Consider the following 112423-nt stretch of genomic DNA (forward strand, 5'->3'; position numbering starts at 1 on the left):
CGTCGACAGCGGTTCGCATGCCCTCGGTTGGGAAGCCCCTCGGCGAGCGCAGGCAGACGCGATGCCGCCCAAGAGTGAGCCAGTCTGAATCGAATTCCATGCCTTTTCTCCGACACTTTTCTGATCTCGCACGACTATGTGGTTTCGCTTCTATTTTTCAAGGGCAAAAATTTGCGGGAGGGGTCTTGAAATCGTCGTGGGCAGTTTTTATTTTAGATTCCGCTCAGTGAGTTTGATCACGCAGAGGCGCCTTTTTCAGCAGCGGGCTGCGTGTTCGATTGTCTGTCAGCGGGTGCGGGCAGGCGGAGCGCAGCGCGCAGTCCCGTCCGTCTCCTCGCCCCGGCACTACCGAGGAGGAAACGATCATGAGTGACCTTTACTTCGCGACCGACCTGTTCAGCCAGTTCGATCGTCTGCAGCAGCAGATGTCGGCGCTGTTCGGCGGTTTTCCTTCGAGCATCCGCTCCGGCCGCCTGTCGGCATTTCCGCAAATCAATATCGGCACCACCGACGACTCCATCGAGATCGTCGCGTTCGCGCCGGGCATCGACCCGTCGCAACTGGAGGTGTCGATCGACAAAGGTTTGCTGACGATTGCCGGCGAACGCAAACCCGTCGCGCCGGAGGCCGACGAGTCCACGCGTCAGTACGCACAGGAGCGGTTCACCGGCTCTTTCCGCCGCGTGATCGAACTGCCGCAGCAGGCCGACCCGGACAAGGTCGAGGCGCGCTACACGAACGGCTGCCTGTCGATTAGCGTCGGCAAGCGCGAATCGTCCAGGCCTCGCGCAATCGCCATTCAATGATCTCACCGATGAAGGAGCGAATCATGAACGATACGACCGAAGTGGTTCAGAAGGAGCAGCAGCCAGTGGCGCGCGGCGAACGCGAGCAGGCCGAGCCGCGCACGACGCTCACGCCCCCCGTCGACGTGATCGAGAATGCGCATGGCGTCACGCTGTGGGCGGATTTGCCGGGTGTGTCGAAAGAGAAGCTGGAAGTGCGCGTGCACGACGGCAATCTGCACATAGAAGCGGAAGCGAGCGTGCCGACGCGCGCGGGCTTGCGTCTGCAGCACGCGGAAATTCGCGCGCCGCACTTTTCGCGGTCATTCACGCTGGGTGCGGAATTCGACACGTCGAAGATCGAAGCCAACCTGCAGGACGGCGTGCTGAAACTCGTCATTCCGCGACGCGAAGAGGCGCGGCCACGGCGCATTGAAGTGAACGTCGGTTAATGCAGGTTGCGCCGCTTTTGCCGATCCCCACGGCCCCGCGTTGGGGCCGTGGTTTCCATTGGGCCGGCGGTCAGTCGCATACCTGTGCATCCGCATCGGTGTCCGATGCGGGCACTGCTGCGCGCGCGCCCGCGATCAGGCGCTCGTACACGCGCAGGTAGTCGTCGGCCATGCGTGCTGCCGTAAAGCGCGCTTCGAAAGCGCGGCGGCATTGTGCGCGGTCTATTTCGCCGATTCGCGCCACTGCGTTTACGGCCTCTTCCATGTTATCCACGATAAAGCCGCTGACGCCGTGCTCCAGCACTTCCGGCACGGCACCGCGTCCGAATGCAACGACGGGCGTGCCGCAGGCCATCGCCTCGATCATCACCATGCCGAACGGTTCGGCCCATTCCACTGGAAATAGCAAGGCCCGCGCATTGGCGATGAGTTCCTTGCGCAGCATTCCGCCGACTTCGCCGAGATAGTCGGTGAAGTCGCGCGAACGCTGTAGCAGCGGTTCGATCTGTTCTGCGAAGTATTCGCGTTCGCCGGGGTGAAGCTTGCCGGCCATCTTCAACGGCAGGCCCGCGCGCCTCGCGATTTCCACGGCAAGATCGGGCCGCTTGCCGGGCATCAGACGGCCGAGAAACAGCAGATAGGAGCCCGGCAGCGGCTGAAACTGGAATTCGTCGGGCGGCAGACCGTGATGGATGGTCGCCTGCCAGTTGGCGCACGGCACGGGCTTGCGTTGATCGTCGGAGATCGATACGAGCGGCGCCGCGCTGAACTCGCGAAAGAGCGGCCCATGATCCACCGGTAGCAACTGACCGTGCAGCGTGGTGAGCGACTCGCACGGCAGCGAGCGCGCGAGCGGAAAGTGCAGCGGATCGCCGTGAAAATGCACGATGTCGAACTCGTGCGCGAGATGCGCCACGCGAGCGAGTTGCCGCACGTGATGCGTGAGGGTGTCCCATACGGCGCTATCGCGCCAGAGTCCGCGCTCGCAGATCGGCACGAGCCGCGCGCTGGTGGTGGAGTCGGCCGTGGCGAACAGCGTGACGTCGTGGCCTCGGCGAACCAGTTCTTCGGTCAGGTAGGAAACCACGCGCTCGGTAGCCCCATAGGCAAAAGGCGGAACGCTTTCGTACAAAGGTGCGACTTGAGCGATTCTCACAGGCGGTCGTGACATGAGGTGGGGTTGAAGCCGCGTCCGCGATCGGGCCGGACGCGGCTGGGGCGACAGGCTTCAGGACTTGTCCTTCTTCACTTCGGACAAGTCGCTTTCCTTCACTTCAGCTTGCCGGACGGTGGTGCCGTCATCGCCCGTTTCGGATACATCGGTTTCAAATGTTCCTTCGCCGGATTCATCCGCATCTTCGTTTTGCGTGGATTCGGCAGGATCCTTGGGTTTCGTTGCCATTACGTTCTCCCCTGGTTGGGTTGGAAGGTAACGGCAATCAGCAAGGGGCGGTCCCGAAAGAAGGCAGCCGCCGGGTAGTCTGCGGATAAATAACTCCTGCGTTTGCGCACCGCGGCATGCGGGTTGCTGCGCTACCGGTGTCGCAACGAACATTGCGCCACTTTGCTACCCCGTTCGAACAACAGTGAGGAAACGCATGAAGAAGATGACAGTAATTGCACTAGCGTGCGGTTGTTTCAGCCTGGTTCCGGTCGCTGCCAACGCGCAGACAGAAGCGGCTTCCACTACTGCTGCCAATCCGCTCGCGCAAGTGGACAAAGATTTCGTTCAGGCAGCCTCGATGTCTTCGTCGACGGAAATCGACGCTTCGAAACTCGCGACCAGCAATTCCAGCGACAAGGATGTGAAGTCGTTCGCGCATCACATGATGCTCGACCACACCAAACTGACAGTCCAACTGAAGATGGCTGCGCCGCACGGCGTGGAAGTACCGAAGGACAATTCGGACACGAGTGTGCTTGACGCGCTCAAGCCATTGAAGGGCAAGCAATTCGATCAGGCCTACATCGAGAAGGTTGCGCTGGAGGGACACAAGAAGACCATTGCCGCCTTCGAAAAGGAAATTGCCGACGGGCAGAACGCGAAGCTCAAGGAGGCCGCCCAGAAGGCGCTGCCGACTATCAAGGAGCACTATCAGCGCGCTCAGCAACTGGCGTCGAAGAAGGGCGTCTCGGAGCAGTAATCTCCAACGCTTCCCGTTGCGCTCGCGGGGCGACCTGACGCGGCGAGCCACGGCTTGCGGGCCCCGCGCTCATGCAGCACGCCACGTGGCACGTGGCGTGCTGCGTTTTAGTGGCAGCTGCGGGTAAGCCCCGGCTGCGTTCCGATCAACGCCTCAAGTGCCAGGAGAAGATCATGCCGTTGAAACGAGGAACATCCAAAGAAACCGTGTCGCGCAACATCAAGACAGAAACGAAACATGGCAAGCCCCATAAACAGGCGGTGGCCATCGCGTTGAATCAGGCCCGTAAATCGGGCGCAAAGATTCCGAAGAAGAGCGAAAAGTGACACGCTCGACCGACCTCGCAACGCCGGACGGGAGGGAGCAGCATGAGCACTGAAAGCGCTGCACAGACACCGGGCGGACCCGCCGAACAGATAGGCGGTTGCGCATGCGGCGCCGTGCGGTTTCGAGTCAATGCAAAGCCGCGGCGTGTATCGCTTTGTCATTGCATGACGTGTCGCCGCGTACACGGCAGCGCATTCGGCGCTTATGCGATGTTCGCGCGCGACGCTGTCGAGTTCTCCGGTCCCGTCCATGTCTGGGAAAGCTCAGCTGAAGGACGGCGGTACTTTTGTCCCACGTGCGGCTCGGTGGCCTTCATGGAATACGTGGGCAGCGACGAACTTGACGTGCCCATCGGCGCATTCGATAACGTCGGCCTCTACGCGCCCACTTACGAACTGTGGTGCTGCCGCAAGGAACCGTGGCTGCCGAAAGGCGTGCGTACCGAATACGAGCAGGACAGTCCTGAGTAAAAGCGCCGTGCGTACGTGGTTGCGTCGCGGCGAGTACTTTTGAAAACGAAGGAGTTGAGATGAACGATCCTAAACAGTCCAATGCACAACCTGGCAATCCGAAGAATGCGGGCAAGCAGAGCGGCCAGCAACAGCAGAACCAGCAAAAGACGCCGCAGCACCAGGGCGGACAACGTCAGCCCTGATTCGCTGCTGACGGCGTGGCCGGCGTCTGAATAGCGACGCCCGGATCCCGCCTGCCGGGAAAGAGCGCGGCGCGCAGTGAATGCGCGCCGTGTCCGCGTATGCGCCATCGCCATGCGTTTCTTCGCAAGGCCCCTAACCAGTCGACGATAGCAATTGCAGGGATTGAGATGGTGAGAAGGAAGTTGCACTTTCACAATAGTTCGCTGCGGGCCCACGCATCGCCAGACGGTATACCCACCACCGCAAGCGATTACAGGATCTACCCGACCTATCGACGCACCGCGACCGGCACGTTCACCGGCGATCTGAAGGTCGTGCGGACAACGGACGATCGGCTGATCTTTCCATACGACGGCGCGCCCGTCATCGGGCCGTTCGAAACAGCGCTGGAAGCCCGCGAGGCTGCGGCGCGCAAGGGGGCCGAAGTCGTCGCGGCGGATTTGCTTAACCCGGAGCCGTGAGGCACGCAACGTGCGGCGAGGCATGCGCGAGAAAACTGCGCGGATAACAACACACAGGATGGAGACATCGATGAAGACGCTGGAGATCGAGCGTTTGCGCCCAACCCAGGCGACGCATGGAATGCGTGAGGTAAGGGAGAAGACACGCGCCTATCAATCACTGTCCGGTCACGACCTGGAGATGGCCATCGCCGAAAAGCCGGTTCCGATCGTGCTGGGCCCAGGCGGCGAGTCGTTTGCGACAGACCATCATCACGTGGCCGCGGCGCTCTGGCATGCCGGTATCAAGTCGGTACCGGTCCTGCTCGTGAGAGACCTGTCCGCATGCTCGCAAGCGGAATTCTGGCTCGCGCTCGAAGACAATAGCTGGACCTCTCCATACGATCAGCACGGCCAGCGCGTACCGTTCACCGACATGCCGCTGCATGTCTGGGAGATGATCGACGACGACTTCCGCAGCCTCGCCGCTGCGGTGCGCGACGCCGGCGGTTATCGCAAGACGAATACGCCGTTGGCGGAGTTCCGTTGGGCCGACCTGTTCCGCAAGCTGCTGCCGCGTCCTTCGAATGACGCGGAGTACGAAGCACTGGTGGGACGGGCAGTGGAGCTGGCGAAGAGCAAAACCGCTATCGGTCTGCCCGGCTATATAGATTCCAACGGCGGCTAGCGGCGCGTAGCGTCACCAGCCGCACGACCCGCCGGATCACGCGCCCTCGTTTTCGCGGGCGTTGCGCTTTGCCTTGTCCGCCGTGGTTTTTTCCACGCATGCATCGACGTCGACACTGTCCTTGCCGTGCGCGCCGACGCGGCTTGCGAGCCGCAGGTAAGCAGCCGCGAGCCGCCGCAAGTCGTCTTCGGAAGCGTCTTCGATACCAATCAACTGATTGTTTGCAGCTCGATGTGAGGCGAGCAATTCGTTGAGCTTCAGATGCATTGCGACGCTGTCCTTGTTCTGGCTCTGCTGAATCAGGAAGACCATCAGAAACGTAATGATCGTGGTGCCGGTGTTGATCACCAGTTGCCACGCGTCGGAATAGTGGAAGAGTGGTCCAGTCACGCCCCACACGAGCACGGTGATGATCGCAAGGCCGAAGGCGATGGGCGATCCGGCAACACGCGTGACTGAACTGGCGAAGGCGTCGAAGGCGCGTGTGACCGGATTGCTGGCCGCGTATGCGGGGCTCGACGTCGGCGGAACAGTCTCCATGCTGTCCGAGCTGGAGCCTACTTCTGGTGGTCTCATTCTATTTCTCCCGGAATTGCTCTACACCGTTCCGGTAGCACGCATCGTGCCGAGTGGCCGAGCCATTGCGGGCATGTTGCCGCGCGTCTTCAGCAGCAGGAACACCCGCCGCGGTGTCGCATGCCGTAACTTCCGGTTTCCTCGCTCGCCTGCGCTGAGCCGCCGCCGACCGACGGCGCGCCGATCACCACGCGCGCGGCCGCATTTCCGCATTGCGGACAGGGCGCGGGTTCGTCGCGCTCGGCAATGCGGCGGACCGTTTCGAAGTGGCCGCATTTGGCGCACGTGTAGTCGTAAACTGGCATGACGTGATCTGTGAGACCAAAAGATTCAGGGCGAATGGCCGCGCTAAGAGCGCTAGTTTAGTCGACGTCGGTCTGCGACTGCTCCAGCTTCGCGCGCACGCGTTGCGCGAGTACTTCGGGAGAAAACGGTTTTCTGATCACTTCCATGTCGGCGAGCGCATCGCCCGGCGCGTAGCCGGTGACCAGAATGACGGGCATCCACGAATAGCGCTGCCGCACCGACTCCGCGACCTGGCGGCCGTTCAGCGCGCCGGGCAGGGCGACGTCGCTGATGAGCAGATCGAAGCGGGCGCCCGCATGCAGCAGTCGCAGCGCAGCCGCTCCGCTGTCGGCTTCGAGTACACGGTAGCCCTGTTCTCTCAATTGCTCGGCAGTGATTTCGCGGACAATCTCTTCGTCCTCGACCAGCATGATGGTTTTCGCCGGGTCATCGTGATCGTCGTGCACGTCTTCCCGTTGCACCGAGGCAGGCATGCACAGCCGCACGGTGGTCCCTTTGCCGAGCGCCGTTTCCATCTGCACGATGCCACCGGACTGTCTGACGAAGCCGTAAATCTGACTCAGGCCGAGACCGACGCCCTGGCCCGATGGTTTTGTCGTAAAGAACGGCTCGAACGCATGCTCCATGATCTTTGGCGACATACCGGTGCCGGTGTCGGACACGGCGATGCAGCAGTAACGGCCAGGCAGCGCGTCCTCGAAGTCGGCGACCTCGGCTTCGCCTAGTATTACCTCGCTCGTGCTGATGGTGAGCCAGCCGCCGTCGGGCATCGCATCGCGAGCGTTCACGCACAGATTGACGAGCGCGCTTTCCATCTGGTTTGGGTCGCATTGCACGAGCCATATGCCGTCGCCGAGCTTCAGTTCGACGTTGATGCCGGAGCCCATCACGCGGCGGATCATGTCTTCCATGTCGTGGGCGATTGCATCGAGGCTGACGAGCCGCGGCTCGAGCGTCTGCTGGCGTCCGAACGCAAGCAGCCGGTGCGTGAGCGTCGCCGCGCGCACCGCGCCTTTTTCGGCGCGTTCCACCAGCGTGACGACGTCGGCAGGCCGGCCCTGTTGCAGGCGCACGCGAATCAGGCTCAGCGCACTCATGATCGCCTGCAGCATGTTGTTGAAATCGTGCGCGATGCCGCCGGTGAGCTGGCCGATCGCCTTCAGTTTTTCGCTGTGACGCAGACGCTCTTCCGCGCGCGAACGTTCGCGGGTTTCCTGGTGCAGCGTGTCGAGTGCCTGCTGTAATTCCGCCGTGCGCTCGGAAACGCGTCTTTCGAGTTCCTCGCCGCTGCGCTCGAGCGCTTCGCGTATGCGCGCCTGGTCCTCGATATCCGTCGAGGTACCGAGCCACGTCACCGTGCGTCCTTCGGGGCGCACCGGTCGCGCGCGGGTCTGGAACCAGCGGTACGCGCCATCCGCGCGGCGGATGCGGTGCTCAACCGCATATTCGCCTTTCACCTCGCCCGTGCTCCACGCGATCATCGTCGCGTCCCGGTCGTCGGGATGAATCGCATCGAGCCATCGGATGCCCCGGCTGTTTCTTTCGGTGAGCCCGGTATATTCGATCCATTGCGGACTGTCCCAGGTGCGTTCGCCGCTGCTGGTGCAGGTGAAGACGAGTTGCGGGATCTGCGTCGCCAGCATGCGGTAGCGTTCTTCGCTCTCGCGCAGCCAGGTTGCGTGCTTGCGCGTTTCGGCGGCGATCCTGAGCCGTTCGACGGCCGCGGCGAGCAGGTTCGCGTAGGAGCGCAGAAATTCGGTGTCCAGGTCGTTGAAGTCGCGCGGCTTGCGGCTGTCAACCTGCAGCACGCCATACGCGGGCCGGTCCTTGCCGCCCAGAATCACGACGTTGATGAGCGCCTTCACGCCCGCGTCCACAATGAACTGCGAATAGCGAAAGCGGTTTTCGTTGGCGATGTCGGGCGACATTGCGGGCTTGCCGGTTTGCAGCGCATAGCCTTCGGACGAGCCGCGCTCGGCGCGCGCCGTCGCCTCGCCGACAATGCCGGGCGGCCAGCCGACGCCCGCTCGCACCCGCAGCGTAATGCGGTCCTTCTGCAATTCCATCACCTTCGCCATGTCGGTTTGCAGCGCTTCGGCCACGAGCCGGCATGCTTCGGTGAGTATTTGATCGAGATCGTCGGAGCGCAGCGCAAGCTCGCCGAACCGCGCCAGAATCGCTTGCTGGTTGACAAGAATCGCTTCGCGGTCGGCAGTGCTCACGGCAAGATCCCTTGCTTGCTGACGAAGAAGAAAGTGGGCCGCCCGTATTGCAGCAGCCCCTTGAGACGTTACGAGCCAGATTCATTCCTGCTACCGCAAATAAGCGCTGCTCACATCGCGCTGTTGCGCAAGGCGTCGCGGCCTGCGAGGAACGCGCGATGCTGCAACGTCTGCCACCCGATGGCGAACCTCAAGGAGATGCACATGGCGTCCAATTCGAATACGAACGGCGGTCCGATTCGCAAATTCATCGATGTCCAGAAGGCGTTGAAGGGCGCTTCGTATCCCGCCGACAAGGCGAGCTTGCTCGACACGGCCAAAGGCAACGGCGCCGACGACGAAGTGCTCGACGCGCTCGAACGCCTGCCGGATCAGGAGTACGGCAGTCCCGCGGAAGTATCGAAAGGCGTGGGCAACGAGTGATGCCGCGCGGACGCGGCGCGTAAAACGCGTTGCGTCCGCTGTCAAATCTGCAAGCGCCGGAAGTAACTACAGGTTGAAGTAATTCAAGGCTGCCAGCGCCGCCGCAGCGCACCTGGCGCATGCGTTCGGATCACCTCCCTCAACGCTCCGCGAGCATCACGGACAGCGTGCCCGATTCGTTCTGCACGCCCGCGTCGAGATTCACGGCACCTGGCGTTTCAGTTTCGAGTGCCCGCAGCAGGCGCGGAGTAAACGAAGCGCCAAAGCGCGCGATCAGCGCTTCGCGTGCGGAATCGTCAGCGTTCGCAAGCTCACGCAATTCGTCGAGCGGCAGACCCACGAACAGATTGAGCGGGTAGGGCGGCGTGTCTGTATCGCCTGTGTCTCGACGAGCCGCATCCGACGCTGGCGCGCGAACGCGCAAGCCCGGCTGCAGGTGCGCCTGGAATTCAGCCGTTACTTCGTAGTTCGATGCGAAATCGAGCGAGGTCTTCGCCTCGCTCTCGAGAAAGGGCGCAACGCCGTCGAGGCGCGCAAGTTCTTCGTCGCTGAGCAGCATGATGGGTTCTCCGCGTGCGTGTCGTTTTCCGACGAGACACGCTTTGCAGCAAGCGGCTTGCCGGGCGGCGTGCGGCGCTGGTGCGCGCATGTTCAGGCATACGCGATGCTGCGCCCTGATGTATCGACGAACCCAAGCCGCGCCTCGCGCGTTGGCGAACCGAACGGGTGCTACCATGCATCGGAATCTGAAAAGCGCGCTGCTGGCTGTATTCTTCGCTGCATTGGGAATGGGCATATCCGGATGCAAGAAGGTGGACGAAACCAGCAAGGACACCACCAGTTCCGCGAGCAGCGGCGTGATGAGCAATTCCGCCAGCGCCAATGGCATGAGCGGCCAGAGCGACGCCGCCAGGCGCGCGAGCGATGCGGCCGCGGGCGCTTCCGCCCAGTCGGGCAGCGCGGCGTCCGCTGCGTCGGGAACTCAGTAGCGCGCTGTCGGGCAACCTGTCTGGAGTTTCGGTCAAACTGTGCGAATGCAACAATCAGTCGACGTCACCTTCCGTCTCGCAGCACCCCATGAAGCTGAAACCATTCGCACGATCGAATTCGAAGCGGGCGTGCGCTTTGCGAGCGTGGGCATGGCCGGTATTGCCGATGCGCCGCCCATGAGTCTCGCTTTTGTGGAGCGCAAGATCGCGGCGCGGGAGATCTTTGTCGCGGTGGACCGCGATGACACCTGCGCCGGATTCCTGATGTTCGAGCCGCAACCCGCGCATGTCTACATTCAGGAGCTCGATGTGCTGACCTCCCATGCCGGGCGGCGCATCGGCGCGGCGCTGATCGAAGAGGTCGCGCAACTCGCGCGCTCGCGGCAGCTCATGCAACTGGTCCTGTCCACCTTTCGTGAGGTGCCGTGGAATGCGCCGTATTACCGGCGGCTTGGCTTTCGCGACATCGCGGAAGCCGAGCTTGACGCGGGGCTGATTGCACGCCGCGATGCGCACATCGCGCGAGGTCTCGACGAATCGCGACGCGTGTTCATGCGCCGCGATCTCGCCTGACGCGACTGTCCTGTCCGTGCAAAGTACGCGAAGAGCCTGAGAGACGCAGTAAAAAAACGGCGGGCGCCGCCGCACTCATGTGCCGGCGACGCCCGCCGCTCTTCACCGCATGTTTGGGGCAGCGTGCTGTGCGCTTACTCCACCGCCTCGAGCGCCGGATAATCGACGTAGCCGGTTTCACCGCGTGCGTAGAAGGTAGCGGGATCGGGCTTGTTCAACGGCGCGTTCATCGCAAAGCGGCGCACGAGATCCGGGTTCGCAATGAACAGCTGGCCCCATGCCACCGCATCCGCCTCACCCGCGTCGAGCACTTGCTGCGCGGTTTCCTTCGTGAACTTTTCGTTCGCGATGTACGGGCCGCCGAATTCCTTCTTCAGCTGCGGGCCCAGACGGTCTTCGCCCAACGCTTCGCGCGCGGCGATAAAAGCGATCTTGCGCTTGCCCAGTTCGCGAGCTACATAGCCGAAGGTTGCGGCGGGATTCGAGTCGCCCATGTCGTGCGCGTCGCGGCGCGGCGCGAGGTGCACGCCCACGCGCTGTGCGCCCCACACGTCGATGCAGGCGTCGGTGATTTCAAGCAGCAGACGCGCGCGATTTTCGATCGGGCCGCCGTATGCGTCGGTACGCTTGTTGGTGCTGTCCTGCAGGAACTGGTCGAGCAGATAGCCGTTCGCACCGTGTATTTCCACACCGTCGAAGCCCGCCGCTTTCGCGTTTTCCGCGCCTTTGCGAAACGCCTGCACGATGCCCGCGATTTCATCGAGTCCAAGCGCGCGCGGCGTCACATACGGACGCTCCGGGCGCACGAGGCTCACGTGGCCTTGCGCGGCGATTGCGCTCGGGGCGACGGGCAGTTCGCCGTTCAGGAACAGCGGATCGGAAATGCGGCCCACATGCCACAGCTGCAGGAAGATCTTGCCGCCCGCGGCGTGCACCGCGTTCGTGACGAGCTTCCAGCCTTCCACCTGTTCCGGCGACCAGATACCGGGCGTCTCGGCATAACCCACGCCTTGCGGCGTGACCGAAGTGGCTTCGCTGATGATGAGCCCCGCCGTTGCACGCTCGGCGTAGTACTTCGCCATCAGCGCGTTCGGCACGCGGATTTCTTCGGCGCGCTGACGCGTGAGCGGCGCCATGATGATGCGGTTCGACAACGTGAGGTCGCCAATTTGCAGCGGATCGAAAAGAGTCGGCATAAGTGTTCACCTTTGGCTGAGGCGCGAAGGCCATCGGCCGAAAAATTGTTGCCTGGCAACAGGAAAGCGAAGGGAAGCGGCGGTGCAGGACGGCTCAGAGCTTCGAGTTCATATGCTCGAGAAACGCCTGAATAACGGGCTCGTTGCGTTTGAAGAACACCCATTGCCCCACACGTTTGGACGTGACCAGTCCCGCGCGCTGCAACGCCGCGAGATGAGCCGACACGGTGGACTGCGAGAGCCCGCAGCGCGCGTCGATTTTGCCCGCGCATACGCCATGGTCCAGCGGGAGTTCCTGATCGGCAAAATGCGCATACGGCTCGCGCAGCCAGCCAAGAATCTCGCGCCGTACCGGATTGGCAAGCGCCTTGTGTATCGCGTCGATGTCTGGCGCGATGGGGGTTCGTTTCATTCGTCAACTACCGTCATGCTGTTCAACGGGCAGACCCGAGGCGAGTTGCCGCCTGATACCTGCATCGCTACGGAACGAAGTATATATCGGAATTTGACGATATGCATGGAGGCACTACTCGCGGTGGGGACATGATTTGTCGGCGCACACAAGAGCCGCCGTCGGCTTTGGCCGCCAACTCCTGCGCGTTCGCATCGGACGGAACCCTGCATCTTTATCTCAACTACGCGCGTGAGCATTGGACAAAGTTGCAGGGGAGCTTGAGCGCACTCGCGCATCGGTTGAAAAACGGAACACCTACGGTGACAGTGACGAGGCGCAATCGTAATCTGATGCAGCCTGCGCTCATTTTTTCGACCCACCTTGGCCAGGCGGAACAGCCATACAACCAGGATAGCGGCGCATAATATGCAGGAGTTGACCCTTGGCGGGCAGAGGGTTGTATGCGCTGCACAAACTGCGGGGCCGAAACTTCCCCCGGCGCTAAATTCTGCGAAGCATGCGGGACCATGCTGTCCCGCACGTGCTTGCATTGCGGACATGAAGCGGCGCCGGCTGCCCGATTCTGCAGTGAATGCGGAGCGCCGCTCAGCGAAGCGCACCCAACGCCATCGCCATATCGTCAATCCGTTTCTGAACCGCCGCCTCCGCCCGTTATTTACACGCCACACCATCTCGCCGAGCGCATCCGCGCGGAACACGCGGCCATGGAAGCGCGAGGCGAAACCGCTGGCGAGCGCAAGACGATCACAGCGCTGTTCGCGGACATGGCCGGGTCCACCGCCCTGATTCACGATCTCGACCCGGAAGTGGCGCATCGCCTGATCAAGCCCGTCGTCGCGTTGATGATGGAAGCTGTGCACTACTACGAGGGCTATGTCGCGAAGTCGCTCGGCGACGGCATCCTCGCCCTCTTCGGCGCGCCTATCGCTCACGAAGACCATCCGCAGCGCGCGCTCTTCGCAGCACTGCGAATGCAGCAGGCGATGCGGCGCCACGGCGACCGGATTCGTCTGGAGGAAGGTATTCCGTTGCAGATTCGCGTGGGCGTTCACACGGGCGAAGTCGTCGTCCGCGCTATTCGCACGGACGACCTGCACACCGATTACGATCCTCTGGGGCACACGATCCACATTGCGTCGCGGATCGAGGGAATCGCCGCGCCCACGTCAATTCTCGTCAGCGAATCCACCCGTAAGCTGGCCGAGGGCTATTTCGAATTCAAGGCACTGGGCGCGACGCAGCTCAAGGGCATTCCCGAACCGCTCTGCGTGTACGAGGTACTCGGCCTTGGCGCGCTCCGCACGCGCCTGCAACTGGCGGCGCAACGCGGTCTTGCGCGGTTCGTCGGCCGTGAGACAGAAATGGAGCACCTGCACCGGGCGCTGGAAGCGATCAGGACGGGGCATGGACGGGTCGTCGGCGTGGTCGGCGAAGCCGGTGTCGGGAAATCGCGGCTCTTTCACGAATTCAAGGAGCGCTCGCGACGAGGCGCGCTGGTACTGGAGACGTTCTCGGTCTCGCACGGCAAGGCGTTTGCCAATTTGCCGCTCGTCGAACTTCTTGAAAACTATTTCCAGATTGTTGCTCAGGACGACGCCCGGCACCGCCGGGAAAAGGTCATCGGCAAGGCACTGACACTCGAGCGCGGTTTTGAGGATCTCGTACCCTACGTGCTGTATCTGCTCGGCATTGGCGAGGCCGGGTCGGCGCTCGCCGAAATGGATGCGCGGATCCGCCGCGACCGCACCTTCGACGCGATCAGGCAGCTTCTCGCGCGCGAAAGTCGGGATCAGCCGGTCTACCTGTTGTTCGAGGATCTGCAATGGCTCGACCGCGAGACAGAAGCCTTCCTCGCGTACCTGGTCGAACATATACCGGACACGCCGATTCTGCTTCTCGTGAATTATCGGCCGGAATATCAGCCCGCATGGGAGCGCGCGGCTCACTGCAGTCAACTGCGGCTCGAACCGCTCGACTCGACCGAAGCCCAAGGACTGCTCACGGCGCTGCTCGGCGACGATCCCACTCTGGCGCCGCTCAAGCAGCTGATCCTCGAGAAGACAGAGGGCAATCCGTTCTTTATGGAGGAAGTGGTCCAGACGCTTGCCGAGGACAAATCGCTGCTCGGCGATGCGGGCCATTACCGCATCGAACAGACGCCCGCCACGCTGCACATTCCGACCACTGTGCAGGGCGTGCTCGCTGCCCGGATCGACCGGCTCCCGCTCGACGAAAAGGAACTGCTTCAGACACTTGCGGTGATTGGCCACGAGTTTCCGTTCAGCCTGATCCGGCGCATTTGCGGCGACGACGCAGCGCAGGACGATGAACTGCGTCGCCTGCTGGCGCATCTGGAAACCGCGGACTTCATTTATGAGCGGGCCGCCTTTCCGGAAGTCGACTATTCGTTCAAGCACGCGCTGACTCAGGAAGTGGCCGGGCATTCGCTGCTCACGGAGCGGCGCAGCGCGCTGCACGAGCGCACTGCGCAAGCAATCGAGGCGCTGTTTCCGACTCGCATCGCCGATTATTGCAGCGAACTCGCGCATCACTACAGCCTGAGCGGCAATATTCCAAAGGCTGTCGAGTACCTGCATCGCGCGGCCCAGCAGGCTCTGCGCCATGCTGCGCATCCGGACGCGATGCATCACCTCGGCGCGGCGCTCGCGTTACTGAAGCGCTTGCCTGACACACCGGCGCGCGCGCAGTGGGAACTCACGCTGCTGCTTTCACTCGGGCCAGCGTTGATGGACGTGCGCGGCTACGGCGCGCCCGAGGTCGGCGCGACGTACACGCGTGCGCTGGCGTTGTGTGAGCGTACCGGCGAGACCTCGCAGCGCTTTGCCGCGCAACTGGGATTGCGGATCCACCATCTGGTGCGCGCGGAGTATGCGACCGCCTACGAACTGGGCAAGCAGATGCTCGGTACCGCGCGCCGCGCAAAAGATCCCGGTTTGCTCATGGAGGCGCATGGCGCACTCGGGTCGTGCTTTTTTCTGCAAGGCGATTTCGGCGCTGCTCGCACTCATGTGGAACAGGCTCTTGCAATCTACGATCCCGATCGGCATCAGGCCCACGTCTTCGAGCACGGTGTGGACCCCGGCATCCGGGCTTTGAACTTCCTCCTTTTGACCTTGTGGTTTCAGGGATACCCCGCTCAGGCCCGCGAGCGCAGCCTCGAAGCGCTGGCCCTCGCGCAGAAGCTTGCTTACGGCCCGAGTGTGGCGTTCAGCCTGACGTATGCTGCGCAGTTGCATCAGCTGCGCCGCGAGCCGTCGCTTGCTTGTGAGCGCGCGGAAGCGGTCATTACTCTCTCCACCGAGCATGGACTGCCGTACTGGCTTGCGTGGGGCACGCTTCTGCGAGGCTGGGCGATGAGCGCGCAAGGAAGCATCCGGGAGGGAATCGCCCAGATGCGCCAAGGCCTGGACACGCAACGGGCCGCCGGTAGCGGAGACCAGCGGCCGTATTTCCTCGCGCTGCTTGCCGACAGCTATTCGCGCGCAGGCGACAACGAGGCCGCTTTGGGAATGCTCGAAGAGGCGATGTCGATCGTGCAGAACTCTGGCGAGCATTGTTACGAGGCCGAGTTGTACCGGCTCAAGGCAAGCATGCTGCCCGGCGAGGCGAACAACGAGGACGCCGTGTCTGCTCGCGACGACGAAGCCGCGAGCTGCGTGCATAAAGCAATCGCACTGGCTCGCCGGCAGGGCGCGAGATCGCTGGAACTGCGCGCGGCGTCAGACCTCGCCCGGTTGTTGCAACGGCAAGGGAAGAAGGCGGAAGCCCGGCATGCGCTTTCCGATGTGTATGACCGTTTCACGGAAGGCTTCGACACGGCGGACCTTCGGGACGCGAAAGCGCTGCTGGATGCACTGAATGCGGGCGCTGAATGAGTCGCACCATGACGGAGGGCGGCGAGCGGCGCTCCGGTGTGCCGCCCGATGCCATGATGCCTGATGCCTGATTGATGCCGTTGAGCGCAGGCCGCATTGCCGAGGACAGGAGCTTATGACGACCACGCACGCAAGACGTCGCGACAACGAAGCGCCCAGGCAGGTAGCACTGGCCTTGCAGGGCGGCGGAATGCACGGCGCGTTCACCTGGGGCGTGCTCGACCGTTTGCTCGAGGACGGTAGGCTCGCGGTCGAAGGCGTCAGCGCGACGAGTGCCGGCGCGATGAATGCAGCAGTGCTCGCATATGGGCTGCTGAAGGGCGGCGAAGACGGCGCGCGGCAGGCGCTGCATGACTTCTGGCGCGCGGTCGCACAATCGGCCGAGCGCTACAATCCGCTGCGCTGGATGCCTTGGCTCAAAGGCACGCACAGTTTTGGGCTCGACCATTCGCCGCTTTATGCATTCGCCGACATGGCGCTGCGCATCTTCTCGCCTTATCAGTTCAATCCGAACAACCTCAATCCGCTACGCGAGGTGCTCGAAAGCCAGGTGGACTTCGCCGCGCTGCGCAAGCACTGTCCGATCCGGCTGTATCTGTGCGCGACCAACGTCGAGACGGGAAAGATACGCATCTTCACCGGCGAAGATGTCACTGCCGAGGCGGTGCTGGCATCGGCATGCGTGCCGACCCTCTTCCAGGCTGTCATGATCGACGGCGAGCACTACTGGGACGGCGGCTATATGGGCAATCCAGCCATCTATCCGCTCATCTACAACTGTACGACGCGAGACGTCGTGATCGTGCATATCAATCCGCTCGTGCGTCGTGGGGTGCCCATCACGGCGGCCGAGATTCTCAACCGTATCAGCGAGATCAGCTTCAACTCGTCGCTGATGCGCGAGATGCGAGCGATCGCGTTCGTTACCGATCTGATCCAGCAGGGCAAGATACACCGCGGCGAAATGAAGGAAATGCTGATCCATTCGATTCGCGCCGACGACGCTATGTGCGCTTTGAGCGTGTCGAGCAAATACAACGCCGACTGGCGTTTTTTGAGCGAGCTGCGCGACAACGGACGCCGCGAAGCCGATGCATGGCTCGCGCATCATTACAGGAATATCGGGCTGCGGTCGACCATCGACATCCGCAAGGAGTTTCTCTGAGCCTCGCGATGACGTTAGCCCGGTGGAGCGGTGTGCTGTCACCGCGCGCAAAGGAGCAAGGATGAACAGGACGCAGGCGCGCTTCGTCGCGCTGTGGTCTCGCAGCGGCGGCGCGCATGCCGAAGACGCCTATGCGGGTCTGGCGCAATGCTATGCAGAGCCGGCACGTCATTACCATACGCTGCGGCATGTGCGCCGCTGTCTGCGCGATCTCGATCTGGCGCGCGCCGCGATTCCCGATCCGGACGCCGTCGAGCTCGCACTATGGTGCCATGACGTGATTTTCGTTCCTGGGGCGCGGAACAACGAGCGGAGAAGCGCGGAGTGGTTCCGGCACCGGGCCGAGGGCCGCATTGCGGAATCGCACCGCATCTGCGCGATGATCCTCGCGACGACGCACAAGGACGTGCCAGCCGGGCTGGACGGCCAGTTCGTCTGTGACATCGACCTCGCAGTGCTCGGCGCTCGGCGCAGCCGGTTTCGGGGAGACGGCGCTCTGCTCAGGGCGGAGCGACCGGACCTCGACGACTGCGCGTACGACCGACAAGAACGGGCGATTCTCGGCAGGCTGCTCGCACGTCAGCGCATCTACCAAACGGAGTTTTTCCATGCGCGCTGCGAGGCGCGAGCACGCAGCAATCTGACCTGGCGACTGGGTTTGTCGCGTCCGGTGTAATCGCGCCAGGCTGTCGCCAACCCGAATTAAAGTAGCGCGCATATCCGGGTTTTCGATGATTATGGCCAATATAAAAATATCAAGCGGCTGTAATAAATGTTTCGCATATCTGACTCATGGGCGGCGATTGCGAAAAGCAAACGTTGAGCATAAACACGATATTCAAATATAAACGGGGATCTTGGAACTGAACGATTGACTGGGTCGCACCGGACAGCGTTCAATGCGCTCAAGGTTGGTCTGCCAGCCGCGTTCAGCAAGGCTTCCACGCTTATTGCGCCGCCCGCCCGCTGGCAGGCGTTTCAATCAGACATTCAACTGGAATAAGCAGACAAATAAAAAGGATACTTGGCATATTGCAATTGCGAATTGTGCGGTTATGATGACGTCTCGGTAGGGATTTTCCGAACGCCGCTCAGCAGAGCCGACGGAAAAAGTTGCCGCAATTGGCGGCCGGGCGGTAATTACGATTCCGTCCTTAATCAGCCGCGGGTAAATTGCGGCACGCACCTCGACAACACATCGCGAGCGTGCCGAAAAGAAGGTAAGCCGAGCAGGTTTTGTTGGACTTTCGTGTGTAGCGCCTCTTGCTGTAATGAACTCCGAAGTATTCGCGACGCGTGCCGTCTGGCAGGTGCCCTTGCGCTTCGGTTTAGCCATCATCGCCATTCGCCGTGCCACATCCGGTCGACCGGGGCTTTCGCGCGGCGGACTGAACCTGAGGAACTTCAACAATGGCTCTATTGAGTCCCGAACAATTCGCCGCATCCCAGAAGGCCAACCTTGACGCGTTTTTCGCATTGACCGGCAAGGTTTTCGAAGGCGTCGAAAAACTGGTTGCGCTGAACGTGCAGGCGATCAAGTCCACGCTGGTCGAGTCGCAAGAAAACATGGCGAAGGCGCCCGTTGCAACCGACCCGCAGCAGTGGTTTGCCCCACAAGCCGGTTCCAGTGCGGCTTTCGCCGAGAAATCACTGTCATACAGCCGTCAGTTCTTTGACATCGCATCAACCACGCAGGCGGAAGTCGCGCAACTCGCACTGGCGCAATACGAACGGTATAACGCACGCTTGCAGGAGTTCATCGAGGAAGCGGCGAAGAGTGCGCCCGCAGGTTCCGAAGCGGCGATCGCCGCATGGAAGTCGGCGATCAGCGCGACCACCACGCTGTGTGAGTCGCTGCAGAAGACAGGGCAACAAGCCGTCGAGATGGCCGGGACCAATCTTGAAGCCGTCACGACTTCGGCGTCCAGGACTGCCAGGCGCAGTGCTGCAGAGTCGGTTCCAGTAGTCTCGGGCGCGAAGCACTGAGACTCGCGCGGGCGGCAACGCCCGCGCATCGGCTTCATGTCTATGCGTAGGATTCCTTCATTCATTTTGAATAAGGATCCTGCATCTCAATGCATCCAGTTTTTGACTGAAGGCGGTGTCGCCAGAGCGGCGCGCGCCGCTGCTATTTGTGAGGACGATTCAATGGCAAAGCAGATCGCGGTAGTAACGGGTGGCATGGGCGGACTGGGCGAGGCGATCAGCATCAAGCTGCACGACGCGGGTTATGCGGTCGTGGTCACCTATTCGCCCGGCAATACGAGTGCGAACGAGTGGCTCGCCCGGATGGAAACCGAGGGACGGCAGTTCCGCGCGTATGCAGTCGACGTGGCCGACTACGACTCGTGCGAAAAATGCATTACGCAAATCAAAGCGGAAGTCGGACCGGTCGACATCCTGATCAACAATGCCGGCATCACGCGCGACGCCAGCTTCAAGAAACTGGACAAGGTCAATTGGGACGCAGTGATCCGCACCAATCTCGATTCCGTCTTCAACATGACGAAGCCGGTGTGCGACAGCATGGTCGAGCGTGGCTGGGGGCGAATCATCAACGTTTCCTCGATCATCGGCTCCAAGGGCGGGTTCTGCCAGACCAACTATGCTGCGGCAAAGGCCGGCATGCATGGTTTCACGAAATCGCTAGCGCTCGAGGTGGCGAAGAAAGGCGTCACCGTCAACACGATCTCGCCCGGCTATATCGCAACGAAGATGGTGATGGCCGTGCCAGAGGAAATTCGCGAGACGAAGATCATTCCGCAGATTCCGGTCGGCCGGCTCGGGCGACCTGATGAGGTTGCGGCGCTCGTGGTTTACCTGTGCTCGCGCGAGGCGGGCTTTGTGACCGGCGCCAACATCGCGATCAATGGAGGGCAACATCTGCAGTGAGTCCCGCAGATCAGCGATCGCGGATTCGAGGACGGCGGCGCATGATGTCATCACGATGCCAACCGCCAGCAGACTCAACGATCCATTGAACGGCAGCGTCCAGTTTCGCGTGCGATGGCAGCGGCGGGGCGCACGTTATTGTCGGTGTTGACCGCGGCAAGTCGTCTAGATCTGGTCAGGAGCCCCATGGTTTCGCCCCGGGTGCGTTGCCGGTCAGTCGGATCGGAACGCCGGAAGGCCATCCACGTCACGTTAGCCTCCGCGCAGGAGACGCCGCCTGCATCCTCGACGCGGCGTTGTCCCAGTTGATGAGGCTGAAAAGCTGACTAACGTATTCGTTACGTCGGTTCTGGTACTTCAGGTAATACGCGTGCTCGAAAACGTCGAGGATGAGGATCGGCTGGATGCCCCACGCGGTCAGCTTCTGGTGGTTCTCGCACTGCAGGATCATCAGTTTGCCGGTGGCAGGATGGTAACCAACGACACCCCAGCCGGATGCTTCCACCGCAATCGTCGCCGCAACCAGCTGGGCCTTGAATTTCGCGTACGAGCCGAAGTTCCGGTCGATCGCCCTGGCGAGATCGCCTTTCGGTTCACCGCCCTTGCCTGAAATGCTGGTCCAGTAAATCGTGTGCAGGATGTGACTGGACAGCTGGAACGCGAGCTCTTTCTCGTAGTACTTCACCAGTGCGAAGTCGTTTGACTCCCGCGCCTTTGCCAACCCGTCTTCAGCCTTGTTCGCGGCAGCCACAGCCGGCTTGTGGTGAAAGTTGTAGTGCAGCTCGACGGTGCGCGCGTCGATGACCGGTTCAAGCGCATCGTAGGCGAAGGGCAACGGTCCAGCGGCATACTTGCCGTCGGCGTCGGTGAGCTTGTCGGTGTAACCGGCGTCTTCTGCGGCACGTACGGCTTGTGCCTGGGCCAGCATCATTCCCGCGCCTGCGGCGGCGGTGTTGTGCAGGAAGGTACGACGTGTTGCCATGATTGCGTTCCTCGTTGCCTGCGCACGCGCAAGCCGTTAGATGAGGTGGGAATGGACGAGCGGATAGACAACCAGACCGAGCAGGGCCGCCGCCACCACGATGACCGGCTCCTGCAGTTTTTTGAATCGCCACAGCAGCAGGACGGTGACGAGCGCGAGCACGATAGTGGGCCAGTCGACGATGGACCTTCGCGCGATGACAATGACGGAGCCCGTTATGGCGCCCACGGCGGCTGCCGTGATGCCGTCGACGAACGCCTTGACGGCAGGCAGCTTGCCATATTTCTTGAAGTACGGCGCTGGCAGCACCGTGAACAGATAGCAGGGCAAAAAGGTCCCGAGTGCGGCGACGCAGGCGCCCGAAAATCCCGCGACCAGGTATCCGATGAAACCAACCGTGATCACAACGGGGCCCGGCGTGATCATCGCGACAGCCACTGCGTCCACGAACTGCTTGTCGTTAAGCCAGTGGTGTTCGGTCACGACGCCACCGTAGAGAAACGGCACGATCGCGAGACCCGAGCCGAACACGAAAGCGCCCGCCTTGGCGAAGAAAAGCCCGATCTGGCCGAGCAGCGGCAGGTCAAAGCCACTGAGGGCGCCGCTTATGGCAGGCGCCTGCGTCACGGCAAGCGCATTCACTCCGCCCTTGCTCAGCCACTTCGGCGGAGCGCGCCAGAACCAGTTGAGCAGGCCGCCCGCAATGAACAGCCACGCGATTTCCGATTCGGTGACGACGGTCGCGACCGCAAGCGTCAGATAGATCGCCCACAGCAGTCTGTTCGAGCCGATGGTCTTCGTGGTCAGCTTGTACGCGCTCATCGCGATGATGCCGACCACCGCGGCGCCCACGCCGTAGAAGACCGCCTGCATCCAGGAGAGCCCGCCGAACCGCGTGTAGGCCCAGCCCAGCGCGACGACCATCAGGAATGAAGGCAGTACAAAGGCGATGCCGGCCAGCGTCGCGCCGACGACGCGGTAGTGGACGTAGCCCAGATAGATGCCGAGTTGTGCGGCGAGAGGCCCCGGCATCATCTGGGCGAGCGCCAGACCCTCCTTGTAATCCGCCTCGCTGATCCAGCCCCGGCGCTCGACCAGGTCGCGGCGCATGTAGCCGACCAGCGCCACCGGTCCGCCGAAGCCCAAAGTACCGAGCCGCAGCATGTAAAGGATCATCTGGCCAAGGGTGTAGGCGGGCGCGGTCGCCATCGTGGTATTCACGAACGGCCCCCCGCGTTGCTGTTCTTCGTGGTCGCCGCGAAGTATGCGTAGATCGAATCCAGCACGCGGCTCATCTCATCGAGCAGTTGATCGTCATCCGGTGCGCGCTCGCGTGCGCCGGCCATCACTGCTTCGAAGCCGATCGCCTCGGGCACCGGTGCGCCGCCGACGTCGAGCACGTGAACCATCTCACCGAGCCGCAGCAGCGCCGGGTCTTTGTCAAGGCCGAAACTCGCGATCAATACCTCGAACGTCACGCGATCGCCAACGTGCGTAAAGGCCGCGCCGTCAAAGTCAAAGCCGAGCGCATCGGCGGGGCACGCGTCCGGCGACGTAAGCCAAAGAAAACGCGCCTGCGGATCGATGAAGCGCCGGATCAGCCATGCGCTTGCCACGCGATCGACCCAGAGACGCTGACGCGTTGCCCACCTCCGACCCTGGTACTCACCAGGCGGTAGCAGACGGATCTGGCGCTCGGCAGGGTGCGGTTCGCCGGGCGAGAGGACGGTGTCGACAAGCGCAACGAAGTCCTGCCAGGCGACCTCCGTGCGCGTGGCCGCATCGTCGGGGAAATAGTCGATCGCGACGATGGTCTCGTAGTCCTTACGCAAGCGCCGGAGCAGCCGGGCCAACTCGGCGGCGGACTGACCGGAGATCGTCTTGCGGGCATCTGCGAGCGCGCTAATGAAGCTCGCGTAGTCGTCGCTACGATCGAACAGGACGCGGAACTCCGCTTCCTGGGTTGCATCGAGGCTGGGTGCCCGCAGCAGATGGGCCGTGCCGCCGCTGTCGGCGATGGCGGTGGCCAGTTCCCGCAACATCTGCTCACGCTCTTCGGTGTAGGGCAGCAGATAGATGCCGTCGCGCAGCACTGCGCAGCCCTTCGCCTTGAGCGCGCGCCAGAAGCGCATGCGCGCCGTGGCGTTCTCCGTAGGCAGCGTCAGAACAAATAGCGACCAGGTTGAAATGTTGTTCATGTAGATGATGCTACACGCGTGTCGCGATATCTACAAGTCAGCGCTAGACCCGATCCAACGCGGCGACCGGAGCGCATCGCAGCAAGGAGTCCCCGCCGGGACGCGCGGGCCAGGCGTATAACAGTGCTTGGCAAATCCGTATGCCGTGATTCATCGTGCCGACATCCACCTGTCGATTCTCCAAGCTGTGAAGAATCATCCGTTGATCCAGTTCCGCACCAACACGCGGGTCTGCGAGCTCAACCAGAATGCCGGCGGTGTGACTGTCATCGATGAAATGGCGAACGGTACAACGGGGATGCTGTGGTCGGTTGCGATGGCGTGAAATCAGAAATACGCAAGGCATTGATCGGCGACGAGCATCGCGTGACCGGGCATGTCGTGTATCGCGCCGTCGTTGATGTCGAAAACATGCCGAAGGATTTGCAGATCAATGCACCTGTGGTGTGGGCCGGCCCCACCGGGAAACGTCGGGGTGTGAATCGCCACTCATGAATACGCCGGTCATCGAACTAGCAACATCGCCAAGCGGGAGCGGCGACCGACTTCCCGCTGCTTGTACGCGGGCCAAGATTGCCCGAGTACGACGAATGGCGCTTCTCGACCCGGAGCTGCCTGATGACATTCAAGGTCGATGGCAGCTCCGGGGTCAGATTGCGGCCGTTCGACTGCAGGCTCCTCCGTCAAACTTCACATATGGCATCCATCGCAACGGCCCGCGCCCACTCAACTCAAGCTTTGACTTCCCTTTTGCCTCACATACACTAAATTCGAACCACGCTACCCGTCGTGGGGCACACGGAGGACAACCATGACTCCCTGGGAAATCCAAGGCACGGAACTGGTCAACTGCAATTGCTCATACGGTTGCCCCTGCCAATTCAATGCGCTGCCGAACAACGGCTTCTGTGAAGCGATGGGCGCCATCTCGATCAGCAATGGTTACTACGGCGACGTGCGGCTAGACGACCTCAACATCGCGGTCGTGTTTCAGTGGCCCGGGCCGATCCACGAGGGTAAGGGCAAGTGCCAGCCGATCGTCGATGAACGGGCCAGCCCGGAGCAACGGGAAGCCATTCTGAAAATCATGACGGGGCAGGATACCGAGCCGTTCGCCACAATGTTCTCCGTCTTTGCTTCGACGCTCGAGCATGCATTCGATCCGATCTTCACGAAGATCGACTTCGATGTCGATGTCGATGCCAGACACGGCCGGATTCATGTTGAGGGCGTATTCGACATCGTCGGTGAACCGATCCGCAATCCGGTGACGGGCGACGAGCACCGCGTCCGGATCGATCTGCCCCACGGGTTCGAATACGAACTTGCCGAGATCGGCTCCGGCACCAGCCACTCGCAGGGAAACATCGCACTGGACCTCAAGGGGACTTATGCGCAGTTCGCGCGACTGCACCTGAATAACAAAGGACCAATCCGGCATCGCGCTGCCGCATGAACAGCGTCGAAGATTTCCTGGGACGTGAGCGCGCGATCACCGTGCTCGGCATCGTCGCCGTCGTCGCATTGTCGTGGGCCTACTTGTGGACAGGCGCTGGAATCGGTATGTCCGCGCTCGACATGACAGCCCTCGCGCTGTTCCCTCATCAACTGGCAGACGGCGGTGGGGGGATGGATCCGTCGCTGCCGACCGTAGTCCTGATGTGGTGGGTGATGATGATCGCAATGATGACGCCCAGCGCGGCGCCACTGGTGCTGTTATATCGACGCGTATTGCGGCACCACGCCGCGATCGAGGCCAGGTCGGCCGTCCCGTCGTTGTTTCTCTTGGCCGGTTACCTGACCGCATGGCTGGCATTCTCAATATGCGCGGCATCGCTGCAAAAAGTGCTGCAACCCACCGGCCTCATTTCGGGAATGATGTTGTGGTCGAAGAGCGCGCCTCTTTCCGCGATCGTTTTGGCCGCGGCGGGTGTCTATCAGTTCTCGCCGCTCAAGCGCGCCTGCCTGACGCAGTGCCGTTCACCAGTCAATTTCCTCACCAGGCACTGGCGTCCTGGCGTCACAGGCAGCTTCCTGCTCGGGATGCGCCATGGAATTTACTGCGTGGGTTGCTGTTGGCTGCTAATGGCATTGTTGTTCGTCGGCGGCATCATGAATCTCGTCTGGATCGCCGCGCTGGCGCTAATTGTTTTCATGGAGAAGATCCTGCCCGGCGGTGAGCACGTCGGCCGGGTTCTCGGCGTCGTGCTGATCGCCTGGGCAGGCCTCACCCTGCTGGTGTGATCCGCTTCTTTTTTCATGTCCGGGTTTACAACCTCTCGGAAAATGTGAGTAAGCGGCAATCACCCGACAGTTAGCATCTGCCTCAAATAGAGGTGCAGTGTTTTTTGTGCGTCCACAGATTGTCGGCAGCACGCTGCGTTCACGAGAAAACGTCGAGCCCATGCGTCGGTCGTTCGATACTCGATCCGATATGCCCGGTATCTGCAAGATGCGACGCGCGGTGCGCAACGCGTTTGCCGCATACAATGCGTGACGAACGACGCCCGCTTTGGGCAGCCCGCTATCACGCATCTATTGATGAAACCTTCCGAAACTCCTGCTCACGAACGGCACGCACCGTCCGACATGCCTACGTCGCTGCAACAAGATCGCGACTTCGCGCGGGGCATCGCGAATGCGCACGCGAAGCCGGCCACGCCGCACGATTCGCGCGCTCGCAGTATCGCGCTCGCCGCGAGCCTCGCGTTGATCGCCTTTTCGTTGCGCACGCCGATCACCAGCGTCGGTCCAATACTGGTCGAAGCGGTGCGTGCCACCAACCTCTCGCGCACCGGCGCAAGCATCCTGACGACATTGCCGTCGCTATGCTTCGGTCTGTTCGGCCCGCTTGCGCCGATGCTTGCACGGCGCCTCGGCAGCGAGCGCGCGTTGCTGGCGCTGCTCGTGCTGCTGACTGCCGGCACTGCGCTGCGGATCGTTCCGGCATGGCAGGTGTTGTATGTCGGCCAGATCGTGGCCTGTTTTGCGATCGGCTTGATGAACGTGCTCCTGCCTGGCGTGGTAAAGCGCGACTTCCCGCAGCACGTCGCGCTGATGACGGGGATCTACAGCGCCGCGATGTGTGCGGGCGCCGCCGCGGCCGCGGCCGCCACCGTGCCGGCCGCCAATGCGCTCGCGCATGTTCCCGGCGGCCCGAGCGGCAACGCGTGGGCGTGGGCACTCGCGCTATGGGCGTTGCCGGTCGGTCTGGCTACGCTGGTGTGGGGCGTGCGTCTGCCGTCGAAGAGCATTCACGCCGGAAAACGCGTGCACGTGGTTCGCGGTTTGTGGCGCGATCCGCTGGCCTGGAAGGTCACGCTGTTCATGGGATCGCAGTCGTCGCTGGCGTATATCGTGTTCGGCTGGCTGCCGACAGTGCTTCGCACGCGCGGCATGAGCGCTGTCGACGCCGGCTTCATGCTGTCGCTGAGCGTGGTCACGCAGGCGGTGGCGTCGCTGCTGCTGCCGTTCCTGCTCGCGCGTCTGCGCGATCAGCGCGTGGTGAACGTGGGCTCGCTGCTGCTGACCGGCGTCGGGCTGATGGGCTGTTTCTTCGGGCCGCTCTCGACCATATGGATTTCGGCACTGCTTCTCGGCATGGCGCAGGGCGCGTCCTTCACGCTCGCGCTCACCGTGATCGGATTGCGTTCGTATGACTCGCACGTGGCCGCGCAGCTCTCCAGCATGGCTCAGGGAATCGGTTATCTGATTGCGTCGTGCGGACCGTTCATCGCAGGATCGCTGCTCCATGCAACCGGTTCGCTCAATAGCCTGGCTGCGCTGTGCGGTGGTGTGTGCGTCGTATCAGCATGGTTCGGTTATGCAGCGGGGCGGCCAGAGCACGTCAAGGCGCACGTCGAGGCGCAGCTCGAGTAACCGCCAGATGGGACCGCCGCGCGCGCAATGCCATATAAAAGCGCGACCGGAGATGGCCGGAGAAAACGCCGCCGCTCACATGGCCATGACGGATTCCGGCGACTCCCACGTGTAGTCGAGTGCCTCGGCCACTTCGCGGCAGGTCACCTTGCCGAACGCGATGTTAAGCCCATTGCACAGATGCGCGTCGTCCTGCAACGCCTTGCGCCAGCCTTTGTCCGCTATCTGCAGCGCGAACGGCAGGGTCGCGTTGTTCAGCGCGTAGGTCGACGTGCGCGGCACACCACCTGGCATGTTGGCGACGCAGTAGTGCACGACGTCGCCCACCATGTAAGTGGGCTCGGCGTGCGTGGTAGGTCTTGCCGTCTCGCAGCAGCCGCCTTGATCGATAGCCACGTCGACAATCGCGGCGCCGGGCTGCATTGCTTCAACCATCGCCCTGGTCACGAGTTTCGGCGCGGCCGCACCTGGAATCAGCACGCCGCCGATTACCAGATCCGCTTCGAGCACGTGCTTTTCGACATTGTCCTGATTCGAAAACACCGTCATTACGCGAGCGCCTAGCAGGCGGTCGATGCGTCGCAGCGCGTCCAGGTTCCGATCGATCACCACGACCTGTGCGCCGGTGCCTACCGCAATCTGCGCTGCGTTCGAGCCGACCACGCCTGCGCCCAGAATCACGATCTTGGCCGATGGCACGCCCGCGACGCCGCCCAGCAGAATGCCCTTGCCGCCATGTGCGCGCTCCAGACAGAATGCGCCGGCCTGGATCGACATGCGGCCCGCCACCTCGGACATGGGCGCGAGCAGGGGCAGTCCGCCGGCGGCCTGAGTGACGGTTTCATAGGCGATGCAGACCGCGTTGCTCTTCACGAGGTCGGCGCATTGCTGCGGGTCGGGCGCGAGGTGCAGATACGTGAAAAGGATCTGGCCGTCGCGAAGCATGGCGCGCTCGCCGGCTTGCGGCTCCTTCACCTTGATGATCAGCTCGGCCGTGGCGAACACGTCTTCCGAGCGCGGGGCGATTTTCGCACCGGCCTTTTCATATACTGCGTCGGATGCACCAATGCCGTTCCCGGCGCCTGTTTCGACGGTTACCGTGTGCCCGTGCGCCACCATTTCGCGGACCGACGAGGGTGTCAGTCCCACACGGTATTCGTGGTTTTTTATTTCCTTCGGAACGCCAACCTGCATGTCATCCTCCAGTTGCGGACAAACCGCCCGGCGGCATCGTTTGATGCGGTGCGGCAAGTCCGGTAAGTGCGGTACGCGCGGTAAATGCGGGCCGGGCTACGGTCGCCTGCATCGTCAGGCCAACATGTCGTGCCTGGCGCGGGGCAGGCGGCGCGGCGGCTCCGTAAATCAGCATACGCCCGATTGCCTCGCACCGCTCACTGCGAGCATGAACGCAATTAGATCGAGGGCAGAGCCGGCGAACAGTTCGTCAGCGATCATAGCGCGACGCTGTTCGCAAGCTGTGAGGTGGCCAATGGAGGGTTAGTCAACCAATTGGATGACTTTGTGCCCAAAGCCTGTGCGCCGCCGAGCCGCCCGGAGGCAGCCTATGAACACTTTGGAACTGGGCAGGACGCTGGGACGGGTAGGATGAACTGCGCTGCTGCGCGTAACGCGTTTGCAGTTTCGCTGTGCTCACTTCGCAAGCTGCCAGCGCAGTACCGGATGCGTTGCGCCCACGGGCATCGCCCAGGTGCCGGTGGAACTGAAATCGTAGGTAGGACCGAAGCTCGACGGCACGCTCATTTCCGCGGTGGTCAATCCCTTTGCTGCCGAGGTGCCGGTGCCGCTGTACACGTCGCGGGTGGCGTGGGTGGTTTGAATATCCCAGTAGACGTCGCTCGCAATCGTGCCGTTGTTGGTGCTCGCGACACCGAGCGCAGGCGGCCCGAGCGTCGGGTTGATGTTCTGGACAACGGCCCCGGTCGCAAAGGACTGCTCGATCGTGCCGCTATTTCTCTGGACCAATGCGGCGCTGCCGTCCGTGCATGAGGTGCCGTTGCCGCCGCCGCAGTAGTTCGGCTGGAAAGAGACTTGACCCGTTGCATAAGACTGCGAAATGAGTCCCGCGTTGCTGCCGGCGAGACCGCCGCCTCCGCCTGTGTGCGCCTGCGCCGCCACCGCGCCGCTCGCATACGATTGCCTGATTGTTCCCGCATTGATGCCAACAAGGCCACCTAACGTTCCTTCGGCCGACACATCCACGCTGCTGCCCGAACGCGCGATGGTGCCATAGTTGTAGCCGACGAGACCGCCGGTGCTCGACGTGTAGCTATAGCCTCCGATGTCGGAGATGGATCCGCTGGTGCGAACATAGGTGACGAGTCCGTAATTGAATCCAGCCAGCATGCCGTACGAACCATAATCTTGCGGATCACTAATCTTTCCATTCAGGTTCACATTTCGCACCACGCCGGCCGCGCCGATCACGCCGAAGAGTCCCGCGGCGCGTTGATCGGGACCGCCAGTCATCGACCCCGGCGTGACGAGCACCGTGCGGGACAGCGTGAGCCCGTTGATGGCGTGACCCATGCCGTCGAACTGCCCGGTGAACGGCATCGCGCCGTCGCCAAGCGGTGTAAATGTGAAGGCCGGCGGAAAGCCCGAGCTCGCGCTTGCATCAATGTCCCTGCCCAGTGCGTAGTTGCCGGCGAGATCGGCCGATATCTGCTGCAAGCCGTTTAGCGAATTCACCAGCTTGTAGGCCGTCGCCTGGGTCAGCAGTCCGCTGAACGGCGCAGCTGTCCACGCGCTGTTGGTGAGCACCGTCCCCGGGCTGTAGCTGCCGTTCATGTCGTAGAGCGCGCTGATAATGCCTTTGCTCGCGGACCAGTCGAGCGTGCCGTGGTTGATCACACTGCCGCCGTTGTCGATGCCCGACGCGTCCGCTCGCAACGTGAGGTTGCCGCTGCCCGAGTTCGCGAGCGTCACGCCCGGAGCAATGGACACATCATGGTAGGCCGCGAGCGACAGCGCGGCAGCGCCTTGCCAGCTCAGACCCGAGGCGACGCTCAGATCGCCGGACGCGCCGTTTGCGCCCGTCGTCGTCACATTGACGGAGGTGCCGGCCTCGAGGCTGCGGCGAAGTGCGCTGGACGCAGCGTCGTCGAGCGTGAAAGTGGGGGAGCTCAAGGTCCATTGCGACGCGAGCACGCGCGCGTCGTGCCCGAACGAAAGGTTGACCGCCTGCGTATCGACCGTGCCGCCGCTACCGTCGGCATTGAGCGCCGCAATGGTACCGTTCTGCGCGACGCTGCCTGTATCGGCGACCAGCCACACGTGGCCGTCGCGCGTCGCGGTGCCGGTTGCGCGTATGCGTGTGCCGCCGCCCGCAAGCGCATAGATGTTGCCGTCCGCGGCCTGCAGGTCGATCTGCGCAGCCCGCGAGGTCCCGACGTTCGCAATCGTGCCGTGGCTGCCGGTCTGGACGAAAAGCTGCTTGCTGCTCGATGAATCCTGCAGCAACACGTTCGCGCCGACGCCGAGTTCCGCCGTTCCGTTGGGTGCCTCGACGGTGCCGGCGTTGACCACGGCCTCGCGCGCAATCAGGAAGATGTCGCCGCCGCTCGAGCTGATTCTGCCGAGATTCACGACGCTCGCATTCGAGTCTCCTTTGAACGTCAGCGAGCCGCCGTTCATGAACGCGCAGTTGCAGACATCGAGCGTGGACGCCACGAAGCGTCCGCCGGTGCTGACGACACCTGACGGCCCTACGACGATGCCCTGTGGGTTGATCAGATACACGTCGCCCGTTGCGCTGAGTTTGCCGAGAATCGCGGAAAGCGAACCGCCCGTTACGCGATTGAGCGTCGCGCCCGAGCCGTTCTGAAACGAGACGGCATTGCCTTTGCCGATCGAAAAGCTGTTCCAGTCGATCACGCCGCGCGTCGAGCCCGGCTGCGTGACGATAAGGTTGTTGCCGCTGGAATTAATCGAGCCTTGGCCGCTGACATATTGACCGCCCTGTGGCAGCACGCCCGCAGCTATCGCAACAGAAGCCGGAATGAACCCTGCCAGCGAGAGCGCGAGCGCAATTGGGCGATGCGGCCTTGCCGCCTCTGCGTGACCGGTTCGTTGAACCCGTCGTTGTGCTAACCGAAACGACATGGATGCCTCCTCGGTGCCATCCCTTGTAGGGCGGAGCAGCGTGCGGATGCGCGTGCCTGAATCAGCTTAGCAGCGGGGTCCGCTGACACGCTGTAATAATCACAACAATTTGTGCCGTGGCGTTGTCGCGTTTTGCAGATGTCTGGGGCTTCGGTGCGCGAATCGCAGCACCGGCGGCGCGCTAGTCCATACAGTTTTATGACTTCGTCTGTCGATTGCCTGACGGTTCTCTTTCGTGAAAACCAGCGACGGATTTTCCGCGCTGCTGCGTTCAAGAGAAAACGAAGCCGCGTCGCGCTTCGGTATCGAACGGGAGAAAGCAACATGACATCGGCAAAATGGCTTCGGCTCGGCAGCTTCATGCTTGCCGCCGTAGTTTGCAGCGCCGCGGCGCTGAGCTCCGCGCCCGCGTCCGCGCAGGCGGTGATCGTCGCGCCGGTCGCGCCTCCGCCTCCGCGCGTGGAGGTGGTGCCCGCGCCGCGCGCGGGCTACGTGTGGGATCAGGGCCGCTGGCGTTGGCATCATGGCCGCTACGTGTGGGTGGCCGGCCACTGGCAGGCGGTACGGCCCGGCTATCACTGGGTGCCCGGACATTGGGTGCAGCGCGGCCCGAACTGGCGCTGGGTCGAGGGTCATTGGGCATGAAGGGCGTTGCGTAACCAGTCAGGCATCTGTCATGAAAGCACTTCTGATATTGCTGCTCGCAGCGACACTGGCCGGCTGTGTGGTGTACCCGGCGCGGCCGGTCTACTATCGTCCCGCGGTCGTCGTGTATTGAACATGACGCTCGGACTGCCGCGCGTACCGGTCTACCGTTGCGCGCGCAACGAACCTGCGAGGTTGAAGCCGACGTGAATTGCACCGCACGTGTGCCGGGGAGCACCGCGCCTTGAGCGAACGCGACCCTGACGCGGAGTTGCTCGAGCAGGTCGGCCGCCACGATGCGGCCGCCGTGCGCACGCTCGTCGCGCGCAAGCTGCCGCGTTTGCTGGCGTTTGCCACTCGCATGCTGGGCGATCGCATGGAAGCCGAAGACGTCGCGCAGGAAGTGTTCGTGCGCATCTGGAAACACGCGTCGCGTTGGCGAGAAGGCGAGGCGAAGTTCGACACGTGGATACATCGCGTCGCGCTCAATCTTTGCTATGACCGTTTGCGCGGACGTCGCGAAGAGGTTCGCGACGAGCTGCCCGAGGAAATCGATCCCGCCGCGTTGCCGGATGCGCGGCTCGAAGCGCGGTCCCGCGACGCGCACATCCGTGAAGCACTCTGCGCTTTACCCGCGCGGCAACGCGAGGCACTGGTGCTGTGCTACTACCAGGAGATGTCGAACGTCGACGCCGCGTCGTTGATGGGCATCACCGTCGATGCGCTGGAAAGTCTGCTCGCCCGCGCACGCCGCAATCTGCGCGCTCAACTGGCCGGCAGCGGCCTTAGCAAGGACAAGCCATGACGCCCGAAAGATTCCATCACATTGTAGAAGCCTATGGCGCCGATCCGCGCCGCTGGCCCAAAGAGGAGCGGGCGGCGGGGCAGGCGTGGGCACAGACGCATCGTCAGCAAGCCGACGCGTGGCTCGCGGAAGCTGCCGGACTCGACGCGTGGCTCGCGGCGGACCGGCTCGCGCCGCCGGACGCGGCGTTGCAGCAGCGCATCGTTGCGAGCGCACCCGTGCGCCGGCCTGCTTTTCAGCGACGTGCGTGGTGGTGGTCGGGCGCGGCGGTCGCGGGTGTCGGACTGCTGGGCGGCGTGGCAGGCGCTCTGGCGGTATCGTTCTTCGTGCTGACAGAAGCGGTGCCGCCCGTGCACGACTCCTATCTCACGTCGAGTTTCGGTGGATCGTCCGCCGATTGGAGCGGCGAATGAACAGCCGGACCTGGAAAATCGTGCTTGTGGTCTCACTTGTCCTCAATGTGTTTCTGCTGGGCGCGATTGCCGGCGGCGCTTACCGTTGGTATGCGGCGCGTGATGCCGCGGGGCCGCTCGGCGCACAGCAGCGGGCCTTGCGCTTCGCCGCGCAGACGCTGTCGCCGGAGCGGCAGAAGGCGTTCGCCGACAGCCTGAAAAATGGCCGCCGCGACGGACGGCAGTTTGCGCGCGAGGCACGCGAAGGGCGCCGCGAGGTGTTGAGTCTGCTCGCCGCACCGCAACTGGACCGCGCGGCGCTCGACGCGGCGTTGGCGCGCACGCGCGCGGCCGACAGCAACCTCCGCGCCAAAGTGGAAAGCAGTGTCGCGGATTTCGCCGCGACGTTGTCGCCGCAAGAGCGCGTCGAGTTCGCCGAGAGCCTGCGCTTGCGCGGACAGTGGCGTGAACCGCAGGCTAGCGCGAAAGGCGCCGGGCCGGCGAGCCCCGCGTCTTCGAATGCAGCATCGTCGAGTAAAAAATGACTAACCGTGGCGACGGATTCTGTAGCGCGCCCGCGTTCAAGCATTATCCAATGCTGAAAAGGGTGGTATGGCTGCCTCACCAACTCTGACTCCCGCTGCAATTGCGCTCAACCGTTTCGGCCTGGGCGCGCGCGCCGACGACACGCCGCCCGCCGAGCCGAAAGCGTGGCTGCTGGCGCAATTCGAGCAATATGAACCACGACCTGCCGCCTGGGCCGATCAGCCGGATTCGCTCGTGCTGTCGAGCGAACTGGAGCAGCAGCGACGACAGTTGCGTCAGCAGAGGCAACGCAATCCGGGCGACACCAGTGCGTCGTCACAAACCAATGTGCAAGGTGATTCGCAGGCAGCCTCGCCAAGCACAACGAAAAAAGATAAGGATGCCGAACGGAAGGCCATTCATGTGGAAATACGCGACAGGTATCGTTCTTCTGTGAATGCACGAGTAACGAGCGCATTGACCACGCCGGCGCCTTTCGTCGAGCGGCTGGTGCATTTCTGGGCGAACCACTTCGCGGTATCGACGGAAAAACCGGCGGTGGCCGCGCTCGCGGGTTCGTTCGAAGCCGAGGCGATTCGCCCCCACGTGCTGGGCCGATTCGAAGACATGCTGGTCGCCGTCGAGCGTCACCCGGCCATGCAGCTGTTCCTCGACCAGACGCGCTCGGTGGGCCCCGACAGCATGGCGGCGATGCGCGCGGCGGCGCGCAACCCTGAGCGCAAGCGCGGCCTCAACGAAAACCTTGCGCGCGAGATTATGGAACTGCACACGCTCGGTGTGCGCAGCGGCTATGACCAGAACGACGTCACTGAATTCGCGCGTGCGCTGACGGGCTGGAGCGTCGCGAACAACCCTATGAATACGGGCACTTCCAATATGTCCGGCACGCCGCCGGCACGGACCGCGCAAGCTGTGGCAGCGCCCGGCACGTTCGTGTTCCGCGAGGCGCTGCACGAGCCAGGCGTGCGAACGGTGATGGGCCGCCGTTACGAACAGCGAGGCGAAGAGCAGGCGCTCGCGATCCTGCATGACCTCGCCAGTGCGCCTGCGACCGCGCAACATATCGGCAGCAAGCTTGCTCGCCATTTCATCGCCGACACCCCGCCTGCGGGCACGAGCGAGAAACTGGCGAACGCGTTCCAGACGAGCGGCGGCGATCTGCCGACCGTTTACCGCGCATTGCTCGACATGCATGAAGCCTGGTCGCCCACGGCCGTGAAGTTCAAGACGCCGTGGGAGTGGGCCATTTCGTCGATGCGCGGCCTCGGCTGGCAAGACCTCGGCAATCTGCAGGCCGCGCCTCTTCTCGCGCAGCTCGGCCAGCCGGTATGGCGGCCAGGCTCGCCCGCCGGTTACGACGATGTCGCCGCAAGCTGGGCCGCGCCCGATGCATTGGTGCGCCGCGTTGAACTGGCGCAGCGCCTGGCTGCGCGAGTCGGCGACCGGCTCGATGCACGCTCGCTCGGCCAGGTGTTGCTGCCTGGATCGCTCGGCGCGCCGACCGCAGTCGCGATAGCGCGCGCCGAAAGTGCATCCACCGCGATTGCACTTTTGCTGGTCTCGCCGGATTTTCAACGGAGATGAACATCATGTCCTCACGCCGTCAATTTCTGCGCATCGCCGCGGCCGGGGCGGGCGCGATTCTCGTGTCGCCGCGCATCGCGTTCGCGAGCGTCGCCACCGAGCACCGCTTTGTATTCGTGATCCAGCGCGGCGCGGCCGATGGCCTGAATATCGTCGTGCCGTACGCGGAGCCGGCCTATGCCACGTTGCGCGGCGCGCTCGCAATCGATCCTTCGAGCGCTCACCGGCTCGACGGAAGCTTTGCGCTGCATCCCGCGCTCACGCACACGGCCGCGATGTATGCCGACCGTCAGGCGCTGTTCGTGCATGCGGTGGCATCGCCGTATCGCGACCGCTCGCATTTCGACGGACAGAACGTGCTTGAAACCGGCGGCGCGTCGCCGTATCAGGTGAAAGACGGTTGGCTCAACCGGCTGTCCGCGCTGCTGCCTGCCGCCGGCGAAACCGCAATCGCCTTCGCGCCCACTGTGCCGATGGCGCTGCGCGGCATGGCGGCGGTCACTTCGTACGCACCGTCCGCGTTGCCCCAGGCTCCCGACGATCTGCTGATGCGCGTCTCGCAACTCTATGACGAAGATGCGCAGCTGCGTCCGTTGTGGGAATCGGCGATGACGGCGCGCGGCCTCGCGGGCGACGCAGGCGCGCGTCAGGACCCCGCGAGTCTCGGCAAGCTGGCCGCGGGTTTTCTGGCACGCGACGACGGTCCGCGCATCGCGATGATCGAAACCGGCGGCTGGGACACGCACAGCGCGCAGAACACGCGCCTCGCCAATCAGTTGAAAGCGCTCGACACGATGCTTGCGGCGCTGCGCGACGGCATGGGACCGGCGTGGAGCAAAACCACGGTGCTGGTAGCGACGGAGTTCGGCAGAACCGCGGCTGCGAACGGCACGGAAGGCACCGATCACGGCACGGGCTCGGTGGCGATGGTGCTGGGCGGCGCGGTGGCAGGTGGCCGGGTGGTCGCGGATTGGCCTGGCCTCGCGCCTCGCGATCTTTACGAGGCGCGCGACCTCAAGCCGACCGCGTCGCTCGATGCGCTGATTGCCGGCGTGGCGAGTGAAGGCCTCGGTCTCGATCCGCAACGCACGGCGCGCGCGCTGTTCGGCCGGACGGCTGGCGTCAGGCCGCTGACCGGCATCGTGCGCGCGTAGCACAGCCGCCGGGCTGCGTGGCAGCTTCGGCGGCTCTTTCTTTCTCTTCCTTCCCACGTCCGCCGCTCCGCGGACCGTTCCGGCATATCCATCGTTCGCGGCAAATCTTTTTTCGCTCGAGCCCTACGCAAGCGCTCTTTTTCTGCCGACATCCAGGCATTGGTTGTAGCGCGTTAAGCACTTGAACCGCTTTGGCGGTTCATGACGCCGGCGGAAAAACTGACCGAACCCCATTATTCGTCGACGATCTCCTTATCGGCGTCCAGCGTCAATTGATAAGGACGGCGAACGAATTGAATGCCGTCTGCTTCTTCCGGACCCGCAACCCAACATCGCATTTCGCGGATTTTTGTCCGGACGTGCCCGGCTTTGGATTGTTTTGCCATGGTTAAACGACGTGAGTTTCTCGGCTTGCTGACGGCTGTCGGCGGCAGCTACGTGCTGAGCGCATGCGGCGGTGGCGGCGGTGGGGACAGCAAGGGCACGAGCGGCGGCGCGACGACCAGCGCAAACTCCAGCTCGACCGGCGCGGCCAGCGGCACAGCAGGCACTGGCACCACCGCGACGAGCGGAAACACAGGAAGCGCAACAAGCACGCAGGGCAACGCAACCTCGACCGGTTCGAACAGCAACAACGGTGCGTCGAACAACAGCACGCCTGCCTCGGCGGACGGCACGTCGATTCCGCCAGCGGCATCAATCGTCGACAATCAGGCGGCGGTCTGGGCAGTCGTTGGCGGATCGGTGTACCGGAACGGCGTGAAGGCCGGCAACACCTACAACGTGTCCTTGCTGCTGTGGTATGGCGGCATTGTCTATCACGCGGGCACCGGCGGGCAGTTCTACGGCTGGAGCGGCTCCGCGTGGTATGCGTGCGCCGATCCTCGCCTCGGCGGAACGTCTGCCGACGGCACGACGATTCCCGGCGCGTCGCAGATCATCGACAAGGTTGGCGCAGTCTGGACCGTTGCGAGCGGCGTGGTCCTTCGCAACAACGCGGCGGTCGGCGTGACGTCGAACGTGTCGTTGCTATTGTGGTACGGCGGCAAGCTCTGGTATCGCGCAACAGGCGGGCAGTTCTACGTGTGCAACGACATCGACCAATGGCTGCCGTGCGCCGATCCGCGCATCTCCGTAGCGGCGACGAGCGGCACGTTCCATGGCATCAACGGGCATTACGATTACCGCTACACGCCCGCGCAGGTCGTGTCGATCATGCAGAACATGGGCTGCTCGACGTATCGCGTGGGCGTTACCGACGACTCCACGCAGCTCGCCGCGGTACTCGCACTCGCGCAGGCGTTCCAGTCGGCAGGGCTCACGCTCTTCGTGCTGATCCAGATCGGCATGCGCGACGCCAACGGAGCGCTGCTTGCGAGCGAAGCTGCCGCGTACAGCCGGGGCCATTCATGCGGCGTGACGGTGGCTGCCGCGCTCGCGCCGTACGGCGTGGTCATGTACGAGTGCGGCAACGAACTGACTCGCGACCCCGCGATCATTCTCGACTCCACCAACGCAGGCACCAAGGCAGTCGACTTCAGCAATGCGAACTGGCCGATCATGCGCGGTCTGATGCGCGGCATGATGGACGGCGTGAAGTCGGCGCAGCCGGCGGCAAAATGCGGAATCAACTTTTGCGTGGCAGATGTCGGCGCCGCCGACGCATTGTGGGACGGCATGCAGCCGGACGGCACGAGCGGCCACCCGACCGTGCGCTGGGACATGACGACGTGGCACAACTACGAGGTCTACGGCGACATCTTCGACATCGGCTCGGACGGGTCCGGACCGGGCTTCGATCTGCCCACCTATTGCAAGGCCCGTTACGGTATGCCGTTTCTGCTCACCGAGTGGAATACAGGACCGGAAAAGACGCTGGCCTATCGCGCGGATTACATCAGCGCGCGCTATGAGAGCTACTATCAGGCGAGAAAGACCAGGAACATCCAGTCCACGATGTACTACGAGCTCGATAGCGGCGACACCACCTATGGCGTGATGATCGACGGCGTCACGGTCAATCTCACTTACAACGCATTCGTGAGCGCCGTCGCGAGCCATCCCGACAATTGAGGCTCACAGCGAACGCGCATGGTTGCGCGGCTAGCCTCTTTCATGTGCCACAGCCGACGCGCACTGGACAGAGCCCTTGACCCTGACGTAGCGTGAGGCCTTAGTCTCTAGCGCGTGTAAGGGAGGGAGGTCGAATGCTGTTGAAGGTAGGCGAACTGGCGAGGCGCAGCGGACTGACCGTGCGCACGCTTCATCATTACGACGCCATTGGCCTGCTCAGGCCTTCAGCGCGTGCCGACAACGGCTACCGCCTGTACGACCGCAACGATATCGCGCGGCTGCATCGCATTCAGGCGTTGCGCCGTTTCGGCCTGCCGTTGGCCGACATCGGCGCCTATCTGGCAGCTCCCGATGCGCCGCTTGCGACCATCGTCGCGCGGCAGATCGCGATGCTCGATCAGCAGATTGCGGAGGCCGCGAGGCTGCGCGAACGGCTGCGAACGCTGCAGGACACGCTGCACGCGGGCAACGAACCTGACCTCTCCGACTGGCTTTCCACGCTGGAGTTGATGACCATGTACGACAAATACTTTACCGAAGACGAACTCGCGCGCATGCCGATGTATCGCAAGTCACAGGCGCCGGACCCCGAGTGGGCCGATCTGATTGCCGAGGTTCGCGCGCAGATGGACGCAGGCGTTCCCCCTGAAAGCGAGAGGCCGCGCGCATTGTCGATTCGCTGGATGACGCTGCTCGTGCGCGATACCGGCGGCGACCCGCGGCTCCTCGCCAAGCTCAATGTGATGCATGACAGCGAGCCGTCGATGCAGGAGACCTTCGGCATATCCACGGCGTTGCGCGACTACGTCTTGCGTGCGTTTTCGGAAACGAAAATGCGGATTTACGAGCGCTATCTGACGCCCCATGAAACGCGTTTCATGCGCGCGCACTACGGCTCGCGCTCGATGGAATGGCCGCAATTGATGGCGGACGTCCGCGATGCGATCGACGCCGGCATCGCACCGGATTCGCAGCAGGGCCGCGAACTGGCCTTGCGCTGGCTCGAGCTGTTCCGCAGCTACGCAGGCGACGACCCGGCGACGCAGGCGAAATTCCGCGAAGCGCTGCAAAGGGAGCCTGAACTGATGGTCGGAACGTGGACCAGCGAGCCGCTGCTCGCATTCGTCCGCGCGGCGGTGTCTGCTGTTACGCCAACGCGGTGAGTGGGGTCGTCGCAGAGAACATGCAAGACGCGCACACCGTCGGCGGCGTCGAGGCTCAGTTTGATCCTGAAGCCGTCGCGGGAAAGAATCGCGGTGCGCGGGCCGTCGGCGGGAAAGATTGCGTCGAGGCGAAAACCGAGCCGCGCGATAAAAAAATTGCATCGTGGCAGGCAGGTCCGTGCATTTCATGGGCACGAGAAAACCTTGCACGCCGGCTATCGCAGCGTCGTTCTCGGCGCAACCGTGAGTAGATGAGTTCATGTGAATTCGCGTTCGAGTTGAAAGGGCAGGGGCGGCGCGTGATGCATGCGCACACCGGCGGCCCAGTCAGCACGCAGGCGATTCCAATGCGGCGCGGCGCCCGCGAGAAAGGGCGCGCGAATCTCACCGCGGCAAACATTGCGCAAGCCGTTCGAGCCCTGCAGACGTCGTGCAAACGCCTGGCGAGAAGCGCAGCGTACGGCTGCGGGAATCGACGAACACGCCCGCTTCCTTTAACTGCACGACCAGTTGCGCCGCGTCGAGATGCGCGGGCGCCTCGGCCATGATGCTGCCTCCGCGCTCGTCGTCGTTGCGTGGGGACAGCAGGCGGTAACCTTTAGTGTCGAGCAGTGCGATCAGTTGGTGGCACAACGCGAGGTTACGCTCGCGCACTTCGCCCTTTGGTTGTGAGCGCATCCATGTCATGCCAGGTTGCGACGCGACGAACGGCAGCACGGACGGCGTGCCGGTATCGAAGCGGCGCGCGTCGGATGCGTAGGCGAATGCGTCGATGTCCCAGTTGAACGGATTCTGCTGGCTGAACCAGCCGCGCACGGCAGGTGTGGCCTCTTGCGCGAGCGTCTGCGGCGCGATGTAGCCAAGCCCTGTGCCGGGCGCGCCGCACAGCCACTTCAGCGTGGAGCCGCAGACGAAATCGAACGAGGTCGTCTGCACATCGAACGGCAGGATGCCGATGCCTTGCGTCACGTCGAGCGCCACGCGACTGCCGCGGTCTCGTGCATGGTCGCAGATCTCAGCAAGGTCCACACGCTTCGACGTGAGCGACGAGACCCACGTGACCAGCGCGAGCGCTACGTCGCCCGTCCATGCTTCGAGGAAGTCTTCGTCGCGTACGTACGCTTCGCCTTCGCGCAACGCGACGGTCCGCAGCGTAAGGCCGCGTCGTTGCGCAAGGCCGGACAGCAGAAAATGCAGGCTCGGAAAGCAGTCCGCGGCGACGAGTACCGTACGGCCGCGCAAGGTCTCGTCAGCGAGGCCGTCCAGATAGCGTGCAAAGGTATCCGTCACGTTCTGCGCGCCGAACACATTGGCAGGCTCTGCGCCGATTAGTTCGGCCCAGTCCGACAGCAGGCGCGCACGCGCGGCGAGCGCGGTGTCCCAGCGGCTGTCGTCGGGCGCGCACCAGCTTGCGGCGAAACTCGCAAGCGCTTCGGTCATGGCCTCGCGATGGCCCGGATACACGCCGACGGAGTGATACATGAGCCAGCCGCTGAAATCATCCGCAGGTGCAGCTTGGTGCATGGCGAGGTTTTCCATGTGTGAGGTCGACATGTTCACGGCTCAAATGTGCTTGACGAGCCTGAAGTGATACAGCCCAATACATGCCAGGCTCAGCGCCGCGCATGCCATCAGATAGAACGCGGGCGACAGCGGATCGTGAGTCGCGCCGATCATTGCGGTGACGAGCCACGGCGTGAATCCGCCGAACACCATCACGCCGATGTTGTAGCTGAAGCCGAGTCCCGTACTGCGAACGCTGGTCGGAAAGAGCGATGAGAGCACGGCGGCGAGCGGGCCGAAGTAGATCGCCTTCAATGCGCCGGCGAGCGACATGATTGTCATCAGCACCGCAAACGAAGGGCTTTTGATGAGCCAGACGAAGCACGGGTAGATCGTCGCGAGCGTGGCGATTGCGGAAATCACCATCATGCGGCTGCGGCCATAGCGATCGGACAGGTGGCCCATGAGCGGAGTAAAGACCATCAGGATCGTGCCGGTGACCACCGTTGCCGCGAATCCCGTCGATGCCGGCAAGTGTAGTTGCTTTACCGCGTAGGTCGGCATGTAGAGAATCATCAGATAGCTCGCGGCGGTCGACACGGCCATGATGCCCGCTGCGATCAGAATGCGACCCTTGCTGTGCGTGAGCAGTTCACGCACCGGCGCATTGTGCGTGGTCGCCTGGCCGGCCGCAGGCAGCGTATCGTCGATATGCTTGCGGATATAGAGGCCAACCGGCGCGACCAGTAGACCGAAGATGAAGGGCGCGCGCCAGCCCCACGATTCGATTTGCGCCGGCGAAAGTTGCGTGCTGAGCGCGAGTCCCGCGCATGAGGCGAGCACCGTGCTCATCCCTTGACTGGAGAACTGCCAGCTGCCGAGGAACGCCTTGCGTTTGCTTTTCTGTTCGATCATGAGGGCTGTGCCGCTGCCGAATTCGCCGCCAGTCGAGAAAGAAATCAGAATGCGCGCCGTCATCAGGCCGATGGGCGCCGCGAGACCGATCGACGCGTAAGTCGGAATCACCGCACAGATCAGCGTGCCTATCGTGGTGAGCGCGAGCGATACGAGCAGCGCCGCCTTGCGGCCGCGCTGGTCCGCATAACGGCCGAGCAGCAGCGCACCGAGCGGCCGGAACACATACGAAAGACCAAACGTGCCGAACGTGAGCAGCAGCGAGACGGTTTCGTCGTGAGCGGGAAAGAAGAGCTTCGAGAGCGTCACCGCGAAAAAGCCATATGCGGCGAAGTCGAACCACTCGAGCGCATTGCCGATGCTGGTCGCGACGATCAGGCGCCGCATGGGCGTCGCGCTTGTCTGCTGCACGCGGTCTTCGATGACAGTCGAGTTCATAATGTGTGTTCCGTGCAAGAGGCCCAAGGTGTCGGAAACAGCGGAAACAGCGCGGAAAACTGCGTCAACGGATGTGCGGAACGTCGGCCTCGCCCAGATCCCAGAACACGCCGGTCATCAGTTGCAAGGCTTCTTGCACGACCGGCGCGAGCACGTGTTCGTCGGGCGCGTGCTGGCGGCACCCTGGATACGAATGCGGGATCCAGATCGTCGCGAGACCCAGCGTGTCGGCGAAACACTCGTTCGGAATCGTGCCGCCGAGGTTGGGCAGCAGCGTCACCGGCTTACCGGTCGATGCCTCGATGGAGCGCTCTGTGAACGCAACCCACGGGTCGTTCGGGTCGAGCCGCGTTGCGTTGCCTGACGCCTCGATCGTGACCTCGATGTCTTCAAAGCCTTCGCGCGCAAGGTGCGCCTCGATCAGTTCCTGGGCGCGCTGCCAGTCGGTGCCGACTACGAAGCGCAACTGGCAAACGGCCTGCGCCTCGCGCGGAATCGCGCTCACCGGGTTGGCCACGTTGCCCGATTGCATCGCAAGCACTTCCAGTGTGTTCCATGCGAAGACGCGTTCAGCGGGCGTGAGACCGGGCTCGCCCCAGTTCGGCGAGAGCGGCGGATCGCCTTCGTCGGTGCCGATCTGCAGATGCATGACGCGCTCGCGAACTTGCGGCGGAACAGGCGGCGGCAGTAGGCCGTTCACGCGGATACGGCCATGACCGTCGACGAGACTCGCGAGTGCATTGGCGAGCACGGTCGCGGGATTTGCCAGCACGCCGCCCCAGTTGCCCGAGTGCCGGGCGCCAAATGCATTGGCTACGCTCAGCCTGAAATGCAATGCGCCGCGCGAGCCGAGGAACACCGTGGGCGACGCGGCGCGCTGGCGCGGCCCGTCAGAGGCGATCAGAAGATCAGCGGACAAACGCTCGCGCAAGTTTGCGCAGATCATGCCGAGCCCGGGCGATCCCACTTCCTCGCCCATTTCGAAGACGATCTTCGCGTTGAAGCCAAGCTCGCCGCGTTCGGCAAACACTGCCGCAAGCGCGGCGAAATTGATGGAATGCTGAGCCTTGTTGTCCGCGATGCCGCGGCCATACCAGCGTTCGCCTTCCACGCGTACTTGCCAGGGTGAGCGTTCGTTGGTCCAGTTGGCGGCGTCGCCGTCGATCACATCGCCGTGGCCGTATAGGAGCACGGTTGGCCGAGCCGGCGATTCAATGCGTTCGCCGACCAGAAACGGCGGCATGCCGCGCACAGGGTTTTCCACGATCTCCCAGGTAAACCCTAGTGTGTTGAGTTCGCCGCCGATCTCTTCCGAAAGGTACTGGCGCAGCAGCGGCGCCGCGTCGGCGCGCTGACTTTCAGTCGCGAGGGCGACGCGCCGGCTCAAGGTGTCGAGGAAGTCGCCGCTGTCGAAGTGCGAGCGGACAAGGGCAAGAGCGCTGTGTCGGGACATGTCGTAGGGCTGATTTCAAAGTCGAGTGTCCCCAGAGTAGCCCGCTGCCAGTATTTTTGTATTCGCAATCAAACAAGGTACATTTGCGTTGAACGCAAAGCTCGTCTGTCACACCCAGTCTCCGGCTGCCGCCCGCGCGCGGCCGGAGTCTGCAAGCCCGCTCGCTCATAAACGTCATGCGCAAACTGCTGGAGCCTTCGCTGTACTACTTTTCGGTGGTCGCTCAAACCGGCTCGCTGACATCGGCGACCGAGAAGCTCGGCCTCACCGTGTCCGCCTTGAGCCGGCATATCGCGAAGCTCGAGGGCGACATTGGCGTGCCTCTGTTCGAGCGACACGCGCGCGGCATGGTGCTGTCGCACGCGGGGCGGCTGCTGTTTCGTCACGCGCAGCGCACGCTCACGGACGCGCAAGCTGTATTCGATGAAATCCAGGGCGACGAGCGGCGCCGCGCGCGCACGCTGACGATCGCATGCACCGAAGGCTTCGCGTTCGACTTTCTGCCTGTGTCTTTAGGCGCGTTTTGCGCGAAGCATCCCGACGTCGCGATCCAGCTCGAGGTTGTGCCCGCAGAACGCGCGAGTCAGATGCTGCTGTCGGGCGAAGCCTTGTTCTCGCTCGCTTTCACGTTCAAGCCGGAGCCGGGCGTGGTCGTGCAGTTCACGCAGCGCGCGCCGGTCATGGCGCTGATGCACGACGATCATCCGCTCGCGAGCAGGACGGGAGTCGCGCTGAAGGATCTCGCCGCTTATCCCGTGCTGCTGCAGGACAAGGGCACGACGAACCGGCAACTGTTCGACATTGCATGCAGCGTCGAGGGCATTGAAATAGAACCGATGATGACGAGCCGCTACGTCGCCGCGCTCTACCGTTTTGCACAGGCGGTGCCGGACGCGATCATGCCGTCGGGCTATGTGTCGGTGGCAAAGCGTCTTGCGGTGGACCGCCTCACAGCAATTCCCTTCGATAATCCGTTGCTCGCGCAACGACGTCTGCAAGTGATCACGCTCGCGGGTCGTCAGCTCGACGATCTCGCGCAGGAGTGTCTTGACTGGATCGTCGAGGACCTGAAGCGGACTTCCGAGCGGGCGTGAGGGGCGCGAATGCGTGTTAAGGAACGCGAAAGGACACTCAGCGGCCTCGCATTGAGCCGCGTATTGCGTGGGTCATGCCGGCTTTAGCAGCGTCCGCCATTCGGGCAGGCCACCTTGCTTGTCGAGTGCTTCGACAAGCGGCAGGGCGCGCGCAGCGAGCTGCTCCTGCACGTCGGCGACGGCGCTTGCGAGCGCGCTCGACATGCCGAGACCCTCGAGCATCGACGCCGCTTCGCGCATTTCTTCCGCGCGACGCTGACCATGCTCGACCACTCTGCCGATCAGATACGCTTCATAGCCGGCGTCCCAGCCCACACCGGGAAAGGTCGCTGCGAGCGAAGCGAGCACGCGGCCGTCGACATCGAATTGACGCGCGGCGAGCATCGACTGAACGCACAGCGCTTCCATGCCCTTGATCATGATGCTGCGGCACAGTTTGATTGCCGAGGCGAGGCCGACTTCCTGCGCGACTGCTTCACAGCGCATGCCGTGTCCGTTCAGCAGTTCCGCCGTTTGCGCGGCAGCACGGCCGCCCAGCAGCATCGGCACACGTATGCCTTGCGGCGGCACCGGCGCCATGACCGCGGCTTCCACGTAATCGGCGCCGCTTTGCTGAACCGCCACGCTGTTGCGCTGCTTGACGGCGGGCGACACCGAGTTCAGATCGATAAAAATCTGGCCCACCGTGAGACACGCAGCGGCAGCGCTCGCAACCGCTTCGGCCTGGCTCGCGGTGACGGCGGAGAAGACGAGCTGCGCATCGCGCAACGCGGATGCGAGATCGTCAGCAACGTGCGCGCCGCTCTGCTGTGCGCGCTCGACGATCGCGCCGCGCGTAGCCGCGTCTTGCAGCTTGATGTCGAAGGTGGACACGGTGCGGCCGGCCTCGGTGAATGCGCGCGCGAAAACCGGACCGACCTCGCCGAAGCCGATGATCGCAATCCGAGCCACGGACTGTTGGGGCGACTGGGACATTGAGGCACTCCGTAATTGCGTTAGAGAACGAGCGAAGCCGCGCGCGCGGCACACACTCAGTCGATGTAGCGCAGCCCCAGTTGCTTCAACGGCTCGCGCATCTGATACATGTCGAGGCCGAGCACGCCGGAGGCGAGCTTCTCGCGTTTTTGCGCTTCGTTCGCCTCGCGTGCGCTGGCCTTTTCGAGCGTCTGTTGTGCTTTCGCCGCCGGCACGACGACCACGCCGTCCTGATCGGCGACGATCACATCGCCCGGTGTGACCAACGCGCCTGCGCAAACCACCGGAATGTTCACCGAGCCAAGCGTGGCCTTGATCGTGCCCTTCGCCGAAATCGCCTTGCTCCAGACCGGGAAGCCCATTTCGGTGAGCACGCTCACGTCGCGCACGCCTGCGTCGATGATCAGGGCCCGCGCGCCGCGCGCCTTGAAGCTCGTTGCCAGCAGGTCGCCGAAATAGCCGTCGGTGCAATCGGCGGTGACGGCCGCCACTACCACGTCGCCCGGTTGAATCTGTTCGGCGGCGACGTGCAGCATCCAGTTGTCGCCGGGATGCAGCAGCACTGTGACGGCGGTGCCGAAGGCATGCGCGCCGGTGTAGATCGGGCGCATGTAAGGCTTCATCAGACCGACACGTCCCATCGCTTCGTGCACGGTAGCGCTGCCGAGCGCGCCGAGGCCGTCCGCGACGCCGCTGTTTGCGCGCGCGATGTTGCGATAAACCACTCCGAGTTCGTACATGTTCAACGTCCTTGTGCTTTGAGTGCGGTATCGAGGCGCGGATAGACGCGCCGCGCGTTGCCTTCGTAGATCTTGTAGCGCTGTTCCGGATTCATATCCGCCGCTTCGACATAGCGTTTGGTGTCGTCGAAGTAGTGGCCCGTTTGCGGATCGATGCCGCGCACGGCGCCGATCATCTCGCTTGCGAACAGAATGTTGTCGACGGGAATCACTTTCGTGAGCAGGTCGATGCCGGGCTGGTGATAGACGCAGGTGTCGAAGAAGATGTTCTTCAGCAGATGCTCTTCGAGCAGCGGCTTCTTCATTTCCTGCGCGAGGCCGCGAAAGCGTCCCCAGTGATAGGGCACCGCGCCGCCGCCGTGCGGAATCACGAACCTGAGCGCAGGGAAGTCGCGGAACAGGTCGGACGTGAGGCACTGCATGAAGGCGGTCGTATCCGCATTCAGATAATGGGCGCCGGTGGTGTGAAAGCACGCGTTGCAGCTCGTGCTCACATGCACCATCGCCGGAATGTCGTACTCGACCATCTTCTCGTAGATCGGATACCAGTAGCGGTCGGAAAGCGGCGGGCTCGTCCAGTGGCCGCCCGACGGATCGGGATTCAGATTGATCGCGACATTGCCGTACTGCTCGACGCACTTGACGAGTTCGGGAATGCAGGTGGCGACATCCACGCCCGGGCTTTGCGGCAGCATGGCAGCGGGAATGAAGTTCTCGGGGAACAGTTGGCTCACGCGGTAGCACAGTTCGTTGCAGATCGCGGCCCACGTGCTCGACACATTGAAGTCGCCAATGTGATGTGCCATGAAGCTTGCGCGCGGGCTGAACACGGTGAGGTCGAGGCCGCGCTCGCGCATCAGGCGCAACTGGTTCGTTTCAATCGACTCGCGTAGTTCGTCGTCGCTGATTTGCAGTTCGGACGGCTTGGGCGCGTCAGTGGGATTGCCGAGCGTGGCGATCTGGCGATTGCGCCAGTTTTCCAGCGCCTTGGGCGCGGTCGTGTAGTGACCGTGAATGTCGATGATCATGCATGTACTCCGAATTGAAATGCCGTGCGGCGAAAGCTTCAGCGTGGCAGTGCGGTATCTGTGCGCTGCGCTGCCATGTCTTCTTCGTGGATTGCCCTGTCCGCGCTGTTTGCAGCGCTGACGTGGGACAGATCGCGCCCGCGTGTTTCTGGCAGCATCAGCGCGGCAATCACGACGAGCGCATACGACGCGCACGCGCACATGCCCATCGCGGCGCCGAGGTCGAGCTTCGCGCTCAGCACGCCGACCATTGCGGGCATGATTGCGCCGATCGCGCGTCCCGCGTTGCCGCACAGGCCTTGCGCCGAAGCGCGGATGCGCGTCGGGAAGAGTTCTGCGATATAGGCGCCGGTGCCTGCCGCCGTGCCGGATTGCAGCGTGCCGAGCACGAACCCCAACACGAGCGTGACCGGCAGCGTGATGGGCGCGAGCGTATAAGTCGCGACAGCGACGGCTTGCAGGAACGCGATCACAATGAACGTGCGGCGTCGGCCGAAACGGTCCGCCATCCAGCCGTTCAGAAACGCGCCGGCGAACGAGCCGAGAATGTTGATCGCGAGATAGCCGCCAATGTTGGTGATCGACAGATGCAGCACCAGCTTCAGATAGGCGGGCAGCCACGTGATCATCACGTAGTTGCCGCCGTAGATGCCGAACGTCAGCAGGATGGCCCTGAAAGTCGTCACGCGGGTCGAGCGGTCGAACACGGCCCAGATGCTCGGGCGGTCCGCCGCATGCTCGCGGCGAATCTGCGCGAACACGGGCGCTTCCTGAATGTGACGGCGAATCCACAGTACGAGCAGCGTGGGCAGAATGCCGATTGCGAAGAGCACGCGCCACGCCCATTCGGGCTGCAACGAACTGAAGATGAGGGTGGAAAGCAGCACCGCCACGCCGTAGCCCACGGCCCAGCCGGCCTGCAGCGAGCCCACCGCGCGGCCACGCACCTGCGGGCGAATCGTCTCGCTGATCAGCACGGCGCCCACCGCCCATTCGCCGCCGAAGCCGAGACCTTGCAGACCGCGCGTGATCATCAGTTGACCGAACGAATTGGTGAACGCGGAGAGCAGCGTGAAAGCGGAGAACCACAGAATCGTGATTTGTAAAACGCGCACGCGTCCGTAGCGATCGGCGAGGATGCCTGCGATCCAGCCGCCAAGCGACGCCATGATCAGCACGGTGGTGCCGAGCACGCCCGCCTGACCGCGTGTCATGCCCCACAGCGCGATTAGCGTGGGAATGGCGAGCGCGTACATCTGCGTGTCCATCGCATCGAGTCCCCAGCCGCTGAAGCACGCCCAATAGGTGCGCTTCTCGGACTTCGTCAGCTCGGTGTACCACTTAAGCATTCTAGTTCTCCTGCGTTTGGCCGGACGCTTCCGGATGTCCGTCTTGTGGTTCACGGCGTCCAATGTCTACTCGCTCAGATGCCGCGTTGATTGCCGCTGCCGCCAGCAAAGGCTCAGGGTCGCCGCCCAGCGCCTTCGTCACGCGCGCGGCGAAGTCGAGCAGGCGCGGGCGGTAGCGCTCCATTTCTTCCATGCCCATGCGGGCGGACGGCCCGACGATGCCGAGCGCGCCCACCAGTTCCTGGCCGACGCGGAATACGGGCGCCGAAATGCCGGAGGTTTCGCGGTCGCGTTCTCCCATCGACAGATACACGTAGCGCGAGCGCACCGTGTCGTACGGCTCGCCGGGTTCGCCCGCGAATGCGAGCAGCACACGGCCGCCCGCGCCGCGTTCGAGCGGCTGAGTGTCGCCTTGCTGCACCTCCGCGCGAATCGAGTGACGCGACGCAATGCGATAGAGACACACGCGGTGATCGCGCTCGCGCACATGAAACGAGACCGCCTCGCCGGTTTCGGCGCTGAGCTCCTTCATGGCAGGCAGCAGGATGTCGCGCAGATCGAAGCCGGCCTCATAGACGGCGCTCAGATGCATCGCGGCCGAGCCGATCCAGAAGCGCCCGTCGTCGCGGCGGATCAGAAGCTGGTGATGACACAGCGCCTGCGCAAGCCGCGACAGCGTGCTCTTGTAAAGCCCGGTGCGCACCGAAAGCTCGGTGAGCGTGAGCGGTTCGTCGTTGCGACGAAACGCGAAAAGGATCGACGCGGCGCGGTCGAGCACGTCGATGCCGCTCGAGGTGACGCCTTGCGGCGTGCGCGCCGTGTCGCTGCTGCGGGCCATAGCTGTCTCCCGTTTGGTTCTATCGGATAGAACTGATAATCGTTGGATGGAACAATGCTATTCCCATCGTCTGGCGGCGTCAATCGTCGGCGCCTCTCAGGACTCGGTGATATCCCCGAGCGACAGGAGTGGATGGTATCGCTACCATCGCAGTCATCCCGAAAGCTACCGTCCCGCCAGCAAGCGTTATGGCGGGATGGTAGCGCTACCATGGAGACGTCAGTGGCGAACCGCAAAACATCCGATCAGTTGCGCAGTTATCGCTGGTATGGCGTGAACGACCTTCGCTCGTTCGGTCATCGGTCGCGCACCGCGCAAATGGGCTATCACGCGTCCGATTACATGGGCAAGCCCGTGATCGCCGTGGTCAACACGTGGAGCGAGATCAATTCGTGCCACACGCATTTCAGGCAGCGCGTCGAGGAAGTCAAGCGCGGTGTCTGGCAGGCCGGCGGTTTTCCTGTCGAGATGCCGGTCATGACGCTTGCCGAGCCGTTCCAGAAACCCACCACGATGCTCTACCGCAATTTCCTCGCAATGGAGACGGAAGAAATTCTGAAGTCCTATCCATTCGACGGCTGCGTGCTGATGGGCGGTTGCGACAAGACCACGCCCGGTCTGCTGATGGGCGCGATCAGCATGAACCTGCCGGCGATCTATCTGCCCGCCGGCCCGATGCTGCGCGGCAACTGGAACGGCCGCACGCTCGGTAGCGGTTCGGACACGTGGAAATACTGGGCCGAACTGCGCGCGGGCAAGATTACGGAGGACGAGTGGAAGGGCATAGAGAGCGGCATCGCGCGCTCGCCCGGCCATTGCATGACGATGGGCACCGCCTCGACGATGACGAGCGCCGCCGAAGCGCTCGGCCTCACGCTGCCAGGTTTTTCGTCGATTCCGGCGGTCGACTCGCGGCATGCGCAGTTCGCGTCGCTGACCGGGCAGCGCATCGTCGAGATGGTGTGGACCGACCTGAAACCCTCGGACATTCTCACCGCCAAATCATTCGATAACGCCGTGACCACGGTGCTCGCCATGTCGGGCTCGACCAACGCGATCGTCCATCTGGTCGCGGTGGCGCGCCGCGCCGGTATCGACCTGACGACCGCGCGCTTCGACGAGCTGTCGCGCATCACGCCGGTAATCGGCAATCTGCGGCCGGCGGGCCAGTATCTGATGGAAGACTTCTTTTATGCGGGCGGTTTGCGCGCGCTGCTGGTCGAGCTGGGCGATCTGATCGACGGTTCCCAACTGACGGTCAACGGTGCGACGCTCGGCGAAAACATTTCGGGTGCCGAGATTTTCAACGACGACGTGATCCGCCGGCGCAGCAATCCGCTCGTGGCAAGCGACGGCCTCGCGGTACTGACCGGCAATCTTGCGCCGGACGGCGCGGTGATCAAACCGGCGGCAATGGAAGCGCATCTGCTCAGGCACCGAGGCCCCGCCGTGGTGTTCAAGGATTATGCGGACATGGCCGCGCGCATCGACATGGAAGAGCTCGATATAACCGCCGATTCCGTGATCGTCCTTCAGCACGCTGGGCCGGTCGGCGCGCCCGGCATGCCTGAGTGGGGACAACTGCCGATTCCGCAAAAGCTCCTGAAACAGGGCGTGCGCGACATGGTGCGCATTTCCGATGCACGCATGAGCGGCACCAGTTACGGCGCGTGTGTGCTGCATGTGGCGCCGGAATCGTTCGTAGGCGGCCCGCTCGCGCTTGTGAAAGACGGCGACATGATCGAACTCGACGTGGCCGCGCGGCGTTTGCATCTGGACGTGAGCGACGAAGAACTGGCCGCGCGCAAGGCGGCCTGGCAGCCGCCGAAGCTTCCTTTCGAGCGTGGCTTTGGCGTCATGCATCAATTGCATGTGTTGCAGGCGAACAAGGGCTGCGACTTCGATTTCCTCGAAGAGCCGCTAAAGGCGGCTGCTCAGCCCGCGCCGCAGGAACAGGCTACGCCGGGTGCAAAGCACGGCGAACCCGAGATTCACTAATTCAAACGGAGTCCTTATGAGCACAACGGAAGTCGTCGTGAGCGAAGCGACGCTCGAACAACTGAGGCATGTCAGCACGGCCACCCTGACCACGCAACTCTTCAAGCGCGGTTTGCGCAACGTGTTTCTGCAAGGCGTCGCACCGCTCGTGAAGCCTGCGCCTGGCGCGCCGAATGTCGTTGGCCCGGCGTTCACGCTGCGCAATATTCCCGCGCGCGAGGACCTCGATCACGTCGGCGTGTTTCAGGACCCGGAGCATCCGCAGCGCAAGGCCGTCGAAACGGCGCCCGCCGGCAGCGTGCTCGTGCAGGACTGCCGCGGCGAGCGCTCGGTGGCGTCGGTCGGCTCCATTCTCGCGCTGCGCCTCGCGAAGCGTGGCGTCGCGGGCATGGTGTCGGACGGCCCGGTGCGCGACAGCGGGACCATTGCGGCGTTGGGCCTGCCGATCTGGTGCGCGGGCGCAAGCGCGCCGCTCAATCTCGCGAAACATCATGCAGTCGATATGAACGTGCCGATCGCGTGCGGCGGCGTGCCGGTGTATCCGGGCGATGTCGTGGTCGCGGATGTGGACGGCGTCGTCATCGTGCCGCGCGAGATGGCCGCCGATGTCGCGCGCGACGCCGCCGAGCAGGAGCAACTCGAAGTATTCATCGCGCAGCGTATCGAAGAAGGACGGCCATTGCGCGGCACTTATCCGCCGAACGAGGAAACCATGGCCGCTTACGCGCAGTGGCGCGCGCAACAACCATAAGCCGCCCGGACTTCTGGATCGCCCGATCCGATTCACGCTTCATTCATCGCAGAACACAGGCTCGCGCGAAGAACGCGGCCGCAGGAGACGCCGTGAGCACCACGACACCGGCAATTGCCGAATCGCGCCTGATCAACCGCCTTGCCCTTCGTTTGATGCCGCTACTGGGGCTGCTTTATCTGGTCGCCTATATCGACCGCTCCAATATCAGCTTCGCGAAGCTGCAGATGCTCGGCAGCCTCGGACTCTCCGAAGTCGCGTATGGGCTTGGCGCGTCGCTGTTCTTTATCGGCTATCTGATTTTCGAAGTGCCGAGCAACGTGATGCTGCACAGATACGGCGCGCCGCGCTGGATGGCGCGCATTATGTTCACGTGGGGCGTCGTGACGATACTGCTCGCTTTCACGACTAACGCCACCATGTTCTACGTGCTGCGTTTTCTGCTCGGCGCGTCCGAAGCCGGTTTATATCCCGGCGTGATCTATTATCTGACGCTGTGGTTTCCGGCGCGGCATCGCGTGCGCATGCTGGGCTATTTCACGGTAGGCAGCAGTCTCGGCAACATGCTCGGCGCGCCGATCTGCGGCTGGCTGCTCGACAAGGGCGGTATCGCGGGTCTGGATGGTTGGCAACTCGTGTTCATTGTGACCGGGCTGCCGTCGGTGCTGTTGACGGTTGTAGTGCTGTTCCTGCTGCCTGCGTCGCCGAAAGAAGCGAAGTTTCTTTCCGCCGACGAGAAGGCATGGCTCACCAGCACGCTCGACGCCGAACGCGCGCAGATCAAGGCAAGCGTCGCGACGCACGGTTCGCTGCTGAGCGTGCTGACGGAGCCGCGCGTGATCGGCATGGCGCTCTATTACATGATGCTGTCCATTTCCGTGTATGGCGTGAGCTACTGGTTGCCGACGCTCGTGAAGGGCTTTGGCGTGAGCAACACGACCAACGGGTTGCTCAACATCATTCCGTGGCTGATGGCGACCATCGTGCTCGCGTGGTTGCCTTCCAGGCTGCGCGGCGCCGGTAATCGCGCGCTCATTGCGATGCTGATTTCCGCGTTGCTCGGCGTCATCTGCTTCGCCAGCGCCGTGTTTCTGCCGACCAACACGCTGCGTTTCATCGCGCTCTGTTTCGGCGCGCCTTGCATGTATCTGCTGATTCCATGCTTCTGGACTTTGCCGCCGAAATTCCTGTTTGGCGCACGGGCGGCGGCTGGAATCGCCGCCATCAATTCGCTTGGCAACATTGGCGGCTTCGTCGCGCAAAATCTCGTGCCGTGGGTTCGTCAGACCACTGGCAGCGTGAAGGCGCCCATGTTGATCCCTGCAAGCTGTCTGCTCGTGTTCGCCGTAGTCACCGTGTTCATCTTGCGGCGCGACCGCGGCGTGCGTCTGACGCAAGGCGGTGCGGCGGTGACCGAATGAAGCGCGTGAGTCGGTCGATCATGACGCGCGATTGCCGGGGCCGTTTGAGGCATGGCGCGGCTTGTGCAGCCTGGTGTCGTTGAGCGTGGCCTCGTGCAGTTTAGAATACGCGCGCGATCCATCTTCCCCTGTCAGCGACCATGCCGAATAAAGAACCGCCCGCCACCGCCAGCGTCGATCCTGCCGACGCGGCGGCGCCCGCGCGGCGCCTGCGCGGCGGCCCCAAGGGCTTGCGCATCACCGATGTCGCCGCGCAGGCAGGGGTCGCGCCGATCACTGTCTCACGCGTGTTCAACAGCCCGGAGACGGTGGCGCCGGAAACGCTGGAGCGTGTGCGGCAGGTCGTGCAGAAGCTCGGTTATGTGCCGAACCGGCTCGCAGGCGGTCTGTCCTCGTCGCGCTCGCGGCTCATTGCGGCGATTGTGCCGACCATCGCCCACTCGCTGTTTTCCGAAACCATTCAGGTATTCAGCGAGACCATGTCGCGCGCCGGTTATCAGGTACTGCTCGCGTTGAGCGGCTACGACGGTTCGAGCGAAGAGGCTTTGCTCGACGCAGTGCTGAGCCGGCGTCCTGAAGGCGTTCTGCTGACGGGCGTCGCTCACACCGACTCGCTGCGTGAGCGGCTTGCGAACGTAGGCATTCCGGTTGTCGAGACATGGGACATGACGGATCAGCCTATCGACATGCTGGTCGGCTTCTCGCATTACCAGATTGGCTTCGCGGTGGCCGGGCATTTTCTGCAAAGGAACGTGCGCAAGCCTGGCCTAGTGTCCGCCAACGACCAGCGTGCGCTCGCGCGCCGCCGCGGTTTTCGCGAGCGGCTCGCGCGGGCGGGCATTGACGACATTCCCGAGGTCCTTGTCGCGCCGCCGAGTTCCGTGGCGCTCGGCAAGGCAGCGTTGCCCCGTTTGCTCGACGAGGCAGCGGATCTCGACGCAGTGTTTTGCGGCTCCGACCTGCTCGCGATAGGCGCGTTGAGCGCGGCCAGGCAATTGGGTCTCGGCGTGCCGTCGCAACTCGCGGTCTGCGGCTTCGGCGATCTCGAGTTCGCGACGGAGACCACGCCGCAACTCACTTCCGTGCGCGTCGACGGAACACGCATCGGGCTCACGGCGGCGCGATGTCTGCTGGACCGGCTCGCCGGCTCCGCGCAGAACAAGGTGACCGATGTGGGCTTCGAGATCGTGCAGCGTGCCACCACGTAAGCCGGTTTCAGATATCGGCTAACGAGCCGTGGCCGGTTGCCCGTCGGCCAGCCGGTGATCCATAGCGCAACACCCTCCGATTACGCGACGCCTGTCCAGACGTCGCGGCTCATCCTTCTCCGCTCACCGGCAATTGTTCACCTCACGCGCTTTCCGCGCCGCGATTGCACTTAGCTTGTCCAGGATCATGTTTGCGATCCGGCTACGCTTTTAGAATTCGACAGCGCATGAAGTAGTGGTCTGGTCTTCATGGCAAGAACCTTGTGTAGCGTTTCAGACCGGTCCATGGAAATCAGGCAGATATGGTGAATAAGACCTTTGAACGGGTGTTGATACCCTTGGGGGCGGGGCTCGTTGCGTGTCTTTCGGGATGCAGCAATCTTGACGTGCTTGATCCGAAGGGCAGTGTGGGCGTGGCGGAGAAGTCGCTGATCAGTACGGCGACAATGGCCATGCTGATAGTCGTCGTGCCGGTGATCATCATGGTCCTGGTCTTCGCGTGGCGGTACCGTGCAAGCAATCACAACGCGACCTATGCGCCCAAGTGGGCGCATTCCACCGCGATCGAAACGGTGGTGTGGACCGTACCCACGCTGATCATTCTGTTCCTCGGCATCCTGACCTGGAACACCACGCACGAACTGGACCCTTACCGGCCGATCGAATCGGCGGTCAAGCCAATCAAGGTCGAGGTCGTGGCGCTCGACTGGAAGTGGCTCTTCATTTACCCGGAGCTCGGCGTGGCTTCGGTCAACCAGCTTGCGTTCCCCGTGGGCACGCCGGTCGACTTCAAGGTCACGTCCGATTCCGTGATGAACTCATTCTTCATTCCGCAATTGGGAAGCCAGATCTATGCGATGGCGGGCATGCAGACGCAATTGCATCTGATCGCCAACCACTCGGGCGACTACGCCGGTATTTCCGCCAACTATAGCGGCAAGGGCTTCTCGGACATGAAGTTCCGCGCGCTCGCCGTCACGCCCGCGCAATTCGACGCGTGGGTCGAAAAAGTCAAGGCCTCGCCGCGCCGGCTGGATATGAACGAGTACAACTCGGTGGCGCAACCGAGCGAGAAGGAGCCGGTCGGCTACTTTTCATCGGTCGACTCCAGGCTCTTCAACAACATTATTGCGAAGTACAACAACGGCAATGTCCTTGATCTGCAGAACAGCAATTGCCGTACAAAGGGTTAGCACATGTTCGGAAATCTGACACTCTCCGCGATCCCGTTCGATCAGCCCATCATCATGGGAGCGGGCGCGCTCATGCTGGTCATGGTGCTCGCAGTGGTAGCGACACTAACCCGGCTCCATAAATGGAAATGGCTATGGCATGAGTGGCTCACAAGCGTGGACCACAAGAAGATCGGCGTGATGTATATCGTCGTCGCGGTGCTAATGCTGGTGCGCGGCTTCGTCGATGCCGTCATGATGCGCCTGCAGCTCGCGTTTGCGTATCACTCGCCGGGCTATCTGCCGCCGCATCATTACGATCAGATCTTCACCGCGCACGGCGTCATCATGATCTTCTTCATGGCGATGGCGTTGATGGTCGGTTTGTTCAACCTGGTCGTGCCGTTGCAGATCGGCGCGCGCGATGTCGCGTTCCCGTTCCTGAATTCGCTCAGTTTCTGGATGACCGCGATCAGCGCGATTCTGATGAATCTGTCGCTCGTGATCGGCGAATTTGCACAGGTCGGCTGGCTCGCGTATCCGCCGCTGTCGGAGCTGCAGTTCAGTCCGGGCGTCGGCGTCGACTACTACATATGGAGCCTGCAGCTGTCCGGCGTCGGCACGCTGATTACGGCAATCAACTTCTTCGTGACGATGGTGCGGATGCGTGCGCCGGGCATGACGCTGATGAAAATGCCGGTGTTTACGTGGACCGCGCTCTGCTCGAACGTGCTGATCATGGCCACGTTCCCGATCCTGACGGTTGCGCTTGCGCTGCTCGGCCTCGACCGCTACATGGGCATGCACTTCTTCACGAATGAAGCGGGCGGCAACGCGATGCTTTATCTGAATCTGATCTGGGCGTGGGGACATCCGGAGGTCTATATCCTGGTGCTGCCGGCGTTCGGCATCTATTCGGAAGTGATTGCGACGTTTTCGAAGAAGCCGCTGTTCGGTTACCGGACCATGGTCTATGCAACCTGCGCGATCATGGTGCTGGCATTCCTCGTCTGGCTGCATCACTTCTTCACGATGGGCTCGGGTGCAGACGTCAATGCGTTTTTCGGCATCATGACAATGATCATTGCCATCCCCACCGGCGTGAAGATATTCAACTGGCTGTTCACGATCTATCGCGGACGCCTCGAATTCTCGGCGCCCGTACTGTGGACGATCGGCTTCATGATCACCTTCACGATCGGCGGCATGACCGGCGTGATGATGGCAATCCCCGGGGCGGACTTCGTGCTGCACAACAGCCTCTTTCTGATCGCCCATTTTCATAACGCGATCATTGGCGGTGTCGTGTTCGGCTACCTGGCAGGTTTCCACTACTGGTTCCCGAAAGCGTTCGGTTTCAAGCTCAATGAAAAGCTCGGCAAGTGCGCGTTCTGGTGCTGGTTCGTGGGTTTCTACGCTTCGTTCATGCCGCTCTATGTGCTCGGCTTCATGGGTATGACGCGGCGCCTGAATCACTATGACAATCCGGCGTGGCATCCGTGGCTGATTGCCGCCGCATGCGGTGTCGCGTTGATCGCGGTCGGCGTGGTGTTCCAGGTAGCGCAAGTGTGGGTCAGCGTGGCCAACCGCAACAAGCCGCAGTATCGCGACCTGACGGGTGACCCGTGGGACGGCCGCACGCTCGAATGGGCGACCTCGTCGCCGCCGCCGGCCTATAACTTCGCGATCATTCCGACGGTGCACGAACTCGACGCTTACGCTCACATGAAGGAGACCGCGAGTAATCAGGCAAAAGCACCGGTGTACAGCGATATTCACATGCCGTCGAATACCAGCGCGGGCTTGTTCATTGGCGCGTTCAGCCTCGTGCTCGGGTTTGCCGGTGTATGGCATATCACGTGGCTGGCTGTAGCGGCACTGTTGGCTATCGTGGCCACGCTGATTGCCCGCAGCTTCGGCAATAACGACGGCTATTACATTTCCGCCGATACCGTGCGGGAAATCGAAAGCAAGCGCGGCCCTGCGGCCGCTGCGGTGAAGAGCCGCGAACTGGAAGCGGTGGAGGCCTGATCGATGTCGCACAAAACACTTTCCGTTTCGCTCGACGGCGGGCACGGCAACCACGGCAACCACGGTTCGTCGGACACGGTGTTCGGCTTCTGGCTGTATCTGATGACCGACTGCGTACTGTTCGCATCGCTCTTCGCGGTATTCGCCGTCATGTCGAATCAGTTCGCGGGCGGCCCCTCAGGCAAGGACCTGTTCGATATCGGCGGTGTCGCCGTGGAGACAGCCGCGCTGCTGCTGAGCAGCATCACGTACGGTTTTGCCATGCTGGCAGCGCGGCGCGGCAAATCGGCGGCCGTACTCGGCTGGCTTGCGGTCACGTTCGCACTCGGGCTCGCGTTCCTGGCCCTGGAAATGCGTGAGTTCTCGCATCTGATCGCAGAAGGCGCCGGGCCAGGCCGCAGTGCGTTCCTGTCAGCGTTCTTTACGCTGGTGGGCACGCACGGACTGCACGTCACGGTGGGACTGGTGTGGATGGCTGTGCTGGCTGTTCAGGTTGTGCGTGCTCCCGAATTGTCGGAGCGCCAACTCACGCGTCTCGCGTGCCTCAGTCTTTTCTGGCATTTCCTCGACATTGTCTGGATCTGCGTTTTCTCGTTCGTTTATCTGGGGAGCGTGCTGTAATGGCTCACATTCAATCACTTTCCGCGGACTCGGGGCATGGCAGCGTGCGCGGCTATGTCTGCGGCTTCGCGCTCTCAGTTGTGTTGACCGCGGCTGCGTTCTGGTTGGTCATGCGCGGCGCTTTACCAGCGCAGACCGCGATGATCGCTTTGTCGGTTCTCGCCTTCGTGCAGATTGTTGTACACCTGGTGTTTTTTCTGCATATCGACATGTCGGCTGGACAGCGCTGGAACGTCATGGCGCTTGCCTATACCGCGTTGGCTGCGCTATTTTTGATCGGCGGCACGGTGTGGGTCATGCATAACGTCAGCATGAACATGATGTCCCGTTAGGCGGCGTGAGCGAAAGGGCGGGCTATTGTTGCGGGTCGATCTATCGGCTGCGGGTATTCGCAACATGAGCACGCCCTTTAAAACCGCACGCCGATTCCGCCCTCTATCACATCAGTGTCGCGGTTATAGCGCGTCACCACGCGATTCCACGTAACGCGGGCGACCCAGCGCGAGCCGAAGCGATAGCTCGCCGACACCGCGAAGAGCGCGGAAACGCGGCCATCGCCCATGCGGTCCTGCGGGAGCTGGTCGGTCTGGTTGATGGCGACATAAGGACCAAGGCCGGCCGATAACGTCAGGCTGTCGTCGAAGAATGCACGCGTTGCCCACAGTTGTGCGGCGATGCCGTCACGGCGCGATTGAATGTGGCCCCCTTCATGAAGATACGACGCGCTTACGTCGACATAGCGCCCCAGCCCGCGGCGATATTCGAGGCTTCCTGCCTTGGCCGATTCCGACTTATCGCTATTGAGGATCGTCTTGCCGAACATCACGGTTAGCTCGTCATGCGTGACCTTTGAGGTTCGCGGCTCAGGTCGCTGGCGCGGGCCCCGCTCGCCCGACACCTCCAGTTGATATCCCACGCCCAGCATTAGTGCGGTCGTGTTCGGGCCGCCAAACGCATGCACGTGGTTCAGTTGCGCGATGGCAATCCAGCGTCGATCGAAATAATAGGCGGCGCGCAAACTTCCCAGAACGCCCCAGCCGTGAGTGTTGGAATAGTCACCTCCGGCGCTTGCCGCGGTGGTATCGAAGTATCGGTACGGCCCGGCGCCAGCCGAAAGTTCGACCCGGTCGTTCCATAACGGCAGACGTCCCCACGCTTGCAACGCCTGTCCATCCCGATGATGGCCGGACAGATGCCCCTCGTTGAGCCACGAAAAACTCCACGCTGCGAAGCGTCCCAAACCCTCGCGATAGGTGCCGTTCCACGAATACGTGGTCTCGCTTGCACTAAAAAGCGGGCCTGCCAGCAGCGAGAACTCCTGTGCGTTCGCGCACGGAGCCGCGCAGGCGAGAGCGACGGATAGAAGCGCCAGCAGCGGGGCGAAACTGTGTGTGCAATCTCGGCTTGTGGGCACTATTCGATTGTGAGCAGGTAGTACAACCAAGGTAGTCTGTGGCTGGCTGTGGTGCAAGGACAAACCATGGTTCTTAGCAATACGCTCCGTGCGCCATACCTGACATTACCAAATGCGTCATAGAGGCGGATGTGTGCTGACGCACGTTAGTCAAGACGACGTGTTGGACGTTTTCAATTTGCGAGTAACGTGCGTGGATGCGGTCATTAGTGCTCGCTTACCGTTTCTACATGATGTGGCTAATGAGCGGCATCTTTCAGGTACGGATTTTCTTATATCGTCAAAAGGGAATCGTGCAGTTAGATTTTGTCGGTGCTTGTTGCGGTCTCAGCATTATTAATGCTCTGCATTTCAGGCACGGCGTTTTTTGAAATTAATATCTACTGGCAACTCAAATATGAGTGCTTGCACCGTCCAGCATCCACCCGAGAAAACGGCATTATGGTAAGCGGCGCCAGAAGGGGTAGTTTCGGAGCACCTGCAACCGATCAGACGTCCGGGCGACCGCCTCAAACGAGCGTTCCGGCGAGAGAATGCGCCGCGATAGAGTTAACCACGAGAAAAGATATTTCATATGATGTTTTCGCCCGGAAAATTCCATCCGACTACGCATCGGCGCGCAATGCGGTTCTTCGCCGTTTCGTCTGATGATGGGCGTTTTTTCTTCGTTGCAGCGTCGGTTTCCGACCAACGAGAAATATTTACTGTAAGCTGGAAGCAACGTAAAAGATCTTGCTGGGGTCGGATGGCCCAGCGTTAAGTCCATCTAATCTTCCGATCATCATCAGAAAGCAGAAATTTTTGCGTTCTGCGAAGTTCTCGGAAAGAATCCTGCTTTTTGGCCGAAAAGTACTAATTTCCATGTGACCTATCGTGCATTAGCGGGTACGATTTACCCCGTCGCGACACGCAAGCGAACAACTTTTCCGGATCAACGTTCGGCTTCAACCTCCGGGTCAAAGTTCGCGGTAACACGTGGCGCCTCGGCAGCAGTTTTGCCCAAACGGTCTTTCCAGAAGTTCATCAACGTATCGCGGCGTCGAGCGCATCGCGATGGGCGGAGCATTTTCTGCCGCCAGCCAGGTTATTCCACGTTGTCTTGGCAATGTGACTGCACTGATTGAATTACTGATAGTGAAACGTGCAATTGTGCATCGATAAGCACAACGAATTAATGAAAAGCTGTTCCGAAAGAAACGCAGTTCTGTTTGAACTCAAAAACTTATCTTTTTTGATTTTTTATCGAGAACTTCTCGACAGTGGGAAAAACAATCATGGTTAAACGACGACAATTCCTCGGAGGGCTGACGGCCCTGGCCGGTACTTATCTGCTTAGCGCCTGTGGCGGCGGTGGCTCGGAAGACGCTAGCGCGAGTTCAACAGCAAAGGCGTCCGCGAGTCCTGTGGCGAAAGCTACTTCTGCTGCCGCATCGGCCGCCGGCACTGCAATGCCTCCCGCCGCTTCGATCACCGATAGCTCAGGCGATGTGTGGACGGTCGCGAACGGCGTCATCTACCGCAACGGCTCGACGGTCGGCAACACGTATAACGTGTCGCTCGTGCTCTGGTACGGCGGCAAGATCTGGCATCGCGGTACCAATGGTCAATTCTTTGTGAACGCGGACGTCGCGGACCAATGGCTGCCTTGCAGCGATCCGCGCATCGACGTTGCACCGGCTGCGGGAAGCTTCTACGGCATGAACGGGCACGCCGACTACACGTACACGCCCGAACAGGTCGTGTCGATTCTGAAGAGCATGAATTGCACGAGCTATCGCGTCGGCGTGACTGACGATCCGAAGGATCTCAATGCGGTCATCAAGCTGGCGAAGGCGTTCCAGTCGGCAGGACTCACGCTTCTCGTGCTGATCGACCAGGGCGTCTATGAGACGGGCGGGATCATGGGCAGCGAATCGATTGCATATGATCGCGGTCGCTCGGTCGGCGCGACCGTCGCCAACGCGTTGAAGCCGTACGGCGTGACGATTTACGAGTGCGGCAACGAGTTGACGCGGCAAGACGCGACCGTGGTGGACTTCACGTATGCGGGCTCGAAAGCGAGCGACTTCAACAATCAAAACTGGCCGATCATGCGCGGCGTCATGCGCGGAATGATCGACGGCGTGAAGTCGGCGCAGCCGGACGCCAAGTGCGGCATCAACTTCTGCGTCGCGGACGTGGGCGCATCGGACGCGCTGTGGGACGGCATGCAGCCTGACGGCAGCGGCGGCTATCCGAAGGTCCGTTGGGACGTCACGACCTGGCACAATTACGAAGTGTACGGCGACCTGTTCAACGTCGGCACCGACGGCGCCGGTCCGGGCTTCGACCTCGCGACCTATTGCAAGGCCCGCTACGGCGTACCGCTCATCGTCACCGAGTGGAACACTGGCCCGGAGAAGTCGGAAAGCTACCGCGGGACTTACATCTCCGACCGACTGGGCGCGTTCTACAATGCCCGAAAAACGCACAACATTCAGTCGGTTATGTACTACGTTCTGGATAGCGGCAACAACACGTACGGCATCATGGTCAACGGCAAAGCGATCGACGCGCCGTACAACGCGTTCACCAGCTTCACGTCCAGCCACGCGGACACCTGAGCGAGTTTCACTCGCCCGTCAACGAAGCTGGTCTCGCCTTGCTTGCAAGGCGAGACCAGCTTTATTCACGTCACGGCCTGTGCATGCCGCAACGGCGTGCCTGCTGTGCGATGTCAACGACAGAAGGTGTCGGGCACCAGTTTTCCCCACTCGTAATCGATTCTGTCGGGCGTGAAGGGTAGAACTCCGGCGCCCGGCGTAAACGTTAGCTCACCGAAATACACCTTGTTGTCCGGCGCATACAGGTCCACACGAACATAGTCGAAATCCTCGCATAGTTTTGTGGCCGCGTGCAGAATCGCATCCAGATTGTCGGGGCGCGGCGCCGGTATCGGGCTGCGTTTGTAGTAGCCGATTGCTATGTCCAGGTGATTCCAGTCGACGTCGTACACGTCGCCTCGTGTGTTCCCGCCAAATCTGTCCGAGATCACGAGAATATAGATAGTCGGCCGTCCGCTTCGTCCGCCGAAGCAGTGCAGTTTGTAGTCGGCTGGAATCTTGCCGCTGTGGTCGAGCAGCAAATGTTCGAAGAAAATGCGCGGCTTGATGTGGCGGTAGTGTCTTTCGCGCGCAATCTTGTAGAAGTCCAGCGACAGCCAGTAGTTCGCGAGATCTCGCAGCCGCTCGAAAGACGTTGCCGATTTGCTTCTGACCACCTCTACGTAACTACTGCCGTGATTGGCCTTCATCACGAACTGGTCGGGCAGGGCATCAAATACTTCTTTCGTGAAGGCTTCCGGCGCGGCCAACAGCGGTATCACATGCTGTTCGCCGAGCTTTCTCGCGACATACTCGCGGACCGTCAGCTTGTCCGTCAGTTCGACGAACCACGGGTCCGGCCGCAGGTTCTTCTGCAAGATCTTTTCGTTAAACGTGGTGGGGCGCAGCAGGTTCGGATAGCGGCCAATTTCCTTGTGATGCAGCAGGCTGACAAACAAAGGTGCCGGCAGCATTGACTTGGCCGCTTCTTTTAGCCTTCTTACGGGAGACTCGCGACGCTGTTCCTGATGGTGGCTCGCGGCGTCATTGGAAAACTGCACTGACTTCGTTGTTGTCATTGTCCGATCCCTGTGAATAGCGGTGCGACGCTCGAGGCGCGCGGGCGCGACGGGCAACGCGCTCTAACGGCCGCGTCTCCCGTCTGCACTGCCACTAGCCGTCAGTCCTCGATTGCGACGCATCGCTCCGCGACTTCGAGGCGTTGCTGCGCGCGAAATTGAGTGGGGGACATCCCATAGCGCTCCTTGAAGAGACGGCCGAGACGATTGCCGTCCCCCATGCCGCAGCGTCGCGCGATCTTGTCGACGGGCAGGTCGGTATTGCGCAGCATTGCGCGAACTACTTCAAAACGTGTGCGCAACAGATACTCGAGTGGCGTCATGCCGAATTCGAACTTGAAGCGGCGCTGATAGTTTCGCTTGCTCATCGCCGCGCACTCAGCGGCCTTTGCGACGGAAATAGGATTGCTGTAGTTCTCCTTGATCCAACGCGCCGACTCGCGAATCTTCTCCGTGGTCGTCGTGATGCTCGCGTCGTCCAGCTCGAACTTGTCTGACTCGACGTAGGTCGTCTGCAGCGTGTCGGCGATTTTTCGCGCTACTTCCGTGCTCACGTCCCGCTCGATCTGCGCGAGCGCGAGATCCGTGGGCGTCGCGCTGTTGGCTCGCGCGGTAGTGGGCGCGTCGTCGAACAGGAAGATGGGTACCGTGGAATGCAGTGGGTCCTTGCAAACCACCATCAGGTTCGCGCCTTGCTGAATGTCGAATGATGCGATCGAGCCTTGACGCGCTATCCACGAGAGAAGCCGGTCATTGGACTCGAGCGCCCGCGCCGCGTCCCGGCACGCGACAAACAATGCATGGAAATCGCCTAGCCGGTTGCGCTCGATACTTTGGGTCCAGATCGAAATGCCGGATGAGCTGGTTACGAGCCCTCCGCTTTCAGAAAGCACTGAAAGCCGATACGGTGAGTCATCAGTAGCGCCGTCTGACAGTTCGTTTGCAAGCCGGAATGCGTCGCCGATTGCTCCGGCTGTCGCCATCGAGCATTCCTGCGACACGAGAAGCCCAATGTGCTTAGCTGGCTTCCGCGTCGCTACTCTTGGACCGCTGCGGTGCGTATCAAGATACGACGTAAGAAAATCTGTGGAAGTCGTCACGCTTAGTTCTCCAAACAGGGTGAATCACTGTCTACGTGACGAGATTAGCGTACTCAAATGACCCTGGCGAACGTGGCCGGTATCCGACGGTGTTTTGGCGCAATTGTGATGATCGGGGAAATAATTACCCAGAATGGCTAAATAAAGCCATACAAGTGAAGGTAAGAATCAGCAAGATTTGCTGGGCATAATAAGCGCGGCGTTATTGAGGGTCGCAAGAGTCTTGTCGCGCAAAGCCCCGCCGGACAAGGCGATGCGTCCGCAAACGACTATTGGGGGTCGCCTGAAGGCATATGAAATGTGACTAAATGTATTTGAGGCCTCAACGCCCCGCCCGGTATAACTCTGTTACATCCATTGCACATAGCTACAACCCTTTCTGCGTAGTGTGTTGCGCGGTAACCGCTTCGGCGGAATCGGCCAATAGCACCCGAATTTATGCCGATAGCGCTACGGCTATTCTCATGAGCGCTATGCTTCACTGCAACATCTGAAGCAATAAACGGTTGCCCCTGTAGTACCTATCGAATGCCAGCAATGCGCAATTTCTTCGCCTTTTCGCTTGAATGAATCGGTTGAGGTGTAGTTATTGCCGCGTCCTGAAGTGCTTTGCACGGACGACGTACGACGAGGCAACGCTTACGCGAGTCCAGGGCCGGGCCGTGTATGGCGAACTAAGCCGTCCGGGGTGTCGGTGCATCGAGCACGTTGACCTTTTGTAGTACCAAATAAACGCGAGACGCGGCGTTAAGCTGTCGTTCCGCTATCTGGGGGATTCGAAAGTCTGGAGACGGGGCGAGCCGTGCTGCTTGCGGCGCAGCCTTTGATCGTTCAAGCAGGTGGACAGCCACTTGGCTTGGCAAGACCATGACGTAGCTCCGACTATGCGTCGCGCTACGCCATACGCATTCCTGCTGGCAACGGCTCTGGAATGTGGACCGTTGGTGCAGCCAGGCGGTGTCGACTCATTACTGTGCCCATCAAACATGGAAGGATCAAACCGGTGGACTACTATCCTCTGAATTCGCTCCCTGGGAGTGCCAGCACAGAGCGTGGCCAGCTTAGCGCGCGCGCCATGCTTCGTCTCATGCGCGACCATATCTGGGAAATCGTACTTACCACGGTCGTCGTTTTCAGCCTGGCTGCCGCTTATCTGCTGATTGCGTCGCCGATCTATTCCGCAGACGTGCTGATTCGCGTGGATCCACCGGAACCGAACGCTCTGGGACTCGCGCTTCAGAATCAGGAGAACCTGCCTCCGCCCGCTCCATCGCCTGTAACCGAAATGGGCGTAATTCGTAGCCGTTCGGTGCTGCAGCCGGTCATCGAGCGTTTCCGTTTCGACGTCTCGGTGACGCCGCGCAAGCTGCCGTTACTCGGCGATATCGCCGAGAAGTTTGCGACGCCTGGCGAACCCTCGCGACCATGGCTCGGACTCAAGTCCTACGCATGGGGTGGCGAGCAGGTAAAAATCGGCGCGCTCGACGTCCCTAAGGATCTGGAAGAAGAAAAAATGACCCTCGTCGCGGGCGAGGACAACACCTACGAGCTACGCGGCCCGCAGGATCAGGTGTTCCTCCACGGCACGGTCGGCAAGCCGGTGTCGAGCAACGGCATTTCGATGCGCGTCGACGAACTGGTCGCGCGCCCGAACACTGAGTTCACGGTTGTACGATGGAACGAGGTGGACGCCATCAAGCGCTTTGACGGGCTCATCAAAGTTGGCGACAAGTTGAAGGACTCCGGTCTGGTCCAGATCGAGTACACGGACAAGAGTGCGGCCAAGGCGGCCGAGGTCGCCAACGCGTTGGGTCAGCAATACCTGACGACGGCAATTGCCAGCCGCCAGGCCAACGACACGACGACGCTCGCGTTCATCAACGGAGAACTTCCGCGTCTGCTTGCGGACCTGAGAAAGGCCGAAGAAGCACTGAAGGCATTCCGCGCGAATTCTCAATCCATGCAGCCAACTGCGGAGGCGCAGGCCTATCTGCAGGGAGGTCTCGATATCGACCGGCAGATCGCGACGCTGCAATTGCAGCGCACGCAACTGCTCGAGCGGTACACGCCGCAGAGCCGTTGGGTGCAGAGCGTCGATACGCAACTCGCGCAGCTCAATAGCGCGAAGGCGAATTTCAACGGCCACTTCAATGGCATGCCGGCGTCCGAGCGCGAGAGCGTCGATCTTTTGCGCGCGCAGAAGGTGGCGGAGACCATTTACCTCGGCATGGTGCAGAAGGCCGAGCAATTGCAGGTGCGTCGTGCAAGTACGACCGGCGGCGCCCACATCGTGGACCAGGCCATCACGCCGCATCGTCCTGTCAAACCGCAGCCGATTCTCGTGCTGCCTGGTGGCCTTGCACTCGGCATCGTGTCGGGCATCGTGCTGGTCTTCATGCGCCGCCATGTGATGACCGGCGTGACCGATCCGCGTTATGTCGAACGCAGCATGAGCATGCCGGTATTCGGCGAGATCCTGTTCAGTCAGCAGCAGTCGTTGCTCGACAGAACCAATCCGGGTGCGAAATCACTGCCCGGTGCTGCCGCGCGGGCCGGTTTGCCGCAACCGGCGGCGAGCGGCGGGTCGGAAATACAGGTGCCCAGCGGCGGTACCAGGGTACTCGCAGAACGTTTTCCGAACGATACGTCGGTGGAGGCGCTGCGGGCAGTGCGCACTTCTCTGGCGCGCGATCTCGCGCATTCGCGCAACAACATTCTGATGGTGATCGGGCCGACGCCTTCGGCGGGCAAGAGCTTCGTCGCGGCCAATATCGCGACATTGCAGGCGGAGATAGGCGCACGAGTTCTTCTTATCGATGCGGATATGCGCCGCGGTCATCTCGCGTCGCTCTTCAATCAGAGCAACCGTGGTGGACTTTCGGAAGTTCTCTCGGACCGCATGCCGCTGCGCAATGCGCTTCGGCACACGGGTATCGAAAATCTCTCGTTCCTCTCGTGCGGATCGCGCCCGGACAATCCTGCCGCCTTGCTTGCGAGACCGCGCTTCAAGGAAGTTCTCGAGCGTCTGAGCGCGCAATTCGATCTCGTGATCTTCGATACGCCGCCGTTCCTGGCAGTCACCGACGCGTCGATCATTGCGAGCGAGGCCGGCGCATCGCTGCTGGTCCTGCGCTCGGGCATGCAGAGCGAGGAGGAGATCGAAGACACGATCAAGAAGATGGAGCGCGCGGAGGGCCGCATTGCCGGTGCCGTGTTCAACGGCATTCCGCTGCGCCGGAGTACGCGGACCTATGGCTATGCAACGAACTACGCCAGCGATTACGGCGATGCCGAACCAACCAGTGGACCTGTGCGAACGTGAGCAAGTTGCCACCGTCGCTCGAGTAATTCGCAAAACGGAGAAGCAGATGGCGTTTGCAATCAACGGGAAATTCACTTCGCAACCGGTCACGGGTGTGCAGCGAGTTGCGTATGAGTTGACGAGAGCTATGCAGATGCGGATTCCCGCAGGCGAGCAACTGGAAGTCTTTGTCCCTCGCAATACCAGGGAACCAGGTGCGTTGTTGAAATGGCAACGGCGCTTTCCGTGGCTACGCGGCACGCTGTGGGAGCAGATTACGCTGCCTATTGCCGCGAGAGGTGTCAGGCTTCTGAATCTGTGCAATACGAATCCGCTCTTGAAACGGCGCCAGGTCGTCATGGTTCACGACATGGCGGTCTACGACGTGCCGGGCGGATTTTCGAAGAAATTCGTGCTGTGGTATCGCCTGTGCTTTTTCATGCTGCCGCGCATGGAGCCGATGATCCTTACCGTATCGAAGTTCTCGAAATCGCGCATTTGCCATCACCTCAAAGTCGACGAGTCGCGAGTCGCGGTGGTGCATCCTGCTGCGGATCATCTGGATCGCGTTGCATCGGATCCCGCGGTACTAGAGCGCCTTGGTCTCGTCACGGACGCCTATTGTGTGGTGGTCGGCAGCCTCGATCCGCGCAAGAACCTGCAACGCGTGCTCGAAGCAATCGAAAAGCTAGGGCATCTCGACCATGTGAAGTTCGTCGTGGTCGGCGGCAAGAACGCCCGCATTTTTAATAGCGAACTCGCGCAAGAAAAACCGCAGTCGGAAAGAGTAGTGTGGGCCGGGTTTGTCACCGACGGCGAATTGAAGGCGCTTTATGAAAACGCCGGCTGTCTGGTGTTCCCGTCGCTTTACGAAGGGTTTGGGCTGCCGCCCCTCGAAGCCATGTACTGCGGCTGTCCGGTTGTCGCCTCGTCGCGGACCTCTGTGCCCGAGGTGTGCGCACAAGCAGCGCTGTATTGCGACGCTACATCCGCGGACGACATCGCCGAAAAGATCTCTCTGATGATGACAGACGATGCGCTCCGGCAACGCTACAAGGCAATGGGATACGCGCGTGCACGCGAATTCCGCTGGGATATGACGGCGCAAGCGGTGCTGGAGATTCTCAAGGGGCAGGCGGGTGTCCGCTTGTCGGGCGTGCCAGCCAGCGCGTCGGCGGGGTAGCGAATGTCGGTGGGCAGGCCAATGTATCGCATTCGAGAGAGTGCCGGTAGACGTCGGGCATTGCGAACCATTGCGGCGCTCGTTAGCGCCGCGATACCGCTTGCGTACGGCAAGACCTCACCGTCAGCCGGCACCGGCGCGCAAGGCCGCAGCAGCGGCGATCGCAGGATCACCGACATGATCGGCGCGAACGGATGGGCGGGAGCAAGCCGCGACGTGGAAATGTGGCGGCAAATGGGCATCAGCTGGGGCCGCGATTCGGTCGGCCCCGGCCAGCCAGACTCGCCCAGAGAACCCATTCGCGTCGACAAGACGGGATCGCAATTCGACGGCGACCTTCCGTCAGCGCTGTTACTGAACAATCGCAATGGCATCAAGTCGCTGTTGTTGCTTGGCTATACCGCACCGTGGAATGCGATCGTGCCCGGCGACAGCAATTCCGCGCCGGTGGACGTGCGCGCGTGGACGCGTTACGTCGAAGCAGTCGTGCGCAAGTACTCCGCGCCGCCATTCAATCTGCGCTATTTCCAGATATGGAATGAGGCGGCCGGAAAACTGTCCGGCGGCGCAGTGCAGGCGACGTTCTGGCACGGTCCCAACTTCAGCAAGGACGACAGACAGGTAAAGCCGTACGAGCATGCGATGCAGGATTACGTGGAACGAGTGCATCTGCCTGCCGCACGCATCATCCGCAAGTACAACGCTTATGTCGTGTACGGCGGCTGGCCGGACCAGGGCGGTCTCTCCAATTACTGCAAGTGGCTGGAGTACAGAAGTCCCGCTTCGAACGAACGCATGCTGGACTGGGTCGACTATCTCGACACGCACTACCTGGGTGTCAGCGATCTCGATCAGCTATATCAGCGATATGTGAAAAACGGGCCGGCGAGGGGCATCTGGCAGACCGAAATCGGTGATGCGTATATGAAGGACCCGCATTACCTGCCGGAGTACTTCTTCGATTTCGCGGTATGGGCGCTGGATCACAACTGGGATGATCCGAATAAATATGTCTCGATGATCTATCACTGGGACGGCTATGAGCCTTTCCGTCTGACTCATCGCGGTCCGCCGGCGCGGACCTACAACGTGTCGGGAAGAAGCCTCGTCGTGCTTCATCAGACTGTCTCCGGCCCGCTGGCAAGTTTGTCGAATCCGTTGAAATTTGGTCCAGGTGCTTCGGGCAGTGGCTTGCGTTCGGGCAATGACATCGTGCTTCAGGTCAAGGCGGCCGCAGGCTGGCGAAACGTGGCAGTGGCGGGCCTCAGGCGCCCGGCGTCACGCGAAGTAAGGATTGAGTTCATAGACGCGTTGACGGGCACGGTAAGTGCACCGGACGCAGTGACGACTACCTGGAATGACGACGGTTTGCAATTGGGCTTCAAGGTGCCCGACAGGGTCAATGGCGCAAGAAACGATCCGCCGACCCACCTCGCTTATATCGCACTCCGTTCGTTTGCGTAGCAGTTCCGATTCACCGAAAACTTCAGATAGCGCTGAATGCCATGAACCAGGTCACAGTTGTCATTTGCAATTACAACTACGAACGCTATCTAGCGGCCGCGATCGATTCCGCTCTCGATCAGGACTATCCCGGCACGCAGGTCGTGGTGCTCGACGACGGTTCGACAGACGGCTCGCGAGCCATCATCGAGAAGTACGGCACTCGCATTACGGCGATCTTCCAAGAAAACGGCGGCCAGGTGTCCGCCTATAACCATGCGATCGGTGCGCTCGAGACGGAGTTTGCAATCCTGCTCGATTCCGACGACATCCTGTATCCGAGCGCCGTCTCGGAGGTCATGAAGATTTTTTCGAGTGGCGAGTGGGCAAAAGTTCAGTTCCGGCTCGACGTGATGGACGCGAATGGACACCTCTCGGGTGCTTACGTACCGCATACCGAGCCGCCCCCCAACTGCGCGCAGCTGCTGCAGGCGGGCTGGCTGTACCCATCGCCGCCTGCGTCCGGCAATGCTTATCGTGTGAGCGCGCTCAGACAGGTCTTTCCGGTACCCGCGCCGGGAATCAATCGCTACGGTGCTGACTTCTTCGCGATCTACGGCGCCGCGTTGGTGGGTCCCGTCGCTACGCTGCGTAAATCGCTCGGGGGCTATCGCGTGCATAACGCGGACGGGGGCACGGTTTCGTTCGCGAACTCGGAGCAGATATCAAAAGCGCCGAAGGCGCTCGGTATGCGCTGGGCGATTCTGCGCAATATCGCGAAGTCGCGTCTGGGTATCGAACTATCGCCCACGTTTCATGATTTCGGCCACGAAAAGGCGATCTTCTGTTCTAGCGTGTATCGCGCAACGTTCGCACATCGGTGGCGGTGGATGATGCGCGACTCACGGGGCTACTTTCACGCAATCCTGGCGAATCCGTTCTGGAGTGTGAAGAAGAAGTTCGGCACCCTGGTGCTTTCCGGCTTGTGCCTCGTACCGTACTCGCCGCTTTCCGACTTTGTGGTTCGCTACATTTCGAACCCGCTTGCTCGCCAACGCGTGGCGCAACGTTAAGGTCGGGAGGACGCTTTTGGAGAACGGAATGGAAAGACGAGACAGCGCAAGCGTCATTGCGTTTGTTTACGGCGGATATTTGATGAGGTACGTGTACCTCATCATCGTGGTGCCGTTTTACGGAAGAATACTCGGCGTCGCGGAGTACGGGCGTGTGCTCGCGTCCATGTCGCTCATGAACGTCATCTGGATGCTCGTGAGCTACGGCTTCAGCCTGGTCGGAATGCGCGAAGTCGCGAAGGCGCATTCGGCGAAGGAGTGCAATGCAATCTATTCGTTGCACACGAGTGCGCGGCTCATCCTGGCGGTGCTGGGCGGATGCATTGGCCTCATTGCCACGATGTGCTCGCCCACATTGTCAGAGCGGCCGCTGATCGGTGTGCTTGCCACGCTGCTCGGCATTGTCTCGGCGATGAATCTCGGCTGGCTGTTCCAGGGCCGTCAGCGTTTCCGTACGCCAATCATGATCGAGGTATTCGGCTTTGCCGTGAGCCTCGTGCTGGTCCTGAGTCTCGTGAGAGTACCCACCGATTCCGTGTGGGTGCTTGCGAGCCTGCTGATTGCGGGAGTGGCGTCGTCGATCATTTCGTATGGCATCACCACGTCGCAGCTGGGACTACCGCGACTGAAACTGGAAGGCGTGATGCCGCTCATTCGCGGCTCCACAATGCTTTTCTGCTACTCGTCAGGCTCGGTGGTACTGACGGCGTCTTCCACCTATTTGCTGACGCTCCTGTCGACGCCGGCGCAGGTCGGCTATTTCGGCGCGGCCGAGCGCTTTGCCACTATCGCGCTGAGTCTGATGGGACCGGCGTCGCAGGTATTCGTGCCGACCATTTCGCGGCAGCTCGCTCACGGCGACAAGGAGGGCGCGCATGCCACCACCCGCCGTGGCGCGGCGCTTCTGCTCGGCTACGGGCTACTCGTATTTTGCGGCGCAATGACGTTGCCGCCTTTTATCCTGCCGCTGATTCTCGGCGCGGAATTCGAGCCTGCGGCCCGGATTCTTCAATGTTTCGCATGGATGTTCCCGTTCGTTGCCTTTAACGAATTCGTCGCCTTCTACGTAATCGTGCCGCGCAAGAAAGACCGCCTGCTCGCATTCGCCGGACTAGCCTCCGGGGCGTTCAACCTGGCCGCGGCGCTGATTCTTGCGCCGCGTTTCGGCGCAATGGGCATGGCACTGGCTCGCGTATTCGGCGAAGCGACGCTTGCCGTGATCCTGATGATCATCATGGTCCGACTCGAACTGGTCGGGCTGGTCCCGGGCGCGCGACGTGCCGCCGACATGCTGGGTCTTGCGTGGGGCGCGAGAGCGCAGGCAGGCGCGACCAAGGACAAGTGAACCGGATTGCCGGAATAGCAGTGTCCGGCGCGTAATCTCACAGGAGATAGAAGTGAAAGTCGCTATTGTTCACGATTGGCTGGTGGTTTCGGGCGGCGCTGAGAAGGTTTTGAAAAGCATTATCGAGTGCTTTCCGAAAGCGGACGTCTTTTCGATTGTCGACTTTCTCGAGGACCGCGACTGCGTGAAAGGGAAACCGGTCAACACCTCGTTCATCCAGAAGATGCCCTTTGCGCGTAAGCGCTATCGTGCCTATCTTCCGCTCATGCCGATCGCGATCGAGCAACTCGATCTGTCCGCATACGACCTGGTTATTTCGAGTTCGCACGCGGTGGCCAAGGGCGTACTCACGGGACCGAATCAGATTCACATCAGCTACGTGCATTCGCCCATCCGTTACGCGTGGGATTTGCAGCATCAGTACCTGCGCGAATCGCACCTGAACAAGGGGCTGAAATCGATAATGGCGCGCGCGCTCCTGCACTACATTCGGGGCTGGGATTCGCGTTCTGCGAACGGTGTCGATCATCTGCTGGCAAATTCGCATTTCATCGCGCGGCGAATCAGGAAAGCATATCAGCGCGACGCCACTGTCATCTATCCGCCCGTCGATCTCGACAATATGAACATGTGCACACAGAAAGAGGACTTCTATGTGACGGCCTCGCGGATGGTGCCTTACAAGCGCATCGACCTGATCGTGCGCGCCTTTTCGCAGACGCCCGAGCGTCGGCTGGTGGTGATCGGCGATGGGCCGGAAATGAAACGCGTCAAGGCGATTGCGGGCCCGAACGTGACCATACTCGGCCACCAGCCTCTGGATGTGCTGGTCGATCATTTGCGGCGCGCGCGCGCATTCGTATTCGCGGCGGAGGAGGACTTCGGCATTTCGGTTGTGGAGGCGCAGGCGTGCGGTACGCCGGTTATCGCGTTCGGCCGGGGCGGCGCGCTCGAGTCGGTTATCGGTTTGCCTCTCGAGCAACCTACAGGCGTGTTCTTCGGCGAGCAGACTGCGGAATCTTTGCTTGAAGCTGTGACGCGCTTCGAGCGCAATGCGTCCTTATTTGATCCGCTCAATTGCCGCCAGAATGCCGAGCGATTCTCGACCGAGAACTTCAAGACGGCATTGACGGATTTCATCGACGCGCGGCTTTTGCGCAGCTCGATCGAACAGCTTCGTCCTTATCTCGTGCGCGAGCGTACTGCCGGGGAACGTCACCTTGCTAGTGTGCCCTCGTAAGACTGAATACGGTATTTGACGCGGCCGGCGAATGCCATGATCGAATGAGCATGGCTATGTAGTTGCGGCGAACGCGTTTCAATGAGCCGCTGAAGCGGCGCCTGATGCCCATAGGCGAGCACACACACGCACAGAAAGCTCGCAGCCGACCATGCGGGCCGCGCGTGCTCGGATTCAACGGAAAGCGCCTTGTGCAGGAACAGCAGGCCGACGAGCGCGCCGAGTATCCAGCCTGAAACCACTTCGGGCACGGAATGCGAAAGGTCCATCAAACGCGATATGCCGGTCAGTGCGCCGATGCCGAGACCTGCCGCGATGCCCGGCAATGCCGGCAGACGCCACCATTTCAGTTGCAGTGCAATGGCCACCATCCAGACCGAGGTGGACAGCATCGCGTGGCCGCTAATCACGCGGAAATCAGAAGCCGGAAACGATAAGCCCCAGCCCGCATAGAAGACCTTGCTTGCGCCGACAATGGCGACACCGGCCGCGAGCATTGCGATCCAGCGGCAGGCGAGCTTGATGTCGAATAGTGCAATCCAGCAGGCGCAGACAGCCGCCACCGGTAAAGTGACGGCCGCATCGCCTATGTTGGTGAATACTGTCCACATAGGGTTTCTCGTTCTTGTTCGGTTTGCTGCAGCGGGATATTGGCGTTCCCGCTGCAGTGAAGTGGGCGTGAAATGGTCAGACGCGCGAGCGGACCAGCGAGTTCCGCCGGCGGAATTCCGCGAAGATTGCATTGGCCGATTGCGAGGCCAATAGCAGCGAGATGACGAGCGAAAGGATCAGAACGTTCGAAGGCGACACGAGGCGATGTTCGGTTGCCGCCATGACCAGCAGGCATACCGAAGAGATCTCCACAAACCGGAATGCCGCGAAGTTTTGACCGCCGCCCACCAGCGCGCCCGCAGCCGCCCCGAGCTTGCTCCATTCCACGAGTTTCCAGAAAAAGCTCAGCATCAGGAAAAGACCGATCACGCCGGTCTCGGCGAGGAAATTGAGGTACGAGTTGTGAGCGTGCGAATCGCTATGTTCGACAATAATGTCTGACGGCGCGCCAAACAGGTGGAAGTACGAGATGACACTGCCGATGTGATCGTCGAACGAACCAAAGCCGAGGCCAACAATCGGGCTCTGTTCGAAATAGGTGAGCGCGCGCGGCCACAGCCACTCATAGCGGATGTTGAGATTGGCCACTTTCGCATCCTGGTTGTGGATATTGAACGGATAGCCCATGTAGTCCACGCCCGGGTCTGTGTGATAAACCGCCATTGCAAGAGAGCACACTATCAGGCCGCCCATCAGGACAGCCAGCATCCAGCGCTTGCGGCCGAAATAGAGGTACGGCAGTACCGCGGCGGCGCCTAACAAAGAGCCGCGGCTGTAGGTGGAGAACAGCATGAGCGCGTTCATTGCGAGCAGCCCGAGCACGACCGTGCTGCGCTTTTGCAGATAGCAACCCACGCCAAGGCAGAACAGCATGGCGAAGAACCCCCCCGCCGCATTGCGCGCAATGAAGTAGCTGCCGAAGCTGTTGTCCGGATTGGTGAAGATGCCTAGCAAACCCGTGCCGACGATGTAGAGCGCGTACGGTGGGATATTGATGCCGACTGCGAATATGAAGAACGTGCGAAGTACTTTATTCAGGTCGAGGCGATGGACGTACAGACACCCGGCAAAAATGGGAGCATACGAAATGAAAAAGTTACCGTCGCGCCGATAGAACTCAAATTCCGCAAATGATTTCGGATCATAGAGCAGCGTGGAGACGACGATAACCACCGTCAACGCCGTTAGCGGCGTAATAAACGCCGGATAGCGCCGGCCGAAAAAACGCCACGAATACACGAAGATCGGCACGAAGCCGACCGCGCTCAAAGGCACGAAGTTCGTGACCGTTAAAAACAGCGCAAGTAGCGAAATGTAAGCCATTGCGACTCCCGAAAAAACAAATGGCGCATAGCTTGCAATGACAGTGCCATTACGTGCGAACACAACCTGGTTGGAGAGGCTGCGCGCCCCATAATGGCGCGCCCGAACAGGGGCGGGGCCCTACGTTTGGATGAACGAAATTGCCATCTGTCATGAAGGTGGACTACGCGAAGGTACCACGCGAAGGTACCACGTATAGGCACTCATTTCCACGCGCGAGCACGCACTCCGAAGCATCAGGAAAGGCCCAATGCGCGGCTGCGCACAGTGAGGCCACGAGGCTGGCCAAAACCTCAACTGAACGCGCCAGCATTGCTGTGGTGCAGCGTGAGGTGACTATGATGTATCACATCGAGTAATGCTTCAGTGGCATCGGCTTTCTGGCGCCACGCCGATATGTGTGCTGTTTCTTCGTCGCTAGAGGGTGAGAAAGGCGGCACACATGCCTAGTTTTGCGCGGACAGCGCGGCTCGCCGAGCCCGTTGATGCCCACACCCCGTCATTGATCACATGTGAGACCACAGCGTTGCCGACGTGCAGGGTATTTCGTCGGCGCTTATGCGATTAATCGCGCTGTGGCCTTCATGTCCAGGAGCGATAAAAATGGATAAAGTATTTGCAACCGCCGGCGTGATCGAAACCGAGGCTCGAAACGAAGTCTCGCAGCAATGCCCGCCGCTCGCGCAGGTGATTCTTGCAGGCGGGTCCGGTACCCGTCTATGGCCTGTCTCGCGCGAGCAGTTTCCAAAGCAGCTCATCGACGTGATCGGCGACAGGACGCTGCTGCAGGCCACGATGACCCGGATGGACAACTTCAGTCCCTTGTGGACAGTAGCGCCCGAACCGGTGATCGTATGCGGTGCGGAACATTACTTCGCAACTTACGAACAGGCTCGCGAAAGCGGCGTGACCGCCCGGATTGTCGTCGAGCCCGGGCGCCGCGATACGGCGCCTGCGCTGACGCTGGCTGCGCTCGCCGCGGCTTCGGAGGGCAAGGACGTCATTCTTGTGGCAATGCCCGCGGACCACGCCATCGAAAACCTCCCGGCGCTTCATCAGGCGATACAGATCGCAGCAGGCTATGCAGACGGGGGCGCGATTGCGACTCTCGGCGTTCCGCCCACCGGCGCCGACACCGGCTTCGGCTATATCCGCCTCGGCGCTGCGTTGAACGACGGTGCCCATCGCATAGAACGCTTCGTGGAAAAGCCGGCGCCCGAGCTCGCGGCACAGTATGTCGAGTCCGGCAATTACTGGTGGAATAGCGGCATGTTCGTGGTGCGCGCATCAGTATGGCTTGCTGTCATCAAGCAGTTCCAGCCGCAAATTCACGATGCGTGCGTGCGGGCCTACGAAGGCGCGAAGGTCACCGAAGGCTGCGTCGTGCCCGATGCCGAGGCCTTCCTGCAATCGCCATCGGATTCCATCGACTACGCGGTGATGGAGCACCTCGGCAAACCCGACTCGCAATTCGCGGGCATAGTCGTGCCGCTACAGGCAGGTTGGTCCGACCTGGGCTCATGGGACGCCGTGTGGCAGGCAATGGAAAAGGACGAGTGCGGCAACGCAGCAAGTGGACGGGTTCTGTTCGAAGGCGCGACGGCGACCTATGCGCGCTCGCAAGGTGGCCGATTGCTGGCATGTGTCGGCACGCACGACCTGATTGTCGTCGAAACGGACGACGCCGTTCTGGTGGCCGACCGTTCGCACGTGCAGGACATCAAGGGGCTCGTCTCGCGCATCAAGGCCGAAAAATCCCCGGAAGCCGAAGCGCACCGGAAAGTACGTCGCCCATGGGGCTTTTATGATTCCATTGATCACGGCGACCGCTTTCAGGTGAAACGCATCGTCGTGATGCCGGGCGCGCGCCTGTCGCTGCAGATGCATCACCACCGCGCGGAGCACTGGGTCGTCGTAAGCGGCACCGCGCTCGTCACGCGCGGCGACGAGAAATTCCTGCTTGGCGAAAACGAGTCGACGTATATTCCGCTCGGTGTTCGTCATCGTCTGGAGAACCCCGGCTGCGTGCCGCTTCAGATCATCGAGGTGCAGTCCGGAGCCTATCTGGGCGAGGACGACATTGTCCGCTTCGACGACAAGTATGGCCGTGCAGGTTAATCGATGGTGGCGAACCAGAGCGTGTTCGAGGGGTCTGCTATGCGATTGATTACCGGTCTGTTGGCCAGATTGTTCGATGTGGCGATGATTCTCGGCGGCGCGGTCGTCGCTTCGCACATCCGTTTCGACGATCTTGCGCAACACAACTTTTATCTGGCTTTCGTCGCTTTCGCGGCGGCGTTTTCGCTTGCTATCTTTCCTGCTCTGGGCGTCTATCAATCGTGGCGCGGTCGTTCGAAACGCGTGCTCGTGGGGCAGGTGGCGCTCGGCTGGCTGATCGTGCAGGCATGTGCTCTTGCCTTGATGTTTTCCCTGCATCGCATCGACTTCGTGTCCCGGCTCTGGTTCGCGTACTGGACAGGCATAGCGGGCGGCGCGATGATCGCGGGCCGCATGGTGACTCACGTTCTGCTCGGGCGGGTTCGCAATGCAGGGTTGAATCTGCAGAAGGTGGCCGTTGCGGCATGCGGTGATCATTGCGACGAGATCTTGCGCAAAATGGAGAAGGAGCCTGCCGCGGGCTTTCGGCCCAGCGCCGTCTACAATCTGCGCCCCGGCAAGAAGACGACCAGTTCTGTGCCCACGTTCGAACAGCGCGCGGCCTTTGCGAAATATGTGCGTGAACAGCATGTCGATGAAGTGTGGCTCGCGTTGCCTTTATCGGAAGAGCGCGCAATTCTCGAATTGGTCGGCGAGTTTCGCAACGACCTCATAAACGTGCGTTTCATGCCGGACGTGCGGGCTCTCGCTCTCTTCGACGGAAGCGTGACCGAATTGCTCGGCTTCCCCACCATCAATCTGGCCGCATCGCCTTTGCCCCCGAATGCAATGGTGAAGAAGGAATTGTTCGACCGCGTCTTTGCGCTCGTTGCATTGATCGCTGTGTCGCCGATACTTCTTGCGTGTGCGATAGCGGTCAAGCTGAGCTCGCCCGGCCCCGTCTTCTTCAAGCAGTGCCGCAAAGGCGCGGATGGACGCGTCTTCATGATCTACAAGTTCCGCAGCATGCGCCTGCATCAACAGAAGCAGGGTGTCCTCGAACAGGCAACGCGCGGGGACCCGCGCATCACGCGCGTCGGGCGGTTCCTGCGGCGCACGAGCCTCGACGAGTTGCCGCAGTTCTTCAACGTGCTGCGCGGGGATATGTCGGTGGTGGGTCCAAGGCCGCACGCACTCGAACACGACGACCTGTATCAAGGCATCGTCTCCGGCTATATTCACCGCTACCGTATCAAGCCAGGCATCACCGGCTGGGCGCAGATCAATGGCTTTCGCGGCGAGACGGACCGCATCGAGAAAATGGAAGGCCGGGTGGCGCATGATCTGTACTACCTGCGGAACTGGTCGTTTGCGCTGGACGTCAAGATTATTTGCGCGACCATATTCAAGGGCCTGCATCATCCGAACGCTTACTGATCCGTCCATCGGATCGAGGCCTCGATCATGCAGTGCATCAGTTGCGTAACGTGAATCAAATCGCTGAGCAGCTATGAAACTAAACGACGTCGAAAAAGTAGTCAGGCGTTCAATGAAAAAGGTGGGGCAATACGCGTTCCATCAGGTTCATGGCGCGCAGGCCAAACGCGCTCTGCAGCAATTGCAGAAGAAGTACGGACCACCAGATCCCGCCAACCTGAAGCTGGCCGATACCTACGCGCGCGATGTATTCGGCGACGCGATTTACGCGCCCTGGTTGCGCGTTTATGCAGCGTTCAGCGGGACATTCAAGGAGGGTTGGATTCCCGACAACTACTACGGCGGCGTGGTGGTGCCGAGCATGAAGGGCGGCTACGGGCGAATCTCGAATCTGAAGCCGATGTCGCGCGTAATCTTCGGCTGTGATGCGTTTCCGGACATTGCCTACTTCGCGAACGGTCTGTTCTTTACGGATCGCAACGTCGTGGTGCCCGAGCAGGAACTCGAGAACGTGGTGTTTAGCGAGTGCGACAGGGTCGTTTTCAAGCTCGACGGCTCGGCGCAAGGCAAGGGCATTCATTTCTTCGACCGCACGTCGTTCGACTGCGGTTTGATCAAATCGCTCGGCAACGGCGTCATTCAGAAGTTCATCGTTCAGCATCCGCTTCTCAGCACGTTCGCTCCAAACTCCGTTGCCACCTTGCGCCTGACGACGACGGTGGACGACCTGGGCCGCGCTTCCTTGCGTGCCGCGTTCCTGCGCCTCGGCAGAGCGCGCCATACCCACATTAGTGTCGATGACGAGGTCTGCGTACCCGTGGATCTCGTCACAGGAGAACTGGCCCGGCAAGGGTACCTGACCGACTGGGGCGCGACGGAAGAACATCCCGATTCGAAAGTCCGGTTTGCCGGCCTGAAGATGCCCGCATTCGGCGATTGCGTTGACACGGTCCTGCGTCTTCATCGCAAGGTGCCTTTTGCGCGCTGCATAGGGTGGGACGTGACCGTCGATAATGACGGGAAGGTTCAGGTGATGGAATGGAACGGCGAGCACAATGACGTAAAGTTCAGTGAGGCGACGCAGGGCCCATGTTTTTCCGACCTGAAATGGGAACTGCTGAACTCTGGTTCCTTATGACAGTATCCGGCAAGGAAGGCCGCGTGAGCGAACAATTGTGGTGCGTCCATATAGAAGGGCCTGACGACTTCATCGCGGCAGATTCAAGAGATGCGGCGGAGCGCGAGGCGTCGGCCATCAATGCGTATATTGAGGGCTCGGGAGAAGGCCATAGCGATGCGCCGGTGCGCGCAGTCGCGATGGAGTGGCCGTTCACGCCGGAGAGTCATGCACGCGCGCTGGAAAGCGACTGGGAAGATCTACAGCGCATGCCGCATCGGAAGCGACAACCGGCTTCGTCGCAGAGCATATTGACGAACATTGCGCGGCGCGTGAAGGAACTGATCGAGGTGGCGCGCGGCACATGAGTGAATTGCCGGCGGCGCGCCGCGTGGCAGCGCCGCCGTGGTCGCACCTAGTGCAGATTGGCTCGAGGGCTCGACGAAACGACATTGCCGGAACTGTCGACGATCACGACAGGCTCGTTGCTCGGGGCCGGTGGCTGTTCGATCGCAAGTGGACTCGTGATATTCGTACGGTCAGTAGACACGATGCCAATCCACGCAGCGCCATCAAGAAGCGAGAACAGGCTGGACAGATAACTTTGCAAACTGTCTTGCACCACACTCGTAAAATCATTGTGCACGTCTACTGCAATGTCTTCGACGTGCCCCCAATAGGCGCACGTCTTTTTTATTGCAGCGGGAACCTGCTGGAACTGCAGGTCGAATATCTGACCCAAAGATCCGGAAGAAAGCGCCGCGTCGACAAGCGCCTGTTGTTCGGATAGTGAAGTCTTCACAGTCTGCAGGTTCAGTTCGACAACTTTTTCAACGCCGGCAACGGCTTTTGCGGCAAACTCGTAGGCGATTTGATGGTTTTGCTGGGAAACATCCGGTTGATTAAGGACGACTGCGTTCATGAGGTGCTCCGTATCAGTGCGAGTGAAAGGAAGTCCGCGACAACAGGCAATGATTTAGCAACGCCTATTCCTCCTCCTCAAGTGGATCGCAGAATAGCGGCTGAGAGCCGCGGGCGCATGGCTTGCTCGCGTGGGCGGCGCAATGAAGAATTCGTGGTTCTATCGTTTGACGAGGAATGGAACGATTGTCATGACCCAACTCGATCTCTCGGACATTTATCGAAGCTACATTGCGTGCCTGAATAGACAGGACTGGCAGAAGTTGCCGCAATTCGTGCATGACGACGTGTACTACAACGACCGGCGGATCGGTTATTCAGGCTACCGCGCAATGCTCGAGAGAGACTTCCGCGACATTCCAGATCTTCATTTCGACATCGAGCTGCTGCTTGCCGACCCGGCGTATGTCGCGGCGCGGCTGCGCTTTAATTGCACGCCGAAAGGCAGATTTCTCGGTCTCGAGGTCAACGGCCGAACAGTGAGCTTCACCGAAAATGTTTTCTATGAATTTCGCGGCGAGAGAATCGGCCAGGTGTGGTCGGTTATAGATAAGGCGGCTATTGAAGCGCAACTTTAGTCGCAAGGCAAACCGGCGGTCCGTTAGAAGGTGCCGCGTGCGGAGGCCTCTGTCACGCCCTGGCCGAGCGCCTGGAACAACGCAGCGGTGTCCGAGAAGCGGTTTGCCTGTGCGCGAGTCCGATCCAGTGCAGTCTGCAAGGACTGACGTTCGGCGTCCAGAAGAGCGAACTGACTGATGCCGCCAGCCGCGTACTGCTCACTCGCGACGTTCAGGCTCGCTTGCGCTTCCTGCGCGGCCTCGGCGCGAGCCTGCAGTTCGCGCGCGTCGTTTTGCATGGCGGTCAGCGAGTCGGCCACCTGTTGCAATGCCTGCAACACGATTTGCCGATAGTTGGCGAAGGCGCCCTCATAGGCGGCCTCGGCCGCGCGCTTCTTCGCGTGCAGTTCTCCTCCGTGAAAAATCGGCTGCGTCAGATTGAGCCCGATATTCCAGATGTTCAGGCCATTCACGATGTCGCCGATCCGCGTTCGCTGCGAGCCGATTCCCGCCGACAGTGCAAATTGCGGATACAGGTTGGCCGTTGCGACGCCCACGTTCGCGCTCGCCTCGTGCAGCAAGGCCTGCGCCGCCCTGATGTCGGGCCTCGCACGCGCGAGTGCGGACGGCAAAGTAAGCGGAATATCCAGAGGTAAGTGCAGCGCATCGAAAGTGAGGTCGTCGAAATCTGCTTGCGAGGGTGCCCGCCCGAGCAGAATGGCGAGTTGATGATCGGCGGCCGCAAGCTGTGTTGCAAGCGGCGGCAGTGCTGCACGTGTCTGTGCGAGCAGCGTGCGCTGGCTGCGTACATCCAGTTGCGAAACGCCGCCGGCGGCGAAGCGCGCTTCCATGATCGATAGCTGATGTGCCTGTGCATCGGCGAGGCGCTGCGTCAGCGCTATTTGCTGCTGCAACGACGCGCGCCGCACGGCGGTAGACACGATATTGCCCGCAATGCTCAGGCGCGCTGCATCGAGTTCATACGACTCGTAATCGACTTGCGCCATGCTTGCCTCAAGCGCACGGCGATTAGCGCCGAATATGTCAAACGCGTAGGAAACACTGACCGATGCGCCGAACAACGAAAACGGTCCCGCATTCTGCACATTCGGAATGCCGAACGCTGCTGGATCGACCTTCTGGCGTGTGCCGGAAAGCGTTGCGTCGATACTTGGGAATTGCGTCGTGCCCGCGAGCGCCGTGTAGTTTTCTCGCGCCTGAACCAGGCTCGCGCGTGCCTGCGCTAGCGTAGGGTTCTGGTGCAACGCTTCATCCACGAGACGGTTCAGTGCGTCGGACTGGAATTCGCGCCACCACATCGGCATGACGCCTGGCGCGATGGTGAACGTCTGGGAGGCGCCTGCGGGGTCATTGGACGAGACCGTACGTTCGGGCATTGCGCCCCGGGTGTAGCTTTGTGTTTCCGGCGCGGCGGGGGCGTTGAAATCAGGTCCGACTGCACAGCCGCTCAGAATGATTGCGCACACAACAAGAAGTGGTTTCATCAAAGTTCTTCCTAGTCGAGTGTGCGCCGGTAAAAGCGCAGTGCAATCGCCATGACAACGGCAGTGAAAAGCGCAAGGGGCCATACCGACGGCCACAGGTCCGCCCAGCCGTCGCCCTTTAGAACAATCCCGCGAATGAGCCGGTTGAAATAAGTCAATGGCAACAGGTTGCCGATGAATTGCGCCCATTGCGGCATGCCCGCGAACGGGAACATGAAACCGGACAGAAGAATATTCGGCAGGAAATAGAACACGGTAAGCTGCATAGCCTGCAACTGGTTCTGCGCGAGCGACGACAACGTAATGCCCACTGTGAGATTCGCGGCAATGAAGAGCAGCGCGGCCAGGTAGATTGCGACCGGACTTCCCACAAATGGCACGTGAAACACGAAGCGTGTTGCGATCAGAATGATGGACGCCTGAATCAGCCCAATCGCGACATAAGGCACGATCTTGCCGGTCATGACCTCGACGGGTAGCACCGGCGTAGCGAGCAGGTTTTCCATCGTGCCGCGTTCGCGCTCGCGCGTGACGGCGAGGCCTGTCATCATCACGAGCGTCATGGTCAAAATGACGCCCATGAGTCCGGGAACCACGTTGTACTGCGTAATCCCTTCCGGGTTGTAGAGATTGTGGACCTGCACGTCGAACGCGCTTTGCCCGCCGTTCAGATGCGCGAGCGGTCCCCTGATGTCCTTGTCGGCGACCGGCTGCACGAGGTTGGGCAGCGCGGCGACGGCGGTGTGGGTCGCCGTCGGGTCGGTCGCGTCTGCTTCGACCAGCAACGAAGGATGTTCGCCGCGGAGCAGCTTCCTCGAGAAATCGACGGGTATTGTGAGCACGAACTGAACGCGGCCTTGCGCGAGCGCGCGGCGTCCCGCTTCCTCGTCGGGCAGCGTTTCGACGATGTCGAAATACGCGGAATTGGTCATTGCCGCGATGAAGCTGCGCGAGAATTCGCTCTGGTCGTGAACGATGACAGCGGTGGGCAGATGCTTGGGGTCGGTGTTGATGGCGAAGCCGAATAGCGCAAGCTGAACGATGGGCACGCCGACGATCATTGCGAACGTCACGCGGTCGCGCCGTAACTGAAGGAACTCCTTTAGCACCACGCTCCACCAGCGCGTCAACGAAAAGGCGGTCACTGTGCTCACGATCGAGCTCCAAAGTTGTCTCGCGAATGACTCATCAGATAGATGAACACGTCTTCAAGTCCTGTTTCGATCGGCTCCATGCGCAAGTTCGTGCCGGCAGTGGCTTGCCTGAGCGCGCGCTCCAACGCAGCATGATCGCGCCCGCTTGCATGCAGCGCGGCGCCGAATACGACGGTCTGATCGACACCAGGTGTGGCACGCAGCTTCTCGGACAGTTCGCTGAGATGCTCGCCCTGAATGGACCATGTGGCGAGGTCCTGTGACTCGATTACTTCTCTCGATGTGCCTTGCGCCAGCAATTTTCCGTAGGCGATATAGGCGAGTTTGTGGCAGCGCTCGGCTTCATCCATGTAGTGCGTGCTGACCAGCACGGAAATGCCGCGCGCCGCGAGCCGATGCAATTCCTCCCAGAAGTCGCGGCGCGCGGTAGGGTCGACGCCCGCTGTCGGTTCGTCGAGCAGCAACAGTTTGGGTTCGTGCAGCATGCAGGCGGCGAGTGCAAGACGTTGCTTCCAGCCGCCGGACAGCGAGCCGGTGAGCTGGTTGGCGCGGCTTTGCAGTCCAAGTGCCTCGAGCGATCTGTCGACCACTTCGCGGCGGTTACGCATCTGGTAGACGCGCGCGACAAAGTCGAGGTTCTCGCGAATCGTCAGGTCTTCCCAGTACGAGAAGCGCTGCGTCATATAGCCCACGTTGCGCTTGATCTGCGCACTCTCGCGGCGGATGTCGTAACCGAGGCATGTGCCGTTTCCGGAGTCCGGCGTAAGCAGTCCGCACATCAAACGGATAGACGTGGTCTTGCCGCTGCCGTTCGGCCCGAGAAAGCCAAAGATTTCGCCGCGTGCCACCTGCAATGTAACGTCGTTGACCACATGTTTGTCGCCGAAATGCTTGTTCAGGCCATGCACGTCGATGACATAGTCGGGGGCGCCTGCGCTCATTTGAGCACCACCGCCACCGGCTGCCCCGGGTGAAGTTTCGTTGCGTCCGCAACGGCAGTGTGCGCCTCGATCATGAAAACGAGCTTGGCGCGGTTTTCGTTGCTATAGATGACTGGTGGCGTGTACTCCGCTTTGCTCGACACGTAGGTGATCTTCGCGGGCAAATCCGCTGCGCATCCGTCGCAGTGAATCGACACTTCGCGGCCAGGGGCGAGTGTACCGACCAGCGTTTCCGGCACGAAAAAGCGCACCTTGATGTTCTGCGGCGGCAGCATTTGCACGACCGGGTTGCCCGCAGGCACCCACTCACCGCTGCGATAGAGCGTGTCGTAGACAAGCCCGTCCGCGGGTGCGGTTACGCGCTTCTGATCCAGCTTCCACTGAACCTGTGCGACAACGGCTTCGGCCGCGGCGACTTGTGCCTGTTGCGCAGTGATCTGCTGCGAGCGCGCGGGTAACCGCGCGACTTCGACCTGACTCGTGAGTTCGCGCACTTGCGCAGACGTGGCGTCCGCATTCGCGCGCGAATCGTCGAGCTGGGCTTTCGAAATGCCGCCTGCGTTGTATTGCGCTTCGTCGCGTACGAGTTGTAGCGCCGCCTTGCGCGCGTTCGCCGTAGCCTGCGCGAGCTGCGCGCGGTTGACGTTGACTTCCGGCACGCGCTTGCCGGTCTGAATGTCGACGAGTTGCGAGCGGGCCGCCGCGAGTTGCTGCTGTGCCTGTTGCAGCGCAGCGGTTTCGTCCACAGAATCGAGCGCGAAGAGTGGCGCGTCTGCTTTTACGGTTTGACCGCGCGCTACCTGCAGCTGCACGAGCTTGCCCGCCTGTGACGACCCCAGGTACACGAATTCGCCTTCTATATAACCCTGGTATGCGTTTTCTTCGCGGTGCGAGCATGCTGCGAGCAGTACGCCGATAAGCAGTGCGTATGCCGGCTGTCTGCCCCAGGTGATGAGGTGCTTCATTGGTTATGGTCCGCGCGGATGAAGTACAATGAATATATGCGAATTGAAATTTGAATTCAAACTATTCTTCCGGGCCTGCCCATCCCCATGCCGACAAAACGAGCGACGACTGCTGCGAAAATGACAGACAGGAGCAGGGAAGTAAAACCCGCCAGAAAATCCGCGGCGGCGTTGGCACGCACGCGCCATACAGAACATGCAAAGCCGGTCAGGGAGCCGGGACCGCGCAAGCAAACACAAGAATCGGGACGTATGAAGCGCGCGAGCCGGCCTGACGGTGCGGCAACGCGCCAGCATCTGCTGGACACTGCGGGACAGATATTCGCCGCGCGCGGTTTTGCCGATGCGACCAGCAAGGAAATATGCGAGCGCGCGGGCACGCCGATGGCGTCGGTGAACTACCACTTCGGCAGCCGTGAGGCGCTTTATGAGGCGGCGCTCGTGGAGGCGCACCGTCAGGTGGTGAGCCTTGACGAACTGTCAGCGCTGACTGAAGGACCGGGCGATGCGCGGGACAAATTGCGCGCGGTTATCTCGCGATTCGTGGGACTTTCCACTAGCAACGGCGCGCCGTGGGGGTTCATGCTGATGCTGCGCGAAGTGTTGTCGCCGTCGCCAGCCATGCCTGCGCTCATCGAAAAGGCGGTGCGCCCAAAGGCCGCTGTATTGCTCGGACTGATCGGAGAAGTATTGCAGTTGAATCCGCAAGAGCCGGCCGTGCAGCGAGCGTTGATGTTGAGCGTGCTGCCTTGCATCGCACTGATGATCGCGCCGCGCCAAGTGCAGGCAGCTTTGCTGCCCGCCGTTGCAAAAGACAGGACTGCGCTTGTGGAAGACTTCACCCGCTTCGTCATGGCGGGACTCGATGCAGTCGCCGCCGCGCATAAAGCACGCAAGTAGGCTATTGATCGAACACAATCCCACGCCTGCGCAACTCCCGCATTCCGCTCTCAAGATGCGCACGTGCGCTTTCCTTGTCGGCGGCGCGCATCTGTTCAGAGGTACGTTGCGCCACTTCGTGCGGCACGGCCTTTAGTGCGCGATTGCTGCTCATTGCCTTGAGTTGCACTTGCGCTGCGCGCTCCAGGTAATACAGGTCGTCCCATGCTTCTGCAATGCTCTCGCCCATCACCATGACGCCATGATTCTTGAGGAACACAATGTCGGCGTCGCCGGTTGCCGTGGCGATGCGATCGCCTTCCGAATCGTCCAGTGCGAGGCCGTTGTAATTTTCGTCGACGGCAGTGCGGCCGTAGAACTTCAGGGCGGTTTGCCCGAGCCACAACAGCGGTGGACCTTCCAGCAGACATAACGCAGTGGCGTTCGGCATATGCGTGTGAAAAGCGGCCTTCACGCGGGGCTTTAGCCGATGTAATCGCGCGTGAATGTAAAACGCCGTTGCTTCGGGCTGGCCGTCGCCGGCCACGACATGTCCGTCGAAATCGCAGATCAGAAGCCGCGATGCAGTGATCTCCGAGAACGCATAGCCGTACGGATTCACGAAAAACAGATTGTCGTGTCCGGGCACTACTGCTGAAAAGTGATTACAGATTCCCTCTTCGAAACCATATTGCGCCGCCAGTTGGAAGCATGCCGCGAGTTCGATACGCGCCTCGCTGACGGCGTCGGAGTCGAGTCGCAGCGTCGACGACGATTGCGGCGAGCCAACAGAAGAAAGTGTATGCGCCATATTGGTCGTTCCTCAAAGTCACCAGCCGAGCGAAGCAAAAAGCGCCGGCACCTGATCCAGTGTAGAGAGCGTTGCATCAGGCGTGTAGTCGGATAGTAGCGTACGGCCTGTTGCGCGGTCGATCCATACACAGCGAAAACCGATGTCACGCGCGGCCGCATGGTCGAGATGCGGACTCGCGCAGATATGCACGACGTCGTCGCGTGTCACGCCCAGCTGCGCGTGCGCGTAATCGAACAGCCGCCGGTTGGGCTTATAGGCACCCGCCTGCTGGGCGGTAATAACCCGGTCGACGAAACCGCCCAGTTGCGCGACGTTGCCGGCAATGATGTCGTCGTCGGTATTCGACACGATGCACAGGCGATAACCATCGTGCTTGAGTCGCCGCAATGTGTCGACTACTTCCGGAAACGGCGGCATGGCCGAGATGCGGTCGGTCAATGTGCGGATGTCCTCTGCGTCACCGGGCAAGCCGAGTTCGGCGAGTGCAAGACGTAACGCGGCGGCTGCCACTTCGCGAAACGAGCGGTGTGGTGCAGTCTGCTCGAGCGCGTGTTCGTGCCGGTCATACACCGCGATCAGTTTCGCTGGATCGACGTGGTCAGCACGCCTGGTCTGAAGAATCTCGCATACCGCGGCCTGCAGGCCTTCGTCCCATTGAATCAATGTGCCGTAGCAGTCGAACGTGAGCCAGCGTGGGCGCGCGGTGTGATCCAGTGACATGAAGTGTGCTCCTGAAGTGAGTCGGTCCGTGAATGGCCTCAAGGTTAGGCGCATTGACGGTTATTGGAAAATTAAATTAATCTCTCGACGTCAGTTGCATCGCAAATAACCAAGCGAGCCCATCATGCTTGATCTCGACCTGCTGAATACGCTGATTTGCGTGGTGGACGAAGGCAGCTTCACGCGTGCCGGCGAGCGCGTGCATCGCACGCAATCTACCGTGAGCCAACAGGTTCGACGGCTGGAAGAAGTGGTCGGCCGCACCTTGCTGATGCGGGACCGCACGGGCAATCAGGTGACGGCAACCGAGCACGGCGAACTGCTTGCGCAATACGCGCGGCGCCTGCTTGCGTTGGCACAGGAGGCACAAGACGCGCTCACGAGCGACGTGGCGGTCACACCGCTTCGCATAGGTGTGCCCGAAGATTTCGACGCACGCCGCATGTCGGCCATGTTGTCGGGCTTTGTCAAGACGAGGCCGGGCGTTCGGCTCGAAACGGTGGCCGGCATGAGTGCCGACCTGCAACGCAGGCTCTCCAGTGGTGAAATAGAAATTGCGCTGATCAAGCGCGAGCCGGGAAGCGGCGAGTGTCTTGCCGCGTGGCCGGAGTCGCTCGTGTGGGTACAAGGGGCGAATGCACAAGCGCCGGAACCGTCTTCCGACGAACCCATTCCGCTCGCGCTTTTCCGCAAGGCTGCGTGTACAGGCAGCGCGCGATTCGCGGCCTCGACAAAGCGCATCGGCGTTGGCGCGTCGCATTTGGGAGCCATAGCCTGACAGGCATTCAGGCAGCGGTTTCTTCTGGCCTCGGCATTTCGGTTCTGCCCACTACAGCAGTACTGCCCGAGCATCGCTTATGCAACGGCTTTCCCCCTTTGCCGCCGACAGAGCTTGCGCTCGTCAGCTCCGGCGGCGTGCTGAATGCGCATCAACGCGCGCTGGTCGACTTTCTTCTCGAGGAAATGAGTGCATAGAAAGGCCGGCAAATAGACGAGCCGGCCACCATACTTTCCTACCTACGAGAGGTGGTGAACTTGCTGCAATCCATAAACCGGTGTCGGAATGCCTTCCATGCGAGCCTTCAGTTGCAAGGACAGATACTGCGAGTAATGACGCGACTGATGCAGATTGCCGCCATGAAACCACAGCGCCTGCTGTTGAGTCGGCTTCCACATGTTGCGCTGTTCGCCTTCCCACGGCCCGGGGTCTTTGGTGGTGTTCGAGCCGAGCCCCCACACTTTGCCGACCTTGTCGGCCACCTCGCGTGAAATGAGGTCGGCGGCCCAGCCGTTCATCGAGCCGTAGCCGGTTGCGTACACAACGAGATCCGCTTGAAGTTCGCTGCCGTCGCTGAGCAATACCGAATGTTCTTTCAATTCGACAACGTCGACGCCGCTTTTGAGCTTGATCTTGCCGTCGGCGACGAGTTCGGATGCGCCCACGTCGATGTAATAGCCCGAGCCGCGACGCAGATACTTCATGAAGAGGCCGGAGTCGTCGTCGCCGAAATCGAGCATGAAGCCGCTCTTTTCGAGGCGCGCATAGAACTCGGCATCGCGCTCGCGAATCGCGTTGAAGACCGGAATCTGGAACTCATGAAGAATCGCGTACGGAATGGATGCGAAGGTAAGATCCGCCTTCGCGGTTGTCATGCCCGCGGCCACCGCGCGCTCCGAATAAAGATCGCCGAGCGCGAACTCCATTAGCGAATCGGACTTCACGATGTGCGTGGACGAGCGCTGCACCATCGTCACGTCCACACCTGCTTCCCATAGCGCCGCACAGATGTCGTGAGCCGAATTGTTCGCGCCGATCACCACGACCTTCTTGCCGTGATATGCGTCCGGCCCTGGATGCTGCGACGAATGATGCTGTTCGCCCTTGAACACATCCATGCCCTTGAAGCTGGGAATATTCGGCTTGCCGGACATTCCAGTGGCAAGCACGAGCTGCTTCGGGCGCAGTGTGACTGGCTGTCCGCCACGCTCGACTTCGACGATCCATTCGCCATTCGTTTCATCGTAGCGCGCCGATTTGCAGACCGTCGACCCCCAGTAGTTCAACTCCATCACCTTCGTGTACATCTCGAGCCAGTCGCCGATCTTGTCTTTCGGCGTGAAGACCGGCCAGTTGTCGGGGAAGGGCAGGTAAGGCATATGGTCGTACCACACCGGATCGTGCAGGCAGAGCGTCTTGTAGCGCTTGCGCCATGCATCGCCAGGCCTTTCGTTCCTGTCGACGATGATAGTCGGCACACCCAGCTGCCGCAGCCGGGCACCGAGCCCAATGCCGCCCTGGCCGCCGCCGACAATCAGGCAATACGGCTGCTCGGAACTGCCGAGCGCTTCCAGCTCCGCCTCGCGCCGTTCCTTCCAGCTGGTGCGGTCGCGGCGCGCGCCGTGTTCGGCACCCATCGGCCGCAGCGGCCCTTTGGGCTCTTCATGACCCTTTAGCTCGGCCATCGCCGTGAGCAAAGTCCAGATACGGCCCTCCTTCAGGCGAATGAAGCCGGTGCCGCGCGCGACGGCCGTTTCGAATGTGATCCAACCTTGGGTGACGCCATCCGCTTGCGTTGCCGGTTCGCTATCCGCGAGCCGTAGCCTGGACGGTTTGACTGTGGCCAACTGCGCATTGAGCATCGCGGCGATCTGCTCGCGACCCTCGAGCGTCTTGATGTTCCAGGTGAACGCGACCAGATCGCGCCAGTAACAGTCGGGCTGGAACAGCTCGAGGGCCGCCTCTGTGTCGCCGCGTTTCAGCGCGGCCTCGAGGCTCTCCAGTACATTGGATATTGCCTGATTTGCAGTGTTTTCAGACATGGTTGCTCCTCCATACGAAACGGATAGTTGAACTTCGGTGGGAACGCGGGTTCTGTGCCCGCTAGGGGAATCGGTGCGGAGCCGCTAGCACTTGTGCGGCGGCAGAATGCGCAGCTTCGCGATGCGTCTGTATAACGTCGCGCGTGACATGCCCAGTGCCTGCGCGGCCAGGTCGGTGCGCCACCTGGCGTCGTTCAACGCGTCGACGATGCGGCTTCGCTCGAGCGCGTCGGTTTCCGACATAACCGCTGCATCGTGCGGCACGTCGCTCTCGCGGGTCGCGCTCGTGTCGCGCGGCGCGGCGTTGCTGCGTCTGGAGATGCGCGCAGCGGACGGTGCGCGCACTCGCGCAAAGAGCGGCGAGCCGGTTTCGTTCAGTCTGAGCGAAACGAGGCCGCGGTTTGCCTTTACGTCGAACAGACGCTCCGGCGGAACGTCGAAGAGCTCCGACACGTGACGAGGCAGCTGATTGAGCGCGGGCACGCATTCGCGCGCTCGCCGGTTCGCTGCAACGGCGTGGCCGCGCGCGTCGATGGCGATCAGGATCTCCGGCTGCGCTTCGACATAATGGCGGTTGCGATGCGCGAGCAATACCCAGCAGTCGGCTGCCGCGTTGAGGAAGTAAGCGTCCTCGATGAGCAGCGCGCTTTGCCGCACGATGTGGTTGACGAGCCGCTGGCTTTCGCGTTCATCGGGTGAGCGCACGGCCGATGCATCGAGCACGCCGAGCAATTCGCCGTGCAAACCGAAAATAGGCGACGCGCTGCATGTGAGCGTAGTGAAGGCCGCGCGAAAATGATCGCCGCGATGTACGGTGATTGGCTCGGCGTCCAGCAACACGGTCGCAACGCCGCAGGTGCCTTCATCGCTTTCGGACCAGCATGAGCCGAGATAGAGTCCCGCGCGCTTGAAGTCGTGGCGGCGGTCCTTGTCGACCCGGTAGTCGATCGTCACGCCTTGTGCGTCGGTCAGCATCACGCAATAGTCTGCTTCGCGCACCATCTCATGCAGGCGCGACAGACATTGGCCGGACGCGCGCAGAAACGACTCCTCGCGATGCTGCACGTCGCGCAATTCGGGCACCGTGAGAATGCGCGGACCGGCGGTCGCGCCGGGGTCCAGATGATATTGCTCGAGCGAGCGCTTATACGACGACGCGAGGCGCTTGCCGTCGGCGCCCGGACGCTGCGTCCGTCCTTCTATGACGTTGCATATGCGATCGATATGTCTCGTGGACGGAACGTAGGGCATGACGAGCCTCCGGACGAACTGAGCGCGACTGGGTGCCGGAGACGTTCTGCGCTACGTTGCACCGTCTGTCTCCGAAGCCTGAAACGTACGGTACGTTTGTAGCATGCATGAATCGGGAGATCACACTGCAGTGCACCATGGTCCCCGCTGAGAATTTTTTCTCAAGCGCGAAGAGCTACGCAATGCGCCGCACGAGTTTGCTACGAGCGATATCAACCGGCGGTTTCTATCGAAACAAGTGGCGCGCTGCACAGGGCCCTATTACACGGGACACGCTGTCGAGGTTTGACCCGCTACGAGGCGACGGGCGCGCGCCTCGGCGTCGAGGGCACGAATCGCGTCGGCAACATTTGCCGAGATTTGCTGAAGCGCCTTCCGATGCCCGGCGACCAGCGCATCGTTGCCCGCGCTGACCGGTTCGCTGACGATGCTGCGGCAGGTCAGCCCCGCCTGGTCGGATAGCCCGCGCACGCTCCACACCGCATCGATCAGCGCATGCGAGCCCGGCCAGGACTCGAAGCGCTGCACGTTCATGCTGACACGGTAGACCGGTACACCGGCAGGGCGCGGCGAGCGCGCGACGTCGAGCGTATCGAGACGCTGCGCGAGTTCCTGCGAGAGCGCCTGGCGGATTTCGTCGGCCGGCAAAGAAGCCCAACGCGTTTGCTCCAGCACCTTCACGCGATTCGCGCCGGTCTGCATGACAAAGGCCGTTCTTGCGATTTGCGCGGGCACGTCGACGGCCGCAACGTCGATCAGCAGCGTGGGCGGCACAGCACTGCGACTCTTGCTGAGCGGAATGCCGCCGACCAGCGTATAAAAACCGCTCGGCGGCGACGAACACGCGCTAAGCGCGGCCACGCCTGTCAATCCCGTCCACGCCGCCAACGCGGCCAACGCCGCGAGTGAACGGCGCACTCCTGACACGCTCCGGCGGCCCTCATGGCGGCTCATGGCTGATCTCCTGTCTTGCCGCGCACAAGCGATTCCGGATGACGCTCCAGGTAATCGGCCAGCGCATTCAGCGACTGCAGCGTACGCGTGAGTTCCTGCAACGCCTGATGCATGTCGGACTGCATCGGTGAGTCCTGTTTGAGCGTGGCTTCGGCGGAACTGAATGTTTGCCTCGCGGCCGCGAGCGTGTCGCGCGCTTGCGGCATCACCTCCGTGCTCAACTGCGCGAAGAGCTTGTCGGCATTCTTCAGCGAGTTGTTCAGATTGGCGCCGATCTGATCGAATGGAACGCGCTCCAGCTTCTTCGCAATCTCGGCGACCTGCGTTTGCAATGCGTCGAGCGAGTTCGGGATGGTCGGCAGTTCGAGCGGGTCGCGCGTAGCGTCGAATCTGACGGGCGCGGCTTTGGGGAAAACGTCGAGCGCGACATATAGCTGACCCGTCAGCAGATTGCCGGTGCGCAACTGTCCGCGCAGACCGCGCTCGACGAGTTGCCGCAGCAGTTGCTGGCTTTCGGCCGTGCCGAGTTCGGGAACCGGCGTGCCGTGAGCCCGGCGCTTCAGGCGGTCGGGATACAGTTCGATCGTCACGGGCATCGTGAAGCTACGCGTCTGCGGATCGTAGTCGACGCCGATATCCGTCACCTGGCCGAGCACGATGCCGCGGAAGTCGACGGCCGCGCCCACCGACAGGCCGCGCAGCGACTGATTGAATTTCATCACGGCGCGCATGGGAGGGCCGTCCGGCGCGCGCATCGCATCGGCTTCGTCGGAGGCAAGACGGAAGCTCGTATAGTCCGCTGCCTGCGGTCCCGGCGCCTGGCCGGGCGGCGCGCGGAACGACAGGCCGCCAACCAGAATCGACGTGACGGATTGCGTGTTGACGACAAAGCCGTTGGAATCGAGCCGCACGTTGACGCCGCTTGCATGCCACCAGCGCGAGTTGGTGCCGACATACTGATCGTATGGCGCTGCCACGAACACCTGCATCGTCACGCCCTTGCCGTCCTTGTCGAGCGAGAGGCCGTACACCTGGCCGACCTGCACGCGCCGGTAGAAGATGGGCGAGCCGATGTCGATAGAGCCCAGCGAATCGCCATGCAGCGTGAAGCGATGGCCTTTCTGGTCGGCGGTAACGGGCGGCGGCGCCTCGAGTCCGACGAAGGTGTCGTACGTTTCTTTCGAGCGGCCCGCGTCTACGCCGATATAAGCGCCTGAGAGCAGCGTGCCGATTCCGCTGACGCCGCTCGCGCCGATCCGCGGACGTACCACCCAGAAGCGCGTGTCCTTCACCGCGAAGTCTTCGGCCTGCTTGCTCAGTTGCACCGTCACCTCCACATGCGAATGATCCTTCGAGAGCGTGATCGCCTTGACCGCACCGATCATCACGTCCTTGTACTTGACCTGTGTCTTGCCAGGTTCGAGACCTTCAGCGTTGTTGAAACTGATCGTGATCTGCGGGCCGCGTTCGGTGACCGACTTGACGACGAGCCCGATGCCGACCAGCGCCGCGATGAGCGGCACCACCCAGACGAGAGAGGGCAGCCAGCCGCGGCGCGGCTCGATGCCAGGATCGGGCGCGTCCGGCATGTCCGGTGGCGTGGCAGGGTCTTGCGTGCTATTCATGAGGCGCCTCTGTAACGGGGCGGGACGTGGGCGGGTTGCCGCCCTCGACGTTGTCCCAGATGAGTCGCGGGTCGAATTGCATGGAAGCCAACATCGTGAGGATCACTACGCAACCGAACGCCAGCGCGCCGGGTCCCGCGGTGATCACCGCGAGCGATTCGAAGCGCACCAGCGCGACGGTCAGCGTGATGACGAACACGTCGAGCATCGACCAGCGGCCGATGCGCTCCACGACCCGGTACAGCTTCACGCGTTCCATCGGGCGCCATGCGGAGCGGCGCTGCGCGCTGGCGGCGAGCAGCACGAGCACAGTGAGCTTGAGCATCGGCACAAGAATGCTCGCAACGAACACGATGATGGCGAGCGGCCACGACCCCGAGGTCCAGAAATAGATCACGCCGCTGATGATCGTGTCGTCTTCCGAGCCGACCAGCGACGAGGTATGCATGACGGGCAGCAGATTGGCCGGCACATACAGAATCGCGGCCGAGATCAGCAAAGCCCACGTGCGCGAAAGGCTGTCGGGATTGCGGCGATGCAGCGGCGCGCCGCAGCGCGCACAGTGCTGCGCCGCGTGGCCTGGCGTGCGGCGCGCGACGCGCCCGCATGCGTGGCAGGCGAGCAGTCCGGCATGGGATGCAGTGAGTGTCTTCATCGCGTTGGCCAGTGTTTATGCCGTGCGCCGCACGGCGCGGCGCTTTCCGGCGAGTGGCGGCGCCTGTGGCCCTTTTGCCCCGCGCGACGCGTTCGGAATTTCGTCTGCGAGGTCCCACAGCGTGCGCGGATCGAACATGACGACGAGCACGAGCATCAGCGTCAGCGCGCCGAATGCGAACAGTGCCGCGCCGGGAATCACGCGGGCGAGACTAACCATCTTCCCGATCGTGACGAGCACGCCGAGCATGAAGACCTCGATCATGCCCCACGGCCGCACGAACTGGATTGCGCGCAGTACGCGATTGAAGCCAGGCGGCACATAGCGTTGACGAATCGCGACCAGCACGTACAGCAGCGCGGCGAGTTCGGTCAGCGGGAACAGCACCGTCGAGCAGAACACCATGGCCGCGACCAGTTGCATGTCCTGGTTCCAGAGCGCGACCAGCGCACCAAACAGGCTGGTGCGCGACGTAATACCGCCGGTTTCCAGTTCGAGGATGGGAGAGCCGAGTGCGATCACGAACGTGAACAATGACGCAAGCGTCAGTGCGCAAATGCCGTCGAGCCGGCGCGACATACCTCGGTACAGGATCGCGCCGCAGCGCAGGCAGCGCGCGCATGACTTTCCGCTGAGGCGAGGCTTGCTGAACAGCGCGTCGCACTCGTGGCAGGCAATCAGGTTTTCGTCGTTCATGCGGACATCGGCGTCAGTATCGGCGATGACGGCGGCACAGCGCCGCTGTCATCGCTGGTTGCGTCACTCGCGGCGCACGCACGGCACATTCACGGCACTACGGGCTGCCATGACGGATCGGGATCGAACGATCTGAGCGCCGCGGCTTTGCGCGACGAATCGTGCCCGAGGTTCTTCTGATAAACCTGGCCATCCTGATTGATGATGAAGCTCATCACGCCGGTCTTGCCATATTCCGCAGGCCACGCAACGAGGGCATAGCCTTTGGCCAGCGTGCCATTCTCCCCATAGTCGAGCGCACCGCCTTTCGCATGCGGACCCTGCGCGCCCAGAATGCGGAAGTGATAGCCGTGGTAACCGTCCTTGCTGACCGAGCCGATTTTCGGCATCGCGGCTGCGAGCGGACCGAGGGGGCTCTCCGCTTCGCCGGCAGCGGTGGGCCAGTAAAGTCCGTCGCGCTGGCCGGGCGTGCTGATCAGGCGCTGCGCGTAGTGTCCAGTTAACGTGCGGTAATCGCGCTGCGCGTCGAGATAGGCGAGCGAGGTCATGATCGCCGCGCGTTCGTTGCGGCCGATCCGGCGCGTGAGGATTTCGTCGCTGCCCGCCGCGGGATCGAAGCGCCAGCCGCTTTCCGCCTGCACGAGCGGAATCGGCAGCGTCCAGCCGCTCGTGCCGACCGACAGATGCTTGCTTGGGCGGCCGTGAAGCGGCTCGGCGTCGTCGATTATGCGGTGGCCCGCAGCCCACGCGCCCAGGAAGTCGTAGATGTCTTCCTCTCCGACGTCCTTCGACGGAATAAAGCGGTTGTAGTACTTGCCGAGCACGTGCTGCATCGCCGCGTGGTCGTTGGTGGCGAGCGCGTCGACGAAGGCGTTCACGGCGGCGTCCGGGGTCGGATAGACAGCTTGCGCGTGCGCCGGTGCAGTGCTGACGAACAGCGCCGACAGCGCGAGCGCCGTGCGGGCAAGATGACGGGACAAGCGCTGTGCGGTGACTTTCGCGACGCAAGCGCGAATCGATTCGATGTGGTTCATGAGCGGCTCCTGGTATCGTTCAACGTTGGCGTCCTAAGTGGCGCTGTCCGCCGCCGCCCGCTCCAAAACCGCCATGTGGCTGTGCGCCGCCTGCACCCGCCGCATTGTGTGGTTGCCCTCCGCCGCCGCCGCCGAAGCCGACGCGTTCCTGGCCACCGGCGCCGCCAAAGTCATTGCGCGCGCCGGCCTGCGCCTGGCGACTCGCTTGCCCGCGCTGAATGTCCTGCTGCGCGGCCGCGCCGTTGCCTGCGCCGCGCAGCGCGTTGTCGCGGTTCACGTTCTGCGCGCGGGCCTGAATGTTGCCGGCGTTCGGGCTGCCATGCTGAATGCCGTGCAGACGCTCGCTCGCGCTGCCGCCCAGGTTCTGCCCGGTGCGGTTCTGCAACGCCTGCTGCGCCTGCGCGCGCGAGGCGGACACGTCGCGCCCACGGTAAGCGTCGCGCTGCACGCCGCCGGGATTCGCGGATGCATTGCGGTTGAACGTGGTATCGCGGTTCCATCGGGTCGTGTTGCTGTTGACGTCGAGGCGCCGGTTCACGTTGATGTTGTTGTACCGGTTCACATTGATGTTGACGCTGTGGTTGTTCCAGTTGACGTCGCTCCACAGCGCGCTCGTAATCGCGACGCCCACGCCGAACGCGAGGCCGGCAGCGAGTCCGCTCGCCGCCGCATAGCCAGGGGGCGGCGGCACATAGACCGGTGGATAGGCAGGGTAGGGCCACGTGCCATACACCACCGTTGGGTTATAGGTGGGCACGTAGACGACCTGCGGGTTGGCCGGCACGATCTGAATGGTGCTCTGCTCGACAATGACCTTTTGCTGCTCACTGGTCTTGAGGTTGCCTGCCTGCTGCGCCTGTTTACGCAGACGCTGAACGGAGTCCATCACGTCGTTCGGCTGCGCGAGAAATGCATTGCCGAGCTGTGCGACCCAGTCGGGCTTCGAGGCCATCGTCGCAAGCACCTGGGGAAACGCCACCAGCGATTGCACGCTCGGGTCCCACGGCTCGCCGGCGACTGCTCTTACCGCGTCGTCGCCCTTGACGTTGGGGTTGGACCTCGACCAGGAGGCAGCCGCCGCAATGTCCTGCGGGAAAGTGGACGCCATCAGCACTTGCGCGAGCAGTGCGTCGGGATAGAGCGCGACGGACGCAGTCAGCGAATCGAGCTGCTGATTCGACATCTTCGCAGTGGTTTGCGCATGGGCCGCGGGAACCGCGGCATCGAACATGACCGGCGAGCCGGCCAGTATGGCAAGCGCGATCAGCGTTGCCCTCTGGTGTGCGCCTGAGCGTTTCACGATGAAATCTCCGTGTTTCGAAGTTGCACGTCTCGTTGTGGTGTGGGTGAGAGCGAACCCGGCTTGCACGCCCGCGCATGAGCTTCTTGCGTCGTCAGCGGCGTGACAAGCATCGGACTGCGAAATGCCATGGGTCTGAACCAGATGTTTTGCGGCAAGACGTGAGGCCCTTGTGTGGAATGCTTCGGCTCTTTCAATGGCGAGATTATTAGCTCCCTTCCATACGGAATTGCAATGCTTGAGCCAAACAAATTCAAGTTGAAGTTGGCGACAGGATGACCTAAGGCAGCGCTATTCAGGAAGGATGCCAAAGTAAGCAAAGCGGGTCCGGAAAAATACAGGTATATCTAATCATAGGCTTGCTTTTAGCAATGGCCTTTCCTATCTTCGATGCGAGGGGCATTGCTGGTGACGTGCATCGTAGCGCACGAATCAGTGCGCGCAGTGTTAAGTAAAGCTGATCGCGTTTAGCTGCAGTGCTCTCGGTGGCAGGAATCCTGTTAAGTAAGATGCTTTACGTTCGAGCTGCGCCGGTCCCGGGTCATGCCGCCAACGTCGAACCCATCAGCTTTCCTTAAGACAAGGATTCAAATGAAGCGATTCGCCGCAGTGGTTCTCGCAAGTGCGAGTGCGCTCGCCTTTGCTCAGAAACCGGCCACATATCCCGCGCATGGACAAAGTCAACAGCAGCAGATCTCGGACGACGGCGCGTGTTACGCCTGGGCGAAGCAGAGCACCGGCATCGATCCGGCTGTCGTCGCGCAGACGCCCCCGCCACCAGCGGGACCAACCGGCGCGCGCGTCCGGGGCGCGGCGCGAGGCGCGGCCGCCGGCGCACTGGTCGGCGAAGTGAGCGGCAATGACGCCGGCCACGGCGCCGCGGTGGGCGCAACCGCGGGCGCGCTCGCCGGCGGCGTGCGCAGCCGTCAGCAGCACGCAGCACAGGCGCAGGCCGCCGCGTCGTCCCAGCAATCGGCGATGAACACCTATTGGCATGCGTACGGCGCGTGCATGCAAGGCAAGGGCTATACGGTCCAATAGGGGGCGGCATGAAGGCAATTGCATCGACGCAGCGCGCCTCGGCGCTGGAGAGACTCGGCGCATCGCGTCCGGCGACCCGGGGGACGGCGGCGCGCCTCGCTCTCGCCGCGGCGGCGCTCGCGTGCGTCCACGCCAGCGAGTGCGTCGCAACAGAAGGCGGAGTGGGCAGACCCGTTACCGGCGAGCAGGTGTCGCCGTACGCAGGCGTGGTGCCGCCCACCTCCGACTGGATCGTTTCTTTTGCAACCATCTACTACGAAGGTTCGCTCGGCGCATCGAAAACGGTGCCGGTGTCGGGAAATGTCACGCGAGGTCTCAACTATCAGGTGGTCTACACGATCGCGGACGTGCTGAAACCTTGGGGTGTCACGTGGGGCGGATGGAATTTCGCCTCGCTCGTCGGCGTGCCTGTGCAGTACACCCATGCGTCGAGCTTCAACGGCATCCTTCCCAACGATCACTCGACTGAGTTCGCCGATCTGTTTTTCGTGCCGGTGATCGCGGGCTACCATCTCACGAAGACGGACCACGTGGCACTCAGCGTGCAGATTTTTGCGCCGACGGGTTCGTATAGTACGAGCCGTCTCGCCAATGCCGGCGAGAACACGTGGACCTTCACGCCGACCATTGCGTACACGCATCTGATCCCTTCGGAGAATATCGAACTGACGGTCAACTACGGTATCGGCTTCTATACGCCGAACAGCAGCACGCACTATCACAACGCGCCCGTCAGCGTGCTCGATATGCTCGCGCTCAAACGTTTTCAGAGCGGGTGGGGCGTGGGCGTGGTGGGCGGCTATATCCAGCAGCTCGCCGACGACAGCGGCGGCATCGCGGACCGGGTCGGCGGCGCGCGCGGCCACGCCTGGGGCCTGGGTCCGATGGTCACGTGGTCGGGCAAGGTGTCGAAAACGCCGGTATCGGCCGCGCTGCGCTGGGTCAACGAAGTGCAGGCGAGCCACCGGCCCAGGGGCAACTCGGTACAGCTTTCGGTCAGCGCGACGTTCGAGTAGCGCCGATCACTGCGCCACCGAGGCGAGCAGCGCTACGGGAACGCCATGACAGGTCCCCGTCGCGACCACGCTCGCGCCTGAGTTGCCGCCCAGCTTCTCGCCGCTGTCATACGAGGAGATGTGCTTGTCCACGCGCACGAGGTTGAGCGGCCAAGAGGCGTGCACGAGCCGTTCATGCGCGATCGAGCCGAGCCACAGCGGCACGGCGGCGGTGCCGTTGCCGACTGCATAGCCGCTTGGCCAGAAGCGCAGCACGTCGCGCTGGTTGCGCGTTTCGCCGGGACGCATGAAAACGAGCGACGAGGGTACGCCGTTGTTCAGCTTCGGCAGTACGGGCAACGCGGTGGCGGGCACATCCGGCGAGGCGAGCGAGAGCAGGCTGTGCGCGGACAGATCGGTGCCCTCGAGCCACCCCTCGCCGCGCAATTGCCGGCGAAGCGATTCGCCGTCCGCTACCCATTGCAGCGTGAGCGGCTCCTTGCGGTCGCCGCCCATGTCCGAGCGATAGCAGGGCAACTGCTTCCATACCGTCTGCGTCCACTGTTGCCGCGTGACATGTGCGAGCGGCAGCGGCGCGAGAGCGCCGGGCGGCGCCGTCATCATGCCGAGACCGGATTGCACACCGACACTCGCGAGCACCACCGCGAACACGATTGCCGGCATCCACCGGCGCGTGGGCGGCGGCTGCGGATGCCGCAACATCGCAGTGAGCGCGACAATGGCCACCCACACGTAGGCGAGCGCCGCGCCGCCGATCGCATCCGACACCCAGTACCGGCCAAAGTACACTCCCGCGAGGGCGACAAGGATCACGACGAGGGTCGTCACGGTGCCGACCAGCAGGCCTTCGAGCATGCCGACCCGCCGCGCCAGCAGAAAAGCCAGAAAGCCATACACGATGACCGTCGCCGCCACGTGATTGCTCGGGAACACGTATGCGTTCGTCATCAGCCCATTGGGCGCGGCGCGCTGCATCGTGAATTGCAGGGCGAAGATCAGCATCTGCGAAAAGACGACGGCTGCGAGCCAGTAGCCGATGGTGCGCCAGCGCCGCTCCCAGACCATCCACAGTGCGACGGTGACGATCAGCGCGGCCAGCGTGGCAGTGCTGCCGAGCGTCGCCAGGCCGGCGAGCACGGCGTCGCCCCACGGCGTGCGCACCGATTGCATGAAGCGATACACGGACTGGTCGACGTGCGTGATCGGATCGCCCGTGATGACGTCTTCGAGAATGCCGAAGAAGAGTGCGCCGCATACGAGCACGATCAACGACGCCACCAGGATGCTGGTCGCGTCCGGTGCTGCGGGGTCGAGCATTCTTCGCGCGGCGCGGCCAAGCGGTCCGGGGTGGCGGCAAGCCCAGCTGCCGAGATGACGGCCGGCCGCATTCGACCATGCGTGCGCGTGCGAAAGCAGGAAAGCCGCTGCCCGATAGCTGAGCCAGATGCTCACCACGAACAGCGCGAGGATCACGACGAGCCGGAACGAAACCGCGCCCGCGAGCAGCACTGACGCGCCGAACACCACGCCGGGCAGGATATGCGCCGGCGCCCATAGAAGCGCGGACAGCACGTTCATCGCGTAAAAGCGCAGCGGCGACATGCCGAGCATGCCGGCGACCACCGGCACGATCGCGCGCAGCGGTCCCACAAAGCGCGCGAGCACCACGCTCTTCGCGCCATGCTTGCCGAAAAAGCGGTAACCGGCTTCCAGTACTTCGGGATGACGGGAAAACGGCCAGAGTTTGACGATGCGGCTCTTGTAGCGGCTGCCGAGCCAGAAGCTGATGCCGTCGCCGGCAATGGCGCCCGCTATCGCCCACGCCAGCACCCAGCCAAGGCTCAGCGAACCGGTGCCGGTGAGCGCGCCCGCGAGGAACATCGCGGTGCTGCCGGGAACGAAGGTGCCGATGACGGCGACCGACTCGAGAAAGGCCGCGAGGAACACGACCGTGAGCATCCATTCCGGATGGCCGGCCAGCAGATGCAGGAGGTGGACGTACGCTTGCTCCATCGTGCGCGATCAGCCGTTTTGGCGTAACGACCGATCATAACGCGCACGATGCGATTCTATGGCTCGCCGAGTCTCATTTCTCGCGCGCCGGCTCCCAAGAAATTTTCGCGAGCGCTCAGGAAGCCGTGAGCGTGTCGCCCGAGACGCGCACGCGTTCGCCGACCTGCACGGGCGGCTGCGTCTGATAGTCGAAATTGCGGTAGCTGCCGTCCTGCATGCGCACCTGAACCTGGTAGGTGGTCTGCTTGCGCACGGCGTGCTCGATGCCGTTGCCTGCAAGCCCGCCGCCGACCGCGCCCGCAATCGTGGTCAGGATCTTCCCGCGTCCGCCGCCGATCTGATTGCCGACCAGGCCGCCGGCAACCGCGCCGCCGAGTGCGCCGAGGCCAGTGGTCGGCTCGGGCGACTGCACGGTGTTGATGGCGACTACTTCGCCCGCGTACGGATCGGCGGGAACCGGGCGAGCCGCGGTGGGTTCGTTGGCCGTGTGGTAGCCGTTGTTGTTTGCGTATCGCGGCGCTTGCGTGGCGCCGGTATGCGTGCGATGAACCGGCGGCTTTGCGGGCGCGGCGTGCTGCGCCGGCTGCTGCACCGTTTGCGCGATGGGCTGCTGCGCGGTTTGCAACGCCGCCTGTTGAGCCGTTTGTTGAGCCGTTTGTTGAACCGCTGATTGAGCGGACGCCGGCTGCGGTGCGGCCAGCGCGCCGCTCGTGTTCTGCGCGGCGAGGGCGGCCGGCGAAGGCGCCGGTTCGGTGAGCGCATGCGAAGTGGGCAGCAAGCCGGTCATCGCCGCGATCCCCGTCGCGCTTGCGAGGATGACGGCCACTGCTGCGCCGGCGATCAACGGATGAATACGGCTGCGCGGTGAAGTGCTGCTCGTGAGGTTCGTGTTCATTGCGGGCTCCGCGGGTAGATGCCTGCAATAACGCTTGCACGAAGCGTCAGGTGTACGCTCCCGACGCGTGCTTTGTAAGCATTTGTACGACGTTGCACGGTGGAACGCCGTTCGCGCGCTGACGCGGATAGACCCTGTTACGACCGTGAACGAAGCAGGCAGCGGCTCGTCATATGGGTTGAGCGGTGCGTTATCTCACGGAGCGAAGTCATGAGCATTGCAACTGGCGGTATTGCATCAATGGTGATGGTCGCAGCGTGCCTGTGCGGCATGAGCGGAATGGCGGCCGCGCAGGCGGTCGGCAGCAACGCCGGCAATGGCGGCCTGAACGCGGTGCCGTCGAGTGGAAACGCAGCACGCGGTGGCGGAGCAGGGGGCTCGACACTCAACCCGACGCCGGGGCTTACTACGCCCGGCGGGGCCGTCGGCAGCGGCCTTGGCAGTGGCGCGGGCAACAGCATGGGCAACGGCACGGGTCTGGGCACCGGCACGCGCCTTGGCACAGGCATTACCGTCAGTCCCGGGCACGTGCCCAACAACATGCGGGCGAACGGCACGAGCCTGAACCAGAACCCCGATCCGCGAGTGCCGGGCCTGAGCGGCAGGCCCGCGGCGCCTCGATAGACAGACAGGCGAGAACGTCGGGTTGGCCGGCGCCCGGCGGCTAGAATAGACGCTCCTTCAACCGGTTCGTTCGATCACAGGAAGCGCGCATGGCATACGGCGAGCACACATACAGAGTCTGCGTGCAGTGGACAGGCAATCGCGGCACCGGAACCTCCGGCTATCGCGACTACGGCCGCGATCATGTAATCGCCTCGGCAAACAAGCCGGCCATTGCCGGCTCGTCCGACGCCGCGTTTCTCGGCGACGCCGACCGCTGGAATCCCGAAGACCTGCTGGTCGCCTCGGCCTCGGCGTGTCACAAGCTGTGGTACCTGCACCTGTGCTCGGACGCGGGCGTTGTCGTCGTGGACTATCGCGACGAAGCCGAAGGAACCATGCTCGACAGTCCACAACAAGGCCGCTTTGCGCAGATCGTGCTGCGCCCGCGCGTGCTCATTCAGGCGGGCGGCGACGTCGAACTGGCGCGGCGCCTCCATCACACGGCGCATGAGAAGTGCTATATCGCGAACTCGGTCAACTTTCCGATTCTTTGCGAACCTGTAATCGAAACCCGGGAAGGCTGAACGTCCCGCTGCGCTGGGGCAAGCGGCGGCGCGCTTCTCCCAGCGCAGCTAACAGGCTCAGCGGTTGCCGTCGAGCAGGTCGCCCAGCAGTTCGTCGAATGCGGCCTGGGCGTCTTCGAGCTCCTGCAGGGCGGCGTCGAAAGTCTGCAGCGCGAACTGCGAGGGCTTGCCGCTGCCGGCCGGCGGGAATTGCGACTGCAACGACGCAAACGCCGTCTTCACCCGTTGTGTCGCGGTCAATACGCGTTCCATCGCGGCGGTTTCTTCGGCCCGCGCCTTGTCGTGATCGATGTTGTCCATGAGAACTCCGTGTTCGTCCGTGCGGCTCGCGCCGCGTGAAATGGCGTGACTATGCCATGTTCGGGCTCACAACAGGGGCAAGCCGCCGTCGGCCTTCACCTCGCGCAACGATAACGCCGACTCCACGGATGTCACGCCCGGCAGGCTGCGCATCTGGTCGCGCATGAACGTGCCGTAATCGTCGAGGTCGCGCGCGACCACCTGCAGGATGTAGTCCGCGCTGCCCGATACGTTGTGACACGCGATGATCCGCGGAATCGCCTGCACTTCGCGCTCGAAGCGGTTGGCGAGGTCCTTGTCGTGCACGGCAAAGCGCACGAGAACGAACGCAACCACGCCGAAGCCGAGCGCCGAACGCGCGAGCACAGCCCGGTACTGGCCTATGTAGCCATCGTGCTCGAGGCGCTTCAGGCGCCGCGCGCAAGGCGTTTCGCTGAGGCCGACGAGTTCGGCGAGCTTCGCATTCGACATGCGGCCGTCTTTTTGCAGCGCGGCGAGAATCGCGCGGTCGGTCTTGTCGAGGTCGGTTGTCATGTCTGGTGGCGACTGTTTTTGCGCTGGCGGAAGGCCGACGAAAATCACGCGATCTTAGCGCATTCCTCCAAAACTCACGCCACGACTCCGGAAATTCGCCAGCAAACCCTCCATCGGCGATAGCAAGATAGAGCCCTGAATAAAAGAGGCTCACATGATTTCCGCACACCTTCTCGCTGTATATATCGCCGCGCTACTGGTCGTCTACGCGGTGCCTGGTCCCGACATGGCGCTCATCCTGCAAACGAGTATTGGGCGCGGCGTGCGCAGCGGCTTCGCGGCCGCTTGCGGGCTCGGCGTGGCCCGCGCGACGCACGTGACGCTGTCCGCATGCGGTGCGGCCGCGCTGCTGCGCAATGCGCCGTGGCTGTACGACGTCGTGCGCTATGGCGGCGCGGTTTATCTCGCGTGGGTCGGCATCCAGATTTTTCGCTCGCCGGTGTTCGCGCTGCCCGACGCGAGCGCGGCAAACGACGAGGCGGGCTCGCCGCAGCGGGCTGGCACGACCGGCGTGCGCCAGTTGCGGGCTGCGTTCGTCAAGGGCTTGCTGACCAATCTGCTGAACCCGAAGGCGCTGCTGTTCTGCTCGGTGCTGTTGCCGCAGTTCGTGCGCCCCGAAGCGGGACCGGTCGCGTTGCAGATGATCGAGCTAGGTTCGGTGCTGCTCGCGGTCGGCATGTGCTTCGACCTCGCGTATGCAGTCGGCGCTGCGCGCATCGCCCAATGGATGCGCGCGCATCCGCTTGCCCAGACGCTGCAGCGCTGGACTTTCTCGGCGGCGCTGATCGGCTTCGCGCTGCGGCTGTCGCTAGATTGACAGTTTTGCCGGGCTGCGCCACGCTTCCACGCCTTCTAACGAACTCCAACGGTCTACCGCTTCAGCTTGCGCTCGCGGCGCGAGCGGTCGTCGATAATTTTTCTGCGGTGCTTGTCTTTCATCTTCTTCCAGCTCCTGCATTCATCGCGTGTGCGCAGGCAGCCGATGCAGTAGCCGGTTTCACTGTCGAACTTGCAGATGTCGACGCAGGGCGATGCAGTGCTCATGTCGGGCAAAGGTCGTGAATGGCAAAAAGGTGCGGCGACTTTCGCACGGCCCTTGCTCGCGCGCCAAGTGATTGTGTCAATAAGACCGATAGAGCGCCGATCCGCGCGCATGCCTGATCGCGCGCGGCCTGCGCTACGCGAACACACACTGCCTGTAGTCGATGAAAACCTTGCTGCTTTACACCATTACCGCCGTGGCTGAAATTCTTGGCTGCTATCTGCCGTGGCGCTGGCTCAAAGAGGGTGGCTCCGTCTGGCTGCTCTTGCCGGGCGCGCTCAGTCTCGCGCTGTTCGCGTGGCTGCTCACGCTGCACGGCACCGCCGCGGGCCGCGTATATGCGGCCTACGGCGGCGTGTATGTGGCGGTGGCAATAGCCTGGCTGTGGTGCGTCGACAAGGTGCGGCCGACGCTGTGGGACGCAGCCGGCGTCGCGGTGACGCTGGCCGGCATGGCGATCATCGCCTTCCAGCCGCGCGTGTGAGGGCTCCGCTTACTTTAGCGCGCCGAGATAATCGAGCTTGCCGAGCTCCACGCCGTTATGGCGCAAGATGTCGTACGCCGTGGTGACGTGGAAGAAGAAGTTCGGCAGCACGAAACCAAGCAGATACGACTGGCCCGTGAAGTCGATTGCCCCACTGCGCATTTTCAACGTGACGGTGCGCTCCTCCGATCCGTCGATCTGCTGCGGGCTGAATTCCTTCAGATAGTCGATCGTCTTTTGAAGGCGCGCGTGCAGTTCGTCGAAAGTCTGTTCGACGTCGTCGTATTTGGGCGCTTCCACGCCGGCAAGACGCGCGGCGCAACCCTTCGCGGTATCGCTTGCGATATAGATCTGGCGCACGAGCGGCAGCATGTCCGGCGCGAGGCGCGCGTTCGTGAATACCGACGGTTCGATCTGCTTTGCTGCGGCATGCGCCTGGGCCTTGCCGAGGATGGCCTGCAGATTGGTGAGGCCGCGAATCAGCACGGGCAGAGATGCTTGATACATCGAGATTGACATGGGGTTCCTCTGATTCTTCGATCGTGCGCACATACGGGCGCGAGGCAATGTAACGGCTGAATGGCCGCTGCAGCATCATAACGGAGCGCTGCGCTGCGTGCATGAGGGAGCCGCCGCATTGGCCATTCGGCCGACTGCCGCGCGCGCCGGAACTGTGTTCGAATGCATTGGTCCGAAGGTTTGCGAAGTCCTGCATGCAGCAACCCGCCTGCATCATCATGTAACGCATCACCATGTAACAGCTGTCGTCCGGCGGCGAGTGGATGGGCGCACGTGCCGCTCTCCTGTCCCTCGCATCCCGCCCGTCATGCCAAGAGGAGAATCGACACATGGCCACCAAGAAACCGCTGCCCGGAAGCGAGCGAACGGTAGAACAAGGTTCGAAACTGATCGGAGCCTGCGATCCATCCGAGAAGATCGAGGTTTTCGTCATGCTGCGCCGCCAGCAGCAGGCGCAATTCGACGCGCTGATGAGCCGGATCGAAGCCGGCGATCCGAACGTAAAACCGCTGTCGCGCGAGGTGTTGGCAAAAGACTATGGCGCGGCCCCCGAGGACATCGCCAAAGTCAAGGCATTTGCCGCCGCTCATGGCCTCACGGTGCTGCGCGAGGACCCGGCCGCGCGCTCGGTGCTGCTGTCGGGCACGGTCGGGCAATTCCAGAGCGCGTTCGAGGTCAAGCTCGAAAAGTATCAGCACCATACGGCCGGGGAATTTCGCGGCCGCACCGGCGCGGTCCATGTGCCGGACGATCTGCATGACGTCGTGGAGGCGGTGCTCGGGCTCGACAACCGCCCGCAAGCGCGGCCGCACTTTCGCATCCGCCCGCCGTTCAGGCCCGCCCGAACGCACCAGGCTTCGTTCACGCCACTGGAACTCGCATCGCTCTACCAGTTTCCACAGGGTGACGGCAGCGGCCAGTGCGTCGGTATCATCGAACTGGGCGGCGGATACGATCCGGCGGATCTCAAATCGTACTTCGCGAGCCTCGGCGTACCTTCGCCCACGGTGAAATCAGTCAGCGTCGATCAGGCGCGCAACGAACCGACCGGCGATCCCAGCGGGCCTGACGGCGAGGTTACGCTCGACATTGAGATTGTCGGCGCCATCGTGCCGGGCGCGACGATTGCGGTGTACTTCGCGCCGAACAGCGACGCCGGTTTTATCGATGCAGTGAGCCGCGCGGTGCACGATACGGTCAACAAGCCGTCGGTGATTTCCATCAGTTGGGGCGGGCCGGAGTCCATCTGGACGAGCCAGTCGCTGAAGGCGTTCAACAGCGTGCTGCAAACCGCCGCGGCGCTCGGCGTGACGGTTTGTGCGGCGTCGGGCGACAGCGGATCGAGCGACGGCGCCGGTGGCGGAGACCACGTCGACTTTCCGGCGGCGAGTCCGTATGTGCTCGCGTGCGGCGGCACGAGCGTGAGCGCGTCGGGCACCGCGATCACCCATGAGGTGGTCTGGAACGACGGTCCGCAAGGCGGCGCGGGCGGCGGTGGCGTGAGCGGCGCGTTTGCGTTGCCCGCCTGGCAGGAGGGACTTTCGGTTGCGTTGACGGCGGGCGGCAAGAAGCCGCTGGCGCGGCGCGGCGTCCCGGATGTGGCTGGCGACGCCTCGCCGCTCACCGGCTATACCGTGCTGGTCGCGGGCACGCAAACGGTGGTGGGCGGCACGAGCGCCGTGGCGCCGCTGTGGGCCGGGCTGATTGCCCGCATCAATGCGGCACGAGGCGCGCCGGCGGGCTTCGTGAATCCGAAGCTGTACAAGGCGGCGGGCGTCTGTAACGACATCACGCAGGGCAATAACGGCAGCTTTGCGGCGTCCGCGGGCTGGGACGCGTGCACCGGACTCGGCAGCCCCAATGGTCAGAAAGTGGCTGCCGCACTATAGTCGGCAAATCGGTCGGCAAGTTGGCCGACAAATCGGTCGACAAGTTGGCCGGCAGAAAATCCGCAGCACCGGCAAGACGTGAACGTACACATGGAGCGATCATGACAAGCACAGAGCCAGCGTCCGTTAGTCCGCAGTCGCCGCACAATTCCGAAGCCTCCGCCAAGCCCGCAGCGGCGGGCGGCAAGCACAAGGCGGGCGATCAGCCCTTCTTCGATCCGGTCGCATACGGTAACGGGCCGGACGATTCCGTCACCGCGACGGACGAGAACGCCGCGATCACGCATCACTCGGTCACGATAGACGGCAAGAAGATCAATTACACGGCGACGGTGGGCCATCTGGTGATCGTCGACCCGAGCAGCTCGGAGCCCGCCGCGCGCATGTTCTACGTCGCGTTCACGCAGGACAACCAGCACGAGGAAACCCGGCCGCTAACGTTCTTCTATAACGGTGGGCCCGGTTCTTCGGCTGTATTCGTGCTGCTCGGCTCGTTCGGGCCGCGCCGCATCAAGACGTCGATGCCGAGCTTCACGCCGCCCGCGCCCTACACGATCGAAGATAACCCCGACAGCCTGCTCGACAAAAGCGATCTGATTTTCATCAATCCGGTCGGCACCGGCTATTCGGCGGCTATTGCGCCTAAGAAGAATCGCGATTTCTGGGGCGTCGACCAGGACGCCGATTCCATCGCACAGTTCATCAAGCGCTTTCTGACGAAGAACAACCGCTGGAATTCGCCCAAGTATCTGTTCGGCGAGTCGTACGGCACGGCGCGCAGCTGCGTGCTCGCCTACCGGCTGCACGAGGGCGGGGTCGATCTGAACGGCATCACGCTGCAATCGTCGATTCTCGACTATGCGCAGGCGGGCAATCCTGTCGGCGTGCTGCCCACGGCCGCCGCCGACGCGTGGTATCACAAGAAGCTCGGCATCGCGCCGCGGCCGACGGATCTCGGCGCCTTCGCGGAGGAAGTCGCCCAGTTCGCCCGCACGGATTACCTCGCGGCGTTGCGCAAGTTCCCAACCACGGATTCGGCGACGGTCGAGAAGCTCGCCGAATACACTGGCATCGACAAGACCACCTTGCTCGCGTGGAGCCTTGACATCGCTTCGTACGACAGCCGTGGCAATTCGCTGT

Annotated in this window: 105 protein-coding genes and 2 pseudogenes (2 of these 107 running past the window's edge); 59 read left to right on the top strand and 48 right to left on the bottom strand. The window is 62.1% G+C overall.

Going from position 1 to position 112423, the window contains the following annotated elements:
- Positions 1 to 100 carry the 5' end (the start) of a hypothetical protein gene (locus tag A3AC_RS0115905; RefSeq protein ID WP_025600016.1) on the bottom strand. Its footprint begins 353 nt before the window's first position, so only the first 100 of its 453 coding nucleotides appear in the window; the start codon lies at positions 98 to 100; its stop codon lies beyond the left edge, outside the window.
- Between the two features lie 265 nt (positions 101 to 365).
- Between A3AC_RS0115905 and A3AC_RS0115910 the strand changes: the two genes are divergently transcribed.
- The gene (locus tag A3AC_RS0115910) at positions 366 to 806 is read left to right on the top strand and encodes an Hsp20/alpha crystallin family protein (protein WP_025600017.1); all 441 of its coding nucleotides are present in this window, start codon (positions 366 to 368) and stop codon (positions 804 to 806) included.
- A 23-nt stretch (positions 807 to 829) separates the two neighbouring features.
- Positions 830 to 1237, top strand: coding sequence for an Hsp20/alpha crystallin family protein (locus A3AC_RS0115915; protein WP_025600019.1), 408 nt, complete (start codon positions 830 to 832; stop codon positions 1235 to 1237).
- A 70-nt stretch (positions 1238 to 1307) separates the two neighbouring features.
- On the opposite strand, the gene A3AC_RS0115920 is transcribed toward A3AC_RS0115915, so the two are convergent.
- Together A3AC_RS0115920 and A3AC_RS30690 are read right to left on the bottom strand one after the other, a co-directional pair.
- A complete protein-coding gene (locus A3AC_RS0115920) occupies positions 1308 to 2393 on the bottom strand; it encodes a glycosyltransferase family 4 protein (RefSeq protein WP_025600020.1) in 1086 nt (361 codons plus the stop codon).
- 72 nt (positions 2394 to 2465) lie between these two features.
- Complete coding sequence (locus A3AC_RS30690) at positions 2466 to 2639, bottom strand: hypothetical protein (protein ID WP_198017997.1); 174 nt, start codon at positions 2637 to 2639, stop codon at positions 2466 to 2468.
- 196 nt (positions 2640 to 2835) lie between these two features.
- On the opposite strand from A3AC_RS30690, the gene A3AC_RS0115930 reads away from it, so the two are divergent.
- From A3AC_RS0115930 to A3AC_RS0115955, 6 genes are all read left to right on the top strand, one after another.
- Positions 2836 to 3381 (top strand): DUF4142 domain-containing protein, encoded by a 546-nt coding sequence (locus A3AC_RS0115930; RefSeq protein WP_025600022.1) that lies wholly within the window; start codon positions 2836 to 2838, stop codon positions 3379 to 3381.
- A gap of 173 nt (positions 3382 to 3554) precedes the next feature.
- The gene (locus tag A3AC_RS30695) at positions 3555 to 3707 is read left to right on the top strand and encodes a DUF6496 domain-containing protein (RefSeq protein WP_167507825.1); all 153 of its coding nucleotides are present in this window, start codon (positions 3555 to 3557) and stop codon (positions 3705 to 3707) included.
- 42 nt (positions 3708 to 3749) lie between these two features.
- Positions 3750 to 4178 carry a GFA family protein gene (locus A3AC_RS0115940; RefSeq protein WP_025600024.1) on the top strand — a complete coding sequence of 143 codons (429 nt, stop codon included), beginning with the start codon at positions 3750 to 3752 and terminating at the stop codon, positions 4176 to 4178.
- A 59-nt stretch (positions 4179 to 4237) separates the two neighbouring features.
- Positions 4238 to 4363, top strand: a complete 126-nt coding sequence (locus A3AC_RS31180) for a hypothetical protein (protein WP_269664576.1) — start codon at positions 4238 to 4240, stop codon at positions 4361 to 4363.
- A 168-nt stretch (positions 4364 to 4531) separates the two neighbouring features.
- The gene (locus tag A3AC_RS0115950; protein WP_025600025.1) at positions 4532 to 4825 is read left to right on the top strand and encodes a DUF6723 family protein; all 294 of its coding nucleotides are present in this window, start codon (positions 4532 to 4534) and stop codon (positions 4823 to 4825) included.
- A 70-nt stretch (positions 4826 to 4895) separates the two neighbouring features.
- Positions 4896 to 5492: a ParB/Srx family N-terminal domain-containing protein gene (locus A3AC_RS0115955; protein ID WP_025600027.1), complete on the top strand. Its 597-nt coding sequence runs from the start codon at positions 4896 to 4898 to the stop codon at positions 5490 to 5492.
- 36 nt (positions 5493 to 5528) lie between these two features.
- Here A3AC_RS0115955 and A3AC_RS0115960 read toward each other — a convergent pair whose 3' ends face one another.
- The 3 genes from A3AC_RS0115960 to A3AC_RS0115970 form a co-directional block, all read right to left on the bottom strand.
- Entirely contained in the window at positions 5529 to 6068 is a 540-nt protein-coding gene (locus tag A3AC_RS0115960) for a low affinity iron permease family protein (protein ID WP_025600029.1), read from the bottom strand.
- A gap of 89 nt (positions 6069 to 6157) precedes the next feature.
- Complete coding sequence (locus tag A3AC_RS0115965) at positions 6158 to 6373, bottom strand: FmdB family zinc ribbon protein (RefSeq protein ID WP_025600030.1); 216 nt, start codon at positions 6371 to 6373, stop codon at positions 6158 to 6160.
- Between the two features lie 57 nt (positions 6374 to 6430).
- Positions 6431 to 8596, bottom strand: a complete 2166-nt coding sequence (locus A3AC_RS0115970) for a response regulator (protein ID WP_025600032.1) — start codon at positions 8594 to 8596, stop codon at positions 6431 to 6433.
- A 204-nt stretch (positions 8597 to 8800) separates the two neighbouring features.
- Here A3AC_RS0115970 and A3AC_RS0115975 point away from each other — a divergent pair, with 204 nt between their 5' ends.
- Positions 8801 to 9019 carry a DUF2795 domain-containing protein gene (locus A3AC_RS0115975; protein WP_025600033.1) on the top strand — a complete coding sequence of 73 codons (219 nt, stop codon included), beginning with the start codon at positions 8801 to 8803 and terminating at the stop codon, positions 9017 to 9019.
- Between the two features lie 139 nt (positions 9020 to 9158).
- On the opposite strand, the gene A3AC_RS0115980 is transcribed toward A3AC_RS0115975, so the two are convergent.
- The gene (locus A3AC_RS0115980) at positions 9159 to 9578 is read right to left on the bottom strand and encodes a hypothetical protein (RefSeq protein WP_025600034.1); all 420 of its coding nucleotides are present in this window, start codon (positions 9576 to 9578) and stop codon (positions 9159 to 9161) included.
- Positions 9579 to 9753: 175 nt separating this feature from the next.
- On the opposite strand from A3AC_RS0115980, the gene A3AC_RS0115985 reads away from it, so the two are divergent.
- Positions 9754 to 10008: a hypothetical protein gene (locus A3AC_RS0115985; RefSeq protein WP_025600035.1), complete on the top strand. Its 255-nt coding sequence runs from the start codon at positions 9754 to 9756 to the stop codon at positions 10006 to 10008.
- A 45-nt stretch (positions 10009 to 10053) separates the two neighbouring features.
- The gene (locus A3AC_RS0115990; protein WP_025600036.1) at positions 10054 to 10581 is read left to right on the top strand and encodes a GNAT family N-acetyltransferase; all 528 of its coding nucleotides are present in this window, start codon (positions 10054 to 10056) and stop codon (positions 10579 to 10581) included.
- 134 nt (positions 10582 to 10715) lie between these two features.
- Here the strand turns inward: A3AC_RS0115990 and A3AC_RS0115995 are convergent, their stop codons facing one another.
- Positions 10716 to 11777: an alkene reductase gene (locus A3AC_RS0115995; protein WP_025600038.1), complete on the bottom strand. Its 1062-nt coding sequence runs from the start codon at positions 11775 to 11777 to the stop codon at positions 10716 to 10718.
- Positions 11778 to 11871: 94 nt separating this feature from the next.
- Positions 11872 to 12189: an ArsR/SmtB family transcription factor gene (locus A3AC_RS0116000; protein WP_013591875.1), complete on the bottom strand. Its 318-nt coding sequence runs from the start codon at positions 12187 to 12189 to the stop codon at positions 11872 to 11874.
- Between the two features lie 443 nt (positions 12190 to 12632).
- On the opposite strand from A3AC_RS0116000, the gene A3AC_RS0116010 reads away from it, so the two are divergent.
- The 5 genes from A3AC_RS0116010 to phbB all read left to right on the top strand — a co-directional run bounded on the left by A3AC_RS0116010 (position 12633) and on the right by phbB (position 20145).
- Entirely contained in the window at positions 12633 to 16088 is a 3456-nt protein-coding gene (locus A3AC_RS0116010; RefSeq protein WP_035475233.1) for an adenylate/guanylate cyclase domain-containing protein, read from the top strand.
- 115 nt (positions 16089 to 16203) lie between these two features.
- Entirely contained in the window at positions 16204 to 17253 is a 1050-nt protein-coding gene (locus tag A3AC_RS0116015; protein WP_025600044.1) for a patatin-like phospholipase family protein, read from the top strand.
- A gap of 61 nt (positions 17254 to 17314) precedes the next feature.
- The gene (locus tag A3AC_RS0116020) at positions 17315 to 17929 is read left to right on the top strand and encodes an HD domain-containing protein (protein ID WP_025600046.1); all 615 of its coding nucleotides are present in this window, start codon (positions 17315 to 17317) and stop codon (positions 17927 to 17929) included.
- 734 nt (positions 17930 to 18663) lie between these two features.
- On the top strand, positions 18664 to 19239 hold the full coding sequence (gene phaP / locus A3AC_RS0116025) for a TIGR01841 family phasin (protein WP_025600048.1): 576 nt from the start codon (positions 18664 to 18666) through the stop codon (positions 19237 to 19239).
- 162 nt (positions 19240 to 19401) lie between these two features.
- Positions 19402 to 20145, top strand: a complete 744-nt coding sequence (gene phbB / locus A3AC_RS0116030) for an acetoacetyl-CoA reductase (protein WP_025600049.1) — start codon at positions 19402 to 19404, stop codon at positions 20143 to 20145.
- 247 nt (positions 20146 to 20392) lie between these two features.
- Here phbB and A3AC_RS0116035 read toward each other — a convergent pair whose 3' ends face one another.
- The 3 genes from A3AC_RS0116035 to A3AC_RS0116045 are packed head-to-tail and all read right to left on the bottom strand — an operon-like array spanning position 20393 to position 23325.
- A complete protein-coding gene (locus A3AC_RS0116035; RefSeq protein ID WP_232231948.1) occupies positions 20393 to 21127 on the bottom strand; it encodes a superoxide dismutase in 735 nt (244 codons plus the stop codon).
- Positions 21128 to 21163: 36 nt separating this feature from the next.
- On the bottom strand, positions 21164 to 22336 hold the full coding sequence (locus tag A3AC_RS0116040; protein ID WP_198018000.1) for a chromate transporter: 1173 nt from the start codon (positions 22334 to 22336) through the stop codon (positions 21164 to 21166).
- 8 nt (positions 22337 to 22344) lie between these two features.
- A complete protein-coding gene (locus A3AC_RS0116045) occupies positions 22345 to 23325 on the bottom strand; it encodes a chromate resistance protein ChrB domain-containing protein (RefSeq protein ID WP_025600053.1) in 981 nt (326 codons plus the stop codon).
- A 133-nt stretch (positions 23326 to 23458) separates the two neighbouring features.
- Here A3AC_RS0116045 and A3AC_RS30020 point away from each other — a divergent pair.
- From A3AC_RS30020 to A3AC_RS0116075, 4 genes and pseudogenes are all read left to right on the top strand, one after another.
- A pseudogene (locus tag A3AC_RS30020) lies at positions 23459 to 23784 on the top strand (FAD-dependent monooxygenase); the annotation flags it as partial.
- A gap of 352 nt (positions 23785 to 24136) precedes the next feature.
- Positions 24137 to 24781 carry a DUF1326 domain-containing protein gene (locus A3AC_RS0116060; protein ID WP_025600056.1) on the top strand — a complete coding sequence of 215 codons (645 nt, stop codon included), beginning with the start codon at positions 24137 to 24139 and terminating at the stop codon, positions 24779 to 24781.
- Positions 24778 to 25569: a DUF2182 domain-containing protein gene (locus A3AC_RS0116065; RefSeq protein ID WP_025600058.1), complete on the top strand. Its 792-nt coding sequence runs from the start codon at positions 24778 to 24780 to the stop codon at positions 25567 to 25569. The genes A3AC_RS0116060 and A3AC_RS0116065 overlap by 4 nt, the downstream gene beginning before the upstream one ends.
- A gap of 297 nt (positions 25570 to 25866) precedes the next feature.
- Positions 25867 to 27204, top strand: coding sequence for an MFS transporter (locus A3AC_RS0116075; RefSeq protein ID WP_025600060.1), 1338 nt, complete (start codon positions 25867 to 25869; stop codon positions 27202 to 27204).
- Between the two features lie 75 nt (positions 27205 to 27279).
- Here A3AC_RS0116075 and ald read toward each other — a convergent pair whose 3' ends face one another.
- The gene (gene ald / locus A3AC_RS0116080; RefSeq protein WP_025600062.1) at positions 27280 to 28398 is read right to left on the bottom strand and encodes an alanine dehydrogenase; all 1119 of its coding nucleotides are present in this window, start codon (positions 28396 to 28398) and stop codon (positions 27280 to 27282) included.
- Positions 28399 to 28854: 456 nt separating this feature from the next.
- Entirely contained in the window at positions 28855 to 31326 is a 2472-nt protein-coding gene (locus tag A3AC_RS0116090) for a two-partner secretion domain-containing protein (RefSeq protein ID WP_025600063.1), read from the bottom strand.
- A gap of 324 nt (positions 31327 to 31650) precedes the next feature.
- On the opposite strand from A3AC_RS0116090, the gene A3AC_RS0116095 reads away from it, so the two are divergent.
- The 8 genes from A3AC_RS0116095 (at position 31651) to A3AC_RS0116140 (ending at position 39688) form a co-directional block, all read left to right on the top strand.
- Positions 31651 to 31971, top strand: coding sequence for a YXWGXW repeat-containing protein (locus A3AC_RS0116095; RefSeq protein WP_025600064.1), 321 nt, complete (start codon positions 31651 to 31653; stop codon positions 31969 to 31971).
- 211 nt (positions 31972 to 32182) lie between these two features.
- Complete coding sequence (locus tag A3AC_RS0116105) at positions 32183 to 32776, top strand: RNA polymerase sigma factor (protein WP_084515475.1); 594 nt, start codon at positions 32183 to 32185, stop codon at positions 32774 to 32776.
- Positions 32773 to 33189 (top strand): hypothetical protein, encoded by a 417-nt coding sequence (locus A3AC_RS0116110; protein WP_025600069.1) that lies wholly within the window; start codon positions 32773 to 32775, stop codon positions 33187 to 33189. The genes A3AC_RS0116105 and A3AC_RS0116110 overlap by 4 nt, the downstream gene beginning before the upstream one ends.
- A complete protein-coding gene (locus A3AC_RS0116115; protein ID WP_025600070.1) occupies positions 33186 to 33713 on the top strand; it encodes a periplasmic heavy metal sensor in 528 nt (175 codons plus the stop codon). The genes A3AC_RS0116110 and A3AC_RS0116115 overlap by 4 nt, the downstream gene beginning before the upstream one ends.
- Before the next feature lie 67 nt (positions 33714 to 33780).
- Positions 33781 to 35298, top strand: coding sequence for a DUF1800 domain-containing protein (locus A3AC_RS0116120; protein WP_025600072.1), 1518 nt, complete (start codon positions 33781 to 33783; stop codon positions 35296 to 35298).
- 5 nt (positions 35299 to 35303) lie between these two features.
- The gene (locus tag A3AC_RS0116125; RefSeq protein WP_025600074.1) at positions 35304 to 36452 is read left to right on the top strand and encodes a DUF1501 domain-containing protein; all 1149 of its coding nucleotides are present in this window, start codon (positions 35304 to 35306) and stop codon (positions 36450 to 36452) included.
- Positions 36453 to 36836: 384 nt separating this feature from the next.
- Positions 36837 to 38525 (top strand): hypothetical protein, encoded by a 1689-nt coding sequence (locus A3AC_RS0116135; protein WP_025600075.1) that lies wholly within the window; start codon positions 36837 to 36839, stop codon positions 38523 to 38525.
- 134 nt (positions 38526 to 38659) lie between these two features.
- The gene (locus tag A3AC_RS0116140) at positions 38660 to 39688 is read left to right on the top strand and encodes a MerR family transcriptional regulator (protein WP_025600076.1); all 1029 of its coding nucleotides are present in this window, start codon (positions 38660 to 38662) and stop codon (positions 39686 to 39688) included.
- A gap of 384 nt (positions 39689 to 40072) precedes the next feature.
- Here A3AC_RS0116140 and A3AC_RS0116145 read toward each other — a convergent pair whose 3' ends face one another.
- From A3AC_RS0116145 to A3AC_RS0116155, 3 genes are all read right to left on the bottom strand, one after another.
- Positions 40073 to 41242: an aminotransferase class V-fold PLP-dependent enzyme gene (locus A3AC_RS0116145; RefSeq protein ID WP_051361634.1), complete on the bottom strand. Its 1170-nt coding sequence runs from the start codon at positions 41240 to 41242 to the stop codon at positions 40073 to 40075.
- A gap of 9 nt (positions 41243 to 41251) precedes the next feature.
- Positions 41252 to 42544 (bottom strand): MFS transporter, encoded by a 1293-nt coding sequence (locus A3AC_RS0116150; protein ID WP_025600080.1) that lies wholly within the window; start codon positions 42542 to 42544, stop codon positions 41252 to 41254.
- Between the two features lie 64 nt (positions 42545 to 42608).
- Positions 42609 to 43997, bottom strand: coding sequence for a M20 family metallopeptidase (locus A3AC_RS0116155; protein WP_025600081.1), 1389 nt, complete (start codon positions 43995 to 43997; stop codon positions 42609 to 42611).
- Between the two features lie 176 nt (positions 43998 to 44173).
- Here A3AC_RS0116155 and A3AC_RS0116160 point away from each other — a divergent pair, with 176 nt between their 5' ends.
- Positions 44174 to 45091 carry a LysR family transcriptional regulator gene (locus A3AC_RS0116160; RefSeq protein ID WP_025600082.1) on the top strand — a complete coding sequence of 306 codons (918 nt, stop codon included), beginning with the start codon at positions 44174 to 44176 and terminating at the stop codon, positions 45089 to 45091.
- Between the two features lie 72 nt (positions 45092 to 45163).
- On the opposite strand, the gene A3AC_RS0116165 is transcribed toward A3AC_RS0116160, so the two are convergent.
- The 5 genes from A3AC_RS0116165 to A3AC_RS0116185 are packed head-to-tail and all read right to left on the bottom strand — an operon-like array spanning position 45164 to position 50021.
- Positions 45164 to 46066, bottom strand: coding sequence for an NAD(P)-dependent oxidoreductase (locus tag A3AC_RS0116165; protein ID WP_025600084.1), 903 nt, complete (start codon positions 46064 to 46066; stop codon positions 45164 to 45166).
- 56 nt (positions 46067 to 46122) lie between these two features.
- The gene (gene ligK, locus A3AC_RS0116170) at positions 46123 to 46806 is read right to left on the bottom strand and encodes a 4-carboxy-4-hydroxy-2-oxoadipate aldolase/oxaloacetate decarboxylase (protein ID WP_025600085.1); all 684 of its coding nucleotides are present in this window, start codon (positions 46804 to 46806) and stop codon (positions 46123 to 46125) included.
- Between the two features lie 2 nt (positions 46807 to 46808).
- Positions 46809 to 47834, bottom strand: a complete 1026-nt coding sequence (locus A3AC_RS0116175; RefSeq protein WP_025600086.1) for an amidohydrolase family protein — start codon at positions 47832 to 47834, stop codon at positions 46809 to 46811.
- A gap of 38 nt (positions 47835 to 47872) precedes the next feature.
- Positions 47873 to 49183 carry an MFS transporter gene (locus A3AC_RS0116180; RefSeq protein ID WP_025600087.1) on the bottom strand — a complete coding sequence of 437 codons (1311 nt, stop codon included), beginning with the start codon at positions 49181 to 49183 and terminating at the stop codon, positions 47873 to 47875.
- A gap of 1 nt (position 49184) precedes the next feature.
- Positions 49185 to 50021 (bottom strand): IclR family transcriptional regulator, encoded by an 837-nt coding sequence (locus tag A3AC_RS0116185; RefSeq protein ID WP_025600088.1) that lies wholly within the window; start codon positions 50019 to 50021, stop codon positions 49185 to 49187.
- Positions 50022 to 50231: 210 nt separating this feature from the next.
- On the opposite strand from A3AC_RS0116185, the gene araD reads away from it, so the two are divergent.
- From araD to cyoD, 8 genes are all read left to right on the top strand, one after another.
- A complete protein-coding gene (gene araD, locus A3AC_RS0116190; RefSeq protein WP_035475236.1) occupies positions 50232 to 52019 on the top strand; it encodes an L-arabinonate dehydratase in 1788 nt (595 codons plus the stop codon).
- A gap of 16 nt (positions 52020 to 52035) precedes the next feature.
- Positions 52036 to 52770 carry a ribonuclease activity regulator RraA gene (locus tag A3AC_RS0116195; protein ID WP_025600091.1) on the top strand — a complete coding sequence of 245 codons (735 nt, stop codon included), beginning with the start codon at positions 52036 to 52038 and terminating at the stop codon, positions 52768 to 52770.
- A 92-nt stretch (positions 52771 to 52862) separates the two neighbouring features.
- Positions 52863 to 54191 (top strand): MFS transporter, encoded by a 1329-nt coding sequence (locus tag A3AC_RS0116200; RefSeq protein ID WP_025600092.1) that lies wholly within the window; start codon positions 52863 to 52865, stop codon positions 54189 to 54191.
- Between the two features lie 140 nt (positions 54192 to 54331).
- Positions 54332 to 55399, top strand: coding sequence for a LacI family DNA-binding transcriptional regulator (locus A3AC_RS0116205; RefSeq protein ID WP_025600094.1), 1068 nt, complete (start codon positions 54332 to 54334; stop codon positions 55397 to 55399).
- Between the two features lie 302 nt (positions 55400 to 55701).
- On the top strand, positions 55702 to 56592 hold the full coding sequence (cyoA, locus tag A3AC_RS0116210) for a ubiquinol oxidase subunit II (RefSeq protein ID WP_025600095.1): 891 nt from the start codon (positions 55702 to 55704) through the stop codon (positions 56590 to 56592).
- Between the two features lie 3 nt (positions 56593 to 56595).
- On the top strand, positions 56596 to 58602 hold the full coding sequence (gene cyoB / locus A3AC_RS0116215) for a cytochrome o ubiquinol oxidase subunit I (RefSeq protein WP_025600097.1): 2007 nt from the start codon (positions 56596 to 56598) through the stop codon (positions 58600 to 58602).
- Between the two features lie 3 nt (positions 58603 to 58605).
- On the top strand, positions 58606 to 59223 hold the full coding sequence (gene cyoC / locus A3AC_RS0116220; protein ID WP_025600098.1) for a cytochrome o ubiquinol oxidase subunit III: 618 nt from the start codon (positions 58606 to 58608) through the stop codon (positions 59221 to 59223).
- Complete coding sequence (cyoD, locus tag A3AC_RS0116225; RefSeq protein ID WP_025600100.1) at positions 59223 to 59555, top strand: cytochrome o ubiquinol oxidase subunit IV; 333 nt, start codon at positions 59223 to 59225, stop codon at positions 59553 to 59555. Before cyoC ends, cyoD begins: the two co-directional genes overlap by 1 nt.
- Before the next feature lie 77 nt (positions 59556 to 59632).
- On the opposite strand, the gene A3AC_RS0116230 is transcribed toward cyoD, so the two are convergent.
- Positions 59633 to 60598, bottom strand: coding sequence for a hypothetical protein (locus A3AC_RS0116230; protein ID WP_084515486.1), 966 nt, complete (start codon positions 60596 to 60598; stop codon positions 59633 to 59635).
- 1313 nt (positions 60599 to 61911) lie between these two features.
- On the opposite strand from A3AC_RS0116230, the gene A3AC_RS0116240 reads away from it, so the two are divergent.
- Positions 61912 to 63240: a hypothetical protein gene (locus tag A3AC_RS0116240; RefSeq protein ID WP_025600103.1), complete on the top strand. Its 1329-nt coding sequence runs from the start codon at positions 61912 to 61914 to the stop codon at positions 63238 to 63240.
- A gap of 113 nt (positions 63241 to 63353) precedes the next feature.
- On the opposite strand, the gene A3AC_RS0116245 is transcribed toward A3AC_RS0116240, so the two are convergent.
- Positions 63354 to 64298, bottom strand: a complete 945-nt coding sequence (locus tag A3AC_RS0116245; protein WP_025600105.1) for an ATP-grasp fold amidoligase family protein — start codon at positions 64296 to 64298, stop codon at positions 63354 to 63356.
- Between the two features lie 101 nt (positions 64299 to 64399).
- Complete coding sequence (locus A3AC_RS0116250) at positions 64400 to 65281, bottom strand: GlxA family transcriptional regulator (RefSeq protein WP_025600107.1); 882 nt, start codon at positions 65279 to 65281, stop codon at positions 64400 to 64402.
- Positions 65282 to 66473: 1192 nt separating this feature from the next.
- On the opposite strand from A3AC_RS0116250, the gene A3AC_RS0116255 reads away from it, so the two are divergent.
- Genes A3AC_RS0116255 through A3AC_RS0116280 form a run of 6 tightly spaced genes read left to right on the top strand, consistent with a single transcriptional unit; the run spans position 66474 to position 74983 of the window.
- The gene (locus tag A3AC_RS0116255; RefSeq protein ID WP_035475239.1) at positions 66474 to 68720 is read left to right on the top strand and encodes a polysaccharide biosynthesis tyrosine autokinase; all 2247 of its coding nucleotides are present in this window, start codon (positions 66474 to 66476) and stop codon (positions 68718 to 68720) included.
- A 46-nt stretch (positions 68721 to 68766) separates the two neighbouring features.
- The gene (locus A3AC_RS0116260) at positions 68767 to 69882 is read left to right on the top strand and encodes a glycosyltransferase family 4 protein (protein WP_025600110.1); all 1116 of its coding nucleotides are present in this window, start codon (positions 68767 to 68769) and stop codon (positions 69880 to 69882) included.
- Between the two features lie 21 nt (positions 69883 to 69903).
- Complete coding sequence (locus A3AC_RS0116265; RefSeq protein ID WP_025600111.1) at positions 69904 to 71346, top strand: hypothetical protein; 1443 nt, start codon at positions 69904 to 69906, stop codon at positions 71344 to 71346.
- Between the two features lie 41 nt (positions 71347 to 71387).
- A complete protein-coding gene (locus A3AC_RS0116270) occupies positions 71388 to 72398 on the top strand; it encodes a glycosyltransferase family 2 protein (protein ID WP_025600112.1) in 1011 nt (336 codons plus the stop codon).
- A 28-nt stretch (positions 72399 to 72426) separates the two neighbouring features.
- A complete protein-coding gene (locus A3AC_RS0116275) occupies positions 72427 to 73743 on the top strand; it encodes a lipopolysaccharide biosynthesis protein (protein WP_025600114.1) in 1317 nt (438 codons plus the stop codon).
- A gap of 52 nt (positions 73744 to 73795) precedes the next feature.
- Positions 73796 to 74983 carry a glycosyltransferase family 4 protein gene (locus A3AC_RS0116280; protein ID WP_025600115.1) on the top strand — a complete coding sequence of 396 codons (1188 nt, stop codon included), beginning with the start codon at positions 73796 to 73798 and terminating at the stop codon, positions 74981 to 74983.
- On the opposite strand, the gene A3AC_RS0116285 is transcribed toward A3AC_RS0116280, so the two are convergent.
- On the bottom strand, positions 74959 to 75594 hold the full coding sequence (locus A3AC_RS0116285; RefSeq protein ID WP_025600117.1) for a phosphoesterase PA-phosphatase: 636 nt from the start codon (positions 75592 to 75594) through the stop codon (positions 74959 to 74961). The genes A3AC_RS0116280 and A3AC_RS0116285 overlap by 25 nt on opposite strands.
- Positions 75595 to 75670: 76 nt before the next feature.
- The gene (locus A3AC_RS0116290; protein ID WP_025600118.1) at positions 75671 to 76918 is read right to left on the bottom strand and encodes an O-antigen ligase family protein; all 1248 of its coding nucleotides are present in this window, start codon (positions 76916 to 76918) and stop codon (positions 75671 to 75673) included.
- A gap of 603 nt (positions 76919 to 77521) precedes the next feature.
- On the opposite strand from A3AC_RS0116290, the gene A3AC_RS0116300 reads away from it, so the two are divergent.
- From A3AC_RS0116300 to A3AC_RS0116315, 4 genes are all read left to right on the top strand, one after another.
- Complete coding sequence (locus A3AC_RS0116300) at positions 77522 to 79036, top strand: mannose-1-phosphate guanylyltransferase/mannose-6-phosphate isomerase (protein ID WP_025600121.1); 1515 nt, start codon at positions 77522 to 77524, stop codon at positions 79034 to 79036.
- A gap of 39 nt (positions 79037 to 79075) precedes the next feature.
- On the top strand, positions 79076 to 80452 hold the full coding sequence (locus A3AC_RS0116305; RefSeq protein ID WP_025600122.1) for an undecaprenyl-phosphate glucose phosphotransferase: 1377 nt from the start codon (positions 79076 to 79078) through the stop codon (positions 80450 to 80452).
- 112 nt (positions 80453 to 80564) lie between these two features.
- On the top strand, positions 80565 to 81590 hold the full coding sequence (locus A3AC_RS0116310; RefSeq protein WP_035475272.1) for a sugar-transfer associated ATP-grasp domain-containing protein: 1026 nt from the start codon (positions 80565 to 80567) through the stop codon (positions 81588 to 81590).
- Complete coding sequence (locus A3AC_RS0116315) at positions 81587 to 81937, top strand: hypothetical protein (RefSeq protein ID WP_084515477.1); 351 nt, start codon at positions 81587 to 81589, stop codon at positions 81935 to 81937. The genes A3AC_RS0116310 and A3AC_RS0116315 overlap by 4 nt, the downstream gene beginning before the upstream one ends.
- A gap of 47 nt (positions 81938 to 81984) precedes the next feature.
- Here the strand turns inward: A3AC_RS0116315 and A3AC_RS0116320 are convergent, their stop codons facing one another.
- A complete protein-coding gene (locus tag A3AC_RS0116320) occupies positions 81985 to 82491 on the bottom strand; it encodes a phasin family protein (protein ID WP_025600127.1) in 507 nt (168 codons plus the stop codon).
- 190 nt (positions 82492 to 82681) lie between these two features.
- Between A3AC_RS0116320 and A3AC_RS0116325 the strand changes: the two genes are divergently transcribed.
- Positions 82682 to 83068 carry an ester cyclase gene (locus A3AC_RS0116325; protein ID WP_025600129.1) on the top strand — a complete coding sequence of 129 codons (387 nt, stop codon included), beginning with the start codon at positions 82682 to 82684 and terminating at the stop codon, positions 83066 to 83068.
- A 23-nt stretch (positions 83069 to 83091) separates the two neighbouring features.
- On the opposite strand, the gene A3AC_RS0116330 is transcribed toward A3AC_RS0116325, so the two are convergent.
- The 4 genes from A3AC_RS0116330 to A3AC_RS0116345 are packed head-to-tail and all read right to left on the bottom strand — an operon-like array spanning position 83092 to position 87612.
- Positions 83092 to 84552 (bottom strand): efflux transporter outer membrane subunit, encoded by a 1461-nt coding sequence (locus A3AC_RS0116330; RefSeq protein ID WP_025600130.1) that lies wholly within the window; start codon positions 84550 to 84552, stop codon positions 83092 to 83094.
- An 11-nt stretch (positions 84553 to 84563) separates the two neighbouring features.
- Positions 84564 to 85706 carry an ABC transporter permease gene (locus A3AC_RS0116335; protein ID WP_025600131.1) on the bottom strand — a complete coding sequence of 381 codons (1143 nt, stop codon included), beginning with the start codon at positions 85704 to 85706 and terminating at the stop codon, positions 84564 to 84566.
- On the bottom strand, positions 85703 to 86647 hold the full coding sequence (locus A3AC_RS0116340; RefSeq protein ID WP_025600133.1) for an ABC transporter ATP-binding protein: 945 nt from the start codon (positions 86645 to 86647) through the stop codon (positions 85703 to 85705). The genes A3AC_RS0116335 and A3AC_RS0116340 overlap by 4 nt, the downstream gene beginning before the upstream one ends.
- The gene (locus tag A3AC_RS0116345) at positions 86644 to 87612 is read right to left on the bottom strand and encodes an HlyD family secretion protein (RefSeq protein ID WP_025600134.1); all 969 of its coding nucleotides are present in this window, start codon (positions 87610 to 87612) and stop codon (positions 86644 to 86646) included. Before A3AC_RS0116345 ends, A3AC_RS0116340 begins: the two co-directional genes overlap by 4 nt.
- Before the next feature lie 87 nt (positions 87613 to 87699).
- On the opposite strand from A3AC_RS0116345, the gene A3AC_RS29250 reads away from it, so the two are divergent.
- Complete coding sequence (locus tag A3AC_RS29250; protein WP_025600135.1) at positions 87700 to 88512, top strand: CerR family C-terminal domain-containing protein; 813 nt, start codon at positions 87700 to 87702, stop codon at positions 88510 to 88512.
- Position 88513: 1 nt separating this feature from the next.
- On the opposite strand, the gene A3AC_RS0116355 is transcribed toward A3AC_RS29250, so the two are convergent.
- Together A3AC_RS0116355 and A3AC_RS0116360 are read right to left on the bottom strand one after the other, a co-directional pair.
- A complete protein-coding gene (locus tag A3AC_RS0116355) occupies positions 88514 to 89302 on the bottom strand; it encodes an aldolase (RefSeq protein WP_025600137.1) in 789 nt (262 codons plus the stop codon).
- Positions 89303 to 89320: 18 nt separating this feature from the next.
- Positions 89321 to 90025 carry a haloacid dehalogenase type II gene (locus A3AC_RS0116360; RefSeq protein ID WP_025600138.1) on the bottom strand — a complete coding sequence of 235 codons (705 nt, stop codon included), beginning with the start codon at positions 90023 to 90025 and terminating at the stop codon, positions 89321 to 89323.
- Between the two features lie 124 nt (positions 90026 to 90149).
- Between A3AC_RS0116360 and A3AC_RS29255 the strand changes: the two are divergent.
- A pseudogene (locus tag A3AC_RS29255) lies at positions 90150 to 91000 on the top strand (LysR substrate-binding domain-containing protein).
- Between the two features lie 42 nt (positions 91001 to 91042).
- Here the strand turns inward: A3AC_RS29255 and A3AC_RS0116370 are convergent.
- The 8 genes from A3AC_RS0116370 to A3AC_RS0116405 all read right to left on the bottom strand — a co-directional run bounded on the left by A3AC_RS0116370 (position 91043) and on the right by A3AC_RS0116405 (position 100360).
- Positions 91043 to 92845, bottom strand: coding sequence for an NAD(P)/FAD-dependent oxidoreductase (locus tag A3AC_RS0116370; RefSeq protein WP_025600139.1), 1803 nt, complete (start codon positions 92843 to 92845; stop codon positions 91043 to 91045).
- Between the two features lie 84 nt (positions 92846 to 92929).
- Complete coding sequence (locus A3AC_RS0116375; protein WP_025600141.1) at positions 92930 to 94096, bottom strand: sigma-54-dependent Fis family transcriptional regulator; 1167 nt, start codon at positions 94094 to 94096, stop codon at positions 92930 to 92932.
- A gap of 261 nt (positions 94097 to 94357) precedes the next feature.
- Positions 94358 to 95050, bottom strand: a complete 693-nt coding sequence (locus tag A3AC_RS0116380) for a PqiC family protein (RefSeq protein ID WP_025600142.1) — start codon at positions 95048 to 95050, stop codon at positions 94358 to 94360.
- Positions 95047 to 96675, bottom strand: coding sequence for a PqiB family protein (locus tag A3AC_RS0116385; RefSeq protein WP_025600143.1), 1629 nt, complete (start codon positions 96673 to 96675; stop codon positions 95047 to 95049). Before A3AC_RS0116385 ends, A3AC_RS0116380 begins: the two co-directional genes overlap by 4 nt.
- Entirely contained in the window at positions 96668 to 97330 is a 663-nt protein-coding gene (locus A3AC_RS0116390) for a paraquat-inducible protein A (RefSeq protein ID WP_025600145.1), read from the bottom strand. Before A3AC_RS0116390 ends, A3AC_RS0116385 begins: the two co-directional genes overlap by 8 nt.
- 15 nt (positions 97331 to 97345) lie before the next feature.
- A complete protein-coding gene (locus tag A3AC_RS29260; RefSeq protein WP_084515479.1) occupies positions 97346 to 98026 on the bottom strand; it encodes a paraquat-inducible protein A in 681 nt (226 codons plus the stop codon).
- Between the two features lie 89 nt (positions 98027 to 98115).
- Positions 98116 to 99060, bottom strand: a complete 945-nt coding sequence (locus A3AC_RS0116400; RefSeq protein WP_025600147.1) for a DUF2950 domain-containing protein — start codon at positions 99058 to 99060, stop codon at positions 98116 to 98118.
- A gap of 19 nt (positions 99061 to 99079) precedes the next feature.
- Entirely contained in the window at positions 99080 to 100360 is a 1281-nt protein-coding gene (locus A3AC_RS0116405; protein WP_025600148.1) for a DUF3300 domain-containing protein, read from the bottom strand.
- A 591-nt stretch (positions 100361 to 100951) separates the two neighbouring features.
- Between A3AC_RS0116405 and A3AC_RS0116410 the strand changes: the two genes are divergently transcribed.
- Positions 100952 to 101401, top strand: a complete 450-nt coding sequence (locus A3AC_RS0116410; RefSeq protein WP_025600150.1) for a YMGG-like glycine zipper-containing protein — start codon at positions 100952 to 100954, stop codon at positions 101399 to 101401.
- An 8-nt stretch (positions 101402 to 101409) separates the two neighbouring features.
- A complete protein-coding gene (locus A3AC_RS0116415; protein WP_025600151.1) occupies positions 101410 to 102417 on the top strand; it encodes a SphA family protein in 1008 nt (335 codons plus the stop codon).
- A 6-nt stretch (positions 102418 to 102423) separates the two neighbouring features.
- Here the strand turns inward: A3AC_RS0116415 and A3AC_RS0116420 are convergent, their stop codons facing one another.
- The gene (locus A3AC_RS0116420) at positions 102424 to 104430 is read right to left on the bottom strand and encodes a bifunctional DedA family/phosphatase PAP2 family protein (RefSeq protein WP_025600152.1); all 2007 of its coding nucleotides are present in this window, start codon (positions 104428 to 104430) and stop codon (positions 102424 to 102426) included.
- Between the two features lie 115 nt (positions 104431 to 104545).
- Positions 104546 to 105325, bottom strand: a complete 780-nt coding sequence (locus A3AC_RS0116425; protein WP_025600154.1) for a glycine zipper 2TM domain-containing protein — start codon at positions 105323 to 105325, stop codon at positions 104546 to 104548.
- Between the two features lie 210 nt (positions 105326 to 105535).
- Here A3AC_RS0116425 and A3AC_RS0116430 point away from each other — a divergent pair, with 210 nt between their 5' ends.
- Positions 105536 to 105949: a hypothetical protein gene (locus tag A3AC_RS0116430; protein ID WP_025600156.1), complete on the top strand. Its 414-nt coding sequence runs from the start codon at positions 105536 to 105538 to the stop codon at positions 105947 to 105949.
- An 89-nt stretch (positions 105950 to 106038) separates the two neighbouring features.
- A complete protein-coding gene (locus A3AC_RS0116435) occupies positions 106039 to 106515 on the top strand; it encodes an OsmC family protein (protein ID WP_025600157.1) in 477 nt (158 codons plus the stop codon).
- A 57-nt stretch (positions 106516 to 106572) separates the two neighbouring features.
- Here the strand turns inward: A3AC_RS0116435 and A3AC_RS0116440 are convergent, their stop codons facing one another.
- Together A3AC_RS0116440 and A3AC_RS0116445 are read right to left on the bottom strand one after the other, a co-directional pair.
- A complete protein-coding gene (locus tag A3AC_RS0116440; protein ID WP_035475245.1) occupies positions 106573 to 106815 on the bottom strand; it encodes a hypothetical protein in 243 nt (80 codons plus the stop codon).
- A gap of 66 nt (positions 106816 to 106881) precedes the next feature.
- Entirely contained in the window at positions 106882 to 107349 is a 468-nt protein-coding gene (locus A3AC_RS0116445) for an Lrp/AsnC family transcriptional regulator (protein ID WP_025600159.1), read from the bottom strand.
- A 154-nt stretch (positions 107350 to 107503) separates the two neighbouring features.
- On the opposite strand from A3AC_RS0116445, the gene A3AC_RS0116450 reads away from it, so the two are divergent.
- A complete protein-coding gene (locus A3AC_RS0116450) occupies positions 107504 to 108166 on the top strand; it encodes a LysE family translocator (RefSeq protein WP_025600161.1) in 663 nt (220 codons plus the stop codon).
- Positions 108167 to 108219: 53 nt separating this feature from the next.
- Here A3AC_RS0116450 and A3AC_RS0116455 read toward each other — a convergent pair whose 3' ends face one another.
- A complete protein-coding gene (locus A3AC_RS0116455; protein ID WP_025600162.1) occupies positions 108220 to 108393 on the bottom strand; it encodes a DUF1289 domain-containing protein in 174 nt (57 codons plus the stop codon).
- A 161-nt stretch (positions 108394 to 108554) separates the two neighbouring features.
- Between A3AC_RS0116455 and A3AC_RS0116460 the strand changes: the two genes are divergently transcribed.
- Positions 108555 to 108875: a YnfA family protein gene (locus A3AC_RS0116460; protein ID WP_025600164.1), complete on the top strand. Its 321-nt coding sequence runs from the start codon at positions 108555 to 108557 to the stop codon at positions 108873 to 108875.
- Positions 108876 to 108884: 9 nt separating this feature from the next.
- Here A3AC_RS0116460 and A3AC_RS0116465 read toward each other — a convergent pair whose 3' ends face one another.
- Entirely contained in the window at positions 108885 to 109394 is a 510-nt protein-coding gene (locus A3AC_RS0116465; RefSeq protein WP_025600165.1) for a DUF1993 domain-containing protein, read from the bottom strand.
- Between the two features lie 329 nt (positions 109395 to 109723).
- On the opposite strand from A3AC_RS0116465, the gene A3AC_RS0116470 reads away from it, so the two are divergent.
- Entirely contained in the window at positions 109724 to 111283 is a 1560-nt protein-coding gene (locus A3AC_RS0116470; RefSeq protein ID WP_025600167.1) for a S53 family peptidase, read from the top strand.
- A gap of 101 nt (positions 111284 to 111384) precedes the next feature.
- Positions 111385 to 112423 carry the 5' portion of a S10 family peptidase gene (locus A3AC_RS0116475; protein ID WP_025600168.1) on the top strand. The gene runs 617 nt beyond the window's last position, so the window shows 1039 of its 1656 coding nt (coding positions 1–1039); its start codon is at positions 111385 to 111387; the stop codon falls past the right edge of the window.

It is taken from the genome of Burkholderia sp. WSM2230, assembly GCF_000472445.1.
Classification (GTDB): domain Bacteria; phylum Pseudomonadota; class Gammaproteobacteria; order Burkholderiales; family Burkholderiaceae; genus Paraburkholderia.

What these genes read in the sequence shown, in the direction of transcription:
- A3AC_RS0115960 (WP_025600029.1), bottom strand. Translation starts at nt 6,068, where the DNA reads ATGAGACCACCAGAAGTAGGCTCCAGCTCGGACAGCATGGAGACTGTT.
- A3AC_RS0116435 (WP_025600157.1), top strand. Translation starts at nt 106,039, where the DNA reads ATGGCATACGGCGAGCACACATACAGAGTCTGCGTGCAGTGGACAGGC.
- phaP (WP_025600048.1), top strand. Translation starts at nt 18,664, where the DNA reads ATGGCTCTATTGAGTCCCGAACAATTCGCCGCATCCCAGAAGGCCAAC.
- A3AC_RS0115985 (WP_025600035.1), top strand. Translation starts at nt 9,754, where the DNA reads ATGCATCGGAATCTGAAAAGCGCGCTGCTGGCTGTATTCTTCGCTGCA.
- A3AC_RS0116020 (WP_025600046.1), top strand. Translation starts at nt 17,315, where the DNA reads ATGAACAGGACGCAGGCGCGCTTCGTCGCGCTGTGGTCTCGCAGCGGC.
- A3AC_RS0116120 (WP_025600072.1), top strand. Translation starts at nt 33,781, where the DNA reads ATGGCTGCCTCACCAACTCTGACTCCCGCTGCAATTGCGCTCAACCGT.
- A3AC_RS0116315 (WP_084515477.1), top strand. Translation starts at nt 81,587, where the DNA reads ATGACAGTATCCGGCAAGGAAGGCCGCGTGAGCGAACAATTGTGGTGC.
- ligK (WP_025600085.1), bottom strand. Translation starts at nt 46,806, where the DNA reads ATGTACGAACTCGGAGTGGTTTATCGCAACATCGCGCGCGCAAACAGC.
- A3AC_RS0116470 (WP_025600167.1), top strand. Translation starts at nt 109,724, where the DNA reads ATGGCCACCAAGAAACCGCTGCCCGGAAGCGAGCGAACGGTAGAACAA.
- A3AC_RS0116150 (WP_025600080.1), bottom strand. Translation starts at nt 42,544, where the DNA reads ATGAACTCGACTGTCATCGAAGACCGCGTGCAGCAGACAAGCGCGACG.
- A3AC_RS0115950 (WP_025600025.1), top strand. Translation starts at nt 4,532, where the DNA reads ATGGTGAGAAGGAAGTTGCACTTTCACAATAGTTCGCTGCGGGCCCAC.
- A3AC_RS0116440 (WP_035475245.1), bottom strand. Translation starts at nt 106,815, where the DNA reads ATGGACAACATCGATCACGACAAGGCGCGGGCCGAAGAAACCGCCGCG.
- cyoA (WP_025600095.1), top strand. Translation starts at nt 55,702, where the DNA reads ATGGTGAATAAGACCTTTGAACGGGTGTTGATACCCTTGGGGGCGGGG.
- A3AC_RS0116255 (WP_035475239.1), top strand. Translation starts at nt 66,474, where the DNA reads ATGCTTCGTCTCATGCGCGACCATATCTGGGAAATCGTACTTACCACG.
- A3AC_RS0116345 (WP_025600134.1), bottom strand. Translation starts at nt 87,612, where the DNA reads ATGAAGCACCTCATCACCTGGGGCAGACAGCCGGCATACGCACTGCTT.
- A3AC_RS0116320 (WP_025600127.1), bottom strand. Translation starts at nt 82,491, where the DNA reads ATGAACGCAGTCGTCCTTAATCAACCGGATGTTTCCCAGCAAAACCAT.
- A3AC_RS0116460 (WP_025600164.1), top strand. Translation starts at nt 108,555, where the DNA reads ATGAAAACCTTGCTGCTTTACACCATTACCGCCGTGGCTGAAATTCTT.
- A3AC_RS30695 (WP_167507825.1), top strand. Translation starts at nt 3,555, where the DNA reads ATGCCGTTGAAACGAGGAACATCCAAAGAAACCGTGTCGCGCAACATC.
- A3AC_RS0116310 (WP_035475272.1), top strand. Translation starts at nt 80,565, where the DNA reads ATGAAAAAGGTGGGGCAATACGCGTTCCATCAGGTTCATGGCGCGCAG.
- A3AC_RS0116450 (WP_025600161.1), top strand. Translation starts at nt 107,504, where the DNA reads ATGATTTCCGCACACCTTCTCGCTGTATATATCGCCGCGCTACTGGTC.
- A3AC_RS0116305 (WP_025600122.1), top strand. Translation starts at nt 79,076, where the DNA reads ATGCGATTGATTACCGGTCTGTTGGCCAGATTGTTCGATGTGGCGATG.
- A3AC_RS0116260 (WP_025600110.1), top strand. Translation starts at nt 68,767, where the DNA reads ATGGCGTTTGCAATCAACGGGAAATTCACTTCGCAACCGGTCACGGGT.
- A3AC_RS0116145 (WP_051361634.1), bottom strand. Translation starts at nt 41,242, where the DNA reads ATGTCGACCTCACACATGGAAAACCTCGCCATGCACCAAGCTGCACCT.
- A3AC_RS0116465 (WP_025600165.1), bottom strand. Translation starts at nt 109,394, where the DNA reads ATGTCAATCTCGATGTATCAAGCATCTCTGCCCGTGCTGATTCGCGGC.
- A3AC_RS0116380 (WP_025600142.1), bottom strand. Translation starts at nt 95,050, where the DNA reads ATGAGCCGCCATGAGGGCCGCCGGAGCGTGTCAGGAGTGCGCCGTTCA.
- A3AC_RS0116425 (WP_025600154.1), bottom strand. Translation starts at nt 105,325, where the DNA reads ATGAACACGAACCTCACGAGCAGCACTTCACCGCGCAGCCGTATTCAT.
- A3AC_RS0116015 (WP_025600044.1), top strand. Translation starts at nt 16,204, where the DNA reads ATGACGACCACGCACGCAAGACGTCGCGACAACGAAGCGCCCAGGCAG.
- A3AC_RS0116010 (WP_035475233.1), top strand. Translation starts at nt 12,633, where the DNA reads ATGCGCTGCACAAACTGCGGGGCCGAAACTTCCCCCGGCGCTAAATTC.
- A3AC_RS0116415 (WP_025600151.1), top strand. Translation starts at nt 101,410, where the DNA reads ATGAAGGCAATTGCATCGACGCAGCGCGCCTCGGCGCTGGAGAGACTC.
- A3AC_RS0115975 (WP_025600033.1), top strand. Translation starts at nt 8,801, where the DNA reads ATGGCGTCCAATTCGAATACGAACGGCGGTCCGATTCGCAAATTCATC.
- A3AC_RS0116140 (WP_025600076.1), top strand. Translation starts at nt 38,660, where the DNA reads ATGCTGTTGAAGGTAGGCGAACTGGCGAGGCGCAGCGGACTGACCGTG.
- A3AC_RS29260 (WP_084515479.1), bottom strand. Translation starts at nt 98,026, where the DNA reads ATGAACGACGAAAACCTGATTGCCTGCCACGAGTGCGACGCGCTGTTC.
- A3AC_RS0116165 (WP_025600084.1), bottom strand. Translation starts at nt 46,066, where the DNA reads ATGTCCCAGTCGCCCCAACAGTCCGTGGCTCGGATTGCGATCATCGGC.
- A3AC_RS0116095 (WP_025600064.1), top strand. Translation starts at nt 31,651, where the DNA reads ATGACATCGGCAAAATGGCTTCGGCTCGGCAGCTTCATGCTTGCCGCC.
- cyoC (WP_025600098.1), top strand. Translation starts at nt 58,606, where the DNA reads ATGTCGCACAAAACACTTTCCGTTTCGCTCGACGGCGGGCACGGCAAC.
- A3AC_RS0116185 (WP_025600088.1), bottom strand. Translation starts at nt 50,021, where the DNA reads ATGGCCCGCAGCAGCGACACGGCGCGCACGCCGCAAGGCGTCACCTCG.
- A3AC_RS0116250 (WP_025600107.1), bottom strand. Translation starts at nt 65,281, where the DNA reads ATGGCGACAGCCGGAGCAATCGGCGACGCATTCCGGCTTGCAAACGAA.
- A3AC_RS0116400 (WP_025600147.1), bottom strand. Translation starts at nt 99,060, where the DNA reads ATGAACCACATCGAATCGATTCGCGCTTGCGTCGCGAAAGTCACCGCA.
- cyoD (WP_025600100.1), top strand. Translation starts at nt 59,223, where the DNA reads ATGGCTCACATTCAATCACTTTCCGCGGACTCGGGGCATGGCAGCGTG.
- A3AC_RS0116160 (WP_025600082.1), top strand. Translation starts at nt 44,174, where the DNA reads ATGCGCAAACTGCTGGAGCCTTCGCTGTACTACTTTTCGGTGGTCGCT.
- A3AC_RS0116000 (WP_013591875.1), bottom strand. Translation starts at nt 12,189, where the DNA reads ATGAAACGAACCCCCATCGCGCCAGACATCGACGCGATACACAAGGCG.
- A3AC_RS0116275 (WP_025600114.1), top strand. Translation starts at nt 72,427, where the DNA reads ATGGAAAGACGAGACAGCGCAAGCGTCATTGCGTTTGTTTACGGCGGA.
- A3AC_RS0116035 (WP_232231948.1), bottom strand. Translation starts at nt 21,127, where the DNA reads ATGGCAACACGTCGTACCTTCCTGCACAACACCGCCGCCGCAGGCGCG.
- A3AC_RS0115990 (WP_025600036.1), top strand. Translation starts at nt 10,054, where the DNA reads ATGCAACAATCAGTCGACGTCACCTTCCGTCTCGCAGCACCCCATGAA.
- A3AC_RS30690 (WP_198017997.1), bottom strand. Translation starts at nt 2,639, where the DNA reads ATGGCAACGAAACCCAAGGATCCTGCCGAATCCACGCAAAACGAAGAT.
- A3AC_RS0115930 (WP_025600022.1), top strand. Translation starts at nt 2,836, where the DNA reads ATGAAGAAGATGACAGTAATTGCACTAGCGTGCGGTTGTTTCAGCCTG.
- A3AC_RS0116290 (WP_025600118.1), bottom strand. Translation starts at nt 76,918, where the DNA reads ATGGCTTACATTTCGCTACTTGCGCTGTTTTTAACGGTCACGAACTTC.
- A3AC_RS29250 (WP_025600135.1), top strand. Translation starts at nt 87,700, where the DNA reads ATGCCGACAAAACGAGCGACGACTGCTGCGAAAATGACAGACAGGAGC.
- A3AC_RS0116355 (WP_025600137.1), bottom strand. Translation starts at nt 89,302, where the DNA reads ATGGCGCATACACTTTCTTCTGTTGGCTCGCCGCAATCGTCGTCGACG.
- ald (WP_025600062.1), bottom strand. Translation starts at nt 28,398, where the DNA reads ATGCAGGTTGGCGTTCCGAAGGAAATAAAAAACCACGAATACCGTGTG.
- A3AC_RS0116385 (WP_025600143.1), bottom strand. Translation starts at nt 96,675, where the DNA reads ATGAATAGCACGCAAGACCCTGCCACGCCACCGGACATGCCGGACGCG.
- cyoB (WP_025600097.1), top strand. Translation starts at nt 56,596, where the DNA reads ATGTTCGGAAATCTGACACTCTCCGCGATCCCGTTCGATCAGCCCATC.
- A3AC_RS0115955 (WP_025600027.1), top strand. Translation starts at nt 4,896, where the DNA reads ATGAAGACGCTGGAGATCGAGCGTTTGCGCCCAACCCAGGCGACGCAT.
- A3AC_RS0116245 (WP_025600105.1), bottom strand. Translation starts at nt 64,298, where the DNA reads ATGACAACAACGAAGTCAGTGCAGTTTTCCAATGACGCCGCGAGCCAC.
- A3AC_RS0116370 (WP_025600139.1), bottom strand. Translation starts at nt 92,845, where the DNA reads ATGTCTGAAAACACTGCAAATCAGGCAATATCCAATGTACTGGAGAGC.
- A3AC_RS0116040 (WP_198018000.1), bottom strand. Translation starts at nt 22,336, where the DNA reads ATGGCGACCGCGCCCGCCTACACCCTTGGCCAGATGATCCTTTACATG.
- A3AC_RS0116300 (WP_025600121.1), top strand. Translation starts at nt 77,522, where the DNA reads ATGGATAAAGTATTTGCAACCGCCGGCGTGATCGAAACCGAGGCTCGA.
- A3AC_RS0116135 (WP_025600075.1), top strand. Translation starts at nt 36,837, where the DNA reads ATGGTTAAACGACGTGAGTTTCTCGGCTTGCTGACGGCTGTCGGCGGC.
- A3AC_RS0116420 (WP_025600152.1), bottom strand. Translation starts at nt 104,430, where the DNA reads ATGGAGCAAGCGTACGTCCACCTCCTGCATCTGCTGGCCGGCCATCCG.
- A3AC_RS31180 (WP_269664576.1), top strand. Translation starts at nt 4,238, where the DNA reads ATGAACGATCCTAAACAGTCCAATGCACAACCTGGCAATCCGAAGAAT.
- A3AC_RS0116090 (WP_025600063.1), bottom strand. Translation starts at nt 31,326, where the DNA reads ATGTCGTTTCGGTTAGCACAACGACGGGTTCAACGAACCGGTCACGCA.
- A3AC_RS0116180 (WP_025600087.1), bottom strand. Translation starts at nt 49,183, where the DNA reads ATGCTTAAGTGGTACACCGAGCTGACGAAGTCCGAGAAGCGCACCTAT.
- A3AC_RS0115910 (WP_025600017.1), top strand. Translation starts at nt 366, where the DNA reads ATGAGTGACCTTTACTTCGCGACCGACCTGTTCAGCCAGTTCGATCGT.
- A3AC_RS0116045 (WP_025600053.1), bottom strand. Translation starts at nt 23,325, where the DNA reads ATGAACAACATTTCAACCTGGTCGCTATTTGTTCTGACGCTGCCTACG.
- A3AC_RS0116060 (WP_025600056.1), top strand. Translation starts at nt 24,137, where the DNA reads ATGACTCCCTGGGAAATCCAAGGCACGGAACTGGTCAACTGCAATTGC.
- A3AC_RS0115995 (WP_025600038.1), bottom strand. Translation starts at nt 11,777, where the DNA reads ATGCCGACTCTTTTCGATCCGCTGCAAATTGGCGACCTCACGTTGTCG.
- A3AC_RS0116175 (WP_025600086.1), bottom strand. Translation starts at nt 47,834, where the DNA reads ATGATCATCGACATTCACGGTCACTACACGACCGCGCCCAAGGCGCTG.
- A3AC_RS0116330 (WP_025600130.1), bottom strand. Translation starts at nt 84,552, where the DNA reads ATGAAACCACTTCTTGTTGTGTGCGCAATCATTCTGAGCGGCTGTGCA.
- A3AC_RS0116195 (WP_025600091.1), top strand. Translation starts at nt 52,036, where the DNA reads ATGAGCACAACGGAAGTCGTCGTGAGCGAAGCGACGCTCGAACAACTG.
- A3AC_RS0116265 (WP_025600111.1), top strand. Translation starts at nt 69,904, where the DNA reads ATGTATCGCATTCGAGAGAGTGCCGGTAGACGTCGGGCATTGCGAACC.
- A3AC_RS0116430 (WP_025600156.1), top strand. Translation starts at nt 105,536, where the DNA reads ATGAGCATTGCAACTGGCGGTATTGCATCAATGGTGATGGTCGCAGCG.
- A3AC_RS0116125 (WP_025600074.1), top strand. Translation starts at nt 35,304, where the DNA reads ATGTCCTCACGCCGTCAATTTCTGCGCATCGCCGCGGCCGGGGCGGGC.
- A3AC_RS0116270 (WP_025600112.1), top strand. Translation starts at nt 71,388, where the DNA reads ATGAACCAGGTCACAGTTGTCATTTGCAATTACAACTACGAACGCTAT.
- A3AC_RS0116205 (WP_025600094.1), top strand. Translation starts at nt 54,332, where the DNA reads ATGCCGAATAAAGAACCGCCCGCCACCGCCAGCGTCGATCCTGCCGAC.
- A3AC_RS0115940 (WP_025600024.1), top strand. Translation starts at nt 3,750, where the DNA reads ATGAGCACTGAAAGCGCTGCACAGACACCGGGCGGACCCGCCGAACAG.
- A3AC_RS0116240 (WP_025600103.1), top strand. Translation starts at nt 61,912, where the DNA reads ATGGTTAAACGACGACAATTCCTCGGAGGGCTGACGGCCCTGGCCGGT.
- A3AC_RS0116110 (WP_025600069.1), top strand. Translation starts at nt 32,773, where the DNA reads ATGACGCCCGAAAGATTCCATCACATTGTAGAAGCCTATGGCGCCGAT.
- A3AC_RS0115980 (WP_025600034.1), bottom strand. Translation starts at nt 9,578, where the DNA reads ATGCTGCTCAGCGACGAAGAACTTGCGCGCCTCGACGGCGTTGCGCCC.
- A3AC_RS0116075 (WP_025600060.1), top strand. Translation starts at nt 25,867, where the DNA reads ATGAAACCTTCCGAAACTCCTGCTCACGAACGGCACGCACCGTCCGAC.
- A3AC_RS0116325 (WP_025600129.1), top strand. Translation starts at nt 82,682, where the DNA reads ATGACCCAACTCGATCTCTCGGACATTTATCGAAGCTACATTGCGTGC.
- A3AC_RS0116455 (WP_025600162.1), bottom strand. Translation starts at nt 108,393, where the DNA reads ATGAGCACTGCATCGCCCTGCGTCGACATCTGCAAGTTCGACAGTGAA.
- A3AC_RS0116340 (WP_025600133.1), bottom strand. Translation starts at nt 86,647, where the DNA reads ATGAGCGCAGGCGCCCCCGACTATGTCATCGACGTGCATGGCCTGAAC.
- A3AC_RS0116285 (WP_025600117.1), bottom strand. Translation starts at nt 75,594, where the DNA reads ATGTGGACAGTATTCACCAACATAGGCGATGCGGCCGTCACTTTACCG.
- A3AC_RS0116410 (WP_025600150.1), top strand. Translation starts at nt 100,952, where the DNA reads ATGAAGCGATTCGCCGCAGTGGTTCTCGCAAGTGCGAGTGCGCTCGCC.
- A3AC_RS0116375 (WP_025600141.1), bottom strand. Translation starts at nt 94,096, where the DNA reads ATGCCCTACGTTCCGTCCACGAGACATATCGATCGCATATGCAACGTC.
- A3AC_RS0116360 (WP_025600138.1), bottom strand. Translation starts at nt 90,025, where the DNA reads ATGTCACTGGATCACACCGCGCGCCCACGCTGGCTCACGTTCGACTGC.
- A3AC_RS0116445 (WP_025600159.1), bottom strand. Translation starts at nt 107,349, where the DNA reads ATGACAACCGACCTCGACAAGACCGACCGCGCGATTCTCGCCGCGCTG.
- araD (WP_035475236.1), top strand. Translation starts at nt 50,232, where the DNA reads ATGGAGACGTCAGTGGCGAACCGCAAAACATCCGATCAGTTGCGCAGT.
- A3AC_RS0115915 (WP_025600019.1), top strand. Translation starts at nt 830, where the DNA reads ATGAACGATACGACCGAAGTGGTTCAGAAGGAGCAGCAGCCAGTGGCG.
- A3AC_RS0116155 (WP_025600081.1), bottom strand. Translation starts at nt 43,997, where the DNA reads ATGTCCCGACACAGCGCTCTTGCCCTTGTCCGCTCGCACTTCGACAGC.
- phbB (WP_025600049.1), top strand. Translation starts at nt 19,402, where the DNA reads ATGGCAAAGCAGATCGCGGTAGTAACGGGTGGCATGGGCGGACTGGGC.
- A3AC_RS0116115 (WP_025600070.1), top strand. Translation starts at nt 33,186, where the DNA reads ATGAACAGCCGGACCTGGAAAATCGTGCTTGTGGTCTCACTTGTCCTC.
- A3AC_RS0116065 (WP_025600058.1), top strand. Translation starts at nt 24,778, where the DNA reads ATGAACAGCGTCGAAGATTTCCTGGGACGTGAGCGCGCGATCACCGTG.
- A3AC_RS0116390 (WP_025600145.1), bottom strand. Translation starts at nt 97,330, where the DNA reads ATGAAGACACTCACTGCATCCCATGCCGGACTGCTCGCCTGCCACGCA.
- A3AC_RS0115965 (WP_025600030.1), bottom strand. Translation starts at nt 6,373, where the DNA reads ATGCCAGTTTACGACTACACGTGCGCCAAATGCGGCCACTTCGAAACG.